Here is a 96885-nt window from a genome sequence, read left to right as displayed (position 1 = left end):
TATTGGGGGTCAGTTCAAAAACTCAGTTTTTGCGGCTTTTTAGTATCTGGCTTGCGAGTTTTAATACCAGCACTCACTTTCCGCCAAGCTATAAATCTTCACCAAAAACAAGCATACACAGTTGCTCGAACTCTTCTTCTTTACCTGAGAACAGATCATCAATCACAAGTGAACGTTTTTGACCTGACTGCATGCGCTTCTTCGCTTCTCGCATCACCATCACCAGAGTGTGCTCTTGTGGCAAGTTTGAGTCATCAATGTTCCATTGATTGAATCGCTGAGAAAGAGCACTTTCGCAAAGCAGGGGTTTAAACGACAACACTTCTTGCTTCAATACAGAAAGCATATCTTTAAACGCTTGTTCCGTATTATTGGCATTAGAAGCGCGAGCTTTGGTTTGTTCTAGCTTTTCTAGTAGTGCCGAAGAGAGGTTCGTTTGCGTGATGTAACCCGCTTGTCTTGGGAATGAATCCGTCAAACGAACAGAAAAATCGACACGGTTAACCTGAGTGTTTGGAAAGTAGGTCAGTGACGTTAGGCAGTCGTATGGAATCCAGACGCTTTGTCCTGGTTCAACGGCATACTCTTGTTTGCCTAACTTAATCAAAACCAAGCCACTTTGAACCGATACAAGGCTATGTTTAAGTACTTTCTTGCGTGGTGTGATCACCAAGTGTGAAAAGTAAGCCGATGTATATTCAATAGCGAAGTTCATAGATAGTACCTTAATTTTGGGGCGTCAAGATTACCGTTAATCTTAAAGAATGCCAACAATAACAGGGGATTTTCAATGTTTCTGGTCTGACCTTGTCAAAAGTATGGGCTCTGTAGCTGCGAGAAGTCAAAACAACGCGTAGAATGAGCCAGCTTTTTATTATATGAATTAAAAAATGACCTCTCCAACCGATCCATATGTTGATATTCGCCCTTACGGCGATGATGAAATTCCAGCGGCACTAAACCGTCTTATTAATGATGAAGAATTTATCAGTGCAATCTTGCACTACCGTTTTTCAAACCATGCGTCTTGGTTCAAAGCATTAATGAGCCCGATTTTGCGTGTGTACTTAAAAATGAAATGGAGCAAGCTGACTAGCGTTGAATCCATTCAGATTGAAGTGAAAAAGTACTTACGCGACACGTTAGCGAAAACCACTAGCGGTGTGACGTACACTGGTATCGAGTCACTGGATGCGAACCAAGCTTATCTGTTTGTATCAAACCATCGTGACATTGCTATGGATCCTGCGTTGGTAAATTACGCTCTGCATCAAAATAATCATCAGACTTGTCGTATCGCTATCGGAGACAACCTGTTGAAAAAGCCATGTGCGACTGAATTGATGCGTTTAAATAAGAGCTTCATCGTAAAGCGTTCTTTGAAAGGACCGCGTGAGATGATGAAAGCGCTAGGGCAGTTGTCTTCTTACATTAAGCACTCTCTAGAAACGGGCAACTCAATCTGGATCGCTCAAAAGGAAGGTCGTGCGAAAGACGGTAACGATTTTACTGAGCCAGCAATTTTGAAAATGTTCCACGTTGAAGGACGTAAGCAAAAAATTGCTTTCCCTGAATACGTGAAGTCATTGAAGATTGTTCCTGTGGCTATTTCTTACGAGAACGACCCATGTGACACGGCTAAAGCGATAGAGCTTTTCGAAAAAGACGTAAACGGCAGTTACGAAAAGGGTGAGTTTGAAGATATCGAAAGTATCATTCAAGGCATCATCGGTAATAAAGGACGCGTTCACGTTGGCTTCGGTCAGGTTATCGACCAAGATTTTGATACCCCTGAAGCGCTTGCTGAAGAGATCGATCGTCAGATCCACGATAACTACAAACTGTTCCCAGTAAACTTGCTGGCAGCAGAAAAAGAAGATGAGTCGATTACAGCGGCCGTTAAACAAGAGTTTGAAGCTAAACTGTCGAGCCTGCCACAAGGTGCGCGTCAGTACTTGATCGATAGCTACGCCAACCCAGTGAAGAACATTGGTTAACGAACGTTAGTTAGCTTGCTAGTTGATTAGCAACTTGATTGAATTGAAAAAGGAGCCTTGGGCTCCTTTTTTGTTTCTGAATCACCATTTGTTGCTGCGATCGAGCATTAACGTATTAGAGCATTAGAGCATTAGAGCATTAGAGCATTAGAGCATTAGCCTGAATTAGCGAGCGACTGCACCACCGAGATCTAGATTGGTTGGCCATTTGGTTACGGTGTTACCGCCCAGATAGATGTTGCCTTTGACTGTCATGGTCTCGGGGAATGTTGTAATCCCAGAACCGCCTATATAAAGGTCGCCGTCAATCACGATCCCGTTGGGTAACTCGGTTAAAGGAGTGCGGATCACGCTCAGATCGCCTTTTACTCTAAAGCCATTCGGTAGCCTTTCCAGTGGAGTGTCGGTGAGGTTGATAAAGCCGCCCACTCTTACACCTCTTGGCCAGCTGGTGATTTGGCTGCCAATCAAGTCGACGTAACCTTTTATCTTAACCCCGCTCGGGACTCGAGCGAGTTGGCTGTTAGAGCCTTTAAGGCTGCCGTTCACTTCTAACCCTTTGGGTAGGCGTGTGATCGCAGTATTCTCTATATTGAGATTACCATCTACGACCAAGCCAGTTGGAAGTGATGTATAAGGCTTATTTCGTAGATATAAGTTTCCGTAATTATCGAGATGGTTCAATATTTGATAGTGATCGAGTGGTTCAGCACTGACATTTGTTATGGTTAAGGAACCAATAATAAGTGCAATTATTCTGAGCATAACAGGCTTCTTATTACGATAGACGCTTACACTATAATGGAAAAATTAATCTCGCATAGTGTTTTACCCATTTGGCGGTAGATTAATGAGGAATGGAGCAAAGATGATAGGTAAATTAATGATTAGAGTAAATATACGAATTATTAAGGTCTTTCTGATAGCCGCTTCAGTGTTTGGCTCAATGTCTGCGAGTGCCAACAAAGTAATTTCAACGCCCGGTAAAGCTGCGGTGGTGGTGACACAAGGCGGTCAACAGCAACGAGTTTGTTATTACGATGACAAGGCTTATAGCATTGGGGCAGTGTTAGAGGTGGGGGGCGTAGTGATTCAGTGCGCTGCAGAAAACGATTTTGAGCAAAATGGGTCACTGGCTTGGGTTCAATTAAAAAAAGACGAGTAATTCACTCGTCTTTTAATAAGCATATAAATGCTTATATTAGCGCGCTAGAGAGCGAGTCTTAAGTTCAAAAATAATCTTCTCAGCGCTAACTTCAAATTTAAAGCGAGCGTGCAACTCTGTGCTTTCTTCAGTCATCTCTGATGCTTCGAACTCAACGTTGCTAGACACTTGTTTAGCAAGTTCAACATACTTAGCAAACTCAGCTTCAATCAGTGCTTTTGAGTTTCCGTAAACCGTTACTTCAGCAACATCGTCGCCTTCTTTAATGATGAACCCGATTTCGCCTGCACAGCCGCAAGCCTCACATACATCGTTGTTACCAATATCTTGGCTCATAAATAATCCTCTTACAAAGTCTGAGGTTATTCTAACGAGCAATTTGAACTGTATCTACAAAAATTAAAACCTTTGAACTAATTTATACTGGTATGCTATGTTGTTTGTTAAGGTGTTTGATGAATATCTACATTCGCGCCGCCAAATATGTATGTGATTTACCTCACGTTTTGTTGAAAAGGAATGTTATTAATATGTCAGAATATCATTCACTTAGTTGCGCCAGAAATGATTTTATAAGACTATCTATCGCTTGATAGGTATTTATACAATGAATTTTTCGTTGGGTATTTCATATTCTAAGTAGTTATTTAAACTTATCGACTTAGGATTGTAAGGTGATTTTCGAAGAATAATTAGACAAAGTGTCCAAAGAGGCATCACTGTAAAATTGTTCGTACATAGTATTTGTGTGAATTTAGTTATAAATACTTGCGAAAAAATACCTTGCTCACATAATGCTGATAACGATTTTCATTCTGACTTCATTTGATTGAGTTAGATGGATTTACAAAGAGAAGAGCCTGAATATGCCAAAGCGTAGTAAAGAAGATACAGAAATCACGATCCAGAAAATCATGGATGCCGTTGTAGACCAGCTACTAAGATTGGGTTACGACAAGATGTCATACACGACGTTGAGTCAACAAACGGGTGTTTCTCGTACAGGTATAAGTCATCACTTTCCAAAGAAAACGGATTTTACTGCTGCTCTAGACGGTCGTATTTTCAAGATGTTCATGGAACACATTGACTTCGAAAATGGCCTTGACGCATTTTCAGCTAGCTGGGTTGCAGCACTTGAAGACGCTGAGTTCCTAGCAATCTTACGTTTACTTTTCCATCATATCGTTACTGCTGAGAGCGCACATGAGTTCGCTGCAAACGGTATTGATCGTCTATACAAGCTGACTGAAACTCAGTTTGGCGATACTAGCGGTAAAGAACTAGAGTGGTTGATTGGTAAATCATTGATTCGTATGAGCCAATAATCAGCACTCAATAAAAGAAGCTCCTGCGGGGGCTTTTTTTGTGCCTGCCGTTTCACTTCTTGTGCGTTTTTCTCTCAATCCCACACCGATGTTGCTGTTTGCTGAATGATGTTATTTCTTTTCTTTTTATATGCTTACGCCCGCGGCTTGTTTTTCTCTTCAGTGTTAAAAGCTAAGTAACCCTAACAAGTAGAGTTCATTTCTAGAGCCTCAAATGCTCAAGGTGAGTCGTTTTGGTGCTTGCTGTTGTGGTTGTTAATAAAATTGAGTTTAAGCCGAGAGAGTGGCTGTGAGCCAATAAAAAGCCCCGAACAAATCGAGGCTTAGGATTACGTCATTGTTATCAAGAACGAATACTCAAAACGAGTCGCTCCTTAATCGGACTTATTGTGCGGGGTGAACCTGAGGGAAGCTCATGGTTGGGTGTTTTTCTACGATACTTTTGTAACCATACACATCTTCTATCATCGAAGGTTTCAGTGCATCCCAAGGCTTGCCATCACACACCAAATTGCCATCTTTCAATACCACCAATCGATCGGAATACTGCGCGGCTAAGTTGAGATCATGCAAAACCACGATAACCGCGGCATTGTGGTTATCGGCTAATTCTCTCGCAATCTTTAAGGTGTTGTGCTGGTGGGCAAGATCCAGTGCAGAGGTTGGTTCATCAAGCATCAAAATACATTGGTCACCAGAGTGGTGAAGCTGAGTTAACACTCGAGCCAAGTGCACTCGCTGCTTTTCACCGCCTGATAGCGAAGGATAAAGTCTTTCACTCAGGTGAGTCACATCAGCAACATCCATTTTTTGGCTAGCAATGCTGGTCAGCTTCTTGTTGGATTCTTGCAGAGGAATCCCACCAAGCTCGACAACTTCATGTGCCAAGAATGGGAAGGTCAATGTGCTGTGTTGAGGAAGCATAGCAAGGTGCTTCGCTAACTTTTGAGAAGGCCACTTGTCTTTACTGTGTCCAAAATACTGGATATCGCCGTTGCTTGATATCTCTTGGCACAAAGCTTTAAGCAGCGTGCTTTTACCTGCGCCATTTGGCCCAAGCAGTGTGGTTACCTTTCCCGCTTCAATCTCAATAGAAACGCCATCTAATATCACTTTACTGCCGAACTTCACTTCGATATCGGTCGCTTTTAAAGCTGAAGGAAACATTAAAGGATTCTCCCTTTCTGTTGAAATAGTAGATATAAGAAGAATGGGGCGCCGATAATCGCAGTGACAATACCAACAGGAAGTTCAGCCGGAGCAAGTACCACACGTGAGAACATGTCTGCGGCGGTTAGCAGCAGTGCGCCTAGTACCGCTGATAGTGGCAACAGAACTCGGTGGTCAGGGCCTGCCAACATGCGACCTAAATGTGGGATAACCAATCCAATAAAACCAATCATGCCAGACAGGCTAACCGTGATACCAACGCCTGCAGCCGTCAGTAGAATCAGCTTTCGTTTCAGCTTTTGTACTGGGATGCCAAGGTGTTGTGCTTCTGACTCGCCTAGTAGCAAAGCATTCAATGACATTGCTTGTCGGTAGAAAACAACAAACAAGCCAACGAGCGTGACAGCTGCCAGCAAAATCCCTGACCACTTAGCGCCCGCCAATGAACCCATCGACCACAATGAAAGATCGCGCAGCATTTGGTCATCAGCAATGAAATTCAAGAAGCCAATACCAGCGCCAGAGAGCGCACTGATCGCCACACCCGCCAACAACATGATGGTGACAGAGGTGCCGAATTTACCCGTGCCCAGCTTATACACCAACAGTGTTGTTAAAGCGCCACCAAGAAAAGCGAACACAGGAACTGCAGCAAAGTTCATGAAAGCAGGGTATTGAAGCGATAGCTCAGAGAAAAGCACGATGGCCAGTGCTGCACCTAGCGCCGCACCAGCAGATACGCCTATGATGCCAGGTTCTGCAAGTGGGTTTCGAAACAAACCCTGCATCACTGCACCACACAAGGCGAGGATCGCACCAATCAGCATGCACAAGATGGTTCTAGGTAAGCGGATCTCTTGAATCACTAAGTTGATGTGAGGTGCTAAGTCATTGTTTGGTTTAATTAAGCTCGCTGCGCTGTCAGCTAAGCTAATGTTCATTGGCCCAACAGTGATCGAGTACAGCGCGACAAAAGCTAGGGTTGCACCTAGAGCTAACATCGACGTTTTCAGTGGGACGGAGCGTAACAACATAAAGGGCCTCAATATCTATCGCTAACTTCGACCTCCTTCAACAACAGCGTGAGTCAGTTGGTGAGGGAAGCGAATTAGCGATAGCAGAAATAGGGTGGTTGAGTTATAGCGGGTAGATAAGTGCGTTTAGACGCTTTGCTTCAGAGAGGCTTTCTAGGCCAAGCCCGCCAACCAAAGCACTGCCATTTACGGTAATGATTTGCTTGTTCATACCTGCAGGCGTTGCCGCTAACATAGGTAGCGATTTCAGGATGGCATCAGCACCGCCCATTTTTTGGTAGCTACGACCACTGACTAAAATCACATCTGGCTGCATTTCTACCAGTGATTCCATCGACAGTGGCTTGTAAGACGTTAAGCTCTGAGCGGCAGGGTTGATACCGCCAGCTAACTCGATGATTGCGTTTGGTGATGTTTCACCGCCAGCAACGTTGGCAGGGCGACCTTCATGCAGCAACAGGAATAGAACTTTCTTCGCTTCGTTGCTTGGTACTTGGTTCGCTTTCAGTGCTGCGATCTTTTGATTCACATCGGTTTTCACTTGCTGCGAGTGGTCTTCGGTATGGGTGATCTTTGCGATTTGGTCGATACGCTTTAATAGCCCTTCCACGTTTGCTTCAGTGTTAACAATCTCTACATCGACGCCTGCCGATTTTAATTGAGAGATAGCGTTGTCTGGTCCCATTTCATCCGAGCCAATCAATGTGGTTGGCTCTAGGGCGAGTAGACCTTCAGCAGACAGGTTTCGGTGATAACCAATCTTTGGCAGGTTTTCTCCTTGAGGGAAGTGGCTGGTCACATCAATCGCGACTAACTGCTCTTCGGCACCTAATGCCAAAACCAATTCAGTAACGGCACTACCAGCACTGATGATTCGAGGTTGTTCAGCGTCGTTGGCCATTGCGGGTGCGCTAAGTGCCAGGCTGATTGCAGCTAATGAAAGAAGAGGTGTCTTGGTCTTTAATTTATTGAGCACGTTTAAGTTGTTCATAATAAGTTCTTTATATTTTCTTTTTGTATCGCGAAGATACTCAGTGAGCAGTCCGTTCGCATTGTGAGTTCGAATCGATAGAGAGGCTTAGTCTGCTTGTTTAGTTTTATCAACCAGAAGCCAAACCTCGTGAAAATTGAGTGTCGCTCTAGCCATCGTCCGTGAGCAATTGAGTCGCTGGTATTCCGTTTTCTTGAAGGAATGAAAGCAACTTCACTAGGTTCTCCACGTTAGCGGCTTTATCTGCGCCAATGATGATCGGTTTTTTATCCGTTGAACCAGTCTCTTCTAACAGCGCAATCTTGAAGTTTTCCCAGTCGATGTATTCTTGGCCGTTAATTGCCCAGTAGGGTTCGCGGTCTAAAATATTGACGCTAATTGAATCCTTGTGGACTTCAGAAGCGTTTTTAACATCCGAGCTTGGCAGCTCAACTTCTAGCGATTCCAGCTTTACCGATGCCGTAAGCAATAGAAAAACCATCACGATAAAAATGATGTCGAGCAGCGGTGTTAAGTCCGGCGCTAGGCTCTGTGTGTGAGATGAGTGGGGCGTTTTAATCATGCTTGGCTCACATCACCGATAGAGGTTTTGTTGACAGGCTTACCTTGAGTATCATCTGACTGATTGGTTTGAATCGACATGCCTTCTAACCACACATTCACATAGTTCAATGTATGCTCCAATTGAGCTAGCACTCGATCGGCCCATAGCCCGAGTAGCTGAGCACCAGAAATAGCTGGAAGCGCAATCATTAAACCTGCTGCTGTGGTTCGCATTGCTAATCCAAGACCATCTGCCAAATCATTAGGCGTGATGCTGCCTGTTGTCGCGGCAACGCCTTTAAACATCTCAATAAGACCAAGTACCGTACCAAGCAAGCCGATGAGTGGGCTTATCACGCCGATCAAACCAAGCAGTCTTAAACCGGCATGAAGCTGGTGGCGTTTTTCTTGTAGCCAGATTCCAGCAGCATCTTCACGTAGCCCTTTTGAGAAAGAGTGGTGAGCAAGCAACATTGACACGCCCTTGTACAGTAGCGGGCGTTTACCTGAAATCGACTGAGCAAGCGCTTCAATCTCTTTACTGTTGGTTGGTGAAATTTGGTTAAGCTCACGACGAATAGCACGTTTGCCCACACCAATGCTGAACATGACTTGGAAGACACGTTCAGCGATGATCATTGCTGTTAATGCTGAGCAGATAAGAAGAGGCCAAGTCATTAAGCCAAGTTGATCTTGTAAGTAACTGATTTGTTGCATGATTAATCCAACCTAAAACGAACAGGTATTTGTACTCGGTGAGCAATCGCTCGACCATTGACAGTGTGAGGTGAGAATTTCCATTGTTTAATGGCATCTAATGCGGCGTTATCGAGCATTAGCGCGCCTGATGAATTTACTAATGCTTGTTTAATTTGTTTGCCTTCAGCGTCTAGCCAGATCTCATACGTTGCGACACCCTCAACGCCACGGCGTCTTGCTTGGCGAGGGTAATTCGGTGGGGTAGGACGCGCAGAGAACGAAGGTTTAGTGACCAAAACCGGCTCTTGGTTTGATACGCCTTGATTTACTTCCTGAGGCTGGTTGGCAGACTCGTCCATATTCTTATCGACTTTCTTGTCGGCCAGTTTCTCTGGTTGAGTGGCTGGTTTTGGGCGTTCTTTCTTAACTACCTTTTTCTCAGTTACTGGTTTCTTTTGAACCGGCTTCTTCTCGACAACCTTTTGCTCAATCACTTTTTTCTCAACTTTCTTTGGTTGAGGTTTATTGGTGATCGCTTTTTTCTTTGGGGTTGGCTTAGCTTGCTTTGGCTCAACCGTTTTTGGTTCGGCTTGTGAGACGGTTTCTTTTATTGGCTCAGGTTTAACTGGCTCTGTGATTGTTTTTTGCTGAGCTTGTGAAGGAACGCTCTTAGGAGTGAAGTTGATCGATACCGTGTTCGATTGGCTACCTGCAGGCATCGCAAATACTTTGGATTCTTGAGCGACAAACAACAACGCGGCATGAATCACTAACGATGCACCGCCTGCAATAACATATCTAGGAACGTTCACAATCAATCCTTTACCAAATCAAAATTCTGTATCGGATTATTGCTTAGAATCTAAATAAGATCAATTATCAATTGCATTATCATTTACGTGTATTTATGATTCTCTCAGTTTTTAGCGAATAGTCTTCCAGACTTTGCTATGTAAGTGTTTAGAGAGATTATATGAGTCTTAATATTTATAAATTTGACGAATCAATCTTGGGCATTTCTAGCCCTGATCCGCTTCGTTTTGCGTTTGCGAAAAAGCATTCTGCACACGCCGGAGGAAGTTCAATTCCGGTCGACCCCAGTAAGAAGTTAGAACTCTTTGACGAACTGATGCTGAGTGAAGGGAAAAAACAGGATACGCGTTGCTTGTATATCCACATTCCTTTCTGTCGTGTGCGTTGTACGTTCTGCAATTTCTTCCAAAATGCCGCAAGCCGTAAATTAGTGGATGAGTATTTCGATGCACTGATGGTCGAGCTAAAGCAGAAAGCCAAAACACCTTGGGCTCAGTCTGGACTATTTCACGCCGTCTATATTGGTGGCGGAACTCCCACCGATTTGTCGTCTCAACAAGTTGAGCAGCTGGGTAAAGCGATTCGTCAATATTTCCCACTAGCAAACGATGTTGAGATGACATTGGAAGGGCGCATCAATCGATTTGGTGACGAGATGTTTGATCGTGCGCTTGAAGGTGGCTTCAATCGTTTCTCGTTCGGTATTCAAAGTTTCAATACTCAGGTTCGACGTAGTGCTAAGCGCCTAGATGACCGAGAGGTTGTGCTAGAACGTATCAGTTCACTAAGCCGCACCGAGCAAGCGCCAATCGTTCTTGATCTGTTATACGGATTACCACACCAATCTATGGAAGTGTTCCAACAAGATTTAGAAGACTACATGTCTACTGGCGCACACGGTATTGACCTCTACCAACTGATCGTTGCGGGCAATGCACCTATGCTTAATCTTGTTGAGAAAGGAAAAATCCCACCGCCGGCCAATACGCCTGATAAGGCGAGCATGTACTTGGCGGGTGTTGAATTCATGGCCAAGCACAAGGTCAAGCAACTGAGTGTGAATCACTGGACTCGCGATAACCGCGAACGCAGCATTTACAACAGCTTAGCGAAAACCTATGCCGAAGTGCTTCCCATTGGTTGTGGTGCTGGAGGCAACATTGGCGGTCATGGTGTGATGCAACATCGAACTTTAGACAGCTACATGGAGTCTATTAAGCAAGGTCAGTTACCGATTGCCATGATGACGAAGCAAAGCTCACTAGAGCCGACCTTCTCGACATTAAAGGCAGGTTTCGATTCTGGTGTTGTTAGAAGAAGTACGCTACCGAGATTTATGGGGCAAGATACGTTCGACTACCTCAAGCCTTTGTTCGCGCATTGGGAAAAGAACGGTTTAGTTGAGCTTTCGGAAGATTATCTGAGCCTGACTATTGCTGGCAGCTTTTGGGCGGTAAGCCTAGCGCAGAGTGTGATTCAAGTGCTTAACGCTGAATACCAAGCTATGCACCCAGCGCCTAAAGCGTCAGGTTCGGGCGTACACCCGCATGCAAGTTTGAAGCACGCTTAATATCGAATTTTTAGTTTATAACTTACTCGTTTATACGGAACATATTCAATGACAGATACAACATTAGAAATGACAGAAACTCTAGAACAACGCGTAGCTCTAATTTTAGAAGAAGAGCCAAAACTACTGCCAACAGCAATTGCTGAGAAGCTAGGTGTTTCAGAGGTTGAAGTGGTTGCTGCTTTTCCAAACGATATGGCGGTAATGCTAGATGGCAGCCGTGCTCAAGAGATTCTAGAAGGTTTAGTGGGTTGGGGCCCTGTGACCACTATCGTGCATTCATTTGGTTCTATCTTTGAAGTAAAAGCGCCATTCCCGAAAGGTAAAGTAGCGCGTGGTTACTACAACCTGATGGGCAAAGAAGGCGAGCTTCATGGCCACCTAAAACTGGATAACGTTAAACATATCGGTTTGGTGAGCAAGGCGTTCATGGGTCGTGAAAGTCATTACTTCGGTTTCTTCAGTGAAACCGGTGAGAACATTTTTAAGATTTACCTAGGCCGCAACGAAAAGCGTGAGCTTATTGCCGACCAAGTAGAGCGCTTCAAAGCGCTAAAAGAACAAGCTTAAGTTCAATTTACAGTAAATAATCAGCAGCAATCTTACATAGGGTTGCCAACTGGCTTAAACAAGACATCAATGCTCGAGGATCGTTTAGTTCGCTTATGATCGCTCAACCTTGGGCAAAAATAATAAATCAGAGAAAGTGAAGAAAGGAATTACCCATGGAACAGCAAGTAAAACAAGAACGTCTACAAGGTCGCCTAGGTCCAGAAATTAAAGAGTTTCGCCAAGAGCGCCGTACCCTTCAACTTGCAACGGTTGATGAAGAAGGTCGCCCGAACGTAAGTTACGCACCGTTCGTTCAGAACCAAGAAGGTTACTTTGTTCTAATTTCTGATATTGCTCGTCATGCTCGTAACTTGAAAGCGAACCCTCAGGTATCTTTGATGATGATTGAAGACGAAGAGAGCTCGAAGCAGCTTTACGCACGTAAGCGTTTAACGTTTGATGCTCAAGCAAGTGTTGTGGAGCGTGAAACGGAACTTTGGACTCAAGTGATTGGCCAGATGCAAGAGCGTTTTGGTGAAATCATTGATGGTTTGAGCCAACTTCAAGACTTCTCTCTGTTTAACCTTAAAGCTGAGAACGGCCTGTTCGTTAAAGGCTTTGGTCAAGCATACCAAGTGTCAGGCGACGATCTGGTGGACTTCGTTCACCTACAAGAAGGCCACAAAAAAGTATCTAACGAGTAATCTCGTTTAACCGATTTCTTCAGGAGCCCTCCAATGTGAGGGCTTTTTTATGTCTAAATCAAAGAGTTTGGTATATTGACGTTTGATGACTATTTATGTGTAAGGATCGGTACGTGAAACCAGTAAGTCGAGATTGGGACGAGTTCTGTTACCCGTTTATTTATGAAGACAGTCCTATCTGTGATTTTGAGATTTTGTCGGATGAACTTTGTTGCCGAGTTGGATTGGTGTTGTCTTTAGAGCTAGAGCCTCAGGTTCGTGAGATCCTGCAACGCTTGCAGCCAAACATCTACCATTTGAATGGCTCTGTGCGCGGTAAGCTTGCCATCACCGAGTCTGAATTGGTCGAGCTCAAGCAAGATTATCATCGTATCCGTGAGCAGTTAGAAGGGGGGGTTAAAGGCTTTGTCTTACCCGGTGGACACCGAGTGTCTAGTGAACTTCACTTGTGTCGTTGTCAGGCTAAGAAAGTTGTGCGAGCTTTGGTGAGTATTGAACATCATGAAAGCAAAAAGTCGCCAGACCCGATTCTTTTTAAATACGCCAACCTAGTCGCGAACACTCTCTATGCATTGGCCTCTTTTACCAATCATGTGAATGAAGTCGAGGAAGTGGAATTTGTGAGTAAGAGCTACTCTATGCCGAAAAAGTCTATGCCAGAAAACAAAGACTAACGGTTAGCTCTATTCTTATTAAGATTTGAAGAAAGAAGAGACTAAGAAGCTAAACCATTGAGCACTATGCTAGGTTTAGCTTCTAAAACAGAGCCTAAGCAGCCGTAGAGGCGCCGTTTAAGACTTTTGCACCGCGTAGCATAGCTTCGATTAATTCACCCGCGTTGAACTTCTCAAGAGCTTCATGCGCCCCCACCTGATTGGCACGGTCAACACAGATCTCACTGGATAGTGAGGTATGCAAAATACAGTAAGCGTGACTTAAAGCGCTGTCGTTTTGCACTTCAAATGCAAGCTCATAACCATCTAATCCCGGCATCTCGATATCACTCACCAGAAGATCAATGGCATTGCCAGCGCTGGCTTGGCGTCGCATCAGGTCGATGGCATCTAAGCCGTTGTTACAAATGCTGTAAGGGATGTTGATGCTGTCTAAGGCATCTGATAACTGTTTACGCGCAATCAAAGAGTCATCCACCAATAAGATGTTCAACGCTTTGAGGCGTTCCCTTTCCACATCGGTCAGCATTGGGATGTGCGCATTCTCATAAGCTGGGTAGATCTTAGAAAGCAGTAGTTCGACATCGAGCATTTGCACGATACGATCTTCAAAGCGAGTAATGCCCGTCACAAATACATTGCGACCGACACTCGCTGGTGGTGATTCAATACTCTTCCAATCACATTCAATGATTTTATCGATTGAGCGAACCAAGAATGCAACGACCGTTCTTAAGCAGTCGGTCACGATGAGTACACAGTCGTTATATTCAGCAGGGGTGATTGGGCGAAAGCCAATCGCGGCAGACATATCAATCACAGGAACCGTGAGATCGCGAATGGTCACGGTGCCAATCACATGGTGATGAGAGTAGGGGATTTGGGTCATCGGTTGAAAAGGAACGATTTCCCTGACTTTAAGCGTGCCAATCGCAAAACTTTGAGTGAGGGACAATTTGAACATCAACATTCCCTGTGACTGACTCGCTTTACTGATCGGTTTGGCCATAATTGGCTCCTATTTACTACACGCTTAATTTATAAAGAATAATTTAAAGGGAAATAGCAGTCGCGGCAAGTAACTCTACTGTTTTTAGGGGCTTTAAGGCGGTTGTTTTCGGTTATAGAGTGAAGAATGGTGTTTCTTGGGTTAAAATCACGCTAAATACTCGCTGTCGATAGTAAGTCGACAAGCAGACAGCAACAAACTGAGAATTATCATGGCAAGAACAGCAGCAGCACTTCATATTCTGGTGAAGCATAAAGAACTAGCAGAAGACATCATGACGCAGCTTAAAAAGGGCGCTAAATTTCAAACGCTAGCGAAGAAACATTCAACCTGTCCATCTGGTAAAAAGGGCGGCGACCTTGGCGAGTTCAAGAAAGGTCAAATGGTGCCTCAGTTTGATAAGGTTTGTTTCTCTGGCGAGACGCTTGTACCACATCTTGTAAAAACTAAATTCGGTTGGCACGTAGTTAAGGTTCTCTACAGAACCTAGTGTAAGATATGTGTTAGATGGAATAAAAGGAGCGTATATACGCTCCTTTTTTGTGACTTTTTTGCGCGTTTTAAAGCAATACGGTTGAGTGTTCATCCCAGACGTTATGCGATAATTAGCGCTACGCCCTTAACTATCCGCCGTGACTAATCGTTGGGAGGAGGAGGGTTTTTAATGAGTAACTCATATAATAAATGCCATTCTTAAGGAAATTTATGCAGCTTTGCCTTTTAGCCTTTGCCTTTATCTAGAAAGCTGTAAACGAGTTTGGTAGGAGAACACCATGGAGAGTTCAGCTATGTTAAGCAACCCAGCGACAGATGTCATATTGCATGCCTTTGACTGGTGCTACGCTGACGTAATGAAGAACGCCCCACTGATCCAAGAGTTGGGTTATAAATCTGTTTTAGTTTCACCAGCAATGAAGTCATTACGTGGTCCTAAAGGCTGCGATCGAGATTCTGGTACTCAATGGTGGCAACGCTATCAGCCGCAAGACTATCGTGTGATTGATAATCAGTTGGGTGACACACAAGATTTTAAAGCGATGGTCGACACGTTAAAGCAACATGGGCTTCGTACCTATGTAGACGTCGTGTTTAACCACATGGCCAACGAATCGGGCATCCGCGGCGATTTAACGTACCCCAACCAGCAAGACATGACGTCTTATCAAAAAGATGCTGACTATTACGAATCGATCCGCTTGTTTGGTGATCTTTCTAAGCCTTTATTTGATGAAAACGACTTCGTGGAAGCGTTTGGTATCAAGAACTGGAAAGACACTTGGGAAGTGCAAAACGGACGTATTACCGGTGGCGCTAGCGATCCTGGCCTGCCAACGCTGTTGGATAACGATAATGTGGTTGCGCAACAGCGAGCGTATCTAAAAGCCTTGAAAGCGATTGGTGTGAAAGGATTTCGCATTGATGCGGCAAAGCATATGACACTGGCACACCTACGTAAGGTGTGGACTGATGACATCTGCGAAGAAATGCACATCTTCGGTGAGATCATTACCGATGGCGGCGCGACAGAAGAAGAGTATGAGCTGTTCCTTGAGCCTTATCTTAAACACACTCGCTTAGGCGCTTACGATTTCCCGTTGTTCAACACCATCTTCAAAGCATTTGAAGAGCAGGGCAGTTTTAAGTCTTTGATTAACCCATACTGTTTTGGTCAGGCTCTGTCGAATATGCGAGCGATCACGTTTGCGGTCACTCATGATATTCCCAATAACGAGGTGTTTTTGGAGCATGTGATGGATGAAGTGGATGAGCGATTGGCTCATGCTTTCATTCTTGGTCGAGACGGCGGTGTGCCGCTTGTTTACAGTGAACTGAGCACCAGCGGTATTCTGGACAAGAGCGGTCAGCCTCGTTGGCTTAACGATTGGCAAGCGCCTTACATGAAAAGCATGATTCAATTCCATAATCATGTTCATGGCGAAGCGATGCGTGTGGTTGAAGCGAATGATGATTTGCTGGTATTTGTCCGCGGCGACAAAGGCATTGTGGTGATCAACAAGTCGAAGCGAAGCAAAACAGCCTCATTAAATTGGACTGGTGCGGTAACCGATTTACTGTCGGATGATGTGTTTGAATGTGTTGGTAAGGATTTAACCATCAAGGTGGAATCGAACCAATGCATGATGTTAACGACGAATGAATTGAAGCCTGTCACGAGTTAACTTGGATAGACTAGAAAGAGAAGCCCCGCTTACTGGCAATCAGTAAGCGGGGCTTTTTATTTTAAGCTATTGCTCGGTAACTAAACCAAATGGCGACTCAGCCAAACGGCAACTGAGCCAAACCTTGGTTAAACCGTAAACTTATTCAATAGCTCGTCTTGTTGGCGAACATTGTCAGTTTGCTGCTGCATTGCGGTATTCGCTTCTTGGGCCGCTGTTGATACTTGTGTTGAAAGGTCTTTGATCTTAACAGTGTTGTTATTGATCTCTTCCGCTACTAAGCTCTGCTCTTCTGCCGCTGAAGCAATCTGGATGTTCATATCTGAGATGCGTTGAATCGCGTCACGGATACGGTCAAGTGAAGAGTTCGCTTGCTGAGCGCGTTCAACGGCATCAGTGGCTGTGTCTTTACTTTGGTTCATCGCGTTCGATACTGAGCTTGCACCCGTTTGGAGCTGCTCGATCATGTTGCGGATTTCCGTAGTTGATTCTTGAGTACGTTGTGCCAGAGTACGAACTTCATCGGCAACGACTGCGAAACCACGGCCTGATTCACCAGCACGCGCCGCTTCAATAGCCGCATTCAATGCCAGTAGGTTGGTTTGGTCTGCAATATCGTTGATTACTTTTAGAATTGTTTCGATGTTGGCTGTTGCTGATTCAAGTACTTGTACTTCGGCAACCGCTTGGTCGATACGTGCTGAAAGGTTATCAATCGCTTGAGTGGTGTCACTTACGACAGATGTGCCGTCTAGCGTTGCTTCGTCTGCTTCACGGGCTGCCGCTGCTGCGCCTTGAGCATTGTTTGCAACTTCAGTTGCAGTAACCGCCATCTCGTTCATTGCAGTCGCTAACTGTTCAAGCTCTTCCAGTTGGGTATTCATCGCTTTCGCTGATTCGCCTGCACCTTTAACCGTGATTTCAGTACCACGCTTAATTTCAACACCAATCGCTTTCGATTGAATGATCTGATTTTGCAGGTTTTCAGTAAAGGTGTTGAAACCTTTCGCTAGGTCAGAGAACTCTTGGTCTGTGTTGGTATCTAGGCGCTTAGTTAAATCACCTTGACCGCTCGCCACATCTTGAATGGCTTGGTTAAGCGCATCCAGTGGACGCATTAACACACGAATCAGAACAGTCAGTGCAATGATGCTGAGAATAACTGCAATCAACGAGTAGATCATTGAGCTGTTCTTCAATTCTTCAACGGTTTGGAACGCGATCTCTTCATCGAGGATTGCACCTATATACCAATCTTCACTAGGGATGTGGGTGAAATTAACTAGGAACATTTTGCCGTCGACTTCAATTTCTTGAGAGCCTTCACGAATAGTCGCTTGTGGCATGTAGCTTGATAGCGTTTCACCGTTGTTTTTCGCATTTGGGTGAGCAATCGTGGTGCCGTCGGCTGTTACTAGGAACAGGTAACCCGCATCAAACAAGTTCACTTGGTTGACCAAGGTAGCAAGGTTCGTCAATTCTAGGTCGTAGAACATACCCGCAGTAAAGCGGCCGTTGTCTTTAACTGGAGTACCTACTGATATGATGACTTTCTTACTTGATGCATCCACATAAGGAGCGGTAACAACTAAACTGTTTTTGGATTTAGCATCAATGTACCAAGGACGAATTCGTGGGTCGTAGTCTGGACCGGCATCCCAACCATCATCATTTTCAATAACGAAACCGTTTGCTTCATAACCAAAACCAACCGCTAGGAAGCTGTTTTTAAGCTTTGGCTTTTCTAAGATTTCTTTAACGTAAGCGCGATCTTCAGGGTTGATCTCGATGACTTCAGTCGTCGATTGAGCCAACGCTTTCTTGGCGTTCATCTCCGATACGACGGTATTTTTCACGCCCGAGACCATCTCTTTCAGGCTCGCATTGACGTGGTTTTCTACTGCACTTCTTACAGTGTAAAGTTGTTGTATTGAAAGCAATGATACTGTCACTAGCAGCAAGGCTGATGATGCAGCAACCACCTTATGGCTAAATTTCATTGAGTTTTCCCCTTCTCACAGGCTTTGCGAAGACTAAAGTTAATCGTGTTTTTGTAATTATATATATCGACTAGATTGGGTTTTACTTGAATGTAATTTCACAAAATAGACTACAAAAACACAACAACCTAAACGATACAAAATTCACTAAATCACATATTTGTTACTTTTAGTATTTGGTTCAATGAGTTGGGGAATGGGGCTAGACAGAGTTTAAGGAGGGATTAAGAATGTATTAATTTGACGATTATGCGTTCAGTTTTCTATTAACAAGAGGTGGGTTGAATAAATGATATGAAATCAAGTGATATACAGAACTTATAAATTGATTGAACTCTAAATAATGCTGTGTATATATTTGTGCTAATAAAAAGCCCCACAAAAGTGAGGCTTTATAAACTGAATCTTTATTGAGTTACATAAGTAGTATCTAATTTAGAATATTAGATGCGCTACACCAGCGATAACTGGAAGCGTAATTAACGTACGTAGAATAAAGATAATAAACAGTTCTAAGATGTTCACTGGAATCTTACTGCCTAGAAGCAGAGCGCCCACTTCAGACATGTAGATCAGCTGAGTTACCGACATTGCTGCAATAACAAAGCGAGTCATCTCGTTGTCGATAGAAGCCGCAAGGATTGCTGGAATAAACATATCCGCAAAACCAACAACAATCGTTTCGGATGCTGCAACCGCTTCAGGAACACCAAGTAGCTCTAGGAATGGAATGAAAGGCTGACCTAGGATTGAGAACACAGACGTGTATTCCGCAATAACCAGTGCCATTGTACCTAAACCCATAACAACAGGCAGTACGCCAAATACCATATCTACGGCGTTACGAACGCCTTCGCCAAATACAGATTTAGCCGACTTTACTTGAGATGCTTTATTTACCGCTAGCTCAAGACCCCAAGAGAACGTTGAGTGACCTGCTGGGATCGCGTCAGCGTCTTTGTGCGGCTTGCTGCCATCAATGAAAGTATCTTTCTTCATGCTTAGTGGTGGAAGGCGAGGGATGATCACCGCTGCCACAATACCCGCTAAACAGATTGCTGCGTAGAAAGGTAGGAACAGGTGCTCTAGTTCTACCTGAGCAATAACCACAAGACTGAATGTGATAGATACTGCTGAGAAAGTCGTACCAACAACCGCAGCTTCACGCTGAGTGTAGAATTTCTTCTCGTACTGTTTGCTTGTAAGCAGGATACCAACACTGCCGTCACCCAACCAAGAAGCCATACAGTCAATAGCACTGCGGCCTGGTAGGTTGAAGATTGGACGCATGATTTTACTTAGTAGCGTGCCAAACAGCTCTAGTAGACCAAAGTTAAGTAGAAGCGGAAGTAGCAAACCAGCAAAGATGAATACTGAGAACAGTGTCGGAAGCAGGCCTTCTAGAACCAGACCACCAGTATTTTCTTCCCAAATAACCTCAGGGCCAACTTGGAAAAAAGCCATAACGGCTGCAGCACCACCAATTAAACGAACCAGCAACCACAGTGGAGATGGGTTGAAAAGGCCGTTTAAAAATGAATTTGATGTAATGAATGTAGGCTTAAAAATGGTGCTTAAAACTGAAGCTACAGACATGAAAGCAACGATCGCAGTGATGATAGGGACTAGATATTCACCGAAAACCGCTTGAATTGATTTGGCTAAGATAGCTACAGGGATGGTTAGATCACCTTGATAGCTGATTGGCGCCATGAAAAGGAATAAACCAATCAATGATGGGATTAAGAAAACCCAGAAACTGCCTTTAGATTTCTCTGTTTGAGCAGTATTCGTGTTGTTAGACATGTTATTGTTCTCGAATTTCTACACGTAAAAAAGCCACATCCTTGGCATTTTTATTCACTAAACGTCCGTATTTTCTCATTGGGTGCAAGATTACCCAGTATTAATATTGCTTGCAATACTATTCATAAAATATCGCTAAATATTCATGCTGGTTATTCTGCAACGTATTAAGAGTTTAGAATAAAGTGTTGCGGATGTTACGTAGTTTGAGGTTATTTTGCCAGATATTTATAAATTGATTGGAGTTTCAGTTCGATAGGTCAAGTATAACCAGTAGCTAAACGCAATAATGAAAGCAAAAGAGGCAGGGAAAGCCAATGCCAAGATTTCGAAGCGTTGGAACAGGCAAGCGCCACTTAAACCGCCAAACAGGAAGCCAACCACAATGAACATCAGCAGTTTGGCTTTACGACGGTCAAAAGGCATCCCCTTTAAGCGAGCGCCAATCATGATCCCCAGATCGGTAATGATCCCGCTCATGTGTGTTGTTCGAATGATCGCCCCGCTGTAAGTGGTGATCATCGCGTTCTGCAAACCACACGCGGCTGAAGCGAAATACTGACCTGAAGTATAGCCTTGTAACAGTGTCCACAGCGCCAAAAACAGCAATCCACCCTCAATACATAGTGCAACACCGTAACGGCGTCCTAACTTCAATGCTTGGTTTTCAATAAAGAACCCGCTGAACGCCGCACCTAACATGAAGCTCATGATCACCAATAGGAGGTGAACAGAAGCCGAGGTCGGTGTAAGCAGGCTACTGCCTAGCAAAGACATGGTGCCGGAGATATGGGAGATAGCTTGATGTTGGAAGCCAAGTAAGCCGATAGCATTAACACTGCCAGCAAGACCAGCTAACAAAAGGGCGCCGTATTCAACCCAGCGAGGTAACTTAGAAATCATGTGGTTCACCCTGGGTTAAATAGAGGAGCAAGATTATAACGCTAGACAAAAGATACGCTAGCGCTGTGAAGCGTTGATATTTGATCTTAGGCAACAGTATTGCAGTTTGTTTTAATACTGTTGCTATATAAAGATAACGGTCAATAACGAGATAAAGATAACGCTCAATGACGAACTAGTTGTAATGGCTCATTTGGTGGTCGAACTTAACCCAACCGTGTTTGCGTTCTTCATAAACCGAAAAGCTCGGCAGTGGGAAGTCTTGCTCTTTAAATAATCCGAGCGGGACGATATAAAAATCAGCGGCGGCAACCGACTGCAAAAGCATGGTGGTGCCACACTTGGGACAAAACTGATAGGTGACTTCATTACCCGTATCGCTGATGCGTGAAAAAGAGGTCACTTCACCGCTGAGTGTAACTTGTTCTATTGGGAACCGAGCCTGAACGCCGAACACACTTCCGGTGCGTTTCTGACACTCATAGCAATGGCAGACAGATGTACGTTGAGGTTCACCTCGGCATACTAGGTTGACTGCTCCACAGCGGCATTCGCAACTTCTGATATTTCTATCTTTAATATGATTGATATCCATCCATGCTCCACTTCTGGTTAACCCTGTATTGATAATTATACTAAAGCCCTTTATGGTCTGCACAACTGGATGAAAACAAAAGAATATAATTGCCCATGAAAAAGAAAATCTTACCTATCCCTCTGATTCTACTGATTCCAATTGTCATGCTGGTTGTTGTGATAGTAGCGGGTATTTATCGCTTTAGCTTAAGTGATGAAGAGATCTTGGCGAAGTTTCCTTCTTCTCAAGTGAGTTATGACCCAGTCGTAGAAACCGTTTTTGATTTGAAGACGACCAATCCATGGACAATTAAAGTTCCTGAGACTAACGCCTACGCTTTTATCAATGAAGTTGATGAGCCTAGAGCCATCGCGTTTGGACGCTATGACTCAGGTGTTGAGCGCGGTGTGGTAACGGTAGACACAAATAATCTTTCAGCCGCCACGCTGGGCAAGGCGAGTTTCTTTGTCGCGCCGATGTGGATATCTAACCAAGGCAGCGGTGTTTTCTATTATCTAGGCCTGTTTAAGCATGACCAGCAACGAAGCCGTGTGGTGTTAGTCGACCAACTTTTACTGGGTGATCGTATACAAATTCAGACATTGGAGGTAGCTCAGCAGCCAGGTTCGCAATCACAGAATAAACTTACTGGGGAAGGTTTTATCGGCTTTACTCAGCATTCTGCGGAACAATCATTTGCAGAACCCCCTTCTGAAAAGGTGTTAATGAGTTTTTCTTTTGATACGCAATCAATTGGTAAGCAATAACGTTTTCGTGAATGTAAGGATCTGTTGTTTATGTGAGCCAAATTACATATTATCTTAGTTAGATGAATGAAATTTAGACACAGTTAGCTTTGTGTCCGCTTATTATTACAAATGGAGCTTGCGAATGATTAATAAACGTTTTTTTAAGACGAAAGATGAAGTTGAAGTGACCTTCGAGCTAGAAGCTCAGGAAGCGAACTCTGTATCCATCGTTGCTGACTTTCTTGATTGGAAAGCCACCCCAATGAAAAAACTGGCCAAAGGGAAGGTTTACAAGTTTAAAACTCGTCTACCTAAAGATGGCGAGTTTCAATTCCGCTACCTAGTTGATGACCAACAATGGGTGAACGATGCGAATGCCGATCGTTACATCCCAAATGAATTTGGTGAAGACAACTGCCTAGTGTCGACGGTAAACGCATAATCTTTTCTTAAAACCAGCGACTAATTCGCTTCGTTTATTAATTATTCGAAACGGAATAACGTCAACCAATAGAAAGCAGAAACTAGCCGTTTCTGCTTTTTTATTTTTAAATTTAGCGGTTAATTTTATTTCTTATCTAGTGGCTCTTCATCTACGGCAACTCAATGACTTAGGCTAAGTTGGGAAGATTCACATCATATTATGACAATGCATTGATGATTTATGCGTTTGAAAAGCATATCCTATGCCTTTATATCGTAGAAAGACCTGTTTACCGTGTATTCAAAAATATTTCCCTCTCCGTTTGCTGAGCTTTCACCTGTAAAAAAAGTAGCTATTTTGGGACTGCCACTTATTGCTGCGATTGGTGTTGCTTTGCAATCGTCACAATCGGATCTGACGAAAACGATCGATCTTGATTTGCCCGACTCAACCGTTATTGAGTCAATTCTGTCACCATCTTCTGTTACCGTTATTGAGCCGCCGACATTTGAGTATCAAATTCAAACGGGCGATAATTTGAGTAGCATCTTCACTCAGCTTGGATTTTCTTACAAATCGATGATGAGCGTGATGGAAACCGATTTAAACTTCCTTGCGTTAGACACGCTTCGCCCAGGTAACACATTGCGTTTTTGGCGTGATGAAGCGACGGGCGACCTTTCCAAAATGGAACTTCAATTTAGTGTTGCAGATAAAGTGGTTTACCGACTGCTTGAAGATGGTACATACGAGTTTGAAGATATCTCTATTCCGGGCGAGTGGAAGCAAAAACCTTTAGTGGGTGATATTCAAGGCAGCTTCTCTATGTCGGCGAACAAGGTTGGCCTGAGCAGTCTTGAGATTGACCATATTGTGACTCTTCTTAAAGATAAGCTGAACTTTAGCCGAGACCTACGTGCTGGCGATCAGTTTGAAGTGCTTCAAAAAGCGCAATATGTTGATGGTGTTGCAACCGGAAAACGTGAAATTGAAGCAATTAAGATCATGAATCGTAACCGCGTTGTGTCAGCATACTTACACACTGACGGACAATATTACGATGCTAATGGCGATAGCTTACAACGTGCTTTCCAACGTTACCCAGTGAGCAGTAGCTGGCGCCAAAGTTCTCAGTTTAACCCTAAGCGCTTACACCCTGTGACTGGCCGCATTTCACCGCACAACGGTACGGATTTCGCGACACCAATTGGCACACCTGTTCAAGCAACGGGTGATGGCAAAGTGATTATGACGCGTAAGCACCCATATGCGGGTAACTACGTGGTCATTCAGCACGGCAGCACTTACAAAACGCGCTACTTGCACTTAAGCAAGATCCTTGTTCGTAAAGGACAAACGGTATCTCGTGGTCAACGTATTGGCCTATCGGGTAAAACGGGTCGAGTGACAGGTGCTCACTTGCACTATGAACTGATCGAACGTGGTCGCCCTGTTGATGCGATGAAAGCGAATATCCCAATGGCCGATTCTGTGCCTAAAAAGGAAAAAGCGACATTCACAGCCGCGAGAGATGAAGCCGACAAGCTATTGAAGGCAGCGTTAGAAACGCGCAATCTAGCAATGGTTAATAATGCTAGTAAGTAGCTAGCCATTAAACTGTTTTATAGCCGCAAGAGCATCACAAAGCACAGTCAGTGTTAAGTGATGCTCTTGCGGCTTTTTAGTTCTCAATAGAAGGTTCGGTAAGGGTTTAAACTAAAGGCTCTAAGTGCGCGACATAGCTAACGATAGCTTCAGGCCGCATTGGAGGTGAGTAGAGGTAACCTTGGATCTTGTCACATCCCATCGCGTGCAGCTTTTCTAATTGCTCACGCTTCTCAACACCTTCCGCAACCAAAGATACATCGAGTCTATGGGCCAGTTGAACAATCAGCCATACTACGCTCTCTGAGGTCGAACTAGTTAACAAGTCTCGAATAAAGGTCGCATCAATTTTAATGCAATCGATAGGGTAGCTGTGGATGTAGTTCAAACTGGAGTAGCCTGTACCAAAGTCGTCGAGTGCAATCGTGAAGCCTTGTCCTCTCAGAAAGTTAAGCGCGGATTTTGTCTCTTGTGTTGGCGATAACAGAACGGTTTCGGTTAACTCGATAACAAACTCATTCGCCTTAAAATGGTGCTGTTCAATGGTTCGAGTCAGGTAGGATATATAACGTTTCGAATCAGTAAGCTCGTGCGCAGAGCAGTTGATTCCAAGTTTAACCTTGTAGCCCAAGCCTTGCTCTAGTGTGGTTTTAGCGCGGCACACCAATTCAATAATGCGTTCACCTAATTCGACAATCAGCCCTGACTCTTCTGCCACTTGAATAAACTCTACGGGTGAGATGTCTCCATGTCTGGCGGTTTTCCAGCGAGTCAGTACCTCGAAATATTCCCATTGCGTTTCACCTTGACCCACAATCGGCTGTACCACTACGTACATTCCATTGCTGTCGGGGATATAGCTTTGTGAAATTGGGTTTTCCAGCTCACTTCGTAGCGCTGCGACTAGCTCGGTTTTTCTTTGGTAACGAACTCTTAAGTGAGTGTCATAACATTGAATATGAGTATCTTGGCTGTGTTTACACTCTTTAAGCGCCAAGCTGGTATTGAAGATGATTTGCTCAACGTCTTTGTTGTCTCCATCCGAACTGGCAATACCGATGCTGACGTCGAAATCTATCTTGATATCAACGCTACTGTAGCCCTGCTTAATTTTGGCCAGTATTTGTTCGCACACGGCTATCGGATCAGAATGGTAGGTGATGAAGGCGAACTCGTTGCCAGCAGTCCGGAAAGTCAGGTTGCTTTCAGGTAAAGTTCGGCGCAATATTTCTGCGACAAACTGCAGCACCTTGTCGCCAATATAATTACCGTGCATATCATTAATGGCTTTGAAGCTATTGATATCGAGTAAAGCCAATGTAAACGGAGTGACGCTCTGTTGAGTAATCGACTCTAAGGTATCTGATAAACAGCTTCGGTTGAGTAACCCGGTTAGGCTGTCGTGTGACACCTCATAACTAAGCTGATTTACAAGTTGTTCGGAACGATCGTTAAACCACATTTCACGCAAGGTATGGATGATGATGTCGGCGAACAATTGATGGTGCTTTACCACGTCTTGTTGCTGATCAGGGCTAAGAGGCGAGGTGAACGTTGAAAACAGCACGCCCATCACTTCGCCACTTTGAGTTTGAGTCGGGATCGCGATGGAGTTTTGTGAGGTGATTTCCTGCCTAAATGCCGATGTTGGCAATGACTGGACGACGTACTGAGCAAACGAGCAATCTGGGTGTCTTTGGTTGACGGCTTGTTGGTAGATGTGACCATGGCGCGCATTGATTTTGTCATGCAATACATGATCAGAATGGGCGATCACCAAAGGAACGGTTTGGTCAGGGAAGTACTTCTTCTCAATGATGCTGGTGTATTGAGTATCAAAGGTCTGATGTAAAGTAAGCACAGCTGACTCTAAAAGGTCGATACCTTCCAATTTCAGCAAACGGCCAATGCGCTCTGTGTCTATCATGCTATTGTGCGTATGTTGAGTCATAGCCACCACCCCTAGTTAACCAGATTCACTGTGTAAGCGGTATACGTATTATCTTGTATATGTGCGAACTTGTATAATCTATATGCGTCAAGTTTATTATTGACCGTGTTGTATAACTTTTCAAATTAAAACGTGACTTATTTCACAGAGCTTGCGTGCTACGCTCTTTGTCTAGCCTGTCTTTCAGATGGTCCAAAAAGAGCTTGGTTCGCGTGTGCGAGTAATCAAGCTTAGGGTAGTACGCGTAAACCATCACTTCGTCGGCGGTAATATTTGGCAATACTGGAACTAATGTCCCTTGCTTTAGATCCTCTTTGATCATCGCTTTGATGGTTAACAGTACGCCCATTCCTCGCTTCGCAGCATGAAACAAAGCCTCTGGATTGGTGGTCGCAAAGTTACCGTTTAACGTTATTCGCTGCCCTTTGGTGAGTGCTACTTCACGGGTCGGACGCTCTCCCCAAATTAACGAATTGTGTTGCTCCAAATCTTGCTCGCAAGTGGGGTAGCCGTGTTTGGCAAGATAGCTTGGTGCTGCATAGAAGCTGGCTCTGTGTTCAAACAGCGGTGTTTTCTTGAAGCTTAATGAGTTGAGTTGTTCTAGTTCACGACTGATTACCAAGTCCAAGCCAAGCTCGGGTAATTGACCGGGCGTAGTGGTGATGAGTTGTACCTTAATATCAGGGTACTTTTCTAAGAAGTCGTCCATGTATTGCACCAGAAACTTAGAGCCAACCGCAATCGTAGCGCCAATCTTTAATAGGCCTGCTGGGGTTTGGTTAACCGAGCGAGTCTCATCAATAATGGACTGCCAATTGTCGAGCTGATCCTTGGCTCGCAGGTAAAAGAGCGCACCTGCTTCGGTTTGGCTAATTGATCGCGTGGTGCGCTTTAACAGTTGGGTGCCGATGCGCTCTTCTAGCCAGTTCACTCTTTTGCTGATCGCCGAGCTGGTGGTGTTAAGTTTTCGAGCAGCACCATTGAAGCTACCTTCTTCCACTACTCTGACATAGCTTTTTACGTTAAGAATCCAATCCATATTATTTCCTGTTGGGACTTAATAAAATTCCAATTTAGCTAATTATCAATTATTGGTTTTGAATGTAAACTCATCTAATGAACAAATATCAAACGAATAGGGAATTTTTTGAGCCAATCGACCTTTAAAAAAACACCGTTACTCTTAGCAATGATGATTATTGCTACGGGGCAGGTGGGTGTGAGCATCTACTTGCCAGCATTACCGTTAATTGCTTCTGATTTAAGTGCTACTCAAGTAGATGTACAGCTTCTCGTCACGCTGTTTCTGGTGGGTTTTGGCTTGTCTCAGCTATTTTACGGACCGATGTCCGATGCGGTGGGAAGAAGACCTATCTTCTTGTTAGGTCAGGGTGTTTATTTGATTGGTACAGTCGTTTGTGTTGTGTTTTCTGACAATATGACGGCGCTAGAAGTTGGTCGCTTGCTGCAAGGTTTAGGGGCGGGCAGTGCCTCGGTTCTTGGGCGAAGTGTGCTTCGTGACAGCTATGATGGTTCACAGCTTACCAAAGCGTTGTCTTATATCTCGATCACCGCGTCGATTATGCCGATCATCGCGCCTGTATTTGGTGGCTGGATTTCATTCCACCTTGGTTGGCAGGCTGTGTTCCTGTTCGTTCTATTGTATTTACTGGCGATATTCACACTGGGTTACTTCGTGTTGCATGAAACTCTGCCATATGGGAAGAGCCGTTTTGAAGTCAGCCAAGTGGTAAAGAACTACGGACGCTTGTTAACGAATCGCCAAGTGATAAGCAGCGCCAGTTATAACTGGATGAGTTATATGGCGAGTTTGGTATCGTTATCTTTATTCCCATTCTTAATGCAAGAGCAATTGGGGCTGACCGCCGCTGAGTATGGTTCATTGATGATTGTCCCTTCGGCAGGCTTACTGATAGGTAGCGTCGCTTTAAACTTACTCAATCGTAGGTTTAGTACGCCCCAACTGATGAGCCTAGCTATTTTGATTATCTTGGCATCGGGAACTTGGCTTCTTACTCATGAGTTATCCATCTTTAACTTAGTTTGGGCGTTTACTTGGTTGGCGATAGCACAAGGCATCTCGTTCCCATTATCAATCAGCATGTTATTAGAACCTCATAAGAAACAAGCGGGAGCAGTGTCGGCATTGTCTGGTTCAATTCAGATGTGTTTAGCGGGTTTATTGGGTGGGTATCTTGTAGAGAGTTGGGTCACGACTCATCTTCAATTAGGCGTGTTCTACCTCATTATTGGTGCAGCCATGGGCGGAGTGCTTTGGTCTTCAACCAAAATGAACAAGAAAGGCGATACTGTTGAAGTGGAATATAGCTAAATGCCAAATTCACTATCGTTTAACGCACCATCGTTAATACGTTGTATTTGTGCTGATGGTTTTCTACAATGCTTCGGTCCATTGAATAGGTAAAAACAAAATGCAGCAAAATGAATTTGAAGTACTGGTAAAAGCTATCTGCGCACTAGATGGCCTGCCTCAAGCGCTTGAGCTATTGAAATCCAATGAGGATACAGAAGTCGCTGAGGCTGCTGCATCACTGACTGGTCAATTTGCACTTGCTGAAGTGGAAGGCGAAAAGCGTATTTACCACGTGACGCTTCAAGAAAATGAACAAGGCGAAGAGCAAGAGTACATCGAACATGTTATGAATGAAGGCGATGACTTAATTAAATTTGCAGCTTGGTTCTTTGAAACGATGTTTGAATTGAAGCAAAAAGACACATACCAAATTGCCGGTAAAACTTACAGACAGCCAAAGCGCAGCTAGGTTTCTCAGTAAAGCATTTTAGAAAGCAGCTCTATTGAGCTGCTTTTTTTATCAGTGTCTAAATCAATGTCTTGGGTTGTTATTAGGAATGGAGCATTAAGCTCAAACCAGATTTTAGGTTAACTCATTGATATACAAAAACAATGCTGATTAGCACAGAGACAAAATTAGGCTAATTGCAAATGAATGCTTAATATTGCATTAAAGTGTGATTTAGATCTTGTTTTTGGGCGTTTTAAGTGTAGAATCCGCGCTAAAGAAAGTTGATTATGTGCGGAGATAAGCATGAATTACGAACTAGGCCACGCATACCTTGGTCAAATGGCAGCAAAAAACATGATGCACGAAGCATTGTACGGCACTTCAAAGCCAAAGAAACCATCGTTCTTTAAGCGAATGATGAAGAAAATGGCTAAATAAGCATTTTCAAAAACGGAATTTTAAAAGGCCTTAAACTCGATGAAGTTTAAGGCCTTTTTCGTTTTAGCGATTGGTGAAAGTTATCGCTTTGTTTTGTTGTGGATGGACACAAAAAATACCAATTAAGCTTCTGACTAATGGCTTTTAATGAACTCAGCCAGCAGATTGATTGGATAAGTCGACCACATTATTAGGGATGCTATCTAAGCCATTCTCTTTCATCCACGCTTCTAAGTTATCGGCACCACCGATGTACTTACCATCAAGCCAGATCTGCGGGACGGTGACCGGTGTTTTCTCACCAATGTGTGCTTTTACCTCTGGAATCATACGGTACAAAGCGGCGCTATCTTTTACGACATCGTGGTATTGGTATTCAACACCCGCTTCATCCAGCATTTTCTTCGCTTTAACACAGAATGGGCAGGTCGCCTTACCATAAACGATGTTGCCTTTTAGGCTGTCTCGTTTGGTCCACTCTTTGATCACCGATTGGATTAACACACCGCGATTCAGCGCTTCACCTTGGCTGACCACTTTGCCTTCAACAACAAGGATTGGGGCGTGCCAAGAGCCAAGTTTTAGCGGCTCCCACCAGTGAGACAACCAATCTTTCACTTCCAATTCGACATCGACATCGGCCAATTCATTCTCAAAAGTATCCTTCAGAATGTCTTTGGTAAGGGTACATTCCCCACATGGGATATTAACTTTAAATGGACCCCAGCTGCCTGCCCAACGGTATAGTGTAATCTTGACTGGTTTCTTCATGGTTACGGCCTCGTTTGAATTCTCTTATCCATATAGAACGGACAGTCGAACTATTTATTTCACCAACCTTAAACTTTCTTCACTTTCGAAGGTTTTTTGGTTTCCCAGTGCGTTATAAATGCAACTGACGCAATAATAATAGCAGCACCTAGCCATAAACGACCCGGTGGAACCCAACTAAACACAATCCAACCTGCTAAAACATTTAGCGGTAATTTGGCGTGGTCAAAAGGTTGCACAAACGAAGCATCAGCGACCGAGTAGGCTTTTACAATCGCCCATTGAGCGAGTGCCGTCATAACACCGATAACAATCAAGATAGCCCAAATTGTACCGCCGCTTGGCGTCTGCCAATCTGGCGCGGCAAGCAGGATGTTAAATGGTGTGATTAATAGCAGCAGGTAAACCACCATGGTTGAAGGGCTGTCTTGTGAAGAGAGCTTTTTCACCATCAGTGAGTAGCATGCCCAGAAGAAAGCGGCACCGACTGGTAATAACGTTGCCCAGTTAAAATCTTCAGCCCACGGCTCTAGAATCACCATCGCACCCACGAAGCCTGCTAAGGTCGCGCCCCAGCGAGCAGCCCCAACTTTCTCTTTTAAGAAAAGCCCTGAACCAATGGTTGCAAACAATGGCGATGTCATGAGAAGGGCAATGCCTTGCCAAATTGGTACTGGGTAAGCCAGTGCCCATATCCAAAGTTGAATACCAATAACAGACAAGAAGACACGGAATACGTGCAATTTGAGGTTGTCGGTTTTTAGCGCGCGGCGAATACCCAGCGTTTTCAGATAAGGAAGAATAGCGAATAACGCGATGGCGTATTGAATGACGGCAACGGTGGTAGAAGTAAGTCCGAAATGAATGCTAGCAATTTGAGTTAGGCTGTTAATAACGGCAAAGGCTAGGCCTGCGGTTAGCATCCAGCTAGCGCCTTGGATCGGATGGTGTTGTGACATGATGCTTCTAATTATTTGATGTGGTTCACCTATGATACGGATTTAGCACCACTTAACCAGAAAAAGCATTGATGAAGTCAGTCAGAATATTTGAATATGAAAAAAGGTTGAGCCATTGCCCAACCTTTTTAGTCTGTATCTAAAGTCGATTTAGATTAGAAGTCGTAACGTACACCTAGGCGAAGAGAGTCTTCACTTTGTGTTTCTAAACCTGCAACTTTTACGTCGTCTAGATTGTTTAATTGGTAAGCAACGTATGTACGGATAGATTTGTTGAACTTGTAAGTACCAGTCAGCTCAAAGAAGTCAGCTGTGTCTACAGTTAAGTTCTGTGTCGCGTCTTTTTCTTGTTTTTGGTACAAACCTGCCAGTTCAAATTGGTCTGTTAGCTTGTATTTAGCAGCAACTTCCACACCAGAGAACTCAGTTTTTGCTTTGTCGTCTAGGTCACCCATTGTGTAGGTTGCACCTAGGTATAAAGCATCCATTTTGTAGTTAATACCAGCAATCAATGCTGTAGCTGAACCATTACCAGTACCGTTGTCGTTACCTGAGTAACCAAGACCGAAACCTAAGCCCATCGGTAGTGTGTAAATGCCAGAGATACCGTAACCGTCAGTATCTTTGTCTTCACCAGCAATCAAACTTGCTTTAAGAGAAAGTGCGTCTGCGTCGTAAGCGTATACAAACGTGTTATTGATTTGCTCGTCACCTGCATTGATGAATGCTTTTTGGTCACCAGAGTAGATAGTAACATCCGACATTTCTGAGATTTGAGCTGCAGCTGTATCTTGACGACCTACTGATACTGCGCCGAAGTTACCTTCAAAACCTGCATACATGTAACGTTGCTTAAAGTTTTCAGTCTTACTGTTATCAGCAGAAGATTTCACGCTTTGTTCTGCTTCGTAGAAACCAAAACCAGATAGGTCGCTAGTGATTTCTGTAGTACCACCCACATTCAAACGAACACGGCTTTTGTTTTTCATCGTACCGTCGATTTCAGCACCACCTGAACCAATGAAATCACCACGGAATTCCGCACGACCGCCAATTTTAAGTTCTGTGCCATCAGAGCTGTAAACTGTTGCTGCTAGAGATGAACCTGAAACTAGTGCCGCTACCACTGCAGAAGCTAGAACTGCCTTTTTCATAATCACTTACCTTGTATTTTAAAATCCGTGAGCAATGTGCTCTCCGTTTCGATATGAAGCTAATTTAGAGCAGATAAATTAAGCTTTCATTTCCATAAAATTACATTTTCGTGAATGGGGGAACTTTTTTAAGTGTTGATTTTGTTGCACTTTTATTTCATGCGACTGAGTGTTCTATGAATAGTTATACAAGTTGCGTGTATTTCAAAGGTCACATTGGCAAGTTTTACCTTGCAATCACGTATGTCGATGGTGGTGAATTTTGGCTGCGCTGAGAGCTTGTTAATCTGATTAACTGCTTGTACTGGTAAGGATATCCTCTATGATGCAAAAACTTAGAAGAGAATAGATTCTGCTCAACAATATGGAGACGTTGGATGAAAACAGAGTACTTAGGCGATGTTTTACAAGGTAGGCAGGTTATTGGCTCCTTGAATGTTGAAGACCTACCCGTTGGAGAGCACCAGTTTTGGTTTCAAGTCACCAGTGATGGGCTAGGGCAACCTAAGAACATGCCGGTTTCTGTTTTCAAAGGCAGTCAAGAAGGTCCTAGTTTGATGATCACCGCCGGTATTCACGGTGATGAGCTAAACGGAGTGTTGGCTGCACAGCAAATTATCAGGGACTTAGTCGGTAAAACGCTCAAAGGCACGGTAACGATTGTACCTACTGTGAATCTGTCTGGCTTGCTGAACCATAGCCGTGATTTCATCTCTTCGGATCCGGGTTCTTGCCCTGCTAATCTTAATCGACTCTTTCCGGGTGACGCGAATGGCTTGGCTGCGGAGCGCTTTGTTGCGTCTTTGTGGGAGCGTTTGCTTAAGCATAATGCCACCTTCGCCGTTGACCTCCACACTCAAACTCGTGGCGCAGTTTATCCACTTTATGTGTTTGCTGATTACCGCATAGAACAATGTTTGGAGATGGCGAGGCTGATGCAGCCCGATTGTGTTCTGAATGACCCTGGTGACCCAGGTATTTTGGAAACGGTTTGGAATCGAAGTGGAATTCCGAGCATCACGGTGGAAGTTGGGATGGGGAAATTTACTCAGCCTGACATGATTCAACGAGCGGTAGACGGTGTTTTTAACATGCTGTCTTATTATGAAATGTTCGAGGTTGAAATAAATCATCCCGAGAAAATGCAGCTGCCGAGTATGGATTGGATAGAGGGTAATGATGTGGTTTCTATCCGCGCTGATATTGGTGGTTTCGTATTGCCGCAGGTTGAGCTTCTGCAGAGCGTAGAACAAGATGATCTGTTGGCTATTCAATATGACGCTTTTGGTAATGAGTGTCGCCGTTATCACGCGCCGTCTGCCGGACGTGTCCTTAGCTATAACGTGGATGCGTTAAGGGAGCCGGGTGCGCTTGTTTGTCGTTTGCTAAGTTAAGGCTCAGTCGGTTTGACGTTTCCGTGTTAATGCACTGTGTTGTTATCTAAAACACGTAAAAAAAGACCGAGCTAGGCTCGGTCAAAGGACAGTTGTCTAGAGTAAGCACGTCTTGGACTCATCGACAGAACTGCTTTTAGAGTAGCGAGGCTAGATTAAGAATCCATTGCAAGATAGTGACACTTCGACTGCTTTTCTGTTTCAAAAATAATATTGAAAACATTACCTTAAGCTCATCAAAAGCCGACTGTGAGTTACGCAGGTCGGCTTTTTATTCACTTCTCTTTCGAATTTTTATCTCTATCTACAGTCGATTAAAAAGCGTCGTCCACGATCTCTTTTAATCGGTCATAAGGCACATATCCTGGTAAAACATTTCCGTTCATCATCATGGTTGGAGTGCCCGTTAAGCCGAGTGCACTGAACGTTTGATGGTTAGTGGTTAGAACCTGGTTTTGTTCTTGAGTTGTTTTTAGTTCCGCCTCTGTTCCCGTCTTCTTGGCAACGGCTTCTAGTGAGCTTTTCGAGTGAATACCGCTTTTCGCCATCAGCAATCTATCAACTTCAGGGAATGCTTCTGGGTTATCTTTCCATACTTTCATCGCGTATAGCGCTGCGTTGGTGTTTAGACCCGAAACTTGTTGCTGCTTAAATGATAGGTAGACATTGATGACCTTAATGTCGCTATTTTCAGAGGTGAGTTGAGTTAACCCTTTTTCTAAGCGCTTACAGAAAGGACAGTTGTAGTCGGTAAAATTAACGATGACCGATTTGCCATCTGGATTGCCAAGGATCGGGTGAGCGTCATTGTTGTATAACCAATCATGGCTTTCCGCTTGGGCTTTCTTCGCTTGCTCTTGACCTGCTACGTACTGCTCTAAACTGGTATGCAATCCAGAGATCGTCGATGGGTTTTCCTTCAGGAATTGATTAATTTCTTCAAGTTGTTGAGTTTGTTCTTTGTTTAATTCTGCGAAGGCATTAGTACTAATTAGTGAGCCTAAAATCAGTGCGCTTATCAGATGCTTTTTCATATTGTCTTTTCTCTAATTCGTGATAATCGTGAGCGCTTATTAGGTTGTGCTCACATTAATCTTGTTTGTTAAACTGGCTGAGTCGGTTTATTCACTTAGCTTTGCTCTGTTTTTCTTTGTGAGCGAGTTAGGCAAAGTAGGTTCTTAACCACAGCCCTATAGGAGAAGTAACGCCTGTTGCGATACTGCTTATCTTTCCGTCTTTGATGATGACGATGCTTGGAGTGACATTAACGCCCCAACTTCTGCTGATTGCTCCAGAAAGATCATTGATAACAGGGAAGTCATACTCTTTTGCATCCAAGTAGCGCTGGACACGTTCGTCTGGACCAGACGATAGAGCGACCGAAACCACCTGATGGGAATCGCTGAAGCTATTGACGGTTGGGCTTACAAATTTGCAGGCACCACACCAAGTCGCCCAAAAATAGACAATGACTGGCTTACCATTTTTACTTAGCTCGATAACATCAATATCTTCGCCTTGGATCGATTGACCCACAATTGGAATCGCATCGCCTTGAGGCATACTTCTGCTGTGATAAAAGTCCATGGCAAATGAAACCACGCCAACGATCAATATCATTGAAACCAGTTCCTTTCCCCACTTCTTAAGACGACTTGGCTTTTTGGCCTCACCCTTTACAGCGTTGTCTTCAGTCGTGCTAGATTTATCTTCATTGTTGGGAGTCTTCATCAGTTATCTCGCAGCGTCGATGGCTTGAACAACAGTGTCACTGTTGAGAATGACAGGCAGTGGAATACCGCTTTTATAGCTCGGGCCGTAGACGATATTAAATGGCACACCAAATCGCCCATTACTTTGTAAGTATTGAGTGACACTTTCACTTGGTGTTGTCCAATCACCTTTCATCAAAACAATGTCTTCTTGCTGTAGGTGACTGTAGACAGGGTCTTGAAGGATGACGCCGATCTTGTTGGCTTTACAAGTGATACACCAATCAGCAGTCACATCAACAAACACCGTTTTGCCTTCATCAACGAGCTGAGGGATTTGCTTCGCATCCAGCTTTTGCCAAGCGAGATCGTCAACAATCGGTGTCGCCCAGTTATCAGCGGTGACACTACCGACGATCAATGCAGCACCAAACACCAAGGTTGTGGTTGCGACGATAGGAATAAGTACCTTGCGGCCCAACTTACGGCCAATCCAAATCAATACTGTAATCACGATAAACAGTGACAACAGGATCGTCGGGAATTTACCAATAAATGGGCTCATTAGGCTTGCTAACCATAGACTGGTAATGAACATCATTAAGCCAAATACCAGCTTAACTCTGAACATCCATGCCCCAGGTTTTGGAAGCAGTTTTGTAAGACTCGGGAACAGCGCGAAAATCAACCAAGGTGCACTCATACCGATGCCGAGTGCGATAAAGATAGCCCACAACTCTTGGTAGCTTGCCCCAAGTGCATAAGCAACTGCGGTTCCTAAGAACGGAGCACTACACGGCGTTGCCAACAGCGTCGCAAACATGCCTTGAATAAAGTGGCCTGAATGTGAGTCATCGCCTTTGGTTGCCATCCAAGTGTTTAAACCTGATGGTAGTCTGAATTCAAATAATCCAAGTAGATTAATCGAGAACAGCAAAGTGATGATCAGCATGAACCCGATGAACCAAACATTTTGGAACTGGATTCCCCAACCAATCGCATTACCACCCATTTTTAGAGCGGTCATACCTAGGGCTAACAGCGCAAATGATGTAATGACACCTGAAGCAGAAGCTAAGAATGAGAGTCGAATATGACGATTAGATGCACCTTGGTTTTGAATGATGCTGTTTAATTTCATTCCTAAGACTGGCAACACACATGGCATGATGTTGAGGATCAAACCACCAATTAAAGCGAAGCCTATCATCGCCAAAAAGCCGTTGTTGCTTGTTTGGTAAGCGATCGGTTCTGAGCCAACTTTGGCCGTCATCTCTTCGGCGAAATTAGTGTCTGAAACGGTGACACTCACGTTACGGTCCGTTAAGTCGACTTCACCTATCCAGTTGCTCACATCAAATACGGCCGTCATTGTATTGTCTGTGATGTGGACGCTTGGTTGAGAGAAGAAGTCATCAATCACTTCTTGCCCGTCAATCAACACCATCGGCTTATCCCAGCCATTTTTACTTGTCAGCTGAGTAACCAGTTGCTGCTTGCTCTTGTCCCAAAATAGACCATTGACTGAAGTGCGATTAGCTTCTCGTGGAGATTGGCTCATGCCTTGGTTGAACAAGAACATCGCTTCTTCATCGAGCGCTAAAGTTTGTGGGTCAATCGGCAGTTCGATATCGTAATCGGTTAACACACAGATATTGGTACACGACGGAAAGGTAAACGATGCCCTGAATATCGCAGGCTTCGTGTTGTCTTTCAGGGATAAAGTGACAGGAAAGCTGACATGTTTTTTGTAGCCTAACGTCATGACGTCAAGCTGCTCGTAGTATTTAGGTATCGGCCAGTGCCACTCTACTGACTCAATGTTTGTTGAACCAGACCAGTCCCAGCTTGGCGGAATGCCACCTTCGCCTGGGCTGCGCCAATAGGTTTTCCAGTCGCCGTCGAGCACGACATCGAGCACGGTTTGGATCTTAGAGCCGTCATCCGACTGTTCACCCGTCGACATCATTCGCATTTTAACAGGCGGATGCTCAGGCACACTAAGCCAGCCCGTTGTCTGTGCCAAGGCGGTAAATGACGTCATAACCAAAAGGGCAGTGACTAAGGTTTTCGCGCATGTACGCATAGAGAATGCCAATGAATCGACAAACTTAGTTAGTAGTGTGTTGTACACAAATGTATCTCCAAAAAATAAATAAAAGGGTGTAGTAGCCCGGTTATTTACTCTCTAAATATACAGTGCTTTAGATGCAATCGGTGTTTTGTCGGTCGAGTAGAGCGATGATTGTCTCTAGATAATCTCGAGATGTGAGGAGGTAAGTTAAACGCAACAGCAATAATAAGTACGAATGGGATCAGCCAGCCGGTTTTTGGGGCGGCAAAGGTCAGCATTTTCGAACTTAGGCTGCATGAATTTGAATTGGGGGACGTTAACATTTTTGAGGCTTCTAAGCCGAAAACGCTGGCGTATAGAGCAGCCATTTTTTCTGAAGAAGCGATGTTGGTTTGGGGATTACTGGTTTCTGTATGAGTTTGTGTGCCAACTAGGACTGATTGGCCATTAGCGGATGCAGATAACGATACTTTCTTGACGGCCAGAGTGCTCGCCAGACAAGTTACGATAACCAGTCCGGTAAGGAAGAGCGCCCAAAGCGAATGCTTTTGTCGGCGGTTCTGTGTGGATAAGAAAAGTAGCGATGTGTTCAGCAAATTAGTCAGTAATCAAATCTGTTAGTCGTTAAAGCAAGCTCATTGAATTGTGGTTAGCTTAGATAAGTTCTCTTCGTGCCACAAGTCATAAAATGGTTAAAGTGAAACTATGTATAAATGCGGGAAACGGCAGATACACGATAAAAGACGCATAAACACCAATTCACGCGAATACGACATTGAGCTGTAGCTAAAGTTCACAACAACTGAAAGTTATCGCTAATTATTCTGTATTGAGTGGTTTATTAACTATCAGGACGGGACATGCGATACAAAAAAGCCCAACAGATCGTCAGTGAACGTGTTGGGCTTTAATCATTGGTGCTATTGGAAAGGCTTAGTGAGTGCGGCGAGGGCCGTTACGTACCAAGTCTTTACCGTTATCAAACACCTCTTTGGTGATCCAGCGAGCAAGCAGAACTTTATGGCTGCTATTGAATACAGCAACGAAGTGACGACCATCTGAATTATTGGTTGCCATGCCTACACCTTCAACGCCTTCAAGGCCTAAACCGCCAGCTTCCACTGAAATTAGGAATTGCTCTAGTTCTTCTAGAGACTCAATAATATCAAGTTCGTTGTTCATTTTTATGCTCTCTTGCTGTGAGCCAACATCGTATTTAGGGCGCTTTAGTGCTGTGCTCGAATGAAGATATTGGCTGTTGTTCTTTGTTGGATGCGTACTCTACAGGTCATAAGAGGGGATTGGAACTCTCAAATATTAGAAGCAGGCTGATAATTTGCGAATTTTTAACATAACATACGTTTAAATACTTGTTATCCATATTCTTTTTACTACTATTTATAGGGTCAATTTAGACAGTGATAGGAATTAATATGATGAAGGTTTGGCGTTGTCTATTGTTAATGTTGGCGTTTGTCGCATTTGGAAGTTATGCGCAGAGCGTTGAGAAAATCGCAGAAGTACAAGATCAGTTAATGCTCGATCTAGCAACATTAGAAACGGCGCATGATGCTGAGAAGCCCTTTCTTGAAGATATCTTAAGGCGTAAGAATCAGGGCCTACGCGAAGAGATTTTTTCACAGCTATCGTCAGATAAAAAAGAGGGGCTGGATGTCACTCTTGCTCAGCAGGTCGAACTGCTACAAAAATTGCTGTCGTTGAATGAAACTAAAATCGTTTCAATGAGTAAAGAAAACCGTTCAGCTGAAGGTGACGCTAAAAAACGCCTTGAATTGCGTATTCAAAAACGAATCGGAATGATGGATGTCTATTATCAGCAGCTTGCTAAGACCTTAAATTGGTCGAAAGAGCGTGGTGTTGATGTTGCTGTTCCTGAAGGTGAACTTAAAACGGCGTTAATTGCTCGTTCTAAATACCTGACAAATGCCATTCTTTACACAGACACACAGCGACAAGATCTAGAAGCGCGTTTGTCTTTTGTGAATGAAGAAGAGAAAGCGACGATTAAAAAGGAGCTTGAACGTTTCAGCGAGCGCACTAGCGTTATGGTCGCGAGCTTAGAAGAAACCATCACGCTAATGGAACCGTTTGGCGTGGATGTGACTTCGTACAAACGTGTTTTGCTAGCGACGACAGGTGACATTAACGCCGATGTGTTGGATGTTGATGTTGCACTGGAGCTGTTGGATGGTTGGCTTCGTTCGTTCAGTTCATGGGCTTTTGAAAATACCCCTTCTTTTATCGTTAAACTTGCTCTGTTTCTCGGTATTTTGTATGTAACTCGCCTTATTGCTAACGTGGCTCGCAAAACCGTTCGTAAGAGTGTTTCGCACTCTAAAATGGACTTCAGTGTATTGATGCAGGACTTCTTTGTATCCATCGCATCTAAAGCAGTCGTGTTTATCGGTTTGCTTATTGCACTGTCTCAAATAGGGATAGAGCTAGCACCTCTTCTTACTGGTTTCGGTGTAGCCGGTGTCATCATTGGTTTCGCATTGCAAGACACACTATCTAACTTTGCATCGGGTTTGATGATCTTGATCTACCGTCCTTATGACGTCGGTGACATGGTTAAAGTGGCAGGCGTGCAAGGCACGGTAAAAGACATGAGCTTAGTATCGACGACTGTTCAAACCATTGATAACCAACGCTTGGTGATCCCAAACAACAAGATTTGGGGTGACGTGATCAACAACATCACGGCAGAACGTGTAAGACGTGTTGATATGGTTTTCGGTATTGGTTATTCAGATGATATCGATAAAGCGAAAGCGGTATTGAACGACATCATTCTTGCACACCCTCTAGTGTTGAAAAAACCAGAGCATATGATCAAGCTTCATACCTTGAATACGTCTTCTGTTGATTTTGTCGTCAGACCTTGGGTTAAGACCGATGACTATTGGGATGTGTATTGGGATGTGACGGAAACCGTGAAGAAACGCTTCGATGAAGAAGGTATCACGATCCCATTCCCTCAACGAGATGTGCATATTTACAATCACGAAGAGAGCTAAACGAAAGAGCTAATACGAAAAGCGATTTCGAAAAGAGCTATTACGAATAAAGCTAATACGTCAAAGCTAAGCGTAGCTTAGAGTCGACATTCTTAATGTGATATCAAATGGACGCTGAATAAGCGTCCATTTTTATTGGCTGCCGTTTATATTGAGCTTCATTCTTTTATGTCACTCAACCGCCTTAGAATTACGTTATGATGGGGTAGGCTTAGTTTGGACAGTTGAAATCGAATGGATGATTCACAGCAAAAAACGAATACTAGAAATACACCTGTAAGAAAAGCGACCCGAATCGAAAGCGTCATGAACTCTGCGATGTGGCATTTAACTCAGCGAGATATGACGGAAAGCGAGTTGGTTGCGAAGCTCAAAGTGAAAACCGACAATCAAGAATGGATCGATGAAACTCTAGGGACACTGAAAGGCTTCGGGTATCTCAAGTCTGACCAAGTGTTTGCTGAACAATTCGTGGAACAAGCTTTTTCTGGTGAATTCGGTTCTCGATATATTGTCGAAAAATTGAAGAAGAAAGGCCTGACCGATTCAGTGATTTCTGATGCAATCCATAAGGTGTCTTTCGAAAAGTCTATTGATGAACAGACCATCCTGATAGACCGCATCAACCATTACTATACAAGTTTTACCATGAGCCGTGAAAAGCTTGTCGCGACCCTGCAAAAGCGTGGCTTTAGCTATCAACAAGTTAAGGTAGCGATTGACCAGCACCCACAAGCGCATCAACTGAAAAGTAACATTCAAATTAAGGCCGAGAAAGCCGACTTGGAAAAAGAGGTGCTCAAGTACGCTCGTAAAGGCAAGGGACTGACTGCCATTCAGCAAGAACTTAGACAACGACAAATTGACACAAGTGAACTGTCATCGCTCATCGACCGATTGATTAATGAAGAGCAGCTAGATTTCTATTCTTCGTGTATAGAACAGTTGCAGAAGAAGCCTTATGACCTAAACGATCATAAAGAACGCTCTAAGGCTTACGCGATGCTAAGTCGAAAGGGGTTCTCTTCTGACGAGATCAAATTTGCATTGAGTGAAGATAACGAATAACTAAGCCGGAAAAATTTCCTATTGTAGTATGTTGGTTTGTCCTAAGTAACTATTGGACATAAGTGAGCTATATAGATTGGTAAATTAGCGTTTAACGGATTATTTAGGGTATTGCAAAGTCGCTAATGTAATGGCTCAATTCACCTACCCACAACAATAAACTTAGACCACATACTTCTTCAAATAACGCTCGATAAACGACATCAAGCGTTAAAATTGACAAGTGTCAGTCCATTTCAGGATAGGTCATTAGGTTCACAAAACCGTCAAAACAGTATCAAGGTCTAAGCGCGACTTTGGTAAATTTGCATTGTAATCTTCATCTTTATGATGATAGCCCATCGCCAAAGCAACGTCGCATTGATAGCCACCAAGTTCCTCTTCAAACTCTTCACCAATTAGATCTGAATCAACACCTTCCATCGTTGTGGAATCGATATTTAATCGTGCCAAAGTATGTAGAGTATTACCTAATGCAAGGTAGGTTTGGGCTTTTGTCCATGCAGTTGTATCACCTGATTCACTCGTGTTTAACTCGGCAAATGCAAACCCACCAAATGCTTGTTCACGATTTTCAGGATCTAATCTACCGTCTTTAATGCTTTTATCGACAACTTTTTCATAGTCTGCACGCGTATAGCGAGTATTGTGAGCAAATAAAATAATATGTGATGCTGCATTAATGTGTGGCTGATTAAACTGGTGTTTGTTCTTGAAAGTTTTGTTCATTCGTTCTTTGGCTTCATTGCTTTCAATTATTATGAACTTCCATGGTTGAGAGTTAATTGAAGACGCTGATAGACGAATAGCCTGATAAATCACACTTAAGTCTTCTTGTGGAATACGCTTAGTCGCATCGTATCGTTTAGCAGTATAACGTTGCTCCAGATCTTTAATTATTTGGTGCGTCATATCATGCGACCTGTGTCATTTCGTTCAAGGTAAAGCTTGCTACCGCTTCTTCTGTTGCAGCCATGTATTCAGCTAAATGTGTATTACCCATATGTGCTTGCCACAGTTCGCGAGATTGCCAGTTCTCGTAGAACATAAAATGTGCTGGGTTTTCGTTATCTTGATGAAGGTCGTAGTTAATGCAGCCTTCTTCAGCACGCGTGATATCAATCAACTTTAATAGCTCTGCTTTAACCAGTTCAACTTTATCTTCGTTCGCAACAATATTTGCAACAATAGTCAATTTAGTCATCTTTATTTCCTTTATCTCTCTACTTGTTAACAACAATAATAACCCTAAAAAACAATACCTTATTGATGTGGGTTGCTGTAAGCACTGGCAATACCAATCAGTGTAGACAAAGAATTGTCATTGATTATCTAATTATTTTTTAAACATTATCTAAAATAACTTGATAATCATAAACGTTATGCGCTTGGTCTTGTGTTTATTCGGGGTCGTTCGAATGAGATTATGGTAGGCGAGTTATTAAAAATTAAAAACAGGCTTTAATTTGAATTATTATCAAAAATAAATTGAATATGTATTGTTCTGTTGTTAAGACTGCTTTATAAATAGCAGCAACGTAGCATTTACTGCTGCCCCTTTTTCGAATGAAGGTCTCATCATGCTCTTAGAAGATTTACAGGTTATTTTGAAAGTTGCGGAGTTTCGCAGCATCACCGCAGCGGCAACCAATTTAGATATGCGTACCGCCACAGCCAGTGCAGCGGTAAAGCGCGTTGAGGCATCACTGGGCGCGGAGCTTTTTTTGTCCGTACAACCCGTCACTTGCGATTGTCCTCTGCTGGTGAGCGTTATTTACCTCAGTGTGAAGAAGCGCTAAAGATGCTTGAGCGGGCCAAAATGAATATGCATGAAGATTTGGGCATTATTGATGGTGAAATTCGTATCGCGCTATCGTCTGATTTGGGACGTAACCTTATTACTCCTTGGTTAGATGAGTTTTTATTGCAGTACCCGAATGTCTCACTGCGTTCAAGTATTAGCGATAGCAATATTGATTTCTACCGTGATTCTGTCGACATGGCTCTGCGCTATGGCTCACCAACCGATGCCAATATGTATGGCTTTAAAATCTGTGATGTACCGAGAGTGCTGTGTGCAAGCCCTAGCTATTTAGCGGAAAATCAAGCACCCACTCAGCCGAACGATCTACTTGAGCACAATGCGTTGTTTTATCAATTGCATGATGTGTTGCAAAATGAGTGGTTATTCAGTCATGAGGATACGACTCATAAGGTAAAACTGAAAGGCAATAGAGCTTCGAATGATGGCGATCTGGTGAGGCGTTGGTGTGTTGCTGGTAAAGGGGTGGCAATCAAATCGTGCCTTGATATGTCTGATGACCTTTTAGCAGGTCGAGTGGTGAGTATTATGAAAGAGTACAAACCAACGCCGACTGAACTCTGGTTGGTTTGCCCGAGCCGTCAGTCCATCACACCAACGGTTCGGCTGTTAAGAGATTTCTTTAGAGAGAAAACTAACGTGATACTTGAGCAATTAGCAGAAAAAGGAGTGCTATAGATACTGCCGATGACTTATAGCGTGGTGACTCCAGAGTACAACATTTTTATAGCCGTAATGAATAATACGCTATAGCTGATTTTGTAAATCAGCTCTTGAGTGATGATGTTAACCAACCAAACACCGGTTCTCACCCCCAGAAATGCAATAGGTACAAGTACGAGTGAGGTCATCAAGTTTTGTGTATCAAGCTGTCCCATATAACTGTATGGGACTATCTTAACAAAATTAAGCCCAGCGAAAAACACAACGCTGGTGCCGATAAGTTGCTCTTTAGGCAGTTTCTTGGGTAGCAAATACATGCTTGCTGGCGGCCCCCCAGCATGAGCTATCGTACTCGAAAAACCTGATAATAGGTTTAATGCATAGCCTTTGATTCGGTTAGGTGAACCTGATTGCTTCAACAATAACTTTTGCCCCAGAAAAGTCAGCGCCAATCCACCAATCATTAGTTCAACAATGTGTGTCGGAAGACTGCCCATGAAGTAAGAAGCGGCCATAACCCCTAATACCGCAAAAGGCATCATGACTTTGAGTTCGGCATAATTGCAATTTTTACGATGATAAAACAGCGCCATTAGATCCATTCCACATAAAAGTGGCAATAAAATAGCAGCAGCTTGGACAGGCGAAACACTCATTGCCATTAGTGGCACCGAGAGCATACCCAAAATTCCTCCAACACCGCCTTTTCCCATCCCATAAAAGAACACAGCAGGTATCGCAGCTAGACGGCATAACGGGTAATTATGGCAACTTCCATGGCATCAATGTATTGACGGAACTTAATGGACAATTACCACAAGATAAAGAGACATTTTTGCGTACCATTGATCATTTCATGATGATGAAAGAAAACGAGCAAAATAACTTTATTTTAGGCCGTCGCACCCACCACTATGCAACACTGAATGACATGAACAATACGCTTATGTATGACACGGTGCAGCAACAGCTAAAGCGCATAGAGCAGCAAAAACTTGGTGACCTTGAAGATATTTTTTATAGCCTTCGCCAACGCATGATTTAGACCCAAGGAGTCCGAGATGAAGAATTTAAACGACTGGTACATATAAAATGAGAACCCAAGCCATTGGTCATTTGAAAATGGGCAGTTGTCGATGCAAGTGCAAGAGGGCAATATTTTTGGCGCGGGTTCAAGTGACGTGGATAACATATTCATCCACCCCGTATCTCAGCCCAATTATAGCGCAGAAGTCACCATCACCTTAGAGCCAACCTTGCCATTTGAACAAGCTGGCTTAGGCATTTACTGGGACAACAACAACTACATCAAAATTAGCAAAGAAATGTTCATGGGCGAGCTTTCGATTGTGTTTGTTATAGAGCAAAATGGTCGGCCTGAGATCAAACAGCGCTGCTCATTTGAAGGCGCGACAGCCTCAGTTAGATTAGAAAACAATGAGGGTACTATCACAGCCTACTTGGGAGGCAATCAAAAGCAGTCTTGGCATGTCATTGGATCTGCGAAGACATTAAATGGACTAGCAAAAGGAGTGATGCTTTATACCTTCAGTGGAAGTTCAAACACACCGAATTTTGCTAAATTTAGTGAATTTCAACTAATGAGCTGAGTCAACCTGGTGTATAACAATTGGCTTTTGGTAATAGTTTTATTCTTGAAAAAGTCATGTTAACCGATAGCGCTTAGCGGGGTCGAAACACACATTGGGGCAAGAGTGTGTTTGCCATGATCATTCCCAGCAAGTATCTGTCATAGTCGTTTGTTGTCTCGCTGACTCACGTTTTTCGTCCCAAGTCTCAAGCACGAACATTGCTATTGTATGGGCTGAATGAACTGCTAATCGAGCATGACGAGGCTTTAATTTATACATAATACGTCCCTCACCGTACGCGGAGCTAGCATGTGTACGGAAAGCACCAATACCATCAACAATCGATAGGATTCCCGATAGTACCTTTTTGAGATCGTCGTCCTGAACTAACTTAGGGTCAAAACCTAAGTCGCCACGCACAACCTTCCAAACATTTTGTAAGTCTTGCTTCTGGGGTTTGTCTAATTGTTCGTCCGCAATGTATACCTTAAATATTGATTCCAAAATGTTACATGCTGCTGATACTGATTCTCTAGGTTCAGAGTTTACGTTTGCTAGTGCCCTTGTAAATTCGGCTTCAATCGAGGGAATGTCTCTACCTTTAATTAAATCTGATAACGAGCGACTCGGAGCAGAACTACCATCAGATACAAGACCGCCAGCGATGTAAGTCAGATTGCACTGTGAAAGAATTGATTCGAGCTTTCCTTTGAATTCTTTTTTGTGATTGGTAACGTTAGTTCCCCACAATAAAACATCTTCCTCTTCTTGCTCTGGCAACTCCATGAACGTCTCAATTAGCTTACCAAGAACCTTTAGCGGGTCATCTGACTCTTTATTAATGAGCCTTAGCCACGCTTGCACTTTGACAGGTTTTGAACCTTCAGGTGGTTCTCCTGGTGCATCAGCATACAGAAAAAGATTATCTAGACTTGCATGGGTTTCAAGCGCAGCTAAATTGTTTGATAAAACCGCTATTACTGGTGCGGGAATGCTTCTTTTCATATAGCCTCTTAAATCCTTATTATTACCAGCAAACGGCGCGTGAAGTGCTGGGCAGCGCCAACTACCGTGGTTAAGTTATTGTACCGTTAGTACTTAAATGGTAAGGCACCCAGATTAACAGACATTACACAGACAAGAAAAAGTAGGTCAAACCACCACACTGTGATTTGTGAAGTTGAACGTTACTGGCAAGCAATGGGGCATTTCTGAGTTACATCGTCCCGCCAGCAAGGTTCTGGACAATTCCGTTTTAGCGAAATTGCTAATTCAGCAACACATGGATCATTAAAAGTATGGCAACGTCACTTAACTAACCCACTCAATCTTTATTAATGGAGCAGGCCAGTTCATCTTATGCGGGATGCACATTAGTTCAAATCAGTTAGCTCAAACTCACTAAATTCAGCAAAGTTGGGCACAGTGATTCTGCCGCTAAAGGTGTAAAGCATAACGCCTTGCTCGTGCCCTGATAGTGCGGCAGTGCTTATAATTGACTGCCATGTGTCGTTATCTTGCGTTCGATAATAAGCGCGAACTTTAGTGTCGCTTCTTTCAAGCTTTACCGATACTGTCGACTCACCGAATAATAAGCGATGTTTAATATCAGGCTGACCATTTTGTTCTACAACAAACACCAGCGATCGCGCACCCATAAACATCTCTTTACTGATTTTTATATAGTTATCATTGTCCCAGTAAATCCCTAGTCCAGCCTGCTCGAAACTGAGGTTCGGATCTAGATTAATCGTCACCTCCGCGCTGTATTCTGGCTTGTCTACCGGATAAATAAAGATGTTTTTTACATCATTAGCGCCAGCACCAAAGATATTGCCCTCTTGAACTTGCATTGTAAGCACTTCATTTTTAAACGACCAGTGCTCTGGGTTTTCATTTTGAATCGTCCAATTATCTAGATTGTTTATCATTGCGCTGTTCCTTACTATTAGATCATACGTTGGCGGAGTTGATAGAAAATATCGTCAAGATTGCCAAGATTTTGCAGCTTAATTCGGTCTAGTTCTTTTTGTACGCTGTCATACATAAGCTGATTTCGCATATCACTCAGTGTGGCGTAATAGTGCATGCGGCGACCTAAAACAAAGTTATTCTGGTCGTTTTCACTCATCATCATAAAGTGCTCAATGGTGCGCAAAAATGTCTCTTTATCTTGTGGTAATTGTCCATTAAGTTCCGTCAATACATTGATGCCATGGAAGTTGCCATAATTACCCGTTATGCCGTCTAGCTTGCTGATAAGCTGATATTGTTCTTCAAGCATCTCTCGCTCTGTTAGTGGTGTAAATTGGCCGTTTTGTACTAACTCATCCAATTCAGTTCCCGATTTAACCGCCAGCGAGAGTATGCGAATTTCGTCTGGGTTGATTTGATTCAGTAGCTCGGCCGTTGCTGCGATATGTTGCTCTGACAGTTCTTTTCCACCTAAGCCAAGGATAATGAAGGTCATCATTTTCATACCCGCTTGCTTGGCATATTCGGCTGACTTCAAGATTGATTTCGGGGTGATCCCCTTTTTCATCAGTTTTAGAACCTCGATAGATCCCGACTCCATACCGCAGTAAAGCATGTTTAGCCCAGCATCGCAGATTGCTTTCATCTCCGCTGGCGATTTTTTAGTCATGGTCTGCGCCCGGCCATAAGAGCTGATCTGTTTAAGCTCCGGAAAAGCCTCTTTCAGTGTATTGAGCACGTCAAGTAAGTCTTGGGTTTCCATGGCGAATGAGTCGCCATCTTGCAAAAAACAGCTATCAAAGGTTCTGTTTTTATAAAACGCCCTCGCCGCCCAGATATCACGCTTAATATCTTCAACCGGACGAATAGAGAACTCCATGCCTTCAAAAAGGGTGCAGAACTTACATTTATTCCACGGGCACCCTTGTGTGGTTCTGATAAGCAAACTGTCTGCTTCTGATGGTGGGCGTATTGGGCCCTGTTGAAAATGTATCTGTGACATGGCTATTTATCCAATGAATTGAAATTGATTTGGCCATCCTACGGCAAATTTTACACGGTAAAAACGCGGTATTATTTGAATTATTATCAAAAACAAATAGATAAACACCGTGCACATCACCACACAACGCGATCTAATTCCCTCTTTATGGTCAGACTTAAAAATCAATTCTCAAACTAAATTTGATAATAAATCAATTTCTAGGCTGTTTTTACTTTGCAATAATCACCGTAATATACACCCAAACCAACAACGCAGCACACCATCAGCTGCTTCAACTCCATACAAAGGAACACACTATGACTAAGCTAACTATCGTTGCAAACATCGTGGCCAATGAAGACAAAATCGAACTGGTAAAAGCAGAGCTGTTGAAATTAATCGACGTCACTCGTGCCGAAGACGGTTGCATCAACTATGACCTCCACCAAGACAACGAAAAACCAGCACACTTCACTTTCTACGAAAACTGGGTATCACGTGAACTTTGGCAAGCACATATGGGTAATCAACACCTTGCCGATTATATGGCAGCAGCTGAAGGCTGTGTGGCTAGCTTCGTTGTAAACGAAATGACCCAAATCGCTTAAGCCAACTTTGTATACCCCCTTATTTGAGTCAATGGCTTTAAAAGTTTTTTGCTCAAATACACTTGTTTTCATCTACGTATTTTCTTGGTTTACATATCATGATCACAGACCTTTGGTTTTATGTTGCAGCGATACCTGCCGTTTTTTTCTATGGCATGGGCAAGGGAGGGGTCGGCGGTATTTTGGGGATGCTATCGGTACCTTTGATGGCGATGAGCGTATCGCCAGTTCAAGCCGCTGCGATTTTATTACCATTATTGTGTGGTATGGATTTAATGGCGCTGTTTTACCACCGCAAGAACTGCAATTACGTCGAGCTAAAAAGTATGATGCCCTTCGCTATTTTGGGGGTGATGAGTGCTGCTTATTTTATGGGTAGTCTGTCAACATCTGTAGTTGAACTTATCATTGGGGGGCTGGCTTTGGTCTTTTTAACACAAAAGTTTCTGCTAAAGCAGGTTCAATTTAGCCACCCGATAAAGGGCTATGCCTTAAGTATGTTGTCTGGGTTTTCCAGTACAATTGCCCATGCCGGTGGTCCGCCTGCAAGCATGCATCTACTGCCAAAAAATCTGCCGAAAGAACAATTAATCGGCACCAGCGTAGTATTTTTCACGGTGCTTAATTTTATTAAGTTGATCCCATACAGCTATATGGGGCTGCTCGATATGCAAAACTTGATGACCTCGTTAGTTTTGGTGCCGATTGCGTTTTTAGGGGTTAGAGCCGGTGTGTGGATGGTGAATATCATCTCTCAACAGTTGATTTACAAGATAAGTTATAGCGTTCTGTTTCTTACGGGAACAAAGATGCTCTATTCCGGCCTCACGGCACTTTAAATGCGATTTTAAAACCTCTTTTTCTTTTATCATAAGGTCACGTTATGTCTAACATTATCAATCTCGGGATTACCGATTTATCTTTTCATCGCGTTACTGCATCGATAGTTAGCCATGTCTTAACTGATATGGGTTTTCAGGTGGAACGTGTCTACGCACCACATCAAGAAAATTTCCAAAATCTAAAAGTGGGCCGTATCGACATGCTCTCTTCTGCCTGGTTACCTTCAAGCCACGGTATCTATAAATCCGATGTTGAAACGGTAGAGCCTTTGTTAGAGTTAGGTTTGCACTATAAACCGTACGCTCTATGGGGGGTGCCCGATTATGTACCTGAGGAGGTTGTTTCACAAATCAGTGACCTATTAAAACCAGAAGTCGTTAAGCGCACCAACAAACACATTCAAGGTATTAACCCAGGTGCTGGCATTACCCGATTCTCTATTGAAATGATGGACCAATATGGATTAAGCGATGTGGGTTATCATTTTCACTCTGGTTCAGAAGAGGATTGCTTTGGTGCCTACGAACGTGCGGTTGAAAATAATGAGTGGGTTATTGTGCCATTGTGGAAACCACAGTTCTTGCACCACCTATTTACTATCCGTGAATTAAAAGAGCCCAAAGGATTATTGGGTAGCGTTGATCGCGCCATATTATTACTTCGACAAGAAAGATCAATCGTATTTACCCCAGCACAGTTGGCACAGCTAGATCAATTGCGCTTTTCAAATGAAATCATCGCAGAATTGGATTACAAGGTTTGCCGTGCGGGATTAGCGGTTGATGATGTGACTCGTGAGTGGTTGGACAACCATCAGTAGTTAAGACCATCACCGCTTTACTGAGGGCTGGCAATTTCCACGCCCTCACAACCTCAACAGTTAACCCAATAGAATCCCTTTGTCCTTCATTTGGATTAGAATCTGTTCGGTCTTTTCTCTAAGCATATCCCTTATTAGGCGGACGGTTGGGGTAATAGATTGTCGGCTTGGGCATATTAACCAAAGCTCAGTGGAAGTCGGTTTATAGTCTGCCATTACATTGACTACTTTCCCTGTTAGCAAGTCATCGGCCATATCGAGGCAAGACTTGATTGCTACCCCTTTCCCCGCCACACACCAGCGCCGAACAAGATCGCCATCATTAGATGCTCTGTTACCTTTCAGTTTTACCTTAATGTCCTCTTTTCCATCATTAAACAACCACTCATTTTGCAAAATATCATGTAACTGGTAAAACAGGGCATTATGTTCAAGCAGATCATCTGGCTCGGATGGAGTACCGTATTTTGCTAAATACTCCGGGCTGGCGCACAACAGCCTTGGCACATCACAAATTTTAAAACCGTACATACTCGCATCGGTTGGTGAGCCATAGCGCAGCGCCATATCAACAGAATCTCGATAAAAATCGATGTTGCTGTCACTGATACTGGAGCGAAGTGAAACGTCTGGGTAGTCCAACAAAAATTCATCAAGCCAAGGTGTGACCACATTTCGGCCCAAATCAGACGAAAGGGCGATGCGGATCTCTCCATCAATAATCCCTAGCTCTTCACGCATGTTCATTTTGGCTTTTTCAAGCATCTGCAACGCCTCTTCACACTGAGGCAAATAACGCTCGCCGGCAGAAGATAAGCGTAAATGACGAGTCGTTCGTACAAATAATTCAGCCCCTAATGATGCCTCAACACGTTTCACCGCCGCACTTGCCGTTGCCGTGCGCATATCCAGATTTGTCGCAGCAGCAGTGATGCTGCGAAACTCTGCGACTTTTAAAATGACCTGAAAATCCTCTAAGAGCATAACCGTTACCTTTTAATCAGTGTGTTAACAAAATCTGAAAATGACTATCCCTTTATATCGCACCACATGAAATATTAAAAGATTATTATCAAATTTTAATTGGTAATTATTCAATTGATGGGCTGTTTTTCATTGGTAATGTTCGCGCTATTATACCTCCATACCAACAACGCAGTGCGCTAAGCACGGCACTAACTCAGAACGAAGGAAACTCCTATGACTACATTAACGATTGTTGCAAACATCAAAGCCAATGACGACAAAATTGAACTTGTGAAAGCTGAGCTACTAAAACTTATCGAGATAACTCGTGCTGAAGAAGGTTGCATCAACTATGACCTTCATCAAGACAACGACAACCCAGCGCATTTTACTTTTTATGAAAACTGGGTATCACGTGAACTTTGGCAAGCTCATATGGGCAACCAGCACCTTGCTGACTACATGACAGCAACCGAAGGCTCTGTCGCAAGTTTCACTGTCAACGAAATGACCAAGATCGCTTAGTTAAAAATTAACGTATTTAAACATTCAATTATCAAAATAGATTTGAAAGTATTTACAATATAAGTCAGTAATTGAGTGTAGTACCTGTACTACATTTAGTGAGTAACTCAATATGACATGACGAGTTGCCCTATCACTAAAACATTAAAGACATCAAAATTACCGACGATTTCGGTATCAAATTTAAAAGGAACATCCCATGACTACATTAACGATTGTTGCAAACATCAAAGCTAATGACGACAAAATTGAACTGGTGAAAGCCGAGCTACTAAAGCTTATCGACATTACTCGCGCTGAAGAAGGTTGCATCAACTATGACCTTCATCAAGACAACGAAAACCCAGCGCATTTTACTTTTTATGAAAACTGGGTATCACGTGAACTTTGGCAGGCTCATATGGGCAACCAGCACCTTGCGGACTACATGACAGCAACGGAAGGCTCTGTCGCAAGCTTCACAGTCAACGAAATGACTAAGATCGCGTAACGACAACATAAAACAAGCTTGTTATAGCACTATGCCCTGACTAAAACGGTTAGGGCATCAAAGAACACCAATGAGGCTCGACATGAAAAATATCAAAATCTTACTAACACTTGCGACTGCGATGATAGTTAACACAGCGCAAGCGGCTGATATCGAAGTGGTTGCCAAGCTTGATGGCACACGACCAGGGAACATTACAGTAACGAAGCAGGGGCGTACTTTCCTTTCTATGCAACCCCTTGATGCACCTGAACTTCGTGTTGTTGAATTGATGAAGGATGGCTCAACCAAAGCATTTCCAACCCAAGACTGGGCAGATGGTCCAGATAAAGGTGAGGTTGGTTTGGCTTCAGTAATCGGTATTGATAGTACCGATGATGGTGTTGTGTGGGTGTTAGATATGGGCAGTGAAACTTCGCCTTCGCAAATTGTTGCATGGGATACCGTCAACGATAAGCTATTTAAACGCATTGAAATTGGAAAAGACGTACAGGTCGGTAACTCTTTTTTACAGGATTTTGCATTAGATACACTGCGTAACCAGATGTACATTGCCGATACGAGTTTAGGTAATCTGTATGGCGAAGCTGCGCCTGCCTTTGTTGTTGTAGATTTAAATACAGGTAAATCTCGCCGCGTTTTGCAATCAAATAAAGCACTGCTTTCACCTGAGCATGAAGTTGTGATTGATAGTTCTCGTATGGCGACAAAGCGTGAAGATGGTAGCGTTGATGCGCTTTATCTTGGTGTGAATCCAATCACTATTGATGCAAATAATGAATGGCTATATTTTGGTACAGTCAATGGTAGTGCTATCTACCGTATTCCTGCCGCTGCTCTTGCTAACACAGCGCTTAGTGAAGATGCATTGGCCGAGCAGATTGAATTTTTCAGTGAAAAACGTCCAAGTGATGGCATGATTATCGCAGATAACGGTGATATCTATGTCGGTGATATTGAGAAAAATGCTGTTGGTGTGGTGAATAAAGACGGCTACAAAATCTTTGCACAAGATGACAAGTTATTGTCATGGGCAGATGGTTTCTCTATCCAGGGTGATTACTTGTACGTCACTCAAAACTCTCTTCACTTCCACCCTGCTTTCAACGAAGGCGAAGAAGGTTCAACCAAGCCATACCATGTGCTTCGAATCAAACTTAACTAATTGATGGTCTTTATGGCGGGAGTCATTCTCTCCTGTCCTTATTTTTCAATTCAATAGCGAGCCCATCATGAAAAATTCACGATAAAACCGAGTCGAGACCTTATCCAGATGTCTGAATTTGCCTCATCTGCTGTTGGCGGAGGTGATGTGATTGCTGACGGTAGCAAGGTTACACATCTTCAGGTTGGAACCGCGTGGTTGGTCTGTTTTTTCCGACTTGGGACACTGTCGCGATCAATCAAGGTAGCAACGATGTGGCCAGAGGCGGAGGCAGTACTGATGGTATGTTAGCTCAGGAAGTGGTTGGTCATGAAGATCGCTTTATAACTTTTCCAGATCACCTTTCTTACGAAGAAGCATCAACTGTAGTGGATCAGTAAATTTGGCCACATAGTCAGAACTCTAGACATAAGGAAAAGTAAGTCTAATCGCGTGTCTTGAAATTAGCCTCAATCCTGCTCTAGCTTGTTTTGGGGCAAAAATGAGTTATGTCACTACTCATTTTTGCCTTTTTCATTAGCATTAAAACTCAATCTATCGACCGTATTGCTCAATAATAAAGTGCTCAAAATCATCACACATTTGGTCATTCGACTTTGCATTATTCGCTAATTCAGTTGCTCCATCAACGATCGATACCTTCGCATTCAAATCCGCGACTGGTGCACGTTCTCTTGTCGACAGCTGTTTGATTTTTTGCTCCTCAATCGCCCAAGCCTCCTCTGGCGATAAGTTACACTCGTCAGCGAGATATTTGGCATTAAAACCTTCCCCAGTCAGGCTTTCGATTGTACCGTTATGGTTCACGCTATTGCCTTTATGCCAATAGTGTTTCGCCAACAAAGGCCCGATCTCTGGGTTATCTGTTAAGTAACCAAACTTGTCGGTGAAATAAGCTCGTGTTTGATACACCGCCATATGAGCCAATAGATAACCTTGGTATGAGCAAGATGCTTCATCAGACAATAAGTGAGGGATCGCCATCAGTGGACGAGGGCTGCAAGACAATCCAAGAATTGCCTTTTCACTGCTACGAGCAAGTGCCGTGATTTTTTCAGGCGTGAGGTCTTCATCAGCTAATTCGTACAGGGCTCGCTCGAAATATGGAACCACAAGAATGCTGCGTTCTTGGTAAGCTCGGAAGGGCTGTTTATTGTCGATGATGGCTTTAATTAGATCATCTGGCACAGGTTGCCCGTCCGCATTTAGAGCGTACTGTTTTAGCCAGTCAGCGTCATTTAACAAGCTGTCGCAGAACATGGATTGTGTTTCAGCATAAGCCATCGAAGTCGGCGCAAACTCTTGAGAGAAACAAGGGGCGTTCATTTTTACATTAGCAAAATGCGCCGCGTGACCACCTTCGTGAAATAGTGTGTTAATCCCATCATAGCCACTGCCTATTTGATCGGGCTTAGCGTTGCTAGTGAAATTAACTTGGGCCGCAACCCAAGCATCTTGGTCATAGAAAGAAGGGATAGGGCCATGGCAGAAGCCATTAGGGTACTTACCTTTACGATCAAGCAGATCCAATTTTAATGTCGCTTGAGAGTATTCGATGTTGAGGCGACCAAAAGATTCAATCCAGCGTCGAAGTGACTTTGAGAACGGAACATAAGGATCAAGATCATTCATAACGTCACCTGCAAAAGAGTAGGTAAAGTTATGGGCTTGAAGTGCATTCTCGCCTTTCTGCTCTGCCAAATTGGCTAGGCTTTGCTGATGGCTATCACGCGTGCGTGCTTCGAAGTCATCCAGAATCGTAAACAGTTGTTCTGTCGTCATCTGTTCGGTTTTTACCACCGAGTAATCAAAGAAGGTTTTAAACCCCAGTGATTGAGCAAATTGGTTACGTTTTTTGATCAGCTCAATAAAGCCGTTAACCAGCAGCCATTGCTCTAAATCTAATAATGCTTGATGTGCAGAAAGCCTAACTTGTTCATTACCATTACTTCTAACGGCTGAACCTAAAACGGGCAGCGATCCTTCTGTTTCATCACCTGTTTCATTTACGTAAGTCATTACATGATTCTGTTTTTTCTCAAACAGTTCAGCCTCAAACTTTATGAGATCGGATTTAAGCTTCTGTGACTGCTCAGACTCAATAGCGTGAGATCTAAAGGTCGCCAACCAACCATTCAAGCCTGTCAGCGTACTCTCTTTTTCGAGAGGATCTTGAATTTCATCAATAGCAGCGAGTTGCGTTTCGATAGCAGTAATCTGTTCGGCAGAGCTTAGAAATTCCGTCCACTGAGTCTGTGCGAGTGTCGAACCATCGTGGTCGTCACTGATACCCATATATGTATCCCAAAAGAAGTCTTCTTTCGCTTTATGAGTCGCAAGATACTTTTGATTCAATTGGTTTAGATAGTTCGTTGCAGTCATGACATTCCTTGAAATTTAACCAGTAATTTCAACATTATGACACATTCATTGAATGTATTTTGTGACGATAGATATAACTGAATGCAGTCACAGCCTATCGGTTTACTTTACAGCGTATTAGTGATAATTAACTGTTAATGGTTTGTTGTTTGCTAGTATTAACTAAAGAGAGTGTGCTGATTTCTCCGGCTTTTTATTGAGTAAATTGATGTTCTCAAGGTCAGCGTTTTTGTAAGGAAGAGGTTTAGGATGGATCCTATTTTATATATCGAAGTTGGTGGTGTTGTGTGGCAAGTATTCCCTGATGGGACTTGGCTTCAATTACCTGCTACGCAGCCAAAAGTTGAAGGCGTGCAAGTCGTCAGCATTGAACCTCAGAATTTACAAGAGGCTCAGCCCCTAACCGAACCACAAATCGCCGCAGTTGAACAACAGTTGGAAAAGGTGGTCACCGAACTCGTCAACAACATTGAAAGCGCACCTCAACAGCCTAACTCAGTAAATGACCAACCTAGTTCCAGCGCCTCTTTTATTGTTTATGTTCGTTCCACCTTAGATGAAACGCTCGCTGAGGCGGGTTTTGATACGCGTCCTGCAGAATATGCCGACGAAGATACAACCTCGAATGAGGGTAACCTTGATATTCTGTTACCTAGTGCACTATTAACCGTTGATATTTTGGATGGTGGAGACGGTTACGAAAATCAGTTTGAAGTACCAAGTGTCACGATTACGGGCACGGCAGTGGATGTTCGAGACGGGCGTACCGTTGTTCTGACCATCACTGATGTTAACGGAAACACAGTAACCACCACAGCCATCACAAGCGATGAAACGTATGTCGTCAATGGCGTCGACCTCTCTTCATTGGAGGAGGGGGATCTTCAAGTCGATGCTGTCATTGCTGATGATTTTGGCAATAGCATTGCAGCTAACGATTCCACAATCAAAGACACATTAGCCAACATTGAGGTTGACTTCGATGGCTTTGGTGATGAGTTTTACAATCAATTTGAAATATCGAATGGGGTGCTAGTTGGTACGATTGCCAATGTAGAAGATGGGCAAACCATCAACATTTCAATTACCGATAGCCAAGGAACGATACAAGAATACACAACGGAAGTATCCGGCGGAACTTGGACTCTGACTCTTCAAGACTACTCAAGCTTTGCAGAAGGTGAGCTAACCGTTGTTGCCAATACTATCGATATTGCTGGAAACCCTACAACAGCGACCGACACGATCGTGAAAGATACGCTAGCGGACATCACCGCTGCGGTTGATGATGGTGGCGACGGTGTCCTCAATAGCTTCGAAATTCAGTCGGCTAAATTCTTTGGTACGGTACAGAACGTAGAAGATGGCCAAACGGTCAATATTCGCATTTCTGACAGCACAACGAATGTCATTGTTCTGACGGCAACTGTGATTGATGGTGCTTGGTCAGTTGAAGGCGTGGATCTAACCAGCTTTTCCGATGGTGGCATTCAAATTGAGGCTGACACTGTTGACGTTGCCGGTAACCCTGCTTCTGCAATAAATAGCGCAGGGCAAATTGTTATTGATACTGTTTCGCCTGTTATAGACATTGATACGCTAGACGGTTTTAGTATTTTGGCATTTCGTGGCGGCCAACTTACAACCATGCAAGGCACAACCAATGTTGCCGAAGGTCTTCCTGTTTATATTGAAGTTAATGATGGCTCTCAGACTCTTGTGTTTGAGGGTGTTGTTGATGCATCAGGTAATTGGGTTGTTGAAAATATAGATGTCTCGTCCCTAAACTTGGCGTCAGAATGGACGGTTGATGCCAAAGTATTCAATACGGTAGGCAATCAAGCTATCGATGATATGCCAAGCATTATACTGCCCGAGTCGGTTGTGTTCTCAGAAACTGTTGTCGGGATTTTTGGAAATCAAACTCAGACCTCTGATATTCGCATCGATTATGCGGACTTCTCTTTTAGCGATGATCAAAGCATCGCAGAGTCACTAACTTCTCAAACCCTATCGATAACCGTTGCTGTATCGGCTGATAAACAAAGCCTAATTGGCACACGAAGCGATGGGCAAAAAGTATTCGATGCGTCAATTTCCGGCAGCAACGTAAATATCAATTTTTATAAGGCGATTGATCAGGAAGCTGGGTTAGATTCAATTCTGACGGCTCTGCTCATCGAAGGTTTGCAAACCGATGCTGATGGTACAACGGAGTTAGTGATAGGACGTTTACCTATTGTCATCAAAGATTCTGAACCTCTGGTTTTTGATGAGTCTTATCAAATGATCGAGGGTGAGATTGCGTCAGGGAACGTGTTGAATAACGACATCGATTTGGATACTCAACTTACGATAAAAAGTGTTGAAGTTGATGGTACGACCAAGACGATTGTTGGTGGCTCTCCGGTTTCATTTGCTACTAGCGAAGGCACCTTGACCGTATTTGCGAATGGCCACTGGACGTTCGTCGCCAACAGGAATTTGGACCACACAGTTGATCAGAACATCACCTTCAACTATGTTGCTGGCGACATCAGTAATGATTTCGGAAACGGCACTGCGGTCATTGATATTTTTGATGGTGATGCAGGGCTAGTTGTTGATGGGACAACGACCAGCTCTGAAGGTGATGTGTCTGATGGAATTCAAACTGTAGTCGGCCAGTTTACCGTTTCCGCTGGATCAGATAATCCAGATCCCGCTTCTATTGTATTTAATGCTAATACTCTGGTGCAGTTAGACGCCTTGGGCTTGACGACCGGAGATGAGAACTTTCCTCTAACCTACACGTTAGCGAATGATGGTAAAACGATTACCGCACAAGCAAATGGTGAAACGATATTCACGCTAACGTTGAGTGCAGTCGCTAGTGGTATCGATGTTCTAGCAGATGTCACATTAGTGTTAGAACAGCCTATCAACCACCTGTTCAGCAACGACTCCATCACCCTGCCACTTATTATTGATGGAACGGATTTAGATGGCACTTCTTTAAAACAAGGGCAATTCGACTGGATCATCCAGGATGGAGCCGACCCAATATTAACTTCAACTAGCAATGCTGCTGTGGACGAATCAGATCTTATTCACGGCAGTGTTTCAGATACTGGCACTTTCAATCTCAACGTCGGAAGTGACTTTGTTGAGTCTGTATTTTTTGATGTTGGAGATCAGCCGCAGTTGTTTAGTGGGGGTGTACAGATCATCTATGTGGTCTCTGCAGACGGAAATGAACTTACTGGTTATGTTGGCTCTGAAAGTGCTGAAAATAAAGCGTTCACCTTGAGCTTTACCTCTCTGTCAGGTGAGACCGATACTGATGTCACTTACACCTTTGAACTATTCAAGGGCCTCGACCAAACGAATGGAACCGACCAAATTCCTTTTGTCATCACAGCAAAAGATGATGACAACGATGAAACTCAATTAACCTTGAACATCTCGATTACGGATGGTGGGGAGCCTACGATTGGCTCTGGCATGGTCGAGTTGAGTGAAAACCCTGTTGCTGATACAACCCCGTCTGGTGTTGGAACAACAGCGAGTGCAAGCTTAGCCGTGAGTGCGGGCAACGATCCACTCGTGTTCTTGGGGTTAGATGTGACAACTGGCCAAGCCGTTCTTGATAGTGACGGTGAGGCGGTGACACGTAATGGTGAAGCATTGTCTTGGCGAGATAATGGGGATGGAACGTTTGATGCGGTATTGTCGAATGGCGATGCTGTTTTCCAAGTGAGACTTCCTGAAGATTTTAGCTTAGAAGCCAATGGTTCCACGAATGTCACGGTTGAGATTGATTTGTACCAGTCAATAGACCACGGAACCGGTGTGAAGGACACAGAGCTGTCGATTCCAGCCTCAATCGTCACAATCGATTCAGACGGTTCACGAGATACACAAGAATCTGATATTAAGATTTACGATGGTGCAAACCCTAAAATTACTGTTATCGGAAGCATTTCTGTTGATGAAGACGGTCTGCTTGGAGACAGCGAACAGGTTGGTGTTGAAGATTCTAGCCCTTCGTTAGGAATAATCGAAGGTTCCGATGATGTTGTCTCTGTGACGGTCGACACCGCTGCGTTTGATGCACTTTCATATTCGAGTGCAGGGAAAGACATTTCACTGCAAGCTGTCGATTCTGATGGTTGGTATTACGGTCAAGATTCTGATGGAAACAATATATTTAGGATTCGTTTTAATACTGACGGGACAACAGAGTTCGACCTTTATGCACCTCTCGATCACGCCAATGCTGATGGAGAGAATAATCTAGCCCTCAATTTTGAACTGGTGGTCAACGATGCGGACGGCGATAGCTCTGATCCGGCAATTTATTCTGTCAACGTAACAGATGCTGTCCCAGTTGCGCGTTCAGGGGCAATTGAAATGGTTGAGGGTGATGACCTTAATGGACAATTTCTAACAGAAAAATTCGCAGGTGCCGATGGCGCAACCATTGTAAGTTTTGACTATCGCGGTACTACCTATACCTTTGATAACGCAGGCACTCCTATCACGATTAATCTAATTAATGATTATGATGGTGGGTCTACTTACGGTCAGTTTACGCTTTCTTCAGATGGTAGCTACCAGCTGACTACAAATCCCAATGTATCAACAAACCCTGCAGATCCTAAGATCGTCGATGACATCGATTATCTGGTGCGAGATGCGGACGGTGATAAAGTTACCAGTACTGCTGAGCTTATTCTGGATGATAACGAAGGTTTTATTCGTTATGAAGATTCTGAAACCACAGAAGACAATGACGCGATTATCGTTGTAAGTGTGGCAACCGGCGATGTCGACCAAAGCGAAACCGTTACTGCTATCGAGTTCTCAGAAGCATCGCTAAACGGTGGTAGCTTGTACCTTGATGGGGTGTTGCTTCAAGTTGTAGACGGCAAGGTCACCTTGTCTGGAAGTCAATTGGCAGCGATTGATAGTCAGTTCACTGGGCCTAATGGACAGTTGACTTATCGTCCCGCGCTTCATGAATCCAATACCACCTCAACGGTTATCCTAGCGATCAACGCAATCATTAGCACTGATACGGATCCTAAAGAACTGACGGCTGATGTTGCAGTGTCTGTTTTACCGGTGGCTGATGCACCGGATTGGTCGGCTTCCGTATTCTCCTATCATTCAGTAGAAGATGACTCAGACCCAGTCAGTTTGGACATAACAGCTCAGCTGGCGGATCAAGATACGTCAGAAACATTGAGCTACCAGATTAGTGGGATTCCTGACGGCTTGAATTTGACGTTAAATGGCAACGCAGTCAAAGAAGGGAAATCTTACACACAGGCTCAGATTGATAAAATGGAAATCAGGGCTGACGACAACCTAGCGGGTCGCTTTGAGTTTGAGATTACTGCGGTTGCAACAGAGTCTGGCAATTCATTCGCTGACCCAGATGATAAAACGGCAAGTATTGTACATACCGTTACTGTCGATATTTCACCTGATGCTGATACTCCTCATGTGTCTGTTAAAGACTACAAGGGACTAGAGGATGAAGCTATTTACCTCAAAGACGTTATTGAAGGCGCTTTGGCGGACACCGATGGTTCTGAATCGTTAAGTTATATTATCCAAGTTCAAGATGGCTGGTCTGTTGAAGGTGATGGTACCGCAAAGATAGGCAATAATTCCTATTCAGTCACTGCCGAAGCTATCGCCAATGGTGTTGCTTATATTCAGCCTAAAGAAGACATCAGTTCCTTTACTGAAGATCTGTCAATAGACGTAACAGCAATAGCGACTGAGTCGACGATCGATTCACTTATTCCTATCAATGGGCAAGCGTCAAGTGATACAAAAACCATCAATATCTTTTTGAAAGGTGTTGTGGATGAACCTATCGCGGTAGACGGTGGTAATGGTCATTGGCAATACGACAGTGACAGTAAAGTCATCAGCAACCAATCGGTCTTGAATGAAGATGGGTTAATACAGCTCGACTTCCTCATACAAACGACGGATGACGATGTTTCAGAAGAGATCAACATACTGCTTACTAACATTCCTGAAGGCACTTTGCTGGTGGATGCGTTGGGTGAACCAGTATCGCTGACGATTGCGTATGTTGATGATGTGACAGGGCCCGTATTCCAAGTCTCTAACGCTCAACTGGATGATCTGTATCTCAAGCCAGTTCTTGATTTTAGTGGTGAATTAGAACTCACCGTTATTGCTATCTCAACTGAGCCCGATGGTGATTCGGGCGAGTTTCCTATGACACTTAAAGTAGAGCTAGCGCCGGTCGTTGATCAAGAAGACGGTCAAGTGGTCAGTACTCAAGGCATCGAAGACAGTCAAATCGGCCTGAACCTTGAACCTTCAGTGAATCAGGATATTGATGGCAGCGAATCCTTGACGGGATATGTCATTGATAGCCTACCTGCAGATCTCACTCTTTATTTTGATGGGAGTGTTATTCAGGTCCCAGCTTCAGGCTTAGATTTGGATACTCTACTGGACTCAACAACGCCAACGCTTTCGGATCTTCTAAGCAGCGGCAGGCTTTCTGTTACAGCGACAGAAGATTTAAGCGGAACATTCTCAATTCCTATCACCTATGAAGTCACGGATACCTCTCCAACTGGTGCAACGGATATTAAAGATATTACCGGATCCATTAGCGTGACTGTCGATGCTCGTGTCGAGCTAGATACTCGATTAGAAGGCTCTACAGAGCTGTTACAGAGTACAGATGGCTCGCCTGTTGATATCTCTAACGCCGTGACGTTCGTCGACGCGGATATCGATGGGTCAGAGTACCTAGATTATATTTTGATCGAGATTCCCGACGGCTATTCGTTGATTGTTGAGCACCCTAATGGTGCTGCGCAAGATAGCTCTGGGAATTGGATCATATCGGCGGATGGGCTAACGAGTGACTCTTTCCAAGAGCTCGCAGCGTACATTTTAGATAATGCGACGATTTCCAGCCCAAGTGATACTCCGGTACTGGATATTGTGGTTCGTGCTCGTGTGATTGATGGTGAAGATGCGAGATATATTGATGCGACTTTCCCGCTGCAAATTACTGGTCATGACGGCGGTGGCGGTTCTTGTGACCCTGTTGGCCCACCAAGCCCGATTCAACCCGATGGCGAAATTAAAACACCTGAAGGGGAAGATATTGATCTCACTGGCTTGCTAAACACCGATGTTGGCAGTGATCCAGACAATGAAATCTCTTTCTATATTCCTGCCGATTCTCTTCCTGAAGGCGTCGAGATTTCGGGTGATGGTGTTATTGCGGAATATGACGCGGCTGGCGAAGTAGTTGGTTACTCGATCACTGCAGATGGACTCTCGAAACGAACGTTAACGGGCTTGGATGAAGATTTTGCAGGGTGTATTGATTTCACCATAGAGACAATTGAGACCTCACCATGTAGCGGTGATACGGTGACGACGGCCCAAACCATTAGTATCCAAGTTCTGCCTGTGGTCGATGACATTACGGTTGAAGCCGACTCCACAACCATTCAAGAAGACATCGCGACAGACCTTAACCTTGAACTGGTTCTTGGTGATAGCGTTGAAGATGGACAATTAATCACTGGTGAAGGCAATAGCGCTACCGGTAAAGAAACCGTTAACTCTCTAACGGTGAGCATTTCGAATGGAGCGACCTTGTCTGAAACTCCAACTGACACCGGGTTGTTAGTTGATAATGGCAATGGTACTTGGACGGTAACGGATCCTAGCCGCTTGAGTGATGTGTTGGTAACACCACCTGAACATTACAGCGGCGATATCACCTTCACGGTAACTGCAAATATTACCGATGAAGCGGATTGTGTCGTTGAAACGGATACGCAAGATAAAACGACCGTAGTCACGATCACCGTTGAGCCAGTCGCTGATGCGGCGAACTTGGTGACAGAGGATATAGTCGGCGACGAGGATAACTACATTTCATTGTCATCACTTAGCGCAGAGCTCATTGACCAAGATGGTTCTGAAAACATGTCGCTTTCGTTAAAGGGAGTTCCTGAAGGCGCAGTTGTCGCTATTAAAATCGGAGACAACTATGAGTTGGTTCCAAACAATGGTGCTGATGGCGGTACCTTCGATGGAAACCCTACCTATGAGTGGCAGTTAGATCCAAGTCAGTTATCTAATCTAGTCATTCTGCCACCAAGAGACTTTAGTGGTGACATTAATCTGTCTCTAGAGGCGATTACTCAAGAAATTGGTACGACGGATATCCGTTATACACAATCTGAATTTACTGTAGGTGTTAACCCTATAGGTGACAAAGTTGAGTTCTTCGATTTACCTGAACAGCTCACTGGAAGTGAAGATGATGGCATCGTGATTCCTCTTGATGCCAATAGCTTTGAAACTAACAGTGATGAGTTTTTAGCAATTACGGTAACAGTGAATGGAACTTCGGACCCATCAGGGTTAGTTGGGTTAGACCGAATTCGAATTGGATCAGAAACCAGTTCTTTCACCAGTGTTGGTGGCATCATACAGGCGACGATCCTCGTTAAAGCAAGTTCTGTTGATGAGCTCGAATTCTTTGCAGGCGATGCGTTTGGTAACCTCGATATTACGATTACCGGCCGAACGGTTGATCAAAATACGGTACTCGGTGAGTTAGTGGTCGACACGGGTGACCCGAGCTCGCAAGACATGACGCTTATTATCACACCAGAGCCTGATGCACCGTTATTGAGCGTTGAATATTCTTCGATCGTGGCAGAAGCAAGTGGCACGATTCCTCTTGGTTTAGACCTTTCTCTTGTAAACCCTGCTGATTCAGAAGTGGGCTTCATTACAATTCATGATATTCCCGCAGGTTTGACGTTCTCACACGGCTCTATGGTCTATGGTCAATATGTGGTGGACTTGGCAGATGTGCCTAACCTAGCGATTACCGGGGGCTACAACAGTGGTGATCAATTTGACCTAACGATAGAGCCGTCTGCAGAGATAGGCAATAACCAAGCGGTCGGGTTACCCCAAACCGTATCGATTGAGTTTGTCGCTGAAGGGGATTCTACGATTACCGCGACAGATGATAACGATCTGTTGATTGGCGGTACAGGCTCTGACAATTTTGTGTTCGCATCTTCAGGCTTAGGGAGTGCAGAAGCACCAAGCTACGATGTGATTCAAGATTTTGATGCGTCTCCAGACACTGATGCAATTGACCTCTCGGGTATTTTGGGAAGCCTAGGGCTTAATACAGGGCTAGGGGCAACACAATATCTAGATTTAGAAGAATCTGGTGAAGGTGTGACCATTTCTATTAAACCTAATGGTGACGAAGACGTTCAACAAAACATCTTGCTAGCTGATGTCACGTACGACGATCTGTATCAAGGTGACAGTAGCAGTGCATTAGAAGCACAAATTTTACAAAAAATGATAGAAGACAATAATTTAACGCTGTAAGTTAGATGTACAGTCTATAAAAGGAAGTTTAGATTGGTAGAACAAAAAGACAGCTGGCTAGCTTGTGTTGAGTGGTTGTGTGAGCATTTTAATGTTCGCAGTCACCCTTCCAAAATAGTGTCTGGCCTACCTTTAAATGAAGGCAGGCTCAATGAATCCCTTTTTCCAAGAGCGATTGAGAAATCGGGGTTAACGCTGAGCCACGTTAAAAAAGAATTATTGAATCAATGTCAGTTCCCTGTTGTTGCTGTTGAGTCCGCTACAGGGTCTCCTCTTGTCGTAACCCAAAGCTCCGTTGGCGACTTTCAAGTATTGAATTGTGAATCCAACTTAAGCCAACAAATTCTCCTTAAAGACTTAGTCATTAAAGTGGATGCATTTGTTTGGCAAGTGGGTGCTCAAGCGCTTGATGACGCCCGTGTTCAGGCACATGAGCGCAATGACAGTAAATCCAACACCCGTTGGTTGTGGCGGGTGGTCAAAGAAGTGAAGCCTTGGTATCGCGATCTGTTTATCGCTTCGTTCTTGATCAACGTGCTTGCGCTAGTGGTTCCGTTATTTACCATGAATGTGTACGACCGTGTTGTGCCAAACCAAGCGTTTAACACGCTTTGGGTATTAGCAGCAGGCGTTGGTATCGTTGTTATTTTTGATTGGGTATTGAGAAGCTCACGAAGCTCTGTGACTGATATGGCTGGGCGCTATATTGATAACAAGTTGTCTTCTCAGCTGTTCTCGAAAGTCCTTGGTATGAAGCTCGAAAATCGACCTCAATCGGTAGGCGCATTTGCCAGACAGCTTCAAGACTTCGATAGCGTGAAAGATTTCTTCACTTCTATCTCGTTAGTCACTTTAGTCGATCTGCCATTCACTTTGTTATTCCTACTGCTTATCGGCTGGCTCGGTGGCGCAATGATGTTCATACCTGTCGCGATCATGCTTGTTTTGATTGTGCTGAGCATCGCGATGAAAGGCAAGGTCGAGAAAACATTCGATGAAACCGCACGTCTCTCGACACAAAGACAAGCCCAGCTGTTTGATTGCTTAACAACCCTTCCGGATATCAAGCAAAACAATGCAGAGGGTATTACCCAGAAGCGTTGGGAACAGACGATTTCGTCGCTCTCTCAATGGCAGACTCAATCTCGTCATTACTCCAATATCGTGACGCACTCTATTCAGTCCAGTCAGCAGATCGTTACCATCACTCTGATCATCTTCGGCGTGTATCAGATCTCTGAAGGCTTGCTGAGTATGGGTGGTTTGATAGCCGTTGTGATGTTGAGTGGGCGCGCTGCAAGTTCGGTGAACCAGCTTTCTCTTCTATTGCTGAGGTTCCAGCAAACACGTTCGGCCGTTGAAGGGCTGAATCAGATTATGGAGCTACCTCAGGAAGAGTCCAAACACCAAGTTATCGACAAAGGAGACTTTGATGGTGGGGTTAGGTTAGATGAAGTGACGTTTACTTATCCAGAGACTCAAAGCCCTGCATTAAAGGAGATTTCCCTAGAGATCAAACCGGGTGAGCGAGTTGGTCTTGTCGGTGCGGCAGGCGCGGGTAAAACAACTCTACTATCGATTGTTGCGCGCCAGTATTTGCCAACAACAGGACAAGCTTTCTATCAAGAAATCGATGGGCAATTATGGCCAACCAGCGTTCTGCGTAGTGGCATGGGTTGGGTAGGGCAAACCACTAATCTTATTTTTGGCAGTGTTTACGACAACGTTACGCTTGGTGCGACCAACGTTGATGAAGAAAAGCTAAGACAAGCTCTTCAACAGTCGGGTTTGAATGGTTACATGGGGCGCCTAAGCAATGGCCTTGAAACACCTGTCGGTGAGGGTGGTCGGTTACTTTCTGGTGGTCAGCGCCAAGCCGTTGCCATTGCGAGAGCTCTGTATCGTTGTCCAAAGTTATTGATCATGGATGAGCCCACCAGCGCGCTAGATAATCAGGCCGAGATTCAGTTCTTTAATGCACTTCAAAGTATGCCGAGAGAAACCTCAATGCTAATCAGCTCCCATAAGTCTTCATTCTTGATGATGTGTGATCGAGTGATTGTATTGGATAAAGGTCAAATCGTGGCAGAAGGTGAACCTAAAGAAATTCTCTCTTTACAGAAGAAAAGTGTACCTAAAGGTACGAGCCGGTTTAAGACGGTATCTGTGGTGAAGGGAGGTCGTCATGAGTAATGATATTCAATGGACCAACAACCACTTAGCATTCCGCTCTCGAAAGCTGATTTGGTTGAGTGCTCTACTCATTGTATCAATTATCGGTTGGGCTACGTGGGCAACATTAGAAGAAGTCGTGATCGGTGAAGGTAAAGTCGTTCCAAGTCTTTCGGTGCAAACCATTCAGAGCTTAGAAGGTGGACTGGTTCAAGAGATCATGGTGCGACAAGGCCAATCTGTAGTGAAGGGGCAACCTCTAGCTAAGTTAGAAGACACACGTTTTAAGGCGGCGTTTTTAGAGTCGGCTCAACAAGCGGATACCTTGCTTGCTCAGCAATTAAGATTAAAGGCTGAGCTGTCGACGGTCGTTTTAAATAACGATGCGAAAGAGTGGTATGAGCGAGTGGTCTTGGTGCCTCAAGATATTGCGGTTGATGTATCAAGCCACCCTGCGTTAATGAATGCCAAGGCGAACTACCGAGAACGTTTAGGACAGTTGAAGTCTGAACTGGAAGAGGCGGCACTTCGTATCGAGCAACAAGACCAAGCTCGTGTCGATACGTTTAATAATATCCAGACTCTTGAAAGCAGCCTCGAGATTGTGATTCGTGAGCGCAACATGCTGAAAGACGTGGTAGCGAGCGGTGCTGTTGCGGAAGTTGAGCTACTTAAACTCAACCGTGATGTAGTCAAACTCAAAGGTGATATTGCTAGCTCAAAAGTAGCAGCGCAGAAGCAGATAGCTGCCTACTCAGAGTCGATAGCGGATCATCGAAGTATCGCTTTAGATTTTCGTACCAAAGTGCAAGGCCAGTTGAATGAAGTGGCGAGCAAGATAGCGCAGCTGAACGAAAGCCAGCAGGCGATTGCCGACCAACTCAAGCGTACCGAAATTGTTGCGCCCGTTGATGGCACAGTCAAAGAGATCTTTGTGCGTACCATTGGTGGTGTAGTTCGTCCCGGCGAGCCAATCATTGAGATCATCCCATCAAACAGTGACCTGATTGTTGAAGCGAGAATCTCTCCGCAAGATATCGCGTTTGTTCATAACGGGCTGGGTGCGACAGTTAAATTCACGGCCTATGATTTCGTCATTTATGGCGGACTTAAAGGCGAGGTGATTTACGTGAGTGCCGACGCCTTACAAACGGAAGACGGAAACGCCTATTATCGTGCCCATATTCAGTTAAACGAAGACCAGCAACAAAACTCTGCCTTTAGCATTATCCCAGGGATGCAAGTCGCGGTCGATATATTAACCGGAGAGAAAACAGTATTGAGTTATTGGTTAAAACCTATTTTACGAGCTAAGGAAAACTCACTTCGTGAACGATGAAGTGGGTTAAAGCATAAATATAAAAGGAAGTGTAATGCATTCAAAATTCTTACTCTCTTCTTGCTTGCTAATGAGTGGGCTGTCTCAAGCAGCTTCATTAGAAGAGTCCGTGGCCTTTGCCATCGACTATAGCCCAGAGATATTGGCGCAATACTCCCGATACCAATCGGTGGTCAGAGACGGAGACGCTGCGAGTGGTTTGTATATGCCACAAGTGAACTTGTACGCGGCAGCAGGCTATGAAGAGACACGCTACAACAGTGGCAGCAAACTCGATAGCGATGATAGAGGCCTAACGAGAACGGAAATTGGCGTTAAAGTATCCCAGTTACTATTTGATGGTTTTAAAACCACATCGAATGTCGATCGACTGACGTTCGAAGCAGAAGCTGAGCGTCTAACTCTGATTTCGCGAGCTGAAAACGTATCGTTAGATGTGGTGAGAAATTACCTCGATATCCTAAAAGCAGAGACGCTACTTGAATTGTCTAAGCGTAATGTAAAAGAGCACCAAGAGATCTATCAAGATATCCAAGATAAAAAGAGCAAAGGCTTGAGTAGCAACTCGGATCTGGCTCAAATCTCCGCCCGTGTCGCGACCGCGCAGTCTTCACTTATCGCCGCTCAGAACAACCTGTTTGATTTGCAAACTCAGTATCTACGCTTGGTTGGCAAACCTGCGGTGAACTTGGTTTACCCCCGGTTTGATTACGCTCTATTACCAAGCTCAGCACAGGTCGCACTTGAACAAGCTGTCGAGAATCACCCTGAAATCAAAGCCTCTTTGCTTGATATCGACGCGGCTCGTAAAGAGATGCGCCGCGAGAAAGGGGATTACTACCCAGAACTAAAACTTGAGCTTCATGCCAATAAGAATGACAACGTATCTAACCCGCCAGGCGGTGTCGATGAAGATGCACGTATCATGTTGACGATGGATTATGACCTGTTTAATGGCTTCTCTACCGACTCCAGGGTTGAATCGTCAGCTTGGCGAGTGGAAGAGGCAAGGGCGATCCGATTACGAACAGAGCGTGAGGTTCGAGAAGGTACACAACTGGCTTGGAACGCTTACAAAATGCTTGAGCAGCAAAAATCCTTACTTCAACAGAATGTTGATGCAGCGAAAATTGCAGAGCTTGGCTATATCCAGCAATTCAATGTTGGCAGACGAAGCCTTCTTGATGTACTGGATGCAAAAGTAGAAGTGTTTTTGGCTCGAAGAAACTTCATCAGCACTGAATATGATCAAACGTTAGCGGCTTATCGAGTGTTAAATGCGATGGGTATGTTGACGTATGCGTTGAGGATTGAACATCCAGAAGAGTGGCAAGGGGAGAATAAGTAATGAGATATTTTAAACTAGCGCTACTTAGCTCTATCTTGCTGATGGGATGTGCAGAAACGCCTGATACGACAATGACACGCCACCAAATTGATGACTTAGCGGATAATGACCGAGATGGTGTGATTAACCAGCGAGATCTATGTGCCGATACGCCAGAAGGTGTAACGGTAGACATTAAAGGGTGTGCCAATTGGAAAATTGTCGAAGACGTTGAAGTATTAAGTGTGGCATTTGATTTTGATAAGTATGACCTTAAACCTGATCATACCGCTGTATTAAATGAGTTGGTGCGTTTACTAGGAGAGCAGCCTGATGCTTCGGTTACCTTGGTCGGAGATACCAGTGCTGAAGGTACAAACGTGTATAACAAAGCATTGGCCAAGAAAAGAACGGGCGTGATTCGAGACGCATTGATTGATAGAGGCATCAATGGTGAGCGAATCTTTGAACAAGAGTTTACTCAGATAACCAGCTTAACTCAGCATCTTCACAAGCGTAAGCGTAGAACGATCGCGGTGATTAAAACAGAAAGCATGGAAGTGAACCCATCTTGGAACATCTTCACTTCAGAAATGCAGCTCGATAGTAATAGCGATGTTGAGTCTAAAACGTCGATTGATCCAGTAGGAGGCCAGTAATGAAATGTCTAGCTAATAAATCGGGCTTGCTGCTTGCTGCTGTACCTGCGTTGTTCTCTGTATCGACATTTGCAAATGATGCCAGTGACATTGGTTTGGTCGCGATTGAGCCGAATATGCAGGGGCTTGTAGAAGATCTGCTTAAGAGCCAAGAGATCGACTTAGAAATCTTGTTGAGTGACAGCGTCCCAGAACAGATGATCATGCAGCGCTCGCGTGTTGGTATCACTTCCAAAAAGTGGACTGACAAAGAGATGGCAAGGTTTGATATGCGTTACGGTTATAGGCCAACAGAGCTGATGTTTACCGCTGACGTGATTGCGATTCTAGCCAATGAAAATAACCCTGCGACATCAATCACCGTCGCTGAATTAATTGATGTGTTTGGTTGTTCTAACGATCCTAAACATCCAAAATGGTCAGCAAGTAGTGATATTCGTAACGGTGAAAGCCTAGATACTCATATGTTGCCCTTTGCCATTGATCACAACCTGAAAGGCCATACTACCTTTTCAAGTTGGGTCGAATGTGGAACAGAAGGAGAATATGCCCATACTCAGTTCTTAGCGGATTTACCTGATCTGATTAATAAGATTGAAGACGAAGATGCCGCCATTGGTTACACCGTTTACTCAGATCAGATCTCTGATGTGAAATGGTTGAGCGTGGTTGATAACCTAGGTGTGAACTACGACCTAAACAAAGAAACGATCCTCTCTGGTCGTTACCCGTTAGCAACGGTTTATTACATGTACTTGAATATTCCAGCGCATCGCAAAGGCTTTACGGAACAAGAGGAGTTCTTTGTTGGGCTTACCTTGTCACAAGATCATCAAGTCGTTTTGAACCAATACGGCTTCATCAGCTTGCCGCCAGAAGCTATTCAACGTAACAAAGTCAGATTGTCGCTTGAAGAGCCTGCTATTGAAGGTGGCTACAAGTAATGGGTATGTCATTTTGTAACTGTTGTGGGAGAGTGATATTCTCTCTTTCGTAATGGTTCTCAACGTGACGGATTACGTTATTCGGTGATGAAATTATCTAGCGGGCATGTATGCCCGTTTTTTTTCGCCTAAAATTTGCGACTCGAGCAGTTGTTTGTCGTTTGGTCACGTATAATGGACACTTCATATAGCGCTAAATAAGCCCAGTCGATGAAAATCTTTCAAGTTCTAATCTTGCCTCTAATGCTGTCCCTCAATGCTATTTCATTTTCAGCGCAAGCAACCGAAAGCTGGTGGCTAAGAACAGTATTTAACAGCAGCCCAAGTCAGCCGAATTCTCAAAACTATATTAACGACATCGAGTTGATGGATTGTGGTGAGATCGAAGATACGCTGTTATGCAGTGACTTAACCCAATATTACGATCTGGATGTGTATGTGGAACTGGAACTGGGCGACTCAAGCGTTGAAACAGTTCGCTTAAACCTGCCATATTCGGACCTAAGTTACACAAAGCTTCAGGCATACCTTCGCCAAGATGGCTTTGCTCTCAGTTCAATTCGTATTGGTGAAGATGAATTCGATGTTACAGCTCAACTCGAACAAGCTCGAAATGAAGGTGTTGGTTTCGATAAGGTGGATAAACAGCTGGTCGAATTCATCAACGCGCCTCACGGTTCAGCAGAGCAACTGAGTGTGTGGAATGTGCCTAGCTTATCTTCTTCTAGCTCTACTTCTCCTTGGATTCAGTTACAGAGTGATGGTGACAACTTAACGGTTGAACTTAATCGTTTTTAATTGCTCAAATTTATAGATAGTTTCGTTATTTATTAGGCTAAACAAGCCTTTCAGGAGAACGGCTCGCGGGCAGACAGCAAGTTATAATTCATTTAAGTGTTCGTTTTTCTGCGGCTCTCACATTTTTAATAAGCGTTTAGCTTTGCCATTTGTTATACGTTGAGCCTTCGGTAAAACGAGCTTAGGATACGTTCAGTATTGATAAAGGAGACAACCCATGGTTGCAAGAGTAACGATAGCGCCACAAGGCCCAGAACTTTCTGAGTTGGTGCAAGGATACTGGCGTACAGCAGAGTGGGGCATGACCCCGCAACAACGCCTGACTTTCCTGAAGCAACATATTGATCTTGGCATCACAACTGTTGATCACGCGGATATTTACGGTAACTACCAATGTGAAAAGTTGTTTGGTGAGGCGTTAGCGCTTGAACCAAGCCTTCGTGATGATATTCAAATCGTCACCAAGTGCGATATCAACCTATGTGGTGACCACACTCCAGATCGTAAGATCAATCACTATGACACCAGCGCGCAGCATATTTACCAATCAGTAAATAACTCATTAGAGCACTTAGGTGTTAACGATATCGATGTATTGTTGATTCACCGCCCTGACGTGTTAATGGATGCCGATGAAGTAGCAGAAGCGTTCGCAGAGCTACACAAAGTAGGTAAAGTTAAGCACTTCGGTGTTTCTAACTTTTCACCGCGTCAGTTCGAACTGCTTCAATCTCGACTCGGTAAGCCGTTAGTGACCAACCAAGTTGAAATCAACCCATTGAACTTCGAAGTGGCTCATGATGGCACGCTAGATCAACTGCAGATGAACCGCATTCGCCCGATGGCGTGGTCTTGTCTCGGTGGTGGTAGCATCTTCAGTGGTGATTCAGCGCAAGCGGTTCGCGTTCGTGATGAGCTAGAGGCGATTCGTCAAGAAGTCGGTGCAGACAGCATTGATCAAGTGATTTACGCTTGGGTTCGTCGTTTACCATCTAGTCCAATTGCAATTATTGGTTCTGGTAAGATTGAGCGTGTGAAGACGGCCGTTGATGCACTGAAAATCGAGCTGACGCGCGAACAGTGGTATCGCGTATGGGTGGCATCTAAAGGTCACGGTGTGCCATAGAAAGCAATTCGTATAGAAGTTAAAGCCAGCTAACAAAGCTGGCTTTTTTGTGTTCGCCTAACATGTTTCTCCAAAACTGTGATTAAGGTGGAATAATTTTCAAAAACACTCATAATGCACTCTGTTTTTCACCAGTTGGATATTTCCATTGAGCACTTCAAAATTCTCTTCAATCGCCCTTAAACCAGAGCTTCTAAACACGTTAGATTCTCTTGGTTATACTGAAATGACGCCTATCCAAGCGTTAAGTCTTCCTACTATCCTAAATGGCAAGGACGTTATCGGTCAGGGTAAAACGGGTTCAGGTAAAACAGCTGCTTTCGGTTTAGGCGTGCTGCAGAACCTACGCGTTAAGCGTTTCCGTGTTCAGTCTTTAGTGTTATGTCCGACTCGTGAGCTTGCAGACCAAGTAGCAAAAGAGATTCGTACTCTTGCTCGTGGTATTCACAACATTAAAGTGCTGACACTATGTGGCGGTATGCCAATGGGCCCACAGATTGGTTCACTAGAGCATGGCGCACACATTCTTGTAGGCACACCTGGTCGTATTCTTGATCACCTAGAGAAAGGCCGCATTGACCTGTCTGAGCTGAACACACTTGTGTTAGATGAAGCGGATCGCATGCTAGAGATGGGTTTCCAAGACGCTTTGGATGCTGTGATTGAAGCGGCGCCAAAAGAACGCCAAACTCTGCTATTCAGTGCGACTTTCCCTAAACAGATCAAATCTGTTGCAGACCGCATTATGCGCAATCCAGAAATGGTGAAGGTTGAATCAACACACGATCACTCAAGCATCCAACAACACTTCTACAAGTTAGAAGGTTCTGAAGCTCGTGATGACGCTCTAGAGCTGCTGTTGTTGCATCACCAACCGGAGTCTGCGGTTGTGTTCTGTAACACTAAGAAAGAAGTGCAGAACGTAAACGATGAGCTAAGCCACCGCGGTTTCAGTGTTATCGAACTTCATGGTGACATGGAACAGCGTGAACGTGACCAAGCTTTGGTTCAGTTCTCAAACAAAACCATCTCGATTCTAGTGGCGACAGACGTTGCGGCTCGCGGTCTTGATGTTGATAACCTAGATGCGGTGTTCAACTTTGAATTGTCTCGCGACCCTGAAGTTCACGTACACCGTATTGGTCGTACTGGCCGTGCAGGAAGCAAAGGCGTAGCGATCAGCTTCTTTAGCGAAAAAGAGATGTACCGTGTTGCTCAAATTGATGAGTACATGGACATGCCAATCGAGCCATCTGAACTGCCAGCAAAACCAATTGCTAAGCCGTACTACTCAAACATGGTTACCATCCAAATTGATGGCGGTAAGAAAGCTAAGCTTCGTGCTGGTGATATTCTTGGCGCACTGACGGGCCAAGGCGGCATTGATGGTAAATCAGTAGGTAAGATCAATCTGTTTGCAATGCGTGCTTACGTAGCGGTAGAAAGATCTGTGGCTAAAAAAGCACTGAACAAAATCGAATCAGGTAAAATGAAGGGTCGTCAATTCCGCGCCCGAATCCTGAAGTAATTCGAGACTGAATCCCTTTGCTGCGATATGTCTAATTAACGACATTGCTAATTAATGGCATTGCAGTAAAGGGTGTTCCACAAAATGCCACTTAAGTTTCTTATCTTAGGTTTATCGACCTAGTCCTCTATACCAAAGCATTATTCATCGGGTCTTATCGAATAAAGATCGTTGATATGTTTTCCTTTGCTAAGATACCAAGTCATCGCTTCCTGTCGATTGTCAACCAATATCGTGATTGTGGTTATTGAACCATCATCAAAATAACAAAGCTCATATTCTAAATCGCTTGGATGATCAGGAATAGCGGCCATAGCTTCCCTCCCAAATATCAATCATTTTAAATACGTCAACCCAACTCATTTATAGGGCTCGTATCACGTCAAATGAGTAATAAAATCAAGTTACATCACTGCCATTAATTATTTTTAGTTTAATCATTTGCCTAAATAGCTAGATTAGCAAGTTTGGGTCTCAATTTATCTCAAAGTTTTTACGACCACTGTTTATTAAGACTACTTTTATAAGAGCTAGAATTAGCGTTATAAAAACTGGGCTAACCTTAAAGGGATGAGTTAATCGGTTTGTGGCTTTGTTGAATGTCGTGAGAGGGTAGAATGAGAAAGTGCCGGTGGTTAGTTTTAGTGATCTGTTTTCTATTTACTGGGTGCGGGACCAAGTTCGCCTATAACAATATAGGTTGGTTTGTCGTTAGCTATATAGAAGATTTTGTTTCCCTCTCAAATAGCCAAGAATCAGAGCTTGAAGAGCGATTAGATATATTACAAAAATGGCATAAAGAAACTCAGCTACCTCTGTACATCTCGCAATTAGAAGCGATTCAAAACGTAGATCGGTCGGATATGAATCCCGCTTTTATTGTGGGCCAAAGTGAACAAACGAAAGAGCATATTCGCACAATCGTCAATAAGTTCGCTCCAGATATTTACGCCTTGAGTATGCAGCTTAGCCCTAAGCAAGACAGGGAGTTTTTAAAGAACTTTCGTGAAAAGCAGCAAGACTATTATGAAGAAAGGTTGTCGTTGAACGATGCCGATTCGAGAGAGCGATACCGAAGCAGAATAGAAGAGCGCGCAGAACGGTGGTTAGGTTCAGTATCGAAAGAACAAAAACAGATTATTTTGGCTTGGTCTAAAGAGTGGGTAAATACCAATAGCAGTTGGCGACAATATCAAAACAACACCTATCAAGAGCTAACGACGCTGATGGCAAAGAAGAGCGATCTGCATATTGCTCAGCCGATTATCATGAAGTTGCTTTTAAACAATGAAGCTTATTATCCTGATGAACTTGAGTCACAACTCAACCAAAATATGGAAACATCAGCCAAGTTTTTAGTAGATATCGCCGCGACCAGCAGTAACAAGCAGTGGGCGTATTTTATGAATGAATTAGAAAGCCTCAAAGGAACGTTGAAGTCATTGCAAGAGTAGAGCGTCCCTTTTAAAGGCTAGCGGTTATTGTCGAGCTAGCCTTTCATCCCACTTTAAGGTGAATTTCGGAACCTAACCCCTGTTGCTCATCAGTAGTTTTGGAATCGAACCTTTGGCTGTCCTAGATATTTTCTGCATCAGTTGAAAGCTTGGCTGTTGAATGCCGTGATCACTTTGCAATTCATCAATCATCAATAACCACAACCTTGCTGTCATTTCTGAATCGGCTAACGCTCTGTGGAAAGTACCGTCGTTGTCGATATTTTTGAAACGCACAAGGTCGCCTAGCTTATGAGTTGGTGCGTCTTGGATTAGACGACGAGCTATCAACATTGAGCAAGCGAACTGTCCATTGTAATCGCGACCAATATTATCTAATTCCGCATCAAGAAAGCGCTTATCAAATGAGGCATTGTGAGCGACAAGTTGGCTGTCTTGAATGAAGTCTGCAAACTCATCCATCACTTCACTACAACTGGCCGCTGTGCTTAACATACGGTTACTGATTCCGGTATAACCTTCAATGAATCCACTCACACGAAATCCCGGGTTCATGAGCTGCTGGAAGGTGTCGACGACTTCGCCGTTAACGAGTTTAACCGCACCGATCTCAATCGCTCGGTCGCCCATATTTGGTGATAAGCCTGTGGTCTCGAAATCGAGAACGATAACGGAATCTGCGGAGTTTGGAGCCATCGTGTTTCCTAATTGCTGTTTGGTAGTATCGCTTTGTATGGGGCGTTTGGTGTTGCTATGGGTAAATCAGTTATTTGCTATTGCTGATAGTAAGTTCAATGTAACCCGTCGAATCGTCATGCTCTCTGTTGAAGGTCAAGGTATCGTAGCGGTGAACAATCAATTCAGCCGTGGTCGCGATAATCGTCCCTTCAAGCAAATGCCCACCAATTACATTGCCATTCTCATCAGCAACGGAGATATGAATATGCTGGTGGTTTGGGGTTAGCGTTGCCATCACCGACACAATTTCGAACGGAGCTTGAACTAGCTTGGTGTTGTTGGCATTAGCTAAGCGAATATTGAGTTGAGAAACACATCCGACACAAGACGCAATAGAGCCCGCGGAGATATTGTGCGCTGTCACTAGCCTCTGGATCTCAAGCTTTAGGTCTTGCCCGCGGGTTAATCTCGTTGCGATAGGAGTAATCATCTCATACCTCTGTTTTATCTGTGTATCAAAGAACAAAACGAAGCCGCATAGGGCTTCGTTTTATTTTCATTTTGGCTAATGCGACTTTTCTTTTGGTTAATGCAACTTTGCATTTTCTGTCGCTGAAATTACTTAGTCTTGTTGCTGTTCTCTTTTCTTCTTAGGAACGAAGTTCAATACTGAGATTGGCACTTCTTTGCGTGGTTCGAAACCTTCAACAACGCGACGTTCAATCAAGTGACCCAGACGCTTTTCAATAATGCACAGGTTTTTGAAGTTATCTTTCGATAGGAAAGATATCGCTTCGCCAGACGCATCAGCACGGCCTGTACGACCAATACGGTGAACATAGTCGTCCGCTGGGAAAGGCATGTCGTAGTTTACTACGCGGCTTAGGTTGTCGATATCGATACCACGAGCAGCAACACCCGTCGCGACTAAGTACTTTAGACGACCTTTCTTGAAGTCAGCCAGAATCTTTTCACGAATCGCTTGGCTACGTCCACTGTGGAAAGCTTCCGCTTGAATACCACGTTTCTCAAGTTGAGCAACCAACTTAGCCGCGCCGTGCTTGGTTTCGATAAAGATAAGCGCTTGGTCCCATTCACCGTCAGTGATCATGTGGCTTAATAGCGCAGATTTGCGGTCTTTATCGACGGTTACCAACCATTGCTCAATGTTCGCTTTAGAAGCGTCAGTTTTGGCAATTGAAATCTCTTCCGCTTCACTGATTGCGCTTTTCGCTAGCGCACGAACTGGCGTTGATAGCGTTGCTGAGAACAACAGGTTTTGAATGTTTTGTGGCAAACGCGCGATGATCTTGTTGATGTCTTCGATGAAACCCATGTCTAGCATGCGGTCGGCCTCATCAAGAACCAGAACTTCAACTTCATCAAAGTGAACGGCACGTTGTCCGTACATATCGATCAAGCGACCTGGTGTTGCCACAAGAATATCGACGCCTTCAATAAGACGATCTTTCTGGTGTTGGTAAGACACGCCACCGTACATCGCTAGTGATCTTAGGTTTAGGAACTTCGCGTACTTAGTGATGTTCTGTTCAACCTGAACTGCCAGCTCACGCGTTGGTGTCAGGATAACTGCGCGGATACGTTTTTTACGCTGCGTTTCACCTTTGCTTAGCATTTCTAAGATAGGGAGAACAAAGCTCGCAGTTTTACCTGTACCTGTTTGTGCTGCAGCAATAAGGTTCTTACCAGAAAGAACAATCGGAATTGCTTTTTCTTGAATAGAGGTTGGCTTTTCATAGCCTTGTTTTGCAACGGCTTTAACAATAGGTGAGCTTAATCCAAGCTTGGAAAATGGCATAAGTTTCTCGGTATGATTTGGCTAAATAGCGATGGAAAGGTTTAACAATCTTATACAAGGATAAGATTAATGGCGGCATTCTACCATGTTGCTTGTGTACCGCTAGTAACATAGACACTTTAGTTGGATAATACTGGCTCAATAGCACAACGATAAGGCAAGAATGTAAAGCAAATAGCAAATCCGGTGGAGGATTAATCTCCCACTTATTTTTGCCACTGAATATGCACGATCAGTGATTATTTTGTTTGCTAAAAGAGGTGTTTATCAATTAAGTTGGATCTTGATATTATTTATATCAACAGTTTCATACAGCATATTCCAACTTGAATGAGTAAATAGACCTCCCATTTGGGTTACAGCTATTCTCGTTCCACTAGACGCTTGATTCGGATATCCATTGAACGACGCTAACTTACGTAGACTTCAGCAGCTTATTGCAAAGTATGAATTAGGTGAAGAGTATCACCTAACGATCGATGATCTAGAACACTCGCTATCGACTTCTCGCAGAAACACTTCGATCATTCTTAAATGCTTATCGGAATATCGCTGGATTTGTTGGATTCCGTCCAAAGGAAGAGGGAAGCTTAGCCAGTTTAGAATTTTGGTCAGCTTTCCCGAAGCATTAGAACAAGTGTTAGCGCTTCAGTTAGAGCAAGGGTGTTTTAACGTTATTCCCCGCCTTATAGAAAGCTATGGTGATGCTGCAATAAAGGCACTGACGCTAGCGACTGAAAAACATAGTCTGTTCAATCAACAACATGACCATTTACTGATCACTCAATATCCGTGGGTTGATAACCTTGATCCAGCAAAAACATACCGAACCGCAGAACATCACATCTTAAGAAGTCTCTACAATACGTTACTCGTCCAAGGCCATGAGGGAAATCCCCAAGCGAGCCTCGCGCACCATTGGAAGGTGGAAGGGCGATTTCTGCATTTTTGGTTGAGACCGAATGTGTTATTCCATGACGGTGAAACTTTAACGGCCAAAGATGTTGCTCAATGTTTGTTACAGTTAAAAAATATCGAAGGGCCAGTACAGTCTTTATTTGATCAGGTCAGTGATGTTCAAGTGGTGGGTGATAAACAACTGACTATTGAGCTGACACACGCAAACCCAATGTTTCTCTATGCTTTGACTAGCCCACACGCGTCTATTTACCGCTGCAAGCGTACTTATTTTTCGAGCGGGCGCAGTGCCTATATCGGAACCGGAGCTTTCTCATTAGACGATTGGAGCGAAGAGTGCTTGGTTCTTAAACGTCACCGAGGTTACTTTGCTCAAAATGCCTTGTTAGAACAGATAACGCTCACCGACATAGAAGGTTTGAATGATCACACCCTGAGTTTTAATCAATCTGGCGTAGCAGAAGAAACCACAATCAATGCACTTTCGTATCTTGCGGTTAATCGTAGAGAAAACTCGGGCATAACCCCTGAAGAACTCGACAGGTTGGTATCGTTTATCAAGTCCAGCAGTAAAGAGTTTGATGCTGATATGGTGACGGATGATCTGTCTTTCTCGCCGAGTAAATTAACATCCAGCAATCCCATTCCTATTTTGACGGGCACGGTTGTATTAACACGACCTAGAATGACGATTCCTTTACTTCAAGATATGGCGGACTGGCTGCAACAAACGATTGTAAAAACGGGTGTCGCTATTGAAGTTGTTGAGCTTACCAATATCAGTGACCCTAGCTCCATGAGTGAGTCGGCAGACTTGTTATTTATTGAAGAAGTTATCGAACAGCCAAAAGAGTATGGTCTTTACGATTGGCTACTTGCTTCATCTGGTCTCAGGTTCATTTTCAACAATTCTGAGATGAAGGCGCATTGCGAGAGAGTTAGAGCTGCTGTCAGTGGCGAGGACCCAATGCGCGAGTTGAAAGAGATTGAAGATTCGCTTTATCAACAGAAGTTACTTTGTCCGTTATTTCACGGCAAAGAGAAGGTTTTTAATAGTGTTGAGGTTCATGGGGTAGAGATTAACCAAACCGGTTATAGTGATTTTTATAAGCTTTGGATAGCCTCGAGCGAGAAGTAATTAGTCCATTTTTAACCCCATTTCCCCATCTTTTAGTTTCTGTTCAAAATGAAAACATGCACGAATCGGCTATCACCCTTTCGTGTTTCTTTCTAATGCCAATCGCTATTATGACTGGCTATGACTATCACAGTCATTTCCGGTCATCCCCCCAATGACAATTCCATTGATAATGTATTTCATTAGGATCTAATCGAATGAAACTTAAGCTTATTTCTATCGCACTTATAGCTGGTGGCCTTACGGCTTGTGGCGGAGGAGGCGGTGGTAGCAACACAAGTGCTCCTGCTCCTCAAACGAGAACCTTACAAGGTGTCGCCATTGACGGGTATATTTCCGGGGCGACCGCGTTTCTAGATATCAATTATAATGGCGTATTAGATGAAGGTGAGCCTAGCAGCATCACGGACCATGAAGGCAGCTATGAGCTATCTTTGACGGGTTCTAACTCAAACTGTATGGACTATGCACCCATCGTAGTGAATGTGCCAGTAGGCGCTATTGATGCGGACAGCCTAAACTCACCGATTACTGAACCTTATCAGTTAATATTTCCGCCAGTCATGACGGTGAGTTCTGAGCAAGAAATTAAGTCGACTACGCCACTTACGACCGTGTTATGGAATGAGATCCAAGCCGACTTGTATAAAGGTGGTTTAAACAGTTGCTCTGCTTTGAAGCAAGCCGTGAACACCCAAAATAGCATTATCCAAAATGTAAAAGAGCATGACTTCCGAATTGCGAACCGATACAACATCGCAGTAGAGGACTTGTATGGTGATTTCGTTAAGAATCAAAATACCGAGCTCTATGAGTTGGCGCAGAAAATGATGCCAGCTATTAAAAAGTCGTATCAAGAGACGAAAGAGATTCAAAAAGAGAACCCAAGAGCCCAGCAAGCTTATGTTGACTATTACTGGCAGCATTGGGACTACTTCAAGAAGAACGAAATTAATAAGTGGTATAAAGTTAAAACAGTGATGACTGCGGATAAGCTGATTGTCATTGAACATGAAGTTTCAGCTGACTTGCAGACAGAACTGGCGTTAAATAAGCATATTGAGCGTAATAGCCAAAAGAAAAATGGTTTGGAATATGACAAAGAAGCTTGGTTCTCATTGGATAGTGATGGAACGGAATATTCATGTTCGGTGAAAGAGACCATCAAGCAACAGATTTTACCTAACTCACTCGCGACCTTTGGTGTGTTGAACCGTGGTTGGTCTAAACAACCTGATTGGGACAGTTGTTCACGTCAAAATGTCGGTGCTGGATTCATGCAAACCTTGTCGGCAGATCTTGTCGGTGACTACAAAGATCAGTTTACCCAAGTACAAGCGAAATTTAATTTTGAGAATAATGCACCACATCCAGAGTGGGTTAATCTCGGTGATTCATTGGATAGAGTGTCGCGCAGCGACTTTGATGCACTCAACTACCTATCGGTAGATTTTAATGACAACAGTTCATATGGTTCTGACAGCTGGAACCGACATAAGTATGCGTTCATTGAAAATACACCGTTTGATTATACTCAGACGATAACGTCTAAATATTCTCAAGGGAACTGGACTAAAGGTTATTATTACCAGAATGGGACAAGTTTATTTGAGTGTTCAAATGATGGTGTGAATTGGTCAAAAGAGACTTGTAAGTAACGCTGCCGAAGTCGTGACTAAATAATTTTAGATACCTTTATGCAATAAAAAAATCCAGTGTCGACAAGGCACTGGATTTTTAGTTTTGGTTGATCGCGATCTAGCTTTGCTTTATCGAAAGCGCTTAAGCGATCTCAATCTTCTCAGCTTGGTTCTGCTCTACCATTGATAGTGCTAGCGCTTCTGCGGCCTTAATGCCGTCGATACCAGCAGACAGGATGCCGCCTGCGTAGCCTGCGCCTTCACCTGCAGGGAAGAAGCCCTTAAGGTTGATGCTTTGGTAGTCTTTACCACGCTTGATACATACAGGAGAAGACGTACGAGTCTCAACACCTGTTAGTAGGCCGTCTGGTGTAGAGAAACCTTTGATTTTCTTCTCGAACGCTGGGATTGCTTCACGAATCGCTTCGATAGCAAAATCAGGCAGCGCTTTTGAAATGTCTGTTAGATGGATACCCGGTGTGAAAGACGGTTGTACTTCACCGATTGCACTTGGATCGCGACCTTTCAGGAAGTCACCGATTTTCTGTGCAGGTGCATCGTAGTTTTCACCACCAAGAACATAAGCGCCACTTTCAAGTTCACGTTGTAAACGGATACCAGCCAGTGCGTCACCTGGGTAATCACGTTCTGGGTCGATACCAACTACGATCGCGCTGTTTGCGTTACGCTCTGCACGAGAGTATTGGCTCATGCCGTTTGTTACTACGCGGCCTTCTTCAGACGTTGCAGCAACCACAGTACCACCTGGGCACATACAGAAGCTGTATACAGTGCGGCCATTCTTACAGTGGTGAACCAGCTTGTAGTCCGCCGCACCTAGAATTGGGTTGCCTGCGTTTTTACCGAAGCGAGCTTCATCAATCATTGATTGCTTGTGTTCGATACGGAAACCAACAGAGAAAGGCTTCGCTTCCATGTAAACGCCACGGTCGTGTAGCATTTCGAATGTGTCACGAGCACTGTGACCAACAGCCAGTACTACGTGGCGAGATTTGATCTCTTCGCCGTTAGAAAGCGTTAGGCCAGTGATTTGACCATCTTCCATATGAACGTCGTCAACACGAGTGCTGAAACGGATTTCGCCACCAAGTTCAATGATAGAAGCGCGCATCTTTTCGATCATGGTAACCAGTTTAAAGGTACCGATGTGCGGCTTACTTACGTATAGAATTTCTTCTGGTGCACCCGCAGCAACGAACTCTTCAATTACTTTACGGCCGTAGTGCTTTGGATCTTTAACTTGGCTGTACAGCTTACCGTCAGAGAAAGTACCTGCGCCGCCTTCACCAAACTGTACGTTTGATTCTGTGTTCAGCGTACGCTTACGCCAGAAACCAAAGGTATCTTTCGTACGCTCACGAACTTCTTTACCACGCTCAACGATGATTGGGTTGAAACCCATTTGAGCAAGCACTAGGCCAGCGAATAGACCACATGGGCCAAAACCGATAACCACAGGGCGCTCAGTTTGGTTCTCAACCGCTTTAGCAACAAACTTGTACTCCATATCAGGAGTCACTTTTACGTGCGGGTCGCTAATGAATTGTTCTAACAACTCAGCTTCGTTTTCAACGAGAACGTCAAGCGTGTAGATAAGTAAGATCTTTGATTTCTTACGAGCATCGTAGCCACGTTTAAAGATATTAAAAGAGAGTACCTGATCAGAGTTAATACCAAGTTTCGCTTCAATAGCGTCTTGAATAGCAGACTCTTCATGGTCTAGTGGGAGTTTAATTTCGGTTAAACGTATCATTTCGATGTCTCGTTTTTATAGGTGTCTTAGCTAGATCGTTTCTTAATACAGAGTTTGATGGAAACGCTGATGTTCAAAGAAGCGATAAGCTCACAATGGCGCGCATTTTACGAGAAATTGATTTATCTGTCATACTAATTTGGAAACATGGAGCAAATAGACACGATATTAGAGCCGTATGATGTTGAATTTTGCTTTGGGATGAGTATTATCCCCATTCTTCAATTTTGACTAACTTATAGAGCAGAGCATCATGGCATTTGTCGTAGGCGATAATTGTATTCAATGTAAATACACAGACTGTGTGGCAGTGTGTCCCGCAGATGCGTTCCATGAAGGCCCAAACTTCATGGTAATTAACCCAGTCGAATGTATTGATTGTGGCTTGTGTGTACCTGAATGTGATGCTCAAGCAATCTTCCAAGAAGACGAACTGCCAGAAGATCAAAAGATCTTCATCGAAGTGAACGCAGAGCTCGCTGAGATTTGGCCTGTGCAAACGGAAGTAAAAGCACCAATGGATGACGCTGAAAAGTGGAATGGTGTGTGTGATAAGTTGGCAATGCTAGAAAAGTAATTGTTGAAAAGAACTCAAATAAAAAGGCGTACTGATTTAATCAATACGCCTTTTTTAATATCTGAACACTGTCGATTGGCTAGTTAGCTTAGAGGTCTAGCAGTGCTGACGACGCATGTTGTCGAGAATAATGCCTGTCGCCATTGCAACGTTCAAAGACTCTGCGCCACCGAATGCTGGAATCGTAATCTTATCAGTCACGTATTTAGCTGCGTGTTCACGGATGCCGTGAGACTCACTGCCCATCAATAAAATGCCGTTAGCAGTAAACTCAGTCTTATGAACACTTTCGCCTTCTAAGAAAGCACCGTAAACCGGTAGGTTCGCTTGCTCTAAGTAAGCTGGTAAGTCTGTTTGGCTTACGTGTACGCGGCCAAAGCTGCCCATAGTCGCGCTGATCGTTTTAGGGTTGTATGGGTCTGCGCAATCGCTGCTCGCAACGATATGCTTGATGCCGTACCAGTCTGCTACGCGAATAATCGTACCTAGGTTGCCAGGGTCTGAAACGCCATCAAGCGCAATCATCAGTCCTGTTGCTTCTGGTAGTTCAAACGTTGGGATCTCAACAACCGCAATCGCTGCGTTGTTACTGACCAAAGTGCTCGCTTTGGTTAGATCATCCAGCGAGGCTTCAACACAATCAAACTCAATCAGTGAAGCATGATTTTCAGATAAGAAATCAGCGGTAGCAAAGACATTCTTCACCACTAAGTCACTATTGAACAGCTCAAGAACGTTCTTTTCACCTTGAACTAGAAACAGGCCGTGGGCTTTACGTTGTTTCTTTTGACCCAAAGCACGAAGGAGTTTTAATTGGTTTTTTGAAATCATGTTTTTATCCTAGATATAAGCCCGCGCATTATAGAGCAAAGGTTAGCGAACCAAAAGCGTGATAGCTCAATGCGATCCATATAAAAAGCAAAAGCGATCCACTTAAAAAAAGAAAAGCGCACTAAATAGCGCGCTCTTATGGGATTTACTTACTTAAGTTAAGCTGAACTGACAGCCTAATACGGAGCAGGGTAGCGCTTAAAGACTGTGTTGATATCAGTCAGGATCTCTTCTGATAACGGTTTACTGAAAGCGGCTACGTTCTCTTTTAGCTGCTCCATGGTCGTTGCACCAATGATAGTGGACGTCACCCCATCAACTTGATTACACCAAGCCAATGCCAGTTGGCTTGGAGTGAACCCGTGAGCATTCGCCACTTCAACATAGCCTTTAACCGCTTCATTGGCAGATTCAGTATCACGAAAAATGCCTTTACGTTGCATGTAAGTCCAACGGCTGCCTTCCGGTCTTGCGCCATCGATGTACTTTCCACTCAACATGCCTGCAGCTAAAGGTGACCATGGCAGGTAAGCGACATCTTCATGCACACAGTTCTCAATCAGATATGGCCAGTCTTTTGCGTGCAACAAGCTAAATTCATTCTGAATCGAAACCATACGTGGCAAATCGTGTTTCTCGCTCAGCTTGAGGTATGTGTTAATGCCCCAAGTAGAATCATCTGAAAGCCCGACATGGCGAATTTTCCCCGCCTTAATGCAGCTTGCCAGTGCTTGTAGGATTTCCAACATCTCAGCTTCATGCTGCTTTCGGTCAATATCACTGAATCGAATGTGATTCGGGAAATGCTTACCAAAGTGAGGCGTTGTACGATTTGGCCAATGAAGTTGGTAAAGGTCGATATAGTCTGTTTGTAGGCGTTTTAATGATGCGTCAACGGCTGCGATCACCGCTTCACCCGTTATCGGGCCGCCATCTCGAACCCAAGGAAGCCCTGGCCCGGCAATTTTGCTCGCAATGATCAACTCTTGTCGACGCTGTGGGTTACGCGATAACCAGTTACCAATGATCGCTTCTGTTTTTCCGTAGGTATCTGGAGAAGGTGGAACCGCGTACATCTCTGCAGTATCGATAAAGTTAATACCTTGGCTTAATGCGTATTCGATCTGTTGGTCGGCTTGCTGCTGCGTATTTTGTAGCCCCCAAGTCATGCTGCCAAGACAGATACGGGAAACGGGAATTTGACTACTTCCTAGCTTTGAATATTCCATTGAATTCGGGGTTCCTGTGGTTAGGTTCTCTGGTACTCGCATTATAGTTTTGAAAAGAGGGCGAGTGAGGAATGAAAACGAATATGAATTATTAGCACAAAATGACACGACAAGGTATGGCATCGGGGAGTTTAGTGAGTCATTTCTCAGCGCTGCAAGCTAGTGTGTGCAATGCGTGAAAATACATTCGCGAGAAACTATGAGCCAATTGGTGATCGAGAAGTGAAGAACAACAAGCAATGAGCGAAGGTTTAATGTTCAGCTTGTTTGGGAGTGGGGGAGAGGAGAACAGATCAAAAATAAAAAAAAGCTCTACCGGATAGAGCGTAGAGCTTTTTTATAGGGGTCTTAATAGTGCTAGGTATTCATTGAGTTACGAGGTCGCGTTTGTGTCTAATCCACCCTGGATCTGCGCCTGTCTTAGAGCTTCCTGCCTTTGAACTTCTTTCTCAGTTAATACTGGTCGAAGCGTTTCCTCAGAGGCTTGAGGAGAGAAAATGAAATATTTATTAATCGTCATAACTGTGTCTCCGTGTAACGTATGACAGATTCTGCATCAAGGATAAATTGTGATCATCATCCACTTTGTACTTTTGTTAGGCTGAGAGCGGAGGGCGTAGAATGCGTACAAAGCGATCTCTTATCATCCGTATGCAATGTTGAACTGACGAAACCCTCTGTTTTCAAGTATAGGAAGCGCATCTAATTTCGCACAATAATGATTTAGAGCAATTACATACATGGTCAGGGGCGTAAGATGAAAACCCTCGCTACTGACTCTGTGCTCGTATTTATTTAACGATGTATCACTTATCGACATAATAATTAAGTCAGTAAATCAATTACTTAATCCATGGTGAGATGAATTATGGAAAAGCTTGTAGAACGTTTTCTGAATTACGTTACTTTTGATACCAAATCCGATCCTTCTAATCAGCAATGCCCAAGTTCACCGGGTCAAATTACCTTTGCTGAAGCCTTAAAGTTAGAATTGGTGGCATTAGACTTAGTTGATGTGTCTTTAGATGACAATGGATACTTGATGGCGAAACTGCCGTCGAATGTCGATTACGATGTGCCTGCGATTGGCTTTGTGGCGCACATGGATACCGCTCCTGACGCATCAGGCGCCAACGTGAAACCACAAGTGATTAAAGATTACCGAGGTGGAACGATTGAATTAGGGGAAAGTGGCGAGAGTTTGAACCCAAGCCAGTATCCAGATCTTGATTCTTTACATGGTCACGACCTGATTACGACTGACGGCACAACTCTGCTTGGTGCCGACAACAAAGCGGGCATCGCTGAAATCATCAGTGCAATTGCTTACCTGAAAGCGAATCCAGACATCAAACACGGCGACATCTGCATTGGTTTCACGCCGGATGAAGAGATTGGTCGCGGTGCGAACCTGTTTGACGTTGAAAAATTTGGCGCCGAGTGGGCGTACACCATCGATGGTGGCCCAGTAGGGGAGTTGGAATTTGAGAACTTCAATGCCACGAGCGCCGATGTTATCTGTCATGGCGTGAACGTTCACCCGGGCACCGCAAAAGGTAAAATGGTGAACTCGATGAACATTGCAGCGCAATTTCAATTGATGATGCCAGCACAAGAAACACCCGAGTGCACAGAAGGTTATGAAGGTTTTTACCACCTGAAGTCGGCGGAAATGGGTGTGGCTCGCTCTGAACTGGGATACATCATCCGTGATTTTGAACGTGAGGGTGTAGAAGCGCGTAAAGCATTCATGCAGCAGAAAGTCGATGAGCTGAATGAGCGCCTTGAGAAAGGCCGTGTTGAGCTGGTGATAACCGATAGCTACTTCAACATGAAAGAGATGGTTGAACCGCATCAACATATTATTGAATTAGCGAAGCAAGCGATGATCGAGTGCGATGTTGAGCCAATGATCAAACCGATCCGAGGCGGTACAGACGGCGCTCGCTTATCTTTCATGGGGCTACCATGTCCGAATATCTTCACTGGCGGCTATAACTTCCACGGTATTCATGAGTTCATTACCATTCAAGGCATGGAGCAAGCGGTAAAAGTGATTGTCGAATTGTCTCAGCGTACGGCGACTCATTACCAAAGATAGGATATCAAAGCGTTATATCTCTTTGTATTTTTAAGAGTATTCAATAATACTCTTTTTAAGCATAAGGGAGTACGCGATGAAAAAGTTAGTTTTACTTTGCACCCACTTAGCCGTGGGTGCTTTTGGTTTTGGGCTTGGTGTTTATGCGCTACCTATTTTGATTGAGCCTGATTCTCCTTCCTCAAGTTCCGTCGAAGCGATCAGTCAGCAGGCTATCTACACAGGTGAGTTTACCAAAGACCGAGAAGACAGTGATTTCTTGCATTGGGGAGAAGGCATCGTCTCTGTATCTGAAAGTGCGATTGCTTTTGAGGGCGAACTGGCGCCGGGACCAGACTACAAGATCTACCTCTCGCCTAAGTTTATTGAAACCGAACAAGCTTTTAATGACAGTAAGAACGAGTTACTCAGAGTTGGAGATGTGAAAACATTCGACCGTTTTATGGTTGAGCTGCCTGAAGATATTGATCTTAATCGATTTAATACCGTTGTGATTTGGTGTGAAACTTTTGGCCAATTTATTACTTCTGCCCAGATAAAATGATAGCCTTAGCTAGGCTAGTACCAGAATGAACACGAGCGCTCCGGAGTTGAGCGCTTTTTCATAGCTCTGATATTAGCGGCTTTCTTGTAAAGCTAATCGTTGTAAAGCTAACTGTTGTAATGCTAAGGATTAAGTAATGGAAAAAGTGTGGCAAGTAATAGATTTCCTACTCGCTCATAAGTTTATTTTTAGTGCGTTGATTATCACTATTATTTTGATCATTCGCCGAATCACCTTGTCTCAAATAAGAGGTGATGTTGCTTTCCTTAGCGAAGACCAACGTAACTGGATGTCACGAACCAAAAACGGCACATTCGCGATTATTGTTGTGACGTTATTTGTGTTGTGGAAATCCGAAATCAGTGAGTTTGCACTGTCAGTTACGGCCATAGCGGTTGCTATAGTCGTCGCATCTAAAGAGATCATATTGTGCTTCACAGGTTCTATTCAGCGTGCGAGTTCTCGTTCATTTAGAATTGGTGACTGGATTGAGGTGGGTAAAATCAGCGGTGAGGTGATTGAGCACAATTTGATGGCGACTGTGATTCAAGAAATAGATTTGTATCATGGGCAATATCATTTCACTGGCAAGACTGCCACGCTACCCAATAGCATGTTCTTCACTTATCCGGTAAAGAACCTCAACTTCATGAAGCGCTATGTTTACCATAACTTTGTTGTGACGGTGAAAGACTTTGTAAACCTATACCCTATGGTGCCGGGTCTTATTGTGAAAATTGAAGAGCATTGCGAAGAGTTTATCGATGTTGCTCGCCGTTACAACGGTGTGATCGAAAAGCACGCTGGTGTTGACCTTCCGGGTTCTGAGCCTCACATCCATATCACAAGCAGTTCGACAGGTGAGCAAGAAGTCCATTTTATGATTTTCTGTCCAACCGAGAAGGCGGTTCATCTAGAGCAAGAGATTCGTAAAGATTTCATGGAAGCATACGCTGAAGCATTTCCTGTCAGTGCTTAATCCTGCAGTCCGCTGAGCCCCAAACAAAAGAAAGCCGAGAGCGATAATATCGACTCTCGGCTTTTTTGTTCTAACTATCTGTTCGTTTAATCTAGGTCAGCCAGTGGCAACCAATCGACTTTTACGCCTGCTTGTTCAAACATATCTTGGCTCACTTTGATTTTGTCTCCCCAGCGAGAAAGAAAGTCTTCACTTTGCTCTGGGCAGTGAACCGCAGAAATACCGGTTTGGATGATTTTCGCTGCGCAGTTTGGGCAAGGGAAGTGAGTCACCCAGATTTCACAGCTGTCCAAATCACGCTTGGCGAATAAGATCGCATTTTCTTCAGCGTGAAGTGTCTTGAGGTACTTCATCTCTCTGTCATCAGTATCCGCACTATCAGACACGCCATGTGGGTAGCCATTAAAACCAACAGAAACAATGCGGTTGTGCTTAGTGATTACGGCGCCGACTTGAGTTGAAGGATCTTTACTCCAAGAACCGACCAATTCCGCCATTTGATAGAAACGTTTAGCCCATTTTGAAATCATGAGAATTCCTTAACAATTAAATGTGAATGCTTATCTGTCTGACAATACATTATGTTAGACAATATCCATAGAGAACAAAAGCTGAGAGATTGATTTACTTAGGAATTGTAGCGTGTTTGTAATCACTTTATAAGCACTTGGTTTCAATTAACATATTGATACACTTTGGCCAGTTATAATTGATATTCCTCGGACATTTGAAGCAATTGTGTTACGTAACTTTTATGCTGTTCAATTTCTCATAAGTGACGGTATAACCATGCGTAAAAAGTTAATCCTTACGGCTCTTGCAAGCTCTCTTATTCTTGCTGGATGTGGGCAAGATGCTCAAAATGCCAAGCAAGCGCCTTTACCTCTCGTAGCTGTACAGGATGTTAGCGTCGTTTCTCACCAACAAAGTAAGTCGTACATCGGTCGTATTGAAGCCGTTGAAGACACGGCAATTACTGCACAAGTTTCTGGCTACCTGCAAAGCCGCCATTTCAAAGAAGGCCAAATGGTCGAGAAGGGGCAATTGCTTTACTCAATTGAGCCTTCATCATTTGAAGCAGAAGTAGCAAGCGCGAAAGCGGCTGTTGCTCAAGCAAACGCGAACCTTAAGAAAGCCGAGCTTGATTTTAACCGTGGTAAAAACCTACTTCCGAAAGGCAGTATTTCTCAATCTGAATTTGATGCATTAACGGCAAACCTATTAGGTTCTCAAGCACAGTTAGAAGCAAGCCAAGCTCAGTTAAACGCCGCGAATGTCCAACTTTCTCACACCAAAATTATCGCGCCTTTCTCTGGAAGAATCAGTGACACTAAAGTAAGTAAAGGTGACCTAGTTTCACCGTCTTCAGGTGTTCTGACAACTTTGGTTAGCCTAGACCCAATCCATGCATCGTTCAGCATCAGTGAGCGTGAGCGTATTGAGCTGGGTATGGACCGCATCGAAGGCGATGGCAGCAGCGACTCTGCAGGTGTTGAAGTTCAGATCATGCTTGAGAACGGTGAAGCGTTCGAACATCTAGGTCAGCTTGACTTCTTGGGCAACCGTATCAACCTTAATACTGGTACGATCGCGATGCGTGCGATTGCTGATAACCCGAATCAGCAACTACTTCCAGGCCAACACGTTCGCGTTGATCTACGTGAAAAACAACCTATTGATGTTGTGACTATTCCTCGTCGTGCAGTGCAAACCGACCTCGAAGGCGACTTCGTGATGGTATTAGTTGAAGGAGAAGCCGAACCCGTTGCTGAGCGCAGAAACATCGAAATGGGTCGTCAGGTTGAAGGTGGTGTGATTGTTCATTCTGGATTAGAGAAAAACGACGCAGTCATCACTCAAGGCCTACAGCGTGTACGCAATGGTATGTCTGTTCGTATTCAAGCTTCTGCTGAACAAGCTGAGTAAGGGGACTATTTATGTTAAGTCGTTTCTTTATTCAAAGGCCTAAGTTCGCCCTTGTTATATCCATAATCTTAACGCTGGCGGGTGCGATTTCTCTCGCTATCTTGCCAGTGGCTGAATATCCAAAAATTAGTCCACCGTCGGTCAGTGTGTCGGCATTCTACACGGGCGCAAGTGCTGAAGTGGTGGAACAGGCGATAGCCGACCCCATAGAAACGTCGGTTAACGGCGTTGAAGATATGATCTACATGTCTTCTAAAAGCGCTAACGATGGTTCATACAACCTTAATGTGACCTTTGATGTTGGTACTGACCCAGATATGGCTCAGGTCAACGTTCAGAACCGAGTTGCTCAAATCGAATCGAAGCTTCCGCAAGAAGTTCGAATGGTGGGTGTCACCGTTAAAAAGCGTTCACCAGACCTTTTGATGGTATTGAACTTCTATTCGCCAAACGGTGAGTACGACGATCAATTCTTGATCAACTACGTTAACCTAAACATTAAAGACCAACTGGCTCGTGTGAAGGGCATCAGTGAAGTTAACGTGTTGGGTGGTGGTGAATACGCGATGCGTGTTTGGTTAGATCCTGAGAAAATGGCTAACCTCAATATCACCACTTCAGACGTGAATCGCGCGTTGGCAGAGCAGAACGTTCAAGTTGCTGCAGGCCGTATTGGTGCTGCACCTTATAACAACGCACAAGAAGTGCAGTTCAACTTGGTAACAAAAGGCCGATTAGAAACAGCTGATGAGTTTGAAAATGTTGTTCTTCGTGCAACTCAAGACGGTTCAACGGTTTACTTAAAAGACATTGCACGTGTTGAGCTTGGTAAAAAGTTCTACGACGGTAATGGTAAATACCGTGGTCAAGATGCGTCGATCGTAACGCTGTCACTTCAATCAGACGCTAACGCGCTGGAAAGTGGCAAAGCTGTGATGGCGATGCTGGAAAACTTAAGCAAGAACTTCCCAGAAGGCGTGGCGTATGAAGCAAGTTACGACACTACACTGTTTGTTGCTGAGTCGATCAAAGGGGTAGTAAAGACCTTAATCGAAGCCATCTTGCTGGTTATTGCGGTAACGTACCTGTTCTTGGGTAGTGCGCGTGCAACCTTGATTCCTGTAGTTGCGATTCCGGTATCTTTGATTGGTACGTTTGCCATCATGCAGATGACGGGTTTCACCATCAACACGGTAACCCTGTTTGGTTTGATACTAGCGATTGGTATCGTAGTAGATGATGCGATCTTGGTTATCGAGAACGTTGATACCACAATGGCTAAAGACCCAACCATTTCACCGCGTAAAGCCACGCTTATTGCGATGAAAGAAGTAACGGGGCCGATCATTACGTCGACCTTGGTTCTACTTGCGGTATTCATCCCTGTTGCAATGCTTCCTGGTATTACTGGCATCATGTACCGTCAGTTCGCTCTGACTATCTGTATCGCGGTTGTTATCTCTTCAATTAACGCATTAACGCTATCACCTGCATTGTGTTCACTGGTTCTTAAGCAGGGTGGTGGTAACACGGCGCGTTGGTACCAAGCATTTAACCGTGGTCTAGAGTCTGTTACTAACAAATACGGTCAAGTGGCTGGCTTCTTAGTTAAGAAAGGCGTTCTGCTGTTCACTTTCTTCTTTGTGGCTTTGGCGGCTGTGACTTATTTTGCGAAGACAACGTCTACGGCGTTTGTACCTCAAGAAGATAAAGGCATTTTGCTGGTTAACGTTCAGCTTCCTGACGCGGCATCCTTGTCTCGAACCGAAGAAGTGACTAAGCAGCTGCTTGAAATGGTTGAACAAGAGCCGGGTGTTGATGGCGTAACACTGGTTAACGGCTACGCATTTATGACGGGCGCTTCTGCGTCGAATGGTGCGTCAATGTTCATCAAGCTTCACGATTGGGACATGCGTAATGCACTGGATGGTCAACACTCTGCTCAGGCTATCTCACAGCGTATTAATGGTCGTGCTGCGACTGAACTTCCTCAAGCTGTCGTGTTTGCGATGGGGCCTCCAGCAGTACCGGGTATGGGTGCAGCGTCTGGTTTTGAATTCGTTCTTGAAGATACATTAGGTCGTAGCCGAACTGATCTAGCGATGGTTATGAATGACGTGATTGCAGAGGCCGCTAAACAGCCCGAGATTTCACATACATTCAGTACCTTCCGTGCCAATGTACCGCACTACTATGTCGACATTGACCGTGAGAAAGCGCAGCAATTAGGTATTCCGTTGTCGGAAATTTTCCAAACACTACAAGGTAACCTTGGTTCGTTGTACGTGAACGACTTCACCATGTTTGGTAAGAACTTCCGCGTAACCATGCAAGCTGACAGTGAACACCGTAGCAGCATGGACGACCTACAACGATTCCACGTTCGTTCGTCTAATGGCGAGATGATCCCGTTAAGCACATTGGTGACTTACGACCAGATCTTTGAACCAGATGTAGCATGGCGTTACAACATGTACCGCAGTGCCGTGATTCAAGGTCAACCTGCAGAAGGTTACTCAAGTGGTGATGCGATTGCGGCAATGGAACGCGTAGCTGCAGAAGTATTGCCTCAGGGGTATCAGTACGAATGGACAGGCATGGCTTACCAAGAAGTACTAGCAGGTAACCAAGCGATCTTTGCTTTCGCACTGGCTCTGATCTTCATCTACCTGTTTATGGTGGCTCAATACGAGAGTTGGACAATTCCGATTGCGATTATCCTCGTGGTACCTGTCGCAACCTTAGGCTCCTTCTTGGCATTGAATCTAACGGGCACTCCGCTGAACCTTTATGCACAAATAGGTTTGGTTCTCTTGATAGCCTTGGCCGCGAAGAACGCAATCTTGATTGTGGAATTCGCAAAGGTAGAGCGTGAAGAGAAAGACGCACCGATTGAAGATGCGGCGGTGAAGGGCGGTACTTTACGTTTCCGTGCTGTGAACATGACGTCTTGGTCGTTCATCTTAGGTATCTTCCCGCTTATCTTTGCTGCGGGCGCAGGTCACGTGAGTCAGAACTCTTTGGGTATTTCACTGATCGGCGGCCTGTTATGTGTGTTACTGGCGGGTACGTTCCTAATCCCTGGCTTCTACGCATTCGTGCAACGTAAGCGTGAGAAAGCACACGGTGGTAATACCAAGCTGGTTCCGCTTGATGACGAATAGGGGATTGAGTGTCTTGTAAGATTCGTCTCTTACAAGACCAACCCTCGGAAAACTAATTCCTTGTAAAAACTAAGGTTTAGCATTGCGCTAAGCCTTTTTTTAGGTTCATCGCGGATTAGCG

Annotated in this window: 85 protein-coding genes and 1 pseudogene; 46 read left to right on the top strand and 40 right to left on the bottom strand. The window is 44.0% G+C overall.

From position 1 onward, the window contains the following. Positions 1 to 88: 88 nt before the first annotated feature. Positions 89 to 715 carry a hypothetical protein gene (locus AB4274_RS12535; protein ID WP_017064307.1) on the bottom strand — a complete coding sequence of 209 codons (627 nt, stop codon included), beginning with the start codon at positions 713 to 715 and terminating at the stop codon, positions 89 to 91. 175 nt (positions 716 to 890) lie between these two features. Here AB4274_RS12535 and AB4274_RS12530 point away from each other — a divergent pair, with 175 nt between their 5' ends. Beyond that, positions 891 to 1997 carry a 1-acyl-sn-glycerol-3-phosphate acyltransferase gene (locus AB4274_RS12530; protein WP_137001459.1) on the top strand — a complete coding sequence of 369 codons (1107 nt, stop codon included), beginning with the start codon at positions 891 to 893 and terminating at the stop codon, positions 1995 to 1997. 165 nt (positions 1998 to 2162) lie between these two features. On the opposite strand, the gene AB4274_RS12525 is transcribed toward AB4274_RS12530, so the two are convergent. Continuing rightward, positions 2163 to 2762 carry a hypothetical protein gene (locus AB4274_RS12525; protein WP_017062763.1) on the bottom strand — a complete coding sequence of 200 codons (600 nt, stop codon included), beginning with the start codon at positions 2760 to 2762 and terminating at the stop codon, positions 2163 to 2165. Between the two features lie 103 nt (positions 2763 to 2865). On the opposite strand from AB4274_RS12525, the gene AB4274_RS12520 reads away from it, so the two are divergent. After that, complete coding sequence (locus AB4274_RS12520; RefSeq protein ID WP_017067955.1) at positions 2866 to 3162, top strand: YnjH family protein; 297 nt, start codon at positions 2866 to 2868, stop codon at positions 3160 to 3162. Positions 3163 to 3198: 36 nt separating this feature from the next. Here the strand turns inward: AB4274_RS12520 and AB4274_RS12515 are convergent, their stop codons facing one another. Then, positions 3199 to 3498, bottom strand: coding sequence for a YfcZ/YiiS family protein (locus tag AB4274_RS12515; RefSeq protein ID WP_017062761.1), 300 nt, complete (start codon positions 3496 to 3498; stop codon positions 3199 to 3201). A 530-nt stretch (positions 3499 to 4028) separates the two neighbouring features. Here AB4274_RS12515 and AB4274_RS12510 point away from each other — a divergent pair. Further along, the gene (locus AB4274_RS12510; RefSeq protein ID WP_004731875.1) at positions 4029 to 4490 is read left to right on the top strand and encodes a TetR/AcrR family transcriptional regulator; all 462 of its coding nucleotides are present in this window, start codon (positions 4029 to 4031) and stop codon (positions 4488 to 4490) included. A 384-nt stretch (positions 4491 to 4874) separates the two neighbouring features. Here AB4274_RS12510 and AB4274_RS12505 read toward each other — a convergent pair whose 3' ends face one another. The 6 genes from AB4274_RS12505 to AB4274_RS12480 all read right to left on the bottom strand — a co-directional run bounded on the left by AB4274_RS12505 (position 4875) and on the right by AB4274_RS12480 (position 9739). Next, positions 4875 to 5657 (bottom strand): heme ABC transporter ATP-binding protein, encoded by a 783-nt coding sequence (locus AB4274_RS12505; RefSeq protein WP_017062759.1) that lies wholly within the window; start codon positions 5655 to 5657, stop codon positions 4875 to 4877. After that, positions 5657 to 6694 carry a FecCD family ABC transporter permease gene (locus tag AB4274_RS12500; protein ID WP_372082829.1) on the bottom strand — a complete coding sequence of 346 codons (1038 nt, stop codon included), beginning with the start codon at positions 6692 to 6694 and terminating at the stop codon, positions 5657 to 5659. The genes AB4274_RS12505 and AB4274_RS12500 overlap by 1 nt, the downstream gene beginning before the upstream one ends. A 103-nt stretch (positions 6695 to 6797) precedes the next feature. Beyond that, positions 6798 to 7685, bottom strand: a complete 888-nt coding sequence (locus AB4274_RS12495; RefSeq protein WP_017062757.1) for a hemin ABC transporter substrate-binding protein — start codon at positions 7683 to 7685, stop codon at positions 6798 to 6800. 148 nt (positions 7686 to 7833) lie between these two features. Continuing rightward, positions 7834 to 8247 carry a biopolymer transporter ExbD gene (locus AB4274_RS12490; protein WP_102321337.1) on the bottom strand — a complete coding sequence of 138 codons (414 nt, stop codon included), beginning with the start codon at positions 8245 to 8247 and terminating at the stop codon, positions 7834 to 7836. Then, complete coding sequence (locus tag AB4274_RS12485) at positions 8244 to 8945, bottom strand: MotA/TolQ/ExbB proton channel family protein (protein WP_102321338.1); 702 nt, start codon at positions 8943 to 8945, stop codon at positions 8244 to 8246. Before AB4274_RS12485 ends, AB4274_RS12490 begins: the two co-directional genes overlap by 4 nt. A gap of 2 nt (positions 8946 to 8947) precedes the next feature. Continuing rightward, positions 8948 to 9739 (bottom strand): energy transducer TonB, encoded by a 792-nt coding sequence (locus tag AB4274_RS12480; protein WP_017062754.1) that lies wholly within the window; start codon positions 9737 to 9739, stop codon positions 8948 to 8950. A 161-nt stretch (positions 9740 to 9900) separates the two neighbouring features. Between AB4274_RS12480 and hutW the strand changes: the two genes are divergently transcribed. The 4 genes from hutW to AB4274_RS12460 all read left to right on the top strand — a co-directional run bounded on the left by hutW (position 9901) and on the right by AB4274_RS12460 (position 13240). Further along, positions 9901 to 11310 carry a heme anaerobic degradation radical SAM methyltransferase ChuW/HutW gene (gene hutW / locus AB4274_RS12475; RefSeq protein ID WP_372112161.1) on the top strand — a complete coding sequence of 470 codons (1410 nt, stop codon included), beginning with the start codon at positions 9901 to 9903 and terminating at the stop codon, positions 11308 to 11310. Between the two features lie 48 nt (positions 11311 to 11358). Beyond that, positions 11359 to 11880, top strand: coding sequence for a heme utilization cystosolic carrier protein HutX (gene hutX, locus AB4274_RS12470; protein WP_016784265.1), 522 nt, complete (start codon positions 11359 to 11361; stop codon positions 11878 to 11880). A gap of 155 nt (positions 11881 to 12035) precedes the next feature. Beyond that, positions 12036 to 12566, top strand: a complete 531-nt coding sequence (gene hutZ, locus AB4274_RS12465; protein ID WP_004731858.1) for a heme utilization protein HutZ — start codon at positions 12036 to 12038, stop codon at positions 12564 to 12566. 113 nt (positions 12567 to 12679) lie between these two features. Further along, the gene (locus AB4274_RS12460; protein WP_017062752.1) at positions 12680 to 13240 is read left to right on the top strand and encodes an ATP:cob(I)alamin adenosyltransferase; all 561 of its coding nucleotides are present in this window, start codon (positions 12680 to 12682) and stop codon (positions 13238 to 13240) included. 94 nt (positions 13241 to 13334) lie between these two features. Here AB4274_RS12460 and AB4274_RS12455 read toward each other — a convergent pair whose 3' ends face one another. Further along, positions 13335 to 14249 carry a chemotaxis protein gene (locus AB4274_RS12455; protein WP_137001454.1) on the bottom strand — a complete coding sequence of 305 codons (915 nt, stop codon included), beginning with the start codon at positions 14247 to 14249 and terminating at the stop codon, positions 13335 to 13337. A 169-nt stretch (positions 14250 to 14418) separates the two neighbouring features. On the opposite strand from AB4274_RS12455, the gene ppiC reads away from it, so the two are divergent. After that, complete coding sequence (gene ppiC, locus AB4274_RS12450) at positions 14419 to 14739, top strand: peptidylprolyl isomerase PpiC (protein WP_017630085.1); 321 nt, start codon at positions 14419 to 14421, stop codon at positions 14737 to 14739. A 283-nt stretch (positions 14740 to 15022) separates the two neighbouring features. Continuing rightward, a complete protein-coding gene (locus tag AB4274_RS12445; protein ID WP_137001453.1) occupies positions 15023 to 16429 on the top strand; it encodes an alpha-amylase family glycosyl hydrolase in 1407 nt (468 codons plus the stop codon). Positions 16430 to 16557: 128 nt separating this feature from the next. Here AB4274_RS12445 and AB4274_RS12440 read toward each other — a convergent pair whose 3' ends face one another. The 4 genes from AB4274_RS12440 to AB4274_RS12425 all read right to left on the bottom strand — a co-directional run bounded on the left by AB4274_RS12440 (position 16558) and on the right by AB4274_RS12425 (position 21796). After that, on the bottom strand, positions 16558 to 18429 hold the full coding sequence (locus AB4274_RS12440; RefSeq protein WP_372112158.1) for a methyl-accepting chemotaxis protein: 1872 nt from the start codon (positions 18427 to 18429) through the stop codon (positions 16558 to 16560). 435 nt (positions 18430 to 18864) lie between these two features. Next, positions 18865 to 20235, bottom strand: coding sequence for a YjiH family protein (locus AB4274_RS12435; protein WP_017064319.1), 1371 nt, complete (start codon positions 20233 to 20235; stop codon positions 18865 to 18867). Between the two features lie 228 nt (positions 20236 to 20463). Continuing rightward, positions 20464 to 21138 carry a YoaK family protein gene (locus AB4274_RS12430; RefSeq protein WP_104216194.1) on the bottom strand — a complete coding sequence of 225 codons (675 nt, stop codon included), beginning with the start codon at positions 21136 to 21138 and terminating at the stop codon, positions 20464 to 20466. Positions 21139 to 21313: 175 nt separating this feature from the next. Next, the gene (locus AB4274_RS12425) at positions 21314 to 21796 is read right to left on the bottom strand and encodes a GFA family protein (RefSeq protein ID WP_170926836.1); all 483 of its coding nucleotides are present in this window, start codon (positions 21794 to 21796) and stop codon (positions 21314 to 21316) included. Between the two features lie 32 nt (positions 21797 to 21828). Between AB4274_RS12425 and AB4274_RS12420 the strand changes: the two genes are divergently transcribed. From AB4274_RS12420 to AB4274_RS12410, 3 genes are all read left to right on the top strand, one after another. Next, entirely contained in the window at positions 21829 to 22482 is a 654-nt protein-coding gene (locus AB4274_RS12420) for a hypothetical protein (protein ID WP_017064322.1), read from the top strand. A gap of 124 nt (positions 22483 to 22606) precedes the next feature. Beyond that, positions 22607 to 22906 carry an isoamylase early set domain-containing protein gene (locus tag AB4274_RS12415; protein ID WP_009845720.1) on the top strand — a complete coding sequence of 100 codons (300 nt, stop codon included), beginning with the start codon at positions 22607 to 22609 and terminating at the stop codon, positions 22904 to 22906. A gap of 276 nt (positions 22907 to 23182) precedes the next feature. Next, complete coding sequence (locus AB4274_RS12410; protein ID WP_372112156.1) at positions 23183 to 24493, top strand: peptidoglycan DD-metalloendopeptidase family protein; 1311 nt, start codon at positions 23183 to 23185, stop codon at positions 24491 to 24493. Positions 24494 to 24599: 106 nt separating this feature from the next. Here AB4274_RS12410 and AB4274_RS12405 read toward each other — a convergent pair whose 3' ends face one another. Both AB4274_RS12405 and AB4274_RS12400 read right to left on the bottom strand, forming a co-directional pair. Beyond that, entirely contained in the window at positions 24600 to 26444 is a 1845-nt protein-coding gene (locus AB4274_RS12405; RefSeq protein WP_372074929.1) for a putative bifunctional diguanylate cyclase/phosphodiesterase, read from the bottom strand. A 142-nt stretch (positions 26445 to 26586) separates the two neighbouring features. After that, positions 26587 to 27483 (bottom strand): LysR family transcriptional regulator, encoded by an 897-nt coding sequence (locus AB4274_RS12400; RefSeq protein WP_017068382.1) that lies wholly within the window; start codon positions 27481 to 27483, stop codon positions 26587 to 26589. 108 nt (positions 27484 to 27591) lie between these two features. Between AB4274_RS12400 and AB4274_RS12395 the strand changes: the two genes are divergently transcribed. The 3 genes from AB4274_RS12395 to AB4274_RS12385 all read left to right on the top strand — a co-directional run bounded on the left by AB4274_RS12395 (position 27592) and on the right by AB4274_RS12385 (position 29668). Continuing rightward, entirely contained in the window at positions 27592 to 28797 is a 1206-nt protein-coding gene (locus AB4274_RS12395) for a multidrug effflux MFS transporter (RefSeq protein ID WP_372074928.1), read from the top strand. 100 nt (positions 28798 to 28897) lie between these two features. Beyond that, on the top strand, positions 28898 to 29248 hold the full coding sequence (locus AB4274_RS12390; protein ID WP_017057980.1) for a hypothetical protein: 351 nt from the start codon (positions 28898 to 28900) through the stop codon (positions 29246 to 29248). A gap of 285 nt (positions 29249 to 29533) precedes the next feature. Further along, positions 29534 to 29668 (top strand): hypothetical protein, encoded by a 135-nt coding sequence (locus AB4274_RS12385; RefSeq protein ID WP_010431176.1) that lies wholly within the window; start codon positions 29534 to 29536, stop codon positions 29666 to 29668. Positions 29669 to 29821: 153 nt separating this feature from the next. Here the strand turns inward: AB4274_RS12385 and AB4274_RS12380 are convergent, their stop codons facing one another. The 3 genes from AB4274_RS12380 to AB4274_RS12370 all read right to left on the bottom strand — a co-directional run bounded on the left by AB4274_RS12380 (position 29822) and on the right by AB4274_RS12370 (position 32552). Beyond that, positions 29822 to 30439, bottom strand: coding sequence for a glutaredoxin domain-containing protein (locus AB4274_RS12380; RefSeq protein WP_017062739.1), 618 nt, complete (start codon positions 30437 to 30439; stop codon positions 29822 to 29824). Positions 30440 to 30507: 68 nt separating this feature from the next. Continuing rightward, on the bottom strand, positions 30508 to 31398 hold the full coding sequence (locus AB4274_RS12375; protein ID WP_017062738.1) for a DMT family transporter: 891 nt from the start codon (positions 31396 to 31398) through the stop codon (positions 30508 to 30510). A 155-nt stretch (positions 31399 to 31553) separates the two neighbouring features. Continuing rightward, positions 31554 to 32552: a porin gene (locus AB4274_RS12370; RefSeq protein WP_102321347.1), complete on the bottom strand. Its 999-nt coding sequence runs from the start codon at positions 32550 to 32552 to the stop codon at positions 31554 to 31556. 377 nt (positions 32553 to 32929) lie between these two features. Here AB4274_RS12370 and AB4274_RS12365 point away from each other — a divergent pair, with 377 nt between their 5' ends. Then, positions 32930 to 33946 carry a succinylglutamate desuccinylase/aspartoacylase family protein gene (locus AB4274_RS12365; protein ID WP_017071615.1) on the top strand — a complete coding sequence of 339 codons (1017 nt, stop codon included), beginning with the start codon at positions 32930 to 32932 and terminating at the stop codon, positions 33944 to 33946. Between the two features lie 314 nt (positions 33947 to 34260). On the opposite strand, the gene AB4274_RS12360 is transcribed toward AB4274_RS12365, so the two are convergent. The 4 genes from AB4274_RS12360 to AB4274_RS12345 all read right to left on the bottom strand — a co-directional run bounded on the left by AB4274_RS12360 (position 34261) and on the right by AB4274_RS12345 (position 38914). Next, positions 34261 to 34980, bottom strand: a complete 720-nt coding sequence (locus AB4274_RS12360) for a DsbA family protein (RefSeq protein WP_372112154.1) — start codon at positions 34978 to 34980, stop codon at positions 34261 to 34263. A 127-nt stretch (positions 34981 to 35107) separates the two neighbouring features. Next, on the bottom strand, positions 35108 to 35677 hold the full coding sequence (locus AB4274_RS12355) for a protein disulfide oxidoreductase (protein WP_372112152.1): 570 nt from the start codon (positions 35675 to 35677) through the stop codon (positions 35108 to 35110). A gap of 3 nt (positions 35678 to 35680) precedes the next feature. Then, positions 35681 to 37744 (bottom strand): protein-disulfide reductase DsbD family protein, encoded by a 2064-nt coding sequence (locus AB4274_RS12350; RefSeq protein WP_372112165.1) that lies wholly within the window; start codon positions 37742 to 37744, stop codon positions 35681 to 35683. Between the two features lie 921 nt (positions 37745 to 38665). Further along, positions 38666 to 38914: a hypothetical protein gene (locus AB4274_RS12345; RefSeq protein ID WP_017062732.1), complete on the bottom strand. Its 249-nt coding sequence runs from the start codon at positions 38912 to 38914 to the stop codon at positions 38666 to 38668. Positions 38915 to 39165: 251 nt separating this feature from the next. Here AB4274_RS12345 and AB4274_RS12340 point away from each other — a divergent pair, with 251 nt between their 5' ends. Both AB4274_RS12340 and AB4274_RS12335 read left to right on the top strand, forming a co-directional pair. Then, on the top strand, positions 39166 to 40770 hold the full coding sequence (locus AB4274_RS12340; protein WP_050647849.1) for a mechanosensitive ion channel family protein: 1605 nt from the start codon (positions 39166 to 39168) through the stop codon (positions 40768 to 40770). A 234-nt stretch (positions 40771 to 41004) separates the two neighbouring features. Continuing rightward, positions 41005 to 41838, top strand: a complete 834-nt coding sequence (locus tag AB4274_RS12335) for a RecX family transcriptional regulator (protein ID WP_372112150.1) — start codon at positions 41005 to 41007, stop codon at positions 41836 to 41838. A 255-nt stretch (positions 41839 to 42093) separates the two neighbouring features. Here AB4274_RS12335 and AB4274_RS12330 read toward each other — a convergent pair whose 3' ends face one another. Beyond that, entirely contained in the window at positions 42094 to 42750 is a 657-nt protein-coding gene (locus AB4274_RS12330) for a nitroreductase family protein (protein WP_372112148.1), read from the bottom strand. 1 nt (position 42751) lies between these two features. Continuing rightward, positions 42752 to 43042 carry a putative quinol monooxygenase gene (locus tag AB4274_RS12325; RefSeq protein ID WP_136974669.1) on the bottom strand — a complete coding sequence of 97 codons (291 nt, stop codon included), beginning with the start codon at positions 43040 to 43042 and terminating at the stop codon, positions 42752 to 42754. Between the two features lie 376 nt (positions 43043 to 43418). Here AB4274_RS12325 and AB4274_RS12320 point away from each other — a divergent pair. Next, positions 43419 to 44338: pseudogene (locus tag AB4274_RS12320) on the top strand (LysR substrate-binding domain-containing protein). A gap of 14 nt (positions 44339 to 44352) precedes the next feature. On the opposite strand, the gene AB4274_RS12315 reads toward AB4274_RS12320, so the two are convergent. Next, complete coding sequence (locus AB4274_RS12315) at positions 44353 to 45003, bottom strand: sulfite exporter TauE/SafE family protein (protein WP_372112163.1); 651 nt, start codon at positions 45001 to 45003, stop codon at positions 44353 to 44355. On the opposite strand from AB4274_RS12315, the gene AB4274_RS12310 reads away from it, so the two are divergent. Beyond that, positions 44979 to 45368: a hypothetical protein gene (locus AB4274_RS12310; RefSeq protein WP_170962819.1), complete on the top strand. Its 390-nt coding sequence runs from the start codon at positions 44979 to 44981 to the stop codon at positions 45366 to 45368. The genes AB4274_RS12315 and AB4274_RS12310 overlap by 25 nt on opposite strands. A 91-nt stretch (positions 45369 to 45459) precedes the next feature. Continuing rightward, positions 45460 to 45933 (top strand): DUF1349 domain-containing protein, encoded by a 474-nt coding sequence (locus tag AB4274_RS12305; protein WP_372112146.1) that lies wholly within the window; start codon positions 45460 to 45462, stop codon positions 45931 to 45933. 120 nt (positions 45934 to 46053) lie between these two features. Here AB4274_RS12305 and AB4274_RS12300 read toward each other — a convergent pair whose 3' ends face one another. From AB4274_RS12300 to AB4274_RS12290, 3 genes are all read right to left on the bottom strand, one after another. Further along, on the bottom strand, positions 46054 to 46920 hold the full coding sequence (locus AB4274_RS12300) for an abortive infection family protein (protein WP_372112144.1): 867 nt from the start codon (positions 46918 to 46920) through the stop codon (positions 46054 to 46056). A gap of 368 nt (positions 46921 to 47288) precedes the next feature. Continuing rightward, a complete protein-coding gene (locus tag AB4274_RS12295; protein ID WP_198589518.1) occupies positions 47289 to 47846 on the bottom strand; it encodes a DUF1349 domain-containing protein in 558 nt (185 codons plus the stop codon). A 17-nt stretch (positions 47847 to 47863) separates the two neighbouring features. After that, the gene (locus AB4274_RS12290; RefSeq protein WP_055023927.1) at positions 47864 to 48892 is read right to left on the bottom strand and encodes a radical SAM protein; all 1029 of its coding nucleotides are present in this window, start codon (positions 48890 to 48892) and stop codon (positions 47864 to 47866) included. A 299-nt stretch (positions 48893 to 49191) separates the two neighbouring features. Between AB4274_RS12290 and AB4274_RS12285 the strand changes: the two genes are divergently transcribed. From AB4274_RS12285 to AB4274_RS12275, 3 genes are all read left to right on the top strand, one after another. Then, positions 49192 to 49482 carry a putative quinol monooxygenase gene (locus AB4274_RS12285; protein WP_102322251.1) on the top strand — a complete coding sequence of 97 codons (291 nt, stop codon included), beginning with the start codon at positions 49192 to 49194 and terminating at the stop codon, positions 49480 to 49482. Positions 49483 to 49580: 98 nt separating this feature from the next. Next, a complete protein-coding gene (locus AB4274_RS12280) occupies positions 49581 to 50321 on the top strand; it encodes a sulfite exporter TauE/SafE family protein (RefSeq protein WP_372112142.1) in 741 nt (246 codons plus the stop codon). 44 nt (positions 50322 to 50365) lie between these two features. Continuing rightward, positions 50366 to 51145, top strand: a complete 780-nt coding sequence (locus AB4274_RS12275; RefSeq protein WP_102322250.1) for a glycine betaine ABC transporter substrate-binding protein — start codon at positions 50366 to 50368, stop codon at positions 51143 to 51145. 60 nt (positions 51146 to 51205) lie between these two features. On the opposite strand, the gene AB4274_RS12270 is transcribed toward AB4274_RS12275, so the two are convergent. After that, positions 51206 to 52129 (bottom strand): LysR family transcriptional regulator, encoded by a 924-nt coding sequence (locus tag AB4274_RS12270; protein WP_102490406.1) that lies wholly within the window; start codon positions 52127 to 52129, stop codon positions 51206 to 51208. A gap of 216 nt (positions 52130 to 52345) precedes the next feature. Between AB4274_RS12270 and AB4274_RS12265 the strand changes: the two genes are divergently transcribed. The 4 genes from AB4274_RS12265 (at position 52346) to AB4274_RS12250 (ending at position 54671) form a co-directional block, all read left to right on the top strand. Continuing rightward, entirely contained in the window at positions 52346 to 52636 is a 291-nt protein-coding gene (locus AB4274_RS12265) for a putative quinol monooxygenase (RefSeq protein ID WP_102322248.1), read from the top strand. Between the two features lie 199 nt (positions 52637 to 52835). After that, positions 52836 to 53126 (top strand): putative quinol monooxygenase, encoded by a 291-nt coding sequence (locus tag AB4274_RS12260; protein WP_055026561.1) that lies wholly within the window; start codon positions 52836 to 52838, stop codon positions 53124 to 53126. Positions 53127 to 53208: 82 nt separating this feature from the next. Continuing rightward, positions 53209 to 54291 (top strand): L-dopachrome tautomerase-related protein, encoded by a 1083-nt coding sequence (locus AB4274_RS12255; protein ID WP_102475381.1) that lies wholly within the window; start codon positions 53209 to 53211, stop codon positions 54289 to 54291. Between the two features lie 194 nt (positions 54292 to 54485). Beyond that, positions 54486 to 54671, top strand: a complete 186-nt coding sequence (locus tag AB4274_RS12250; protein ID WP_102530869.1) for a hypothetical protein — start codon at positions 54486 to 54488, stop codon at positions 54669 to 54671. 154 nt (positions 54672 to 54825) lie between these two features. Here AB4274_RS12250 and AB4274_RS12245 read toward each other — a convergent pair whose 3' ends face one another. After that, the gene (locus tag AB4274_RS12245) at positions 54826 to 56673 is read right to left on the bottom strand and encodes a M3 family metallopeptidase (RefSeq protein ID WP_372074923.1); all 1848 of its coding nucleotides are present in this window, start codon (positions 56671 to 56673) and stop codon (positions 54826 to 54828) included. Between the two features lie 249 nt (positions 56674 to 56922). Here AB4274_RS12245 and AB4274_RS12240 point away from each other — a divergent pair, with 249 nt between their 5' ends. From AB4274_RS12240 to dbpA, 9 genes are all read left to right on the top strand, one after another. Continuing rightward, complete coding sequence (locus AB4274_RS12240) at positions 56923 to 66099, top strand: RTX toxin (protein ID WP_372112139.1); 9177 nt, start codon at positions 56923 to 56925, stop codon at positions 66097 to 66099. A gap of 33 nt (positions 66100 to 66132) precedes the next feature. Next, positions 66133 to 68292, top strand: a complete 2160-nt coding sequence (locus AB4274_RS12235; RefSeq protein ID WP_017059470.1) for a type I secretion system permease/ATPase — start codon at positions 66133 to 66135, stop codon at positions 68290 to 68292. After that, positions 68285 to 69610 (top strand): HlyD family type I secretion periplasmic adaptor subunit, encoded by a 1326-nt coding sequence (locus tag AB4274_RS12230; RefSeq protein WP_017059471.1) that lies wholly within the window; start codon positions 68285 to 68287, stop codon positions 69608 to 69610. Before AB4274_RS12235 ends, AB4274_RS12230 begins: the two co-directional genes overlap by 8 nt. Positions 69611 to 69644: 34 nt before the next feature. Further along, positions 69645 to 70958 carry a TolC family outer membrane protein gene (locus AB4274_RS12225; RefSeq protein ID WP_102321358.1) on the top strand — a complete coding sequence of 438 codons (1314 nt, stop codon included), beginning with the start codon at positions 69645 to 69647 and terminating at the stop codon, positions 70956 to 70958. After that, positions 70958 to 71596 (top strand): OmpA family protein, encoded by a 639-nt coding sequence (locus AB4274_RS12220; protein ID WP_017059473.1) that lies wholly within the window; start codon positions 70958 to 70960, stop codon positions 71594 to 71596. The genes AB4274_RS12225 and AB4274_RS12220 overlap by 1 nt, the downstream gene beginning before the upstream one ends. Further along, the gene (locus AB4274_RS12215; RefSeq protein ID WP_017059474.1) at positions 71596 to 72540 is read left to right on the top strand and encodes a PstS family phosphate ABC transporter substrate-binding protein; all 945 of its coding nucleotides are present in this window, start codon (positions 71596 to 71598) and stop codon (positions 72538 to 72540) included. The genes AB4274_RS12220 and AB4274_RS12215 overlap by 1 nt, the downstream gene beginning before the upstream one ends. A gap of 210 nt (positions 72541 to 72750) precedes the next feature. Beyond that, positions 72751 to 73338, top strand: a complete 588-nt coding sequence (locus AB4274_RS12210) for a hypothetical protein (protein ID WP_102321359.1) — start codon at positions 72751 to 72753, stop codon at positions 73336 to 73338. Between the two features lie 217 nt (positions 73339 to 73555). Beyond that, the gene (locus AB4274_RS12205; RefSeq protein ID WP_017064347.1) at positions 73556 to 74464 is read left to right on the top strand and encodes an aldo/keto reductase family oxidoreductase; all 909 of its coding nucleotides are present in this window, start codon (positions 73556 to 73558) and stop codon (positions 74462 to 74464) included. 148 nt (positions 74465 to 74612) lie between these two features. Further along, a complete protein-coding gene (gene dbpA / locus AB4274_RS12200) occupies positions 74613 to 75992 on the top strand; it encodes an ATP-dependent RNA helicase DbpA (RefSeq protein WP_017064348.1) in 1380 nt (459 codons plus the stop codon). A 140-nt stretch (positions 75993 to 76132) separates the two neighbouring features. On the opposite strand, the gene AB4274_RS12195 is transcribed toward dbpA, so the two are convergent. Next, positions 76133 to 76306 (bottom strand): RNA helicase, encoded by a 174-nt coding sequence (locus AB4274_RS12195; RefSeq protein ID WP_372074920.1) that lies wholly within the window; start codon positions 76304 to 76306, stop codon positions 76133 to 76135. A gap of 303 nt (positions 76307 to 76609) precedes the next feature. Here AB4274_RS12195 and AB4274_RS12190 point away from each other — a divergent pair, with 303 nt between their 5' ends. Next, on the top strand, positions 76610 to 77446 hold the full coding sequence (locus tag AB4274_RS12190) for a DUF6279 family lipoprotein (protein WP_017059479.1): 837 nt from the start codon (positions 76610 to 76612) through the stop codon (positions 77444 to 77446). 72 nt (positions 77447 to 77518) lie between these two features. Here the strand turns inward: AB4274_RS12190 and AB4274_RS12185 are convergent, their stop codons facing one another. From AB4274_RS12185 to AB4274_RS12175, 3 genes are all read right to left on the bottom strand, one after another. Continuing rightward, positions 77519 to 78142: a PolC-type DNA polymerase III gene (locus tag AB4274_RS12185; protein ID WP_017068401.1), complete on the bottom strand. Its 624-nt coding sequence runs from the start codon at positions 78140 to 78142 to the stop codon at positions 77519 to 77521. Positions 78143 to 78212: 70 nt separating this feature from the next. Continuing rightward, the gene (locus AB4274_RS12180; protein ID WP_372074919.1) at positions 78213 to 78614 is read right to left on the bottom strand and encodes a PPC domain-containing DNA-binding protein; all 402 of its coding nucleotides are present in this window, start codon (positions 78612 to 78614) and stop codon (positions 78213 to 78215) included. Between the two features lie 132 nt (positions 78615 to 78746). Then, on the bottom strand, positions 78747 to 79943 hold the full coding sequence (locus AB4274_RS12175) for a DEAD/DEAH box helicase (protein ID WP_372074918.1): 1197 nt from the start codon (positions 79941 to 79943) through the stop codon (positions 78747 to 78749). Between the two features lie 400 nt (positions 79944 to 80343). On the opposite strand from AB4274_RS12175, the gene AB4274_RS12170 reads away from it, so the two are divergent. Together AB4274_RS12170 and AB4274_RS12165 are read left to right on the top strand one after the other, a co-directional pair. After that, on the top strand, positions 80344 to 81999 hold the full coding sequence (locus AB4274_RS12170) for an ABC transporter substrate-binding protein (protein WP_372074917.1): 1656 nt from the start codon (positions 80344 to 80346) through the stop codon (positions 81997 to 81999). Positions 82000 to 82196: 197 nt separating this feature from the next. Beyond that, complete coding sequence (locus AB4274_RS12165) at positions 82197 to 83657, top strand: hypothetical protein (RefSeq protein ID WP_372074916.1); 1461 nt, start codon at positions 82197 to 82199, stop codon at positions 83655 to 83657. Between the two features lie 124 nt (positions 83658 to 83781). On the opposite strand, the gene AB4274_RS12160 is transcribed toward AB4274_RS12165, so the two are convergent. After that, positions 83782 to 85413 (bottom strand): NAD(P)/FAD-dependent oxidoreductase, encoded by a 1632-nt coding sequence (locus tag AB4274_RS12160; protein WP_372074915.1) that lies wholly within the window; start codon positions 85411 to 85413, stop codon positions 83782 to 83784. A gap of 253 nt (positions 85414 to 85666) precedes the next feature. Between AB4274_RS12160 and fdxA the strand changes: the two genes are divergently transcribed. Beyond that, on the top strand, positions 85667 to 85990 hold the full coding sequence (fdxA, locus tag AB4274_RS12155; RefSeq protein WP_017064356.1) for a ferredoxin FdxA: 324 nt from the start codon (positions 85667 to 85669) through the stop codon (positions 85988 to 85990). Positions 85991 to 86086: 96 nt separating this feature from the next. Here fdxA and AB4274_RS12150 read toward each other — a convergent pair whose 3' ends face one another. From AB4274_RS12150 to AB4274_RS12140, 3 genes are all read right to left on the bottom strand, one after another. After that, positions 86087 to 86821 carry an RNA methyltransferase gene (locus tag AB4274_RS12150; protein WP_102320729.1) on the bottom strand — a complete coding sequence of 245 codons (735 nt, stop codon included), beginning with the start codon at positions 86819 to 86821 and terminating at the stop codon, positions 86087 to 86089. A gap of 176 nt (positions 86822 to 86997) precedes the next feature. Then, the gene (locus tag AB4274_RS12145) at positions 86998 to 88050 is read right to left on the bottom strand and encodes an aldo/keto reductase (RefSeq protein WP_032545660.1); all 1053 of its coding nucleotides are present in this window, start codon (positions 88048 to 88050) and stop codon (positions 86998 to 87000) included. Positions 88051 to 88423: 373 nt separating this feature from the next. Next, the gene (locus AB4274_RS12140) at positions 88424 to 88570 is read right to left on the bottom strand and encodes a hypothetical protein (RefSeq protein WP_017059486.1); all 147 of its coding nucleotides are present in this window, start codon (positions 88568 to 88570) and stop codon (positions 88424 to 88426) included. Between the two features lie 348 nt (positions 88571 to 88918). Between AB4274_RS12140 and pepT the strand changes: the two genes are divergently transcribed. The 3 genes from pepT to AB4274_RS12125 all read left to right on the top strand — a co-directional run bounded on the left by pepT (position 88919) and on the right by AB4274_RS12125 (position 91674). Further along, complete coding sequence (gene pepT / locus AB4274_RS12135) at positions 88919 to 90151, top strand: peptidase T (RefSeq protein ID WP_372074914.1); 1233 nt, start codon at positions 88919 to 88921, stop codon at positions 90149 to 90151. A 76-nt stretch (positions 90152 to 90227) separates the two neighbouring features. After that, a complete protein-coding gene (locus AB4274_RS12130; protein ID WP_372074913.1) occupies positions 90228 to 90695 on the top strand; it encodes a DM13 domain-containing protein in 468 nt (155 codons plus the stop codon). A 136-nt stretch (positions 90696 to 90831) separates the two neighbouring features. After that, positions 90832 to 91674: a mechanosensitive ion channel family protein gene (locus tag AB4274_RS12125; protein ID WP_372074912.1), complete on the top strand. Its 843-nt coding sequence runs from the start codon at positions 90832 to 90834 to the stop codon at positions 91672 to 91674. An 86-nt stretch (positions 91675 to 91760) separates the two neighbouring features. On the opposite strand, the gene AB4274_RS12120 is transcribed toward AB4274_RS12125, so the two are convergent. Continuing rightward, a complete protein-coding gene (locus tag AB4274_RS12120) occupies positions 91761 to 92204 on the bottom strand; it encodes a dCMP deaminase family protein (RefSeq protein ID WP_017059490.1) in 444 nt (147 codons plus the stop codon). 259 nt (positions 92205 to 92463) lie between these two features. Here AB4274_RS12120 and AB4274_RS12115 point away from each other — a divergent pair, with 259 nt between their 5' ends. After that, positions 92464 to 93600: an efflux RND transporter periplasmic adaptor subunit gene (locus tag AB4274_RS12115; RefSeq protein ID WP_065584750.1), complete on the top strand. Its 1137-nt coding sequence runs from the start codon at positions 92464 to 92466 to the stop codon at positions 93598 to 93600. An 11-nt stretch (positions 93601 to 93611) separates the two neighbouring features. Continuing rightward, a complete protein-coding gene (locus AB4274_RS12110; RefSeq protein WP_017068408.1) occupies positions 93612 to 96764 on the top strand; it encodes an efflux RND transporter permease subunit in 3153 nt (1050 codons plus the stop codon). The last annotated feature ends 121 nt before the right edge of the window (positions 96765 to 96885 follow it).

The sequence above is a fragment of the Vibrio sp. 10N.261.55.A10 genome, assembly GCF_041470825.1.
In the GTDB taxonomy this organism is placed as follows: Bacteria; Pseudomonadota; Gammaproteobacteria; order Enterobacterales; family Vibrionaceae; genus Vibrio; species Vibrio crassostreae_C.
This window is presented reverse-complemented; position numbering and strand designations above follow the sequence as displayed.

Coding starts and splice junctions, on each gene's coding strand:
- AB4274_RS12340 (WP_050647849.1), top strand. CDS start 39,166: ATGATGAAGGTTTGGCGTTGTCTATTGTTAATGTTGGCGTTTGTCGCA.
- AB4274_RS12525 (WP_017062763.1), bottom strand. CDS start 2,762: ATGCTCAGAATAATTGCACTTATTATTGGTTCCTTAACCATAACAAAT.
- AB4274_RS12405 (WP_372074929.1), bottom strand. CDS start 26,444: ATGACTCAACATACGCACAATAGCATGATAGACACAGAGCGCATTGGC.
- AB4274_RS12225 (WP_102321358.1), top strand. CDS start 69,645: ATGCATTCAAAATTCTTACTCTCTTCTTGCTTGCTAATGAGTGGGCTG.
- AB4274_RS12500 (WP_372082829.1), bottom strand. CDS start 6,694: ATGTTGTTACGCTCCGTCCCACTGAAAACGTCGATGTTAGCTCTAGGT.
- AB4274_RS12255 (WP_102475381.1), top strand. CDS start 53,209: ATGAAAAATATCAAAATCTTACTAACACTTGCGACTGCGATGATAGTT.
- AB4274_RS12280 (WP_372112142.1), top strand. CDS start 49,581: ATGATCACAGACCTTTGGTTTTATGTTGCAGCGATACCTGCCGTTTTT.
- AB4274_RS12150 (WP_102320729.1), bottom strand. CDS start 86,821: ATGATTTCAAAAAACCAATTAAAACTCCTTCGTGCTTTGGGTCAAAAG.
- AB4274_RS12515 (WP_017062761.1), bottom strand. CDS start 3,498: ATGAGCCAAGATATTGGTAACAACGATGTATGTGAGGCTTGCGGCTGT.
- AB4274_RS12495 (WP_017062757.1), bottom strand. CDS start 7,685: ATGAACAACTTAAACGTGCTCAATAAATTAAAGACCAAGACACCTCTT.
- AB4274_RS12440 (WP_372112158.1), bottom strand. CDS start 18,429: ATGAAATTTAGCCATAAGGTGGTTGCTGCATCATCAGCCTTGCTGCTA.
- AB4274_RS12175 (WP_372074918.1), bottom strand. CDS start 79,943: ATGCCATTTTCCAAGCTTGGATTAAGCTCACCTATTGTTAAAGCCGTT.
- AB4274_RS12270 (WP_102490406.1), bottom strand. CDS start 52,129: ATGCTCTTAGAGGATTTTCAGGTCATTTTAAAAGTCGCAGAGTTTCGC.
- AB4274_RS12140 (WP_017059486.1), bottom strand. CDS start 88,570: ATGACGATTAATAAATATTTCATTTTCTCTCCTCAAGCCTCTGAGGAA.
- AB4274_RS12215 (WP_017059474.1), top strand. CDS start 71,596: ATGAAATGTCTAGCTAATAAATCGGGCTTGCTGCTTGCTGCTGTACCT.
- AB4274_RS12380 (WP_017062739.1), bottom strand. CDS start 30,439: ATGAAGAAACCAGTCAAGATTACACTATACCGTTGGGCAGGCAGCTGG.
- AB4274_RS12330 (WP_372112148.1), bottom strand. CDS start 42,750: ATGACGCACCAAATAATTAAAGATCTGGAGCAACGTTATACTGCTAAA.
- AB4274_RS12230 (WP_017059471.1), top strand. CDS start 68,285: ATGAGTAATGATATTCAATGGACCAACAACCACTTAGCATTCCGCTCT.
- AB4274_RS12305 (WP_372112146.1), top strand. CDS start 45,460: ATGCAAGTGCAAGAGGGCAATATTTTTGGCGCGGGTTCAAGTGACGTG.
- AB4274_RS12350 (WP_372112165.1), bottom strand. CDS start 37,744: ATGCGTACATGCGCGAAAACCTTAGTCACTGCCCTTTTGGTTATGACG.
- hutZ (WP_004731858.1), top strand. CDS start 12,036: ATGGAACAGCAAGTAAAACAAGAACGTCTACAAGGTCGCCTAGGTCCA.
- AB4274_RS12300 (WP_372112144.1), bottom strand. CDS start 46,920: ATGAAAAGAAGCATTCCCGCACCAGTAATAGCGGTTTTATCAAACAAT.
- AB4274_RS12530 (WP_137001459.1), top strand. CDS start 891: ATGACCTCTCCAACCGATCCATATGTTGATATTCGCCCTTACGGCGAT.
- AB4274_RS12120 (WP_017059490.1), bottom strand. CDS start 92,204: ATGATTTCAAAATGGGCTAAACGTTTCTATCAAATGGCGGAATTGGTC.
- AB4274_RS12335 (WP_372112150.1), top strand. CDS start 41,005: ATGGATGATTCACAGCAAAAAACGAATACTAGAAATACACCTGTAAGA.
- AB4274_RS12415 (WP_009845720.1), top strand. CDS start 22,607: ATGATTAATAAACGTTTTTTTAAGACGAAAGATGAAGTTGAAGTGACC.
- AB4274_RS12370 (WP_102321347.1), bottom strand. CDS start 32,552: ATGAAAAAGGCAGTTCTAGCTTCTGCAGTGGTAGCGGCACTAGTTTCA.
- AB4274_RS12115 (WP_065584750.1), top strand. CDS start 92,464: ATGCGTAAAAAGTTAATCCTTACGGCTCTTGCAAGCTCTCTTATTCTT.
- AB4274_RS12505 (WP_017062759.1), bottom strand. CDS start 5,657: ATGTTTCCTTCAGCTTTAAAAGCGACCGATATCGAAGTGAAGTTCGGC.
- AB4274_RS12110 (WP_017068408.1), top strand. CDS start 93,612: ATGTTAAGTCGTTTCTTTATTCAAAGGCCTAAGTTCGCCCTTGTTATA.
- AB4274_RS12145 (WP_032545660.1), bottom strand. CDS start 88,050: ATGGAATATTCAAAGCTAGGAAGTAGTCAAATTCCCGTTTCCCGTATC.
- AB4274_RS12240 (WP_372112139.1), top strand. CDS start 56,923: ATGGATCCTATTTTATATATCGAAGTTGGTGGTGTTGTGTGGCAAGTA.
- AB4274_RS12160 (WP_372074915.1), bottom strand. CDS start 85,413: ATGATACGTTTAACCGAAATTAAACTCCCACTAGACCATGAAGAGTCT.
- hutW (WP_372112161.1), top strand. CDS start 9,901: ATGAGTCTTAATATTTATAAATTTGACGAATCAATCTTGGGCATTTCT.
- AB4274_RS12390 (WP_017057980.1), top strand. CDS start 28,898: ATGCAGCAAAATGAATTTGAAGTACTGGTAAAAGCTATCTGCGCACTA.
- AB4274_RS12285 (WP_102322251.1), top strand. CDS start 49,192: ATGACTAAGCTAACTATCGTTGCAAACATCGTGGCCAATGAAGACAAA.
- AB4274_RS12190 (WP_017059479.1), top strand. CDS start 76,610: ATGAGAAAGTGCCGGTGGTTAGTTTTAGTGATCTGTTTTCTATTTACT.
- AB4274_RS12355 (WP_372112152.1), bottom strand. CDS start 35,677: ATGAAGACTCCCAACAATGAAGATAAATCTAGCACGACTGAAGACAAC.
- AB4274_RS12205 (WP_017064347.1), top strand. CDS start 73,556: ATGGTTGCAAGAGTAACGATAGCGCCACAAGGCCCAGAACTTTCTGAG.
- AB4274_RS12360 (WP_372112154.1), bottom strand. CDS start 34,980: ATGAAAAAGCATCTGATAAGCGCACTGATTTTAGGCTCACTAATTAGT.
- AB4274_RS12315 (WP_372112163.1), bottom strand. CDS start 45,003: ATGCTCTCGGTGCCACTAATGGCAATGAGTGTTTCGCCTGTCCAAGCT.
- AB4274_RS12430 (WP_104216194.1), bottom strand. CDS start 21,138: ATGATTTCTAAGTTACCTCGCTGGGTTGAATACGGCGCCCTTTTGTTA.
- AB4274_RS12295 (WP_198589518.1), bottom strand. CDS start 47,846: ATGATAAACAATCTAGATAATTGGACGATTCAAAATGAAAACCCAGAG.
- AB4274_RS12245 (WP_372074923.1), bottom strand. CDS start 56,673: ATGACTGCAACGAACTATCTAAACCAATTGAATCAAAAGTATCTTGCG.
- AB4274_RS12165 (WP_372074916.1), top strand. CDS start 82,197: ATGAAACTTAAGCTTATTTCTATCGCACTTATAGCTGGTGGCCTTACG.
- AB4274_RS12485 (WP_102321338.1), bottom strand. CDS start 8,945: ATGCAACAAATCAGTTACTTACAAGATCAACTTGGCTTAATGACTTGG.
- AB4274_RS12535 (WP_017064307.1), bottom strand. CDS start 715: ATGAACTTCGCTATTGAATATACATCGGCTTACTTTTCACACTTGGTG.
- AB4274_RS12275 (WP_102322250.1), top strand. CDS start 50,366: ATGTCTAACATTATCAATCTCGGGATTACCGATTTATCTTTTCATCGC.
- AB4274_RS12130 (WP_372074913.1), top strand. CDS start 90,228: ATGAAAAAGTTAGTTTTACTTTGCACCCACTTAGCCGTGGGTGCTTTT.
- AB4274_RS12400 (WP_017068382.1), bottom strand. CDS start 27,483: ATGGATTGGATTCTTAACGTAAAAAGCTATGTCAGAGTAGTGGAAGAA.
- AB4274_RS12435 (WP_017064319.1), bottom strand. CDS start 20,235: ATGTCTAACAACACGAATACTGCTCAAACAGAGAAATCTAAAGGCAGT.
- AB4274_RS12385 (WP_010431176.1), top strand. CDS start 29,534: ATGAATTACGAACTAGGCCACGCATACCTTGGTCAAATGGCAGCAAAA.
- AB4274_RS12420 (WP_017064322.1), top strand. CDS start 21,829: ATGAAAAAGAAAATCTTACCTATCCCTCTGATTCTACTGATTCCAATT.
- AB4274_RS12180 (WP_372074919.1), bottom strand. CDS start 78,614: ATGATTACTCCTATCGCAACGAGATTAACCCGCGGGCAAGACCTAAAG.
- AB4274_RS12125 (WP_372074912.1), top strand. CDS start 90,832: ATGGAAAAAGTGTGGCAAGTAATAGATTTCCTACTCGCTCATAAGTTT.
- AB4274_RS12185 (WP_017068401.1), bottom strand. CDS start 78,142: ATGGCTCCAAACTCCGCAGATTCCGTTATCGTTCTCGATTTCGAGACC.
- AB4274_RS12195 (WP_372074920.1), bottom strand. CDS start 76,306: ATGGCCGCTATTCCTGATCATCCAAGCGATTTAGAATATGAGCTTTGT.
- AB4274_RS12220 (WP_017059473.1), top strand. CDS start 70,958: ATGAGATATTTTAAACTAGCGCTACTTAGCTCTATCTTGCTGATGGGA.
- AB4274_RS12375 (WP_017062738.1), bottom strand. CDS start 31,398: ATGTCACAACACCATCCGATCCAAGGCGCTAGCTGGATGCTAACCGCA.
- AB4274_RS12345 (WP_017062732.1), bottom strand. CDS start 38,914: ATGAACAACGAACTTGATATTATTGAGTCTCTAGAAGAACTAGAGCAA.
- hutX (WP_016784265.1), top strand. CDS start 11,359: ATGACAGATACAACATTAGAAATGACAGAAACTCTAGAACAACGCGTA.
- AB4274_RS12455 (WP_137001454.1), bottom strand. CDS start 14,249: ATGGCCAAACCGATCAGTAAAGCGAGTCAGTCACAGGGAATGTTGATG.
- pepT (WP_372074914.1), top strand. CDS start 88,919: ATGGAAAAGCTTGTAGAACGTTTTCTGAATTACGTTACTTTTGATACC.
- AB4274_RS12365 (WP_017071615.1), top strand. CDS start 32,930: ATGAAAACAGAGTACTTAGGCGATGTTTTACAAGGTAGGCAGGTTATT.
- fdxA (WP_017064356.1), top strand. CDS start 85,667: ATGGCATTTGTCGTAGGCGATAATTGTATTCAATGTAAATACACAGAC.
- AB4274_RS12510 (WP_004731875.1), top strand. CDS start 4,029: ATGCCAAAGCGTAGTAAAGAAGATACAGAAATCACGATCCAGAAAATC.
- AB4274_RS12445 (WP_137001453.1), top strand. CDS start 15,023: ATGGAGAGTTCAGCTATGTTAAGCAACCCAGCGACAGATGTCATATTG.
- AB4274_RS12210 (WP_102321359.1), top strand. CDS start 72,751: ATGAAAATCTTTCAAGTTCTAATCTTGCCTCTAATGCTGTCCCTCAAT.
- AB4274_RS12265 (WP_102322248.1), top strand. CDS start 52,346: ATGACTACATTAACGATTGTTGCAAACATCAAAGCCAATGACGACAAA.
- AB4274_RS12325 (WP_136974669.1), bottom strand. CDS start 43,042: ATGACTAAATTGACTATTGTTGCAAATATTGTTGCGAACGAAGATAAA.
- AB4274_RS12520 (WP_017067955.1), top strand. CDS start 2,866: ATGATAGGTAAATTAATGATTAGAGTAAATATACGAATTATTAAGGTC.
- AB4274_RS12260 (WP_055026561.1), top strand. CDS start 52,836: ATGACTACATTAACGATTGTTGCAAACATCAAAGCTAATGACGACAAA.
- AB4274_RS12490 (WP_102321337.1), bottom strand. CDS start 8,247: ATGATTAAAACGCCCCACTCATCTCACACACAGAGCCTAGCGCCGGAC.
- AB4274_RS12290 (WP_055023927.1), bottom strand. CDS start 48,892: ATGTCACAGATACATTTTCAACAGGGCCCAATACGCCCACCATCAGAA.